General features: G+C 66.7%; 106 protein-coding genes, 1 tRNA gene and 2 pseudogenes. 59 read left to right on the plus strand and 50 right to left on the minus strand.

Annotated features, from left to right (window positions below; all coding sequences use genetic code 11):
- Positions 1–31 precede the first annotated feature (31 nt).
- Both ASD37_RS25670 and ASD37_RS25675 read left to right on the plus strand, forming a co-directional pair.
- Positions 32–448, plus strand: a pseudogene (locus ASD37_RS25670) (HNH endonuclease signature motif containing protein); the annotation flags it as partial.
- 45 nt (positions 449–493) lie between these two features.
- Entirely contained in the window at positions 494–2,761 is a 2,268-nt protein-coding gene (locus tag ASD37_RS25675; RefSeq protein WP_056558377.1) for an ATP-dependent DNA ligase, read from the plus strand.
- 18 nt (positions 2,762–2,779) lie between these two features.
- Here ASD37_RS25675 and ASD37_RS25680 read toward each other — a convergent pair whose 3' ends face one another.
- From ASD37_RS25680 to ASD37_RS25700, 5 genes are read right to left on the minus strand one after another with little or no spacing between them, the layout of a single operon-like run.
- The gene (locus ASD37_RS25680; protein ID WP_056558380.1) at positions 2,780–3,421 is read right to left on the minus strand and encodes a hypothetical protein; all 642 of its coding nucleotides are present in this window, start codon (positions 3,419–3,421) and stop codon (positions 2,780–2,782) included.
- A gap of 55 nt (positions 3,422–3,476) precedes the next feature.
- A complete protein-coding gene (locus tag ASD37_RS25685) occupies positions 3,477–4,082 on the minus strand; it encodes a methyltransferase (protein WP_200960001.1) in 606 nt (201 codons plus the stop codon).
- 2 nt (positions 4,083–4,084) lie between these two features.
- Positions 4,085–5,086 (minus strand): tripartite tricarboxylate transporter substrate binding protein, encoded by a 1,002-nt coding sequence (locus ASD37_RS25690; RefSeq protein ID WP_056558385.1) that lies wholly within the window; start codon positions 5,084–5,086, stop codon positions 4,085–4,087.
- Entirely contained in the window at positions 5,083–6,663 is a 1,581-nt protein-coding gene (locus tag ASD37_RS25695; RefSeq protein WP_082570424.1) for a tripartite tricarboxylate transporter permease, read from the minus strand. The genes ASD37_RS25690 and ASD37_RS25695 overlap by 4 nt, the downstream gene beginning before the upstream one ends.
- Positions 6,664–6,665: 2 nt before the next feature.
- Complete coding sequence (locus tag ASD37_RS25700; RefSeq protein WP_056558388.1) at positions 6,666–7,220, minus strand: tripartite tricarboxylate transporter TctB family protein; 555 nt, start codon at positions 7,218–7,220, stop codon at positions 6,666–6,668.
- 126 nt (positions 7,221–7,346) lie between these two features.
- Here ASD37_RS25700 and ASD37_RS25705 point away from each other — a divergent pair, with 126 nt between their 5' ends.
- The gene (locus ASD37_RS25705; protein WP_156721107.1) at positions 7,347–8,189 is read left to right on the plus strand and encodes a MurR/RpiR family transcriptional regulator; all 843 of its coding nucleotides are present in this window, start codon (positions 7,347–7,349) and stop codon (positions 8,187–8,189) included.
- On the plus strand, positions 8,186–9,388 hold the full coding sequence (locus ASD37_RS25710; protein WP_056558393.1) for an MFS transporter: 1,203 nt from the start codon (positions 8,186–8,188) through the stop codon (positions 9,386–9,388). The genes ASD37_RS25705 and ASD37_RS25710 overlap by 4 nt, the downstream gene beginning before the upstream one ends.
- On the opposite strand, the gene ASD37_RS25715 is transcribed toward ASD37_RS25710, so the two are convergent.
- From ASD37_RS25715 to ASD37_RS25725, 3 genes are read right to left on the minus strand one after another with little or no spacing between them, the layout of a single operon-like run.
- Entirely contained in the window at positions 9,385–10,317 is a 933-nt protein-coding gene (locus ASD37_RS25715) for a 3-hydroxyacyl-CoA dehydrogenase (protein ID WP_235568556.1), read from the minus strand. The two genes, ASD37_RS25710 and ASD37_RS25715, sit on opposite strands and share 4 nt — an antisense overlap.
- A complete protein-coding gene (locus ASD37_RS25720; RefSeq protein ID WP_056558399.1) occupies positions 10,314–11,579 on the minus strand; it encodes an iron-containing alcohol dehydrogenase in 1,266 nt (421 codons plus the stop codon). Before ASD37_RS25720 ends, ASD37_RS25715 begins: the two co-directional genes overlap by 4 nt.
- Positions 11,576–13,096 carry an NAD-dependent succinate-semialdehyde dehydrogenase gene (locus ASD37_RS25725; RefSeq protein ID WP_082570426.1) on the minus strand — a complete coding sequence of 507 codons (1,521 nt, stop codon included), beginning with the start codon at positions 13,094–13,096 and terminating at the stop codon, positions 11,576–11,578. The genes ASD37_RS25720 and ASD37_RS25725 overlap by 4 nt, the downstream gene beginning before the upstream one ends.
- Positions 13,097–13,254: 158 nt before the next feature.
- Between ASD37_RS25725 and ASD37_RS25730 the strand changes: the two genes are divergently transcribed.
- Positions 13,255–14,985: a sigma-54-dependent Fis family transcriptional regulator gene (locus ASD37_RS25730; RefSeq protein WP_156721108.1), complete on the plus strand. Its 1,731-nt coding sequence runs from the start codon at positions 13,255–13,257 to the stop codon at positions 14,983–14,985.
- Positions 14,986–15,002: 17 nt separating this feature from the next.
- Here the strand turns inward: ASD37_RS25730 and ASD37_RS25735 are convergent, their stop codons facing one another.
- The gene (locus ASD37_RS25735; RefSeq protein ID WP_056558403.1) at positions 15,003–15,734 is read right to left on the minus strand and encodes an SDR family NAD(P)-dependent oxidoreductase; all 732 of its coding nucleotides are present in this window, start codon (positions 15,732–15,734) and stop codon (positions 15,003–15,005) included.
- 191 nt (positions 15,735–15,925) lie between these two features.
- Here ASD37_RS25735 and ASD37_RS25740 point away from each other — a divergent pair, with 191 nt between their 5' ends.
- Positions 15,926–16,870, plus strand: a complete 945-nt coding sequence (locus ASD37_RS25740; RefSeq protein WP_056558406.1) for an alpha/beta hydrolase — start codon at positions 15,926–15,928, stop codon at positions 16,868–16,870.
- A gap of 18 nt (positions 16,871–16,888) precedes the next feature.
- Positions 16,889–18,520: an NAD(P)/FAD-dependent oxidoreductase gene (locus tag ASD37_RS25745; protein ID WP_056558409.1), complete on the plus strand. Its 1,632-nt coding sequence runs from the start codon at positions 16,889–16,891 to the stop codon at positions 18,518–18,520.
- Between the two features lie 9 nt (positions 18,521–18,529).
- Here the strand turns inward: ASD37_RS25745 and ASD37_RS25750 are convergent, their stop codons facing one another.
- The 6 genes from ASD37_RS25750 to ASD37_RS25775 all read right to left on the minus strand — a co-directional run bounded on the left by ASD37_RS25750 (position 18,530) and on the right by ASD37_RS25775 (position 22,281).
- The gene (locus ASD37_RS25750; RefSeq protein WP_056558413.1) at positions 18,530–18,961 is read right to left on the minus strand and encodes a VOC family protein; all 432 of its coding nucleotides are present in this window, start codon (positions 18,959–18,961) and stop codon (positions 18,530–18,532) included.
- A gap of 51 nt (positions 18,962–19,012) precedes the next feature.
- Positions 19,013–19,489 carry a ribonuclease HI gene (gene rnhA, locus ASD37_RS25755; protein ID WP_056558416.1) on the minus strand — a complete coding sequence of 159 codons (477 nt, stop codon included), beginning with the start codon at positions 19,487–19,489 and terminating at the stop codon, positions 19,013–19,015.
- Positions 19,486–20,130, minus strand: coding sequence for a VOC family protein (locus ASD37_RS25760; protein WP_056558419.1), 645 nt, complete (start codon positions 20,128–20,130; stop codon positions 19,486–19,488). Before ASD37_RS25760 ends, rnhA begins: the two co-directional genes overlap by 4 nt.
- Positions 20,130–20,720, minus strand: coding sequence for a TetR/AcrR family transcriptional regulator (locus ASD37_RS25765; RefSeq protein WP_056558422.1), 591 nt, complete (start codon positions 20,718–20,720; stop codon positions 20,130–20,132). Before ASD37_RS25765 ends, ASD37_RS25760 begins: the two co-directional genes overlap by 1 nt.
- Entirely contained in the window at positions 20,717–21,517 is an 801-nt protein-coding gene (locus tag ASD37_RS25770; protein WP_056558425.1) for an alpha/beta hydrolase, read from the minus strand. Before ASD37_RS25770 ends, ASD37_RS25765 begins: the two co-directional genes overlap by 4 nt.
- Before the next feature lie 86 nt (positions 21,518–21,603).
- Positions 21,604–22,281 (minus strand): cutinase family protein, encoded by a 678-nt coding sequence (locus ASD37_RS25775; RefSeq protein ID WP_056558428.1) that lies wholly within the window; start codon positions 22,279–22,281, stop codon positions 21,604–21,606.
- 50 nt (positions 22,282–22,331) lie between these two features.
- Between ASD37_RS25775 and ASD37_RS25780 the strand changes: the two genes are divergently transcribed.
- Positions 22,332–22,721, plus strand: a complete 390-nt coding sequence (locus ASD37_RS25780) for a DUF5709 domain-containing protein (protein WP_056558431.1) — start codon at positions 22,332–22,334, stop codon at positions 22,719–22,721.
- A 91-nt stretch (positions 22,722–22,812) separates the two neighbouring features.
- On the opposite strand, the gene ASD37_RS25785 is transcribed toward ASD37_RS25780, so the two are convergent.
- Positions 22,813–24,039: an MFS transporter gene (locus ASD37_RS25785; protein WP_056558433.1), complete on the minus strand. Its 1,227-nt coding sequence runs from the start codon at positions 24,037–24,039 to the stop codon at positions 22,813–22,815.
- 100 nt (positions 24,040–24,139) lie between these two features.
- Between ASD37_RS25785 and ASD37_RS25790 the strand changes: the two genes are divergently transcribed.
- On the plus strand, positions 24,140–25,297 hold the full coding sequence (locus ASD37_RS25790) for an ROK family transcriptional regulator (protein ID WP_056558436.1): 1,158 nt from the start codon (positions 24,140–24,142) through the stop codon (positions 25,295–25,297).
- On the opposite strand, the gene ASD37_RS25795 is transcribed toward ASD37_RS25790, so the two are convergent.
- Complete coding sequence (locus ASD37_RS25795) at positions 25,294–26,172, minus strand: LLM class flavin-dependent oxidoreductase (RefSeq protein WP_056558439.1); 879 nt, start codon at positions 26,170–26,172, stop codon at positions 25,294–25,296. The two genes, ASD37_RS25790 and ASD37_RS25795, sit on opposite strands and share 4 nt — an antisense overlap.
- Positions 26,173–26,383: 211 nt before the next feature.
- Here ASD37_RS25795 and ASD37_RS25800 point away from each other — a divergent pair, with 211 nt between their 5' ends.
- Positions 26,384–27,097: an Rv3717 family N-acetylmuramoyl-L-alanine amidase gene (locus tag ASD37_RS25800; RefSeq protein ID WP_056559913.1), complete on the plus strand. Its 714-nt coding sequence runs from the start codon at positions 26,384–26,386 to the stop codon at positions 27,095–27,097.
- A gap of 5 nt (positions 27,098–27,102) precedes the next feature.
- On the opposite strand, the gene ASD37_RS25805 is transcribed toward ASD37_RS25800, so the two are convergent.
- Positions 27,103–28,320, minus strand: coding sequence for a diiron oxygenase (locus tag ASD37_RS25805; RefSeq protein ID WP_056558442.1), 1,218 nt, complete (start codon positions 28,318–28,320; stop codon positions 27,103–27,105).
- Between the two features lie 117 nt (positions 28,321–28,437).
- On the opposite strand from ASD37_RS25805, the gene cobF reads away from it, so the two are divergent.
- The 9 genes and pseudogenes from cobF (at position 28,438) to ASD37_RS25845 (ending at position 35,992) form a co-directional block, all read left to right on the plus strand.
- Positions 28,438–29,184 carry a precorrin-6A synthase (deacetylating) gene (gene cobF / locus ASD37_RS25810; RefSeq protein ID WP_082570427.1) on the plus strand — a complete coding sequence of 249 codons (747 nt, stop codon included), beginning with the start codon at positions 28,438–28,440 and terminating at the stop codon, positions 29,182–29,184.
- A gap of 27 nt (positions 29,185–29,211) precedes the next feature.
- Positions 29,212–29,592, plus strand: coding sequence for a phage holin family protein (locus ASD37_RS25815; RefSeq protein WP_056558447.1), 381 nt, complete (start codon positions 29,212–29,214; stop codon positions 29,590–29,592).
- 59 nt (positions 29,593–29,651) lie between these two features.
- The gene (locus tag ASD37_RS25820; RefSeq protein ID WP_056558450.1) at positions 29,652–30,221 is read left to right on the plus strand and encodes a (2Fe-2S)-binding protein; all 570 of its coding nucleotides are present in this window, start codon (positions 29,652–29,654) and stop codon (positions 30,219–30,221) included.
- Between the two features lie 5 nt (positions 30,222–30,226).
- Complete coding sequence (locus ASD37_RS25825) at positions 30,227–31,204, plus strand: xanthine dehydrogenase family protein subunit M (RefSeq protein WP_056558460.1); 978 nt, start codon at positions 30,227–30,229, stop codon at positions 31,202–31,204.
- Between the two features lie 14 nt (positions 31,205–31,218).
- Complete coding sequence (locus ASD37_RS25830; protein ID WP_082570469.1) at positions 31,219–33,369, plus strand: xanthine dehydrogenase family protein molybdopterin-binding subunit; 2,151 nt, start codon at positions 31,219–31,221, stop codon at positions 33,367–33,369.
- Between the two features lie 9 nt (positions 33,370–33,378).
- Positions 33,379–33,621, plus strand: a pseudogene (locus tag ASD37_RS32415) (DNA-formamidopyrimidine glycosylase family protein); the annotation flags it as partial.
- 141 nt (positions 33,622–33,762) lie between these two features.
- Entirely contained in the window at positions 33,763–34,236 is a 474-nt protein-coding gene (locus ASD37_RS32420) for a hypothetical protein (RefSeq protein ID WP_235568585.1), read from the plus strand.
- A gap of 42 nt (positions 34,237–34,278) precedes the next feature.
- Positions 34,279–35,028, plus strand: a complete 750-nt coding sequence (locus ASD37_RS25840; RefSeq protein WP_056558470.1) for an SDR family oxidoreductase — start codon at positions 34,279–34,281, stop codon at positions 35,026–35,028.
- Between the two features lie 91 nt (positions 35,029–35,119).
- Positions 35,120–35,992 carry a type IV toxin-antitoxin system AbiEi family antitoxin domain-containing protein gene (locus ASD37_RS25845; RefSeq protein WP_235568557.1) on the plus strand — a complete coding sequence of 291 codons (873 nt, stop codon included), beginning with the start codon at positions 35,120–35,122 and terminating at the stop codon, positions 35,990–35,992.
- 34 nt (positions 35,993–36,026) lie between these two features.
- On the opposite strand, the gene pgi is transcribed toward ASD37_RS25845, so the two are convergent.
- Complete coding sequence (gene pgi / locus ASD37_RS25850; protein ID WP_056558473.1) at positions 36,027–37,694, minus strand: glucose-6-phosphate isomerase; 1,668 nt, start codon at positions 37,692–37,694, stop codon at positions 36,027–36,029.
- 49 nt (positions 37,695–37,743) lie between these two features.
- Between pgi and ASD37_RS25855 the strand changes: the two genes are divergently transcribed.
- A complete protein-coding gene (locus ASD37_RS25855; protein WP_056558476.1) occupies positions 37,744–39,192 on the plus strand; it encodes an NAD-dependent succinate-semialdehyde dehydrogenase in 1,449 nt (482 codons plus the stop codon).
- Positions 39,193–39,283: 91 nt separating this feature from the next.
- Here the strand turns inward: ASD37_RS25855 and ASD37_RS25860 are convergent, their stop codons facing one another.
- A complete protein-coding gene (locus ASD37_RS25860) occupies positions 39,284–39,595 on the minus strand; it encodes a chorismate mutase (RefSeq protein WP_082570428.1) in 312 nt (103 codons plus the stop codon).
- Positions 39,596–39,825: 230 nt separating this feature from the next.
- On the opposite strand from ASD37_RS25860, the gene pcrA reads away from it, so the two are divergent.
- Positions 39,826–42,144, plus strand: coding sequence for a DNA helicase PcrA (gene pcrA / locus ASD37_RS25865; RefSeq protein WP_156721109.1), 2,319 nt, complete (start codon positions 39,826–39,828; stop codon positions 42,142–42,144).
- 5 nt (positions 42,145–42,149) lie between these two features.
- On the opposite strand, the gene ASD37_RS25870 is transcribed toward pcrA, so the two are convergent.
- Both ASD37_RS25870 and ASD37_RS25875 read right to left on the minus strand, forming a co-directional pair.
- Complete coding sequence (locus ASD37_RS25870; protein WP_056558485.1) at positions 42,150–42,728, minus strand: hypothetical protein; 579 nt, start codon at positions 42,726–42,728, stop codon at positions 42,150–42,152.
- 3 nt (positions 42,729–42,731) lie between these two features.
- Positions 42,732–43,781, minus strand: a complete 1,050-nt coding sequence (locus tag ASD37_RS25875) for a M23 family metallopeptidase (RefSeq protein WP_082570429.1) — start codon at positions 43,779–43,781, stop codon at positions 42,732–42,734.
- Positions 43,782–44,042: 261 nt separating this feature from the next.
- Here ASD37_RS25875 and sucC point away from each other — a divergent pair, with 261 nt between their 5' ends.
- The 3 genes from sucC to ASD37_RS25890 all read left to right on the plus strand — a co-directional run bounded on the left by sucC (position 44,043) and on the right by ASD37_RS25890 (position 47,803).
- A complete protein-coding gene (gene sucC, locus ASD37_RS25880; protein WP_056558488.1) occupies positions 44,043–45,206 on the plus strand; it encodes an ADP-forming succinate--CoA ligase subunit beta in 1,164 nt (387 codons plus the stop codon).
- Between the two features lie 12 nt (positions 45,207–45,218).
- Entirely contained in the window at positions 45,219–46,121 is a 903-nt protein-coding gene (gene sucD / locus ASD37_RS25885) for a succinate--CoA ligase subunit alpha (protein WP_056558491.1), read from the plus strand.
- 146 nt (positions 46,122–46,267) lie between these two features.
- Complete coding sequence (locus tag ASD37_RS25890) at positions 46,268–47,803, plus strand: acetyl-CoA acetyltransferase (RefSeq protein WP_056558495.1); 1,536 nt, start codon at positions 46,268–46,270, stop codon at positions 47,801–47,803.
- Here ASD37_RS25890 and ASD37_RS25895 read toward each other — a convergent pair.
- The 6 genes from ASD37_RS25895 to ASD37_RS25920 are packed head-to-tail and all read right to left on the minus strand — an operon-like array spanning position 47,781 to position 52,217.
- Entirely contained in the window at positions 47,781–48,557 is a 777-nt protein-coding gene (locus ASD37_RS25895) for a bifunctional 2-polyprenyl-6-hydroxyphenol methylase/3-demethylubiquinol 3-O-methyltransferase UbiG (protein WP_056558499.1), read from the minus strand. The genes ASD37_RS25890 and ASD37_RS25895 overlap by 23 nt on opposite strands.
- 34 nt (positions 48,558–48,591) lie before the next feature.
- Positions 48,592–49,077 carry a hypothetical protein gene (locus ASD37_RS25900; protein WP_056558502.1) on the minus strand — a complete coding sequence of 162 codons (486 nt, stop codon included), beginning with the start codon at positions 49,075–49,077 and terminating at the stop codon, positions 48,592–48,594.
- A complete protein-coding gene (locus ASD37_RS25905) occupies positions 49,077–49,583 on the minus strand; it encodes a hypothetical protein (protein WP_056558505.1) in 507 nt (168 codons plus the stop codon). Before ASD37_RS25905 ends, ASD37_RS25900 begins: the two co-directional genes overlap by 1 nt.
- Before the next feature lie 20 nt (positions 49,584–49,603).
- On the minus strand, positions 49,604–51,025 hold the full coding sequence (locus ASD37_RS25910; RefSeq protein WP_056558508.1) for a hypothetical protein: 1,422 nt from the start codon (positions 51,023–51,025) through the stop codon (positions 49,604–49,606).
- Positions 51,026–51,027: 2 nt separating this feature from the next.
- Positions 51,028–51,324 carry a hypothetical protein gene (locus tag ASD37_RS25915; protein WP_156721110.1) on the minus strand — a complete coding sequence of 99 codons (297 nt, stop codon included), beginning with the start codon at positions 51,322–51,324 and terminating at the stop codon, positions 51,028–51,030.
- Positions 51,325–51,368: 44 nt separating this feature from the next.
- The gene (locus ASD37_RS25920) at positions 51,369–52,217 is read right to left on the minus strand and encodes an LLM class F420-dependent oxidoreductase (RefSeq protein ID WP_056558515.1); all 849 of its coding nucleotides are present in this window, start codon (positions 52,215–52,217) and stop codon (positions 51,369–51,371) included.
- Positions 52,218–52,337: 120 nt separating this feature from the next.
- Here ASD37_RS25920 and ASD37_RS25925 point away from each other — a divergent pair, with 120 nt between their 5' ends.
- The 8 genes from ASD37_RS25925 (at position 52,338) to ASD37_RS25960 (ending at position 62,299) form a co-directional block, all read left to right on the plus strand.
- Positions 52,338–52,862 carry a hypothetical protein gene (locus ASD37_RS25925; protein WP_056558518.1) on the plus strand — a complete coding sequence of 175 codons (525 nt, stop codon included), beginning with the start codon at positions 52,338–52,340 and terminating at the stop codon, positions 52,860–52,862.
- 71 nt (positions 52,863–52,933) lie between these two features.
- Positions 52,934–54,064 carry a dimethylsulfone monooxygenase SfnG gene (gene sfnG / locus ASD37_RS25930; protein WP_056559919.1) on the plus strand — a complete coding sequence of 377 codons (1,131 nt, stop codon included), beginning with the start codon at positions 52,934–52,936 and terminating at the stop codon, positions 54,062–54,064.
- A gap of 91 nt (positions 54,065–54,155) precedes the next feature.
- Positions 54,156–55,073 carry a DUF5336 domain-containing protein gene (locus ASD37_RS25935; RefSeq protein WP_056558522.1) on the plus strand — a complete coding sequence of 306 codons (918 nt, stop codon included), beginning with the start codon at positions 54,156–54,158 and terminating at the stop codon, positions 55,071–55,073.
- Between the two features lie 61 nt (positions 55,074–55,134).
- Positions 55,135–56,652: a DUF6350 family protein gene (locus tag ASD37_RS25940; RefSeq protein ID WP_056558526.1), complete on the plus strand. Its 1,518-nt coding sequence runs from the start codon at positions 55,135–55,137 to the stop codon at positions 56,650–56,652.
- A gap of 10 nt (positions 56,653–56,662) precedes the next feature.
- Positions 56,663–57,292, plus strand: a complete 630-nt coding sequence (gene purN / locus ASD37_RS25945) for a phosphoribosylglycinamide formyltransferase (RefSeq protein WP_056558529.1) — start codon at positions 56,663–56,665, stop codon at positions 57,290–57,292.
- A gap of 8 nt (positions 57,293–57,300) precedes the next feature.
- Complete coding sequence (gene purH / locus ASD37_RS25950; RefSeq protein ID WP_200960014.1) at positions 57,301–58,872, plus strand: bifunctional phosphoribosylaminoimidazolecarboxamide formyltransferase/IMP cyclohydrolase; 1,572 nt, start codon at positions 57,301–57,303, stop codon at positions 58,870–58,872.
- Positions 58,873–58,950: 78 nt separating this feature from the next.
- Positions 58,951–60,333, plus strand: coding sequence for a sigma 54-interacting transcriptional regulator (locus ASD37_RS25955; protein ID WP_056558536.1), 1,383 nt, complete (start codon positions 58,951–58,953; stop codon positions 60,331–60,333).
- On the plus strand, positions 60,326–62,299 hold the full coding sequence (locus tag ASD37_RS25960; RefSeq protein WP_056558540.1) for a VWA domain-containing protein: 1,974 nt from the start codon (positions 60,326–60,328) through the stop codon (positions 62,297–62,299). Before ASD37_RS25955 ends, ASD37_RS25960 begins: the two co-directional genes overlap by 8 nt.
- A 2-nt stretch (positions 62,300–62,301) precedes the next feature.
- On the opposite strand, the gene ASD37_RS25965 is transcribed toward ASD37_RS25960, so the two are convergent.
- From ASD37_RS25965 to ASD37_RS25995, 7 genes are all read right to left on the minus strand, one after another.
- Entirely contained in the window at positions 62,302–62,883 is a 582-nt protein-coding gene (locus tag ASD37_RS25965) for a DUF1707 domain-containing protein (RefSeq protein ID WP_056558543.1), read from the minus strand.
- A 62-nt stretch (positions 62,884–62,945) separates the two neighbouring features.
- The gene (locus tag ASD37_RS25970) at positions 62,946–63,731 is read right to left on the minus strand and encodes an enoyl-CoA hydratase family protein (RefSeq protein WP_056558546.1); all 786 of its coding nucleotides are present in this window, start codon (positions 63,729–63,731) and stop codon (positions 62,946–62,948) included.
- Complete coding sequence (locus ASD37_RS25975) at positions 63,731–64,888, minus strand: acyl-CoA dehydrogenase family protein (protein ID WP_056558550.1); 1,158 nt, start codon at positions 64,886–64,888, stop codon at positions 63,731–63,733. The genes ASD37_RS25970 and ASD37_RS25975 overlap by 1 nt, the downstream gene beginning before the upstream one ends.
- Positions 64,885–66,867, minus strand: coding sequence for a biotin carboxylase N-terminal domain-containing protein (locus ASD37_RS25980; protein ID WP_056558553.1), 1,983 nt, complete (start codon positions 66,865–66,867; stop codon positions 64,885–64,887). The genes ASD37_RS25975 and ASD37_RS25980 overlap by 4 nt, the downstream gene beginning before the upstream one ends.
- 88 nt (positions 66,868–66,955) lie before the next feature.
- Complete coding sequence (locus tag ASD37_RS25985) at positions 66,956–68,488, minus strand: acyl-CoA carboxylase subunit beta (protein ID WP_200960015.1); 1,533 nt, start codon at positions 68,486–68,488, stop codon at positions 66,956–66,958.
- A 59-nt stretch (positions 68,489–68,547) separates the two neighbouring features.
- A complete protein-coding gene (locus ASD37_RS25990; protein WP_056558560.1) occupies positions 68,548–69,696 on the minus strand; it encodes an acyl-CoA dehydrogenase family protein in 1,149 nt (382 codons plus the stop codon).
- On the minus strand, positions 69,693–71,405 hold the full coding sequence (locus ASD37_RS25995) for an acyclic terpene utilization AtuA family protein (RefSeq protein ID WP_255354944.1): 1,713 nt from the start codon (positions 71,403–71,405) through the stop codon (positions 69,693–69,695). Before ASD37_RS25995 ends, ASD37_RS25990 begins: the two co-directional genes overlap by 4 nt.
- Positions 71,406–71,616: 211 nt before the next feature.
- Here ASD37_RS25995 and rpmF point away from each other — a divergent pair, with 211 nt between their 5' ends.
- From rpmF to ASD37_RS26025, 7 genes are all read left to right on the plus strand, one after another.
- On the plus strand, positions 71,617–71,790 hold the full coding sequence (gene rpmF, locus ASD37_RS26000; protein ID WP_056558563.1) for a 50S ribosomal protein L32: 174 nt from the start codon (positions 71,617–71,619) through the stop codon (positions 71,788–71,790).
- A gap of 69 nt (positions 71,791–71,859) precedes the next feature.
- Positions 71,860–72,546 carry a response regulator transcription factor gene (locus ASD37_RS26005; RefSeq protein ID WP_056558567.1) on the plus strand — a complete coding sequence of 229 codons (687 nt, stop codon included), beginning with the start codon at positions 71,860–71,862 and terminating at the stop codon, positions 72,544–72,546.
- A 121-nt stretch (positions 72,547–72,667) separates the two neighbouring features.
- Complete coding sequence (locus tag ASD37_RS26010; RefSeq protein WP_235568587.1) at positions 72,668–74,077, plus strand: ATP-binding protein; 1,410 nt, start codon at positions 72,668–72,670, stop codon at positions 74,075–74,077.
- Positions 74,078–74,227: 150 nt separating this feature from the next.
- Positions 74,228–75,571, plus strand: a complete 1,344-nt coding sequence (locus ASD37_RS26015; RefSeq protein WP_056558569.1) for a S1C family serine protease — start codon at positions 74,228–74,230, stop codon at positions 75,569–75,571.
- Between the two features lie 71 nt (positions 75,572–75,642).
- The gene (locus ASD37_RS26020) at positions 75,643–76,140 is read left to right on the plus strand and encodes a molybdenum cofactor biosynthesis protein B (protein WP_056559925.1); all 498 of its coding nucleotides are present in this window, start codon (positions 75,643–75,645) and stop codon (positions 76,138–76,140) included.
- Between the two features lie 161 nt (positions 76,141–76,301).
- The gene (locus ASD37_RS32050; RefSeq protein ID WP_200960003.1) at positions 76,302–76,460 is read left to right on the plus strand and encodes a hypothetical protein; all 159 of its coding nucleotides are present in this window, start codon (positions 76,302–76,304) and stop codon (positions 76,458–76,460) included.
- A gap of 376 nt (positions 76,461–76,836) precedes the next feature.
- Complete coding sequence (locus ASD37_RS26025) at positions 76,837–77,460, plus strand: MspA family porin (protein WP_056558571.1); 624 nt, start codon at positions 76,837–76,839, stop codon at positions 77,458–77,460.
- Between the two features lie 62 nt (positions 77,461–77,522).
- On the opposite strand, the gene mscL is transcribed toward ASD37_RS26025, so the two are convergent.
- The 4 genes from mscL to ASD37_RS26045 form a co-directional block, all read right to left on the minus strand.
- Positions 77,523–77,969 (minus strand): large-conductance mechanosensitive channel protein MscL, encoded by a 447-nt coding sequence (mscL, locus tag ASD37_RS26030; RefSeq protein WP_056558574.1) that lies wholly within the window; start codon positions 77,967–77,969, stop codon positions 77,523–77,525.
- Positions 77,970–78,047: 78 nt separating this feature from the next.
- Positions 78,048–78,704: an SAF domain-containing protein gene (locus ASD37_RS26035; RefSeq protein ID WP_056558577.1), complete on the minus strand. Its 657-nt coding sequence runs from the start codon at positions 78,702–78,704 to the stop codon at positions 78,048–78,050.
- 64 nt (positions 78,705–78,768) lie between these two features.
- Positions 78,769–79,137, minus strand: coding sequence for an FmdB family zinc ribbon protein (locus ASD37_RS31180; RefSeq protein WP_082570431.1), 369 nt, complete (start codon positions 79,135–79,137; stop codon positions 78,769–78,771).
- Between the two features lie 114 nt (positions 79,138–79,251).
- Positions 79,252–79,809, minus strand: a complete 558-nt coding sequence (locus tag ASD37_RS26045; protein ID WP_056558583.1) for a 5-formyltetrahydrofolate cyclo-ligase — start codon at positions 79,807–79,809, stop codon at positions 79,252–79,254.
- A 93-nt stretch (positions 79,810–79,902) separates the two neighbouring features.
- On the opposite strand from ASD37_RS26045, the gene ASD37_RS26050 reads away from it, so the two are divergent.
- The 10 genes from ASD37_RS26050 (at position 79,903) to ASD37_RS26095 (ending at position 88,533) form a co-directional block, all read left to right on the plus strand.
- Positions 79,903–80,817: a UTP--glucose-1-phosphate uridylyltransferase gene (locus ASD37_RS26050; RefSeq protein ID WP_056558585.1), complete on the plus strand. Its 915-nt coding sequence runs from the start codon at positions 79,903–79,905 to the stop codon at positions 80,815–80,817.
- A gap of 38 nt (positions 80,818–80,855) precedes the next feature.
- On the plus strand, positions 80,856–82,109 hold the full coding sequence (gene glp, locus ASD37_RS26055; RefSeq protein WP_056558588.1) for a gephyrin-like molybdotransferase Glp: 1,254 nt from the start codon (positions 80,856–80,858) through the stop codon (positions 82,107–82,109).
- 11 nt (positions 82,110–82,120) lie between these two features.
- Positions 82,121–82,774, plus strand: coding sequence for a GNAT family N-acetyltransferase (locus ASD37_RS26060; protein WP_056558591.1), 654 nt, complete (start codon positions 82,121–82,123; stop codon positions 82,772–82,774).
- Between the two features lie 132 nt (positions 82,775–82,906).
- A complete protein-coding gene (gene glpR / locus ASD37_RS26065; protein ID WP_056558594.1) occupies positions 82,907–84,004 on the plus strand; it encodes a gephyrin-like molybdotransferase receptor GlpR in 1,098 nt (365 codons plus the stop codon).
- Between the two features lie 49 nt (positions 84,005–84,053).
- Positions 84,054–84,126 (plus strand) — tRNA-Ala (locus ASD37_RS26070).
- Between the two features lie 90 nt (positions 84,127–84,216).
- Positions 84,217–85,350 (plus strand): site-specific integrase, encoded by a 1,134-nt coding sequence (locus ASD37_RS26075; protein ID WP_056558597.1) that lies wholly within the window; start codon positions 84,217–84,219, stop codon positions 85,348–85,350.
- A 276-nt stretch (positions 85,351–85,626) separates the two neighbouring features.
- On the plus strand, positions 85,627–85,872 hold the full coding sequence (locus ASD37_RS26080; protein ID WP_056558600.1) for a hypothetical protein: 246 nt from the start codon (positions 85,627–85,629) through the stop codon (positions 85,870–85,872).
- Complete coding sequence (locus ASD37_RS26085) at positions 85,869–86,135, plus strand: helix-turn-helix domain-containing protein (RefSeq protein WP_056558602.1); 267 nt, start codon at positions 85,869–85,871, stop codon at positions 86,133–86,135. Before ASD37_RS26080 ends, ASD37_RS26085 begins: the two co-directional genes overlap by 4 nt.
- A 116-nt stretch (positions 86,136–86,251) precedes the next feature.
- Positions 86,252–86,761 (plus strand): HNH endonuclease, encoded by a 510-nt coding sequence (locus ASD37_RS32785; RefSeq protein ID WP_370073096.1) that lies wholly within the window; start codon positions 86,252–86,254, stop codon positions 86,759–86,761.
- Between the two features lie 101 nt (positions 86,762–86,862).
- A complete protein-coding gene (locus ASD37_RS26095) occupies positions 86,863–88,533 on the plus strand; it encodes a hypothetical protein (RefSeq protein ID WP_056558608.1) in 1,671 nt (556 codons plus the stop codon).
- 454 nt (positions 88,534–88,987) lie between these two features.
- On the opposite strand, the gene ASD37_RS26100 is transcribed toward ASD37_RS26095, so the two are convergent.
- The 4 genes from ASD37_RS26100 to ASD37_RS26115 all read right to left on the minus strand — a co-directional run bounded on the left by ASD37_RS26100 (position 88,988) and on the right by ASD37_RS26115 (position 92,739).
- Positions 88,988–89,479, minus strand: a complete 492-nt coding sequence (locus ASD37_RS26100) for a hypothetical protein (protein ID WP_235568559.1) — start codon at positions 89,477–89,479, stop codon at positions 88,988–88,990.
- A gap of 137 nt (positions 89,480–89,616) precedes the next feature.
- A complete protein-coding gene (locus tag ASD37_RS26105) occupies positions 89,617–91,278 on the minus strand; it encodes an alpha/beta hydrolase (RefSeq protein ID WP_056558611.1) in 1,662 nt (553 codons plus the stop codon).
- Complete coding sequence (locus ASD37_RS26110; RefSeq protein WP_082570433.1) at positions 91,278–91,577, minus strand: WXG100 family type VII secretion target; 300 nt, start codon at positions 91,575–91,577, stop codon at positions 91,278–91,280. The genes ASD37_RS26105 and ASD37_RS26110 overlap by 1 nt, the downstream gene beginning before the upstream one ends.
- Before the next feature lie 895 nt (positions 91,578–92,472).
- Positions 92,473–92,739 carry a helix-turn-helix domain-containing protein gene (locus tag ASD37_RS26115; protein WP_056558618.1) on the minus strand — a complete coding sequence of 89 codons (267 nt, stop codon included), beginning with the start codon at positions 92,737–92,739 and terminating at the stop codon, positions 92,473–92,475.
- 806 nt (positions 92,740–93,545) lie between these two features.
- Here ASD37_RS26115 and ASD37_RS26120 point away from each other — a divergent pair.
- Together ASD37_RS26120 and ASD37_RS26125 are read left to right on the plus strand one after the other, a co-directional pair.
- Positions 93,546–93,800: a hypothetical protein gene (locus tag ASD37_RS26120; RefSeq protein WP_156721112.1), complete on the plus strand. Its 255-nt coding sequence runs from the start codon at positions 93,546–93,548 to the stop codon at positions 93,798–93,800.
- Positions 93,787–94,467, plus strand: coding sequence for a zinc ribbon domain-containing protein (locus tag ASD37_RS26125; RefSeq protein ID WP_156721113.1), 681 nt, complete (start codon positions 93,787–93,789; stop codon positions 94,465–94,467). Before ASD37_RS26120 ends, ASD37_RS26125 begins: the two co-directional genes overlap by 14 nt.
- A gap of 424 nt (positions 94,468–94,891) precedes the next feature.
- On the opposite strand, the gene ASD37_RS31695 is transcribed toward ASD37_RS26125, so the two are convergent.
- Entirely contained in the window at positions 94,892–95,308 is a 417-nt protein-coding gene (locus tag ASD37_RS31695; protein ID WP_156721114.1) for a hypothetical protein, read from the minus strand.
- Between ASD37_RS31695 and ASD37_RS26135 the strand changes: the two genes are divergently transcribed.
- Both ASD37_RS26135 and ASD37_RS26140 read left to right on the plus strand, forming a co-directional pair.
- Entirely contained in the window at positions 95,283–99,380 is a 4,098-nt protein-coding gene (locus ASD37_RS26135; RefSeq protein ID WP_056558630.1) for a beta-propeller fold lactonase family protein, read from the plus strand. The genes ASD37_RS31695 and ASD37_RS26135 overlap by 26 nt on opposite strands.
- Before the next feature lie 371 nt (positions 99,381–99,751).
- Positions 99,752–100,333, plus strand: a complete 582-nt coding sequence (locus tag ASD37_RS26140) for a recombinase family protein (RefSeq protein WP_056558633.1) — start codon at positions 99,752–99,754, stop codon at positions 100,331–100,333.
- A 310-nt stretch (positions 100,334–100,643) separates the two neighbouring features.
- On the opposite strand, the gene ASD37_RS26145 is transcribed toward ASD37_RS26140, so the two are convergent.
- Positions 100,644–102,686, minus strand: coding sequence for an ATP-binding protein (locus ASD37_RS26145; protein WP_056558636.1), 2,043 nt, complete (start codon positions 102,684–102,686; stop codon positions 100,644–100,646).
- A gap of 293 nt (positions 102,687–102,979) precedes the next feature.
- Here ASD37_RS26145 and ASD37_RS26150 point away from each other — a divergent pair, with 293 nt between their 5' ends.
- Both ASD37_RS26150 and ASD37_RS26155 read left to right on the plus strand, forming a co-directional pair.
- The gene (locus tag ASD37_RS26150; RefSeq protein WP_056558639.1) at positions 102,980–103,891 is read left to right on the plus strand and encodes a DNA-processing protein DprA; all 912 of its coding nucleotides are present in this window, start codon (positions 102,980–102,982) and stop codon (positions 103,889–103,891) included.
- On the plus strand, positions 103,888–104,700 hold the full coding sequence (locus ASD37_RS26155) for a hypothetical protein (protein WP_056558641.1): 813 nt from the start codon (positions 103,888–103,890) through the stop codon (positions 104,698–104,700). Before ASD37_RS26150 ends, ASD37_RS26155 begins: the two co-directional genes overlap by 4 nt.
- A gap of 18 nt (positions 104,701–104,718) precedes the next feature.
- Here the strand turns inward: ASD37_RS26155 and ASD37_RS26160 are convergent, their stop codons facing one another.
- Complete coding sequence (locus ASD37_RS26160; RefSeq protein ID WP_082570436.1) at positions 104,719–108,312, minus strand: DEAD/DEAH box helicase; 3,594 nt, start codon at positions 108,310–108,312, stop codon at positions 104,719–104,721.
- Positions 108,313–108,373: 61 nt separating this feature from the next.
- Between ASD37_RS26160 and ASD37_RS26165 the strand changes: the two genes are divergently transcribed.
- Positions 108,374–109,720, plus strand: coding sequence for a hypothetical protein (locus tag ASD37_RS26165; protein WP_082570437.1), 1,347 nt, complete (start codon positions 108,374–108,376; stop codon positions 109,718–109,720).
- A 17-nt stretch (positions 109,721–109,737) separates the two neighbouring features.
- On the opposite strand, the gene ASD37_RS26170 is transcribed toward ASD37_RS26165, so the two are convergent.
- The gene (locus ASD37_RS26170; RefSeq protein ID WP_056559929.1) at positions 109,738–111,186 is read right to left on the minus strand and encodes an ADP-ribosylglycohydrolase family protein; all 1,449 of its coding nucleotides are present in this window, start codon (positions 111,184–111,186) and stop codon (positions 109,738–109,740) included.
- A 120-nt stretch (positions 111,187–111,306) separates the two neighbouring features.
- On the opposite strand from ASD37_RS26170, the gene ASD37_RS26175 reads away from it, so the two are divergent.
- Positions 111,307–111,546: a helix-turn-helix transcriptional regulator gene (locus ASD37_RS26175; RefSeq protein ID WP_082570438.1), complete on the plus strand. Its 240-nt coding sequence runs from the start codon at positions 111,307–111,309 to the stop codon at positions 111,544–111,546.
- On the plus strand, positions 111,543–112,391 hold the full coding sequence (locus tag ASD37_RS26180; protein WP_056558647.1) for a DUF2637 domain-containing protein: 849 nt from the start codon (positions 111,543–111,545) through the stop codon (positions 112,389–112,391). The genes ASD37_RS26175 and ASD37_RS26180 overlap by 4 nt, the downstream gene beginning before the upstream one ends.
- Positions 112,392–112,449: 58 nt before the next feature.
- Here ASD37_RS26180 and ASD37_RS26185 read toward each other — a convergent pair whose 3' ends face one another.
- Entirely contained in the window at positions 112,450–113,088 is a 639-nt protein-coding gene (locus ASD37_RS26185; RefSeq protein WP_056558649.1) for a hypothetical protein, read from the minus strand.
- Positions 113,089–113,440: 352 nt separating this feature from the next.
- On the opposite strand from ASD37_RS26185, the gene ASD37_RS26190 reads away from it, so the two are divergent.
- Entirely contained in the window at positions 113,441–113,842 is a 402-nt protein-coding gene (locus tag ASD37_RS26190; RefSeq protein WP_056558653.1) for a PaaI family thioesterase, read from the plus strand.
- Here ASD37_RS26190 and ASD37_RS26195 read toward each other — a convergent pair.
- Positions 113,839–114,501, minus strand: coding sequence for an HAD family hydrolase (locus ASD37_RS26195; protein ID WP_056558656.1), 663 nt, complete (start codon positions 114,499–114,501; stop codon positions 113,839–113,841). The two genes, ASD37_RS26190 and ASD37_RS26195, sit on opposite strands and share 4 nt — an antisense overlap.
- Complete coding sequence (locus tag ASD37_RS26200) at positions 114,498–115,013, minus strand: GNAT family N-acetyltransferase (protein WP_056558660.1); 516 nt, start codon at positions 115,011–115,013, stop codon at positions 114,498–114,500. Before ASD37_RS26200 ends, ASD37_RS26195 begins: the two co-directional genes overlap by 4 nt.
- Between the last annotated feature and the right edge of the window lie 15 nt (positions 115,014–115,028).

Below are 115,028 nucleotides of genomic sequence, written 5' to 3' on the forward strand. Positions count from 1 at the left end.
GCGCTGAACCTGTTCCGGGCCCGCCGCACCGGCGCTGAACCTGTTCCGGGCCCGCCGCACCGCGTCGCGGGCGCAGCGGCTGATGCTGATCGCCCGCGACGGTGGGTGCACCAAGCCGGGGTGCACGGTTCCTGCTTACGGCAGCCAGGTCCATCACGCCGCCCGGGATTGGGCCGACGGCGGACAGACGAACGTCGACGAGTTGGCTTTGGCGTGTGGGCCGGACAACCGGGTGGTCGGCCCGGGCGGGTGGTCCACCCGGATCAACGCCGACCATGACGTGGAGTGGATCCCACCGCCGGCGTTGGACACCGGCCAGGCCCGGGTCAACGACTACCACCGTCCCGAACGGCTCTACCGGCCACCGGAGGACGAGCACGACGAGCAGGACGAACTGGGCGTCGAAGACGGCCTCAGACCCGGCGGACCCGAACCCAACGCTGCCTAGCCGGCCGGAAGTTCACCCGCGGGAAGTCGCGGGTAATACGGTCACGTGGTGGAGCGCAGTGGGCGGGTGAAGCTGACCAACCCCGACAAGGTGCTGTATCCGGCCACGGGCACGACGAAGGCCGAAATCTTCGAGTACTACGTCGCGATCGCCGACGTCATGGTGCCGCACATCGCGGGCCGGCCCGTCACCCGCAAGCGGTGGCCCAACGGGGTGGGGGAGTCGGACTTCTTCGAGAAGCAACTGGCGTCGTCGGCCCCGGAGTGGCTCGAACGCGGCACCGTCGTCCACAGGTCGGGCAGCACCACCTACCCGATCGTCGACACCCGCGAGGGGCTGGCCTGGCTCGCGCAGCAGGCGTCCCTGGAAGTGCACGTCCCGCAATGGCGGTTCGTGGGAACCGAGCCCGGTCCGGCGACGCGGATCGTGTTCGACCTCGACCCCGGTGAGGACGTCACCTTTCGTCAACTCTGCGAAGTCGCCCACGAGGTGCGGGGATTGATCACCGACATCGGTCTGACCACCTTCCCGGTGACCAGCGGCAGCAAGGGCCTGCACCTGTATGTGCCGCTGCAGGAACCGATCAGCAGTTCCGGTGCGTCGACGCTGGCCAAGCGCATCGCCCAGCAGCTCGAGAAGACGATGCCCAAACAGGTCACCGCGACCATGACCAAGAGCCTGCGCGCCGGCAAGGTGTTCGTCGACTGGAGTCAGAACAGCGCCGCCAAGACCACGATCGCGCCGTACTCGATGCGGGGCAGGGACGAGCCCACCGTCGCCGCGCCTCGCACGTGGGACGAAATAGAAGACCCCGACCTTCGGCACCTGCGCTTCGAAGAAGTGCTGGAACGCGTTGCCGCTCAAGGTGATCTGCTCGAGCCGCTCGATGACCTGGTCCCGCTGCCCGACAAGCTGACGACCTACCGCAGCATGCGCGACGCGGGCAAGACGCGGGAACCGGTTCCGCAAACGTCGCCGACCGTGGGCAACGACGACACGTTCGTGATCCAGGAGCATCACGCGCGGCGGTTGCACTACGACTTCCGACTCGAGCGCAACGGGGTGCTGGTGTCGTGGGCGGTGCCCAAGAACCTGCCAGAGAAGACGTCGGTCAACCACCTGGCGGTGCACACCGAGGACCACCCGCTGGAGTACGCCAGCTTCGAGGGCTCGATTCCCAAGGGCGAGTACGGCGGTGGTGAGGTCGTCGTCTGGGATTCCGGCACATACGAGGCCGAGAAGTTCCGCGACAACCCACCCGACGGGCCTGACAAGGGCGGGGAAGTCATCGTCACGCTGCACGGAAGCAAGGTCTCGGGGCGGTACGCCCTCATTCAGACCGGCGGAAAGAACTGGCTGGCGCACCGGATGAAGGAGCAACCGCAGCCCACCCCCGAGGACGTCAAACCCATGCTCGCCACCCATGGTTCGGTGTCGCGGCTGACGAAGGCGGTGTGGGCGTTCGAGGGCAAGTGGGACGGCTACCGGCTGCTGGTGGACGCCGACCACGGCGCGCTGACGCTACATTCGCGCAGCGGCCGTGACGTCACCGGTGAATACCCGCAACTGAAGGCGCTGGCGGCCGACCTGGCCGAGCATCACGTCACGCTGGACGGCGAAGTCGTCGCACTCGACGAGGCAGGCGTGCCGAACTTCGGTCTGATGCAGAACCGGGCCCGGTCGACGCGAATCGAGTTCTGGGCCTTCGACATTCTGCAGCTCGACGGTCGATCGCTGTTGCGCGCCAAATATTCCGACCGGCGCAAGCTGCTCGAGACGCTTGCCAAGGGTGGCGGACTGATTGTGCCCGAGCAGCTGAGTGGTGACGGACCCGAGGCTCTTGAGCACGCGCGTGCGAAGCGCTGGGAGGGCGTCGTCGCGAAGAAGCGGGATTCGACGTATCAACCAGGCAGACGGTCGCAGTCGTGGATCAAGGACAAGCTGTGGCTCACGCAAGAGGTGGTGATCGGTGGTTGGCGTGCGGGGGAGGGCGGCCGCACCAGCGGGATTGGCGCACTGATGATCGGCGTGCCAGAGGGTGGCGGTCTGGCGTTCGCGGGTCGGGTCGGGACGGGGTTCACAGACAAGGACCTTGCGGCGCTGAAGAAGACGCTCGCCCCGCTGCACACCGATGAATCCCCCTTCAAAACCAGGCTTTCCAGCCTCGACGCCAGGGGCGTGACCTTCGTCGAGCCCACGCTGGTGGGGGAGGTGCGGTACAGCGAGCGCACCTCCGACGGTCGGCTCCGTCAGCCCAGCTGGCGCGGCCTGCGCCCGGACAAGAGTCCTGACGAGGTGGTCTGGGAAGAGTAAAGCAGCCAGCGTGGGATGTCAGTTGTGCCGGGGCGGCCGATCGGTGACTGACCCCAACGAGTGCAGAACGTAGCGGTGCATCTCCTGCTCGGGGCGATAAGGGATTTCCCGCAAGGTCGCCGTCCGTTCCTGGAAACGCTCGTCGGAGTCATCCAGCGCCAGCACACCGGTCGCCGAATCGCAGGCGCTGAACCCGGTCACCGAGATGGCGAGGTTGTCGAACGCCGCTTCGATGTCGGCATAGCGTCCGGGGCCTTCGTTCAGCCGCTCCATCAACTCAAGTGGTTCGAGACCGCGTAGCGCGAAGACGTCCCTGCCGTCGAGGAACAGCGGGTGTCGCGGGCCGGCGGGCATGATCTCGCAGAGGCGGTCGGCGTCGTACCTCAGCACGAGGGCGCCGCGGGTTTCGGTCACGCTGTCTGCCGGTGGGCCGTTGTCTGCGTACGCGGCGATGAAGGCCTGCTTCTCGTCGTCGCTCAACGCGTCGCCGAACATCGCCAGCGTCTCATGTAGCAGGTGATCGTCGACGCGATCGGCACCGCGACCCGTGATGGTGCCGTACGTCGCCGACAGTGCATCCACCTGTGCCGGGGACATGCCGAATTCGAGCCTGCCCAACCCCTTGCGGGGACGTATGGTCCAGTCAGTTTCCGCTGCCATCGTGGTTACCAGGATGCCACGGCGCGTTGCGAGACAGCTCTCTACCAAGCCTCTACTAGGACGTGCGACGGAACCCGCTGGCGTAGGCGAGCCGCTTCTCCGCTTCGGCGGCTTCGATCTTCTCGGCATCGACGAGCACGCGTTCGGCTTCAGTCCGCTGTACGACGACCACTCCGTCGGCGTCGGCGACGATGATGTCGCCAGGAACCACGACGACGCCCGCGATGGCGACCGGCTGCTGCAACCTGCCGGGACCGTGTTTGTAGGGGCCGGCCGGCGTGACAGCCCTTGCGAACACTGGCATTTCGCAATCGCGGAGGGCGTCCGCGTCGCGAACCGCTCCGTCGATGACGAACCCTCCGATGCCGAGCGACTTGGCCCGGATCCCGATCAGATCGCCGATGAGCGCGCGGCTCAGATCGCCGTGCCCGTTGATGACGATGATGTCACCCGGTTGGGCGATGTCGAGAGCGTGATGGACGTAGAGGTTGTCGCCAGGTCGGGTCCACACGGTCAGCGCGGGGCCTGCCAGCCTGGCGCCGGGCCACATCGGGGCCAAGCCCGAGGCGATACCGAAACGCTCCTGGGCGTCACCGACGTTGGCCGCAGGCACCGAGGCGAACCGCTCGAGCACGTCGTGGCTGAGTTGAGTCGTGGTCATGGTCATCCGTTCGTCTGCAGCAGTTCGGTGATGATCGGCTTGATCTGGGTTTCCTTGTCGATCCAGAGCTTCTCGATGTCGGCTCCCGATTCCCAGACCGGCTGAGTACCGGAGGCCTCGAGCTTGGCCTGCACGGCCGGATCCTCTTCGGCCTTCTTGAGTGCAGCCTCAAGCACGGCGACGGTCTCGGCGGGCGTGTCCTTGGGGACGGAGACCGCAAAGTTGTTGCTCATCGGGTCAACTTCGAAGCCCTGGCTGGAGAGCGTGGGGACGTCCGGCACGAAGGGGCTCGGCTCGTCCTGAATGACGGTGAGGAGATTGAGCTCACCTGACTTGAACTGACCGAAGAAGCTCGAGATGCCGCCGAGTGCGAAGTCCGTCTCGCCGGCAACCACGGCGGCGATCTTCTCCGAACCGCTGTTGTAGTGCACGATGTTGAACTTCAGCCCGAGAGCGTCTTCGAGGATGCGCAGGTTGATGTGGTCGTCGCCGCCTCGTGAATCCGTTCCGACGGTGACCGTTCCCGGGCTGGCCTTCGCCGCCGCGAACAGGTCCTTGACACTTCGGTACGGGCTGCTCTTGTTGACGCCGATGACGATGGCGTTCGACGCGAATGATCCGATGGGCATGAAGCTTTCGCGATCGAAGCCGGCCTTCTTGCTCGGATCCAGATACCGACCCAGGATCGACGGGACGTTCGTGTACACCAACGTGTGTCCATCGGGCTTGGCGTTGGCGGCGTAGTTCAGGCCGATGACTTGGCTGCCGCCCTCCTTGTTGACCACCTTGACGTTGGCGCCGAGGGAATCCTGCATGGCGGGGGCCATGATTCGAGCCAGGATGTCGTTGCCCGCGCCCGCGGCGGACGGCACGATCCACTCGATGGTGCTGCCCTTCCTGGGGAACTCGCCGGCCGCTTCCTTCCCCGTGGAGCCGCCTGAACATCCGGCGAGCAGCACGGCCGCCGTCAGTGCGGCGCCGATCGCCCTGAAGTCTCTGGTCATTTCACGGTCTCCTTTGTTGCGAGGGGTTCGAGGTCTTCTGTGAATCCGGCCGGTGCCGAGGATTCGGCGGGTACGACCGGCACTCGTGGGCGTCGCCTCTCGAGGAGTGCGATGATCGCTGGCCGGATCGCGCCGAAGGCGACGGCAAGCGCGCAGACTGCGACGAGAGTGGTGCTCAGCGGGCTGCTGGTGAAGATTCCGTAGTCACCACGCGAAAGTGCCAGTGAGCGTTGGAAGTTCTCTTCGAGCATCGGACCGAGGATGAGTGCGAGGACCAGAGGCGTCAGCGGCACCTTGAGCAGGTGGAACAGGTAACCGACAACGCCGGCGCCGAGCATGACGAGGATGTCGAAGGTGCTGCCGTTGATCGAGTAGGTGCCGAGGAACATGAACGCAAGGATCGCGGCCATCAGGTAGTAGAACGGCACGCGCAGGATGGCGATCCACACCCGGGCGAGTGGGACGTTCAGGATGAGCAGGATCAGGTTGCCGACGAGGAAGCTCGCGATGATGGTCCACGCGACGTCGGGGTTGTCGCGGAACAGCAGCGGCCCTGGTATGAGGCCGTTGATGGTGAATGCGCCGGCCATGATGGCGACTGTCGCAGACGTCGGGATTCCCAGTGTGAACAGCGGGATCATCGAGGACACCGACAGCGAGTTGTTGGCAGCCTCGGGTCCGGCGACACCCTCCACGGCGCCCTTGCCGAATTCACGCTTGCGTTTGGAGAGACGCTTCTCGGTGGCGTAGGACGCCAGAGACGTTGCCGCGCCAGGTGATCCGGGCAGCAGACCCATGAAGAAGCCGATCACCGATCCGCGCAGGAACGGAAAGAAGGAGCGCCTCATGTCCTGGCGACTCGGGAAGAGCTTGCCGACGGTGAGCGGCTTCGGAACCCCGAGTGGACCCTTCTGTGCCTGGGCCAAGATCTCGCTGAGCCCGAAGACGCCCATCACGACGGCGACCAGTCCGATGCCGTCGTACAGCTCGGGCATCTCGAAGGTGAATCGTTGGAGGCCGACGCCCGAGTCGATACCGACGGTGGCGATCGCGAGGCCCAAGCCTGCACTCAGCAGCGCCTTGGGGAAGTTGTTGCCGGCGAAGCTGGTGATGAGCGCCATGCCAAGCAGAGCGACGAGAAACAGCTCTGGGGCGCCGAATTCGAGGGCCAGGCGGCTGAACGGCGCAACCACGACGAAGCCGATGACTCCGATCAGGCCGCCGACGAAGGAGGCCAGCGCGGCGATCACCAGGGCGGGGCCACCGCGCCCCTGCTTCGCCATCTCGTAGCCGTCGATGGTGGTGGCGATCGACGACGCTTCGCCGGGAATTCGAAGCAGGACAGCGGTCGTCGTGCCGCCGTAGGCTGCGCCGTAGAGGATGGCGGCCAGCATGATGATGGCCGTGGTGGCGTCGAGGCCGAAGGTAACGGGAATCAGCAGTGACACGGCGGCTGCCGGGCCGAAGCCGGGCAGTACTCCGACGACCATGCCGAGTACGCAGCCGAGAAGCGCGAACAACAAGTGCTGCGGGGTGAATACGTTCATCAATCCGCCGAGGAGTGCGTCGAAGCCCATGGTCACAGTCCCAGCGATGCGATGAAGTCGATTGACGATGCGGGAAGCTCTGTGCCAAGCCAGGATTCGAACACCAGGCGAGACACGACGGCGGCGCCGACGCCGACCAAGATGGCGAGCCACCAGGGCCGCTTGCTGACGAAGAACAGCACGACGGCCAGCATCGAGGTCATGGTCACCGTGTATCCGGTGACGGGAAGCAGGAGCGCCGCACCCAGGACCGAGGCGACGATGATCCCGACGCGCACCCATCCGGCGCGGTCCGGGAACTCGGCTTCCTCGGAATCCTCGTCGACCATCTCGACGAGATCGTCGCTGGGGGCGACGTGCACGCGGCGGGCGACTTCGAGTTGGACCAGCCACAGCAGGCCGGAAGCTGCGACGAGGATGCCCGCGACCGTGGGAAAGAAGCCGGCGCCAACACCGGTGACGTTCGTCAGCCCGTACGAGGCGCCGACCAGCGCGATCGCAGCGCCGCCCACCAGGGCAACGACCGCCGTCGACCACTCCAATCTGGTGAGCCCGGTGGGGTTCGGTTGTTTCGTTGAGACCGGCATCGTCGTCCGCCTCTCTGCCTGTCGTGAAGAATCCGAAGTTCGACCTGAGTGGCGAACTTGCAATCTTGCACAGGATTGCATTTTGGTCGGGTAGTGTCAATCATCACAACGAGATCAAGGAGTGACGTGAGCTTTCGCGCAGTGGTCGCAAGTAGCCAGGTAAAGCTGAGCGCATCCGAGGACCGCGTGATGAACGTTCTTCTCGGTGCGGACATGTCCCATGTCCCCGCGGCCGAGGTCGCCGAGAAGGCGCAGACGCACGAGTCGACCGTCATCCGGCTTGCGAAGAAACTGGGCTACCGCGGCTACCCGGAACTCAGAAGCGACCTCCGCCGCGACGAGGGGGGCGCGCCCTCGTCGAGTGCGCCGCCGATGCGTAGTGAGAGCGGGCACCACCTCGACGAGTTCATTCGCGACGAGGTTGCCGCCATGAATTCGTTGTCGCGCTTCGTGTCTCAGGAAGATCTTGATGCGGCGGCACGCACTCTGAACACCACGCGGACCGTATATCTGTTGTCCAGCAACGACGAACGACCCACGATGGAGTTGCTCGCCCGCCGGTTGCGCAGGCTGGGATTGACCGTCGTCAGTCTGCGTCCGTCGCCGAAGGATCTCGCCGAACGCTTCGTGTCGTTCGATCACACCAGCACGCTCATCGGATTTGCGCTTCGCGAAGCGCCCAAGCAGCTGTCGACGCTGATGGGCGAGGCAACTCGGCGCGGTGGGAAGACGATCTTGATCAGCGACGTGCCGGGTTACAAGTTTCGGCCCAGTCCAGATCATCTGTTGGCTGCCAGGCGCGGAGACGACAGCGAATACCGGACCCAGTTGATTCCGATCGCGCTGTGCTACGCGTTGCAGCTTGCCGTCTTCCACCTCGACGCCGACCGGTATCAGGCGACTCGTGACAGCATCGACGACCTGACGCGGATGCTCGGCGGCACGGGTGAGATTCCGTTGCGCCCGTGACGCAAGGGCGCTGGAAGCTGGCGCTCGGGCTGCAGGCGAGCCTGGTGCAGGCGTCGTGGACGGGTGTCCGCCTCATGCTCGGGTACCGCGCCCTTGCCCTTGGAGCCGATCCGTTCTTTCTCGGCCTGCTCGCGTCTGCCTTCGCGCTACCCGCGTTGTTGGCCGCACTACCCGCCGGCCGGTTGACCGACCGGATTGGCGGCACGATGGTGGCGACGACGGGCATGGCGATCGCCGCAGTGGGTTGCGCAACCGGGTTTCTGGTTCCCGGGCAGTGGCCGTTACTGGTTTCCGCCGGGTGCATCGGCTTCGGTCAGATCCTGATCATGGTGGGACAGCAGACGTTCGTCGCGAACGTCAGCGCCCGGCATGGCAGCGACGCCGCGTTCGGCACCCTTACCGCCGCGGCGTCGATCGGGCAACTCGTCGGGCCGCCGTTGGTGACCGTGCTGGCGTCCTTGACGATCTTCGACGGGCAGGATAGCCCCAACACGACCGTGGGTCTGATCGCTTGCGTCGCACTAGTTTTGGTTCCGATGCCGGCGTACCTGATCCTGCGGCCGATCGACCGACGTCTGACCGACGCCAGAGTGGCGCGCGACGAGAAACCCGAGCGGGTCGCAGAACTGCTGAGGACACCTCAGATGTGGCGCTCGTTGATGGTCAGCGGCGCGGTTCTGGTCACGGTCGACCTGATGTATGCGTTCGTTCCCGTCTGGGCCACCCAACAGGGGATCAGTGCCACCGCCGTCGGTCTGCTACTTGCCCTGCGTGCCGCCGTGTCGGTGCTGAGCCGGTTCGGGCTGAGCCGACTGGTCGCCCGCTTTGGACGCAAGGTCCTCATCATCGCCTCGATCGGCGCAGCGGTCGTCGGGCTCATAGCGCTTCCGTTCGTTGGGCTTTGGGGCGCCGCAGTCGTCATGATCGGCTTGGGTCTCGGCCTCGGCATACCCCAACCCCTGACCATGGCGTGGGTCACGTCTCTGACATCACCGGCGTCGCACGGAGCAACGCTCGGCATGCGGCTGACGAGCAACCGCCTCGCCCAAATCACCCTCCCCCTCGCGGTGGGGGCCTTCGCCGCTCCGTTGGGCGTGCTCGGGATCTTTTGGGCCAACGCCGCGCTCCTGCTCGGGGCCATCGGCATCATGGCTCGTTCCGAGACGGATGGTGCGACGCCTCCACCGGGCGACGTCTAACCGTCACCCCGATGGTCGGCGCCGAGCGCGTGGCGCATTCGGATGAGTTGAGCGTCGCGCCAGCGGACGCGCTCGTCCCAGTCCTCGAGGTCCACCAGCGCCCGGCGCTGCGCGGTCACCTCGGCAACCAACTCGGGTGTCCACGGATCATGTTGTCCGCGTTCGGCACCCATGCGTTCGTAGGCCGGACCCATCTTCGCGGCGTGGGATTCGATGCCGCCGCGGGTGTTCAGGTCGGACGTCTCGAACGGACCGATCACCGCCCAGCGGCGGCCCAACCCGCTGCGCACCACCTCGTCCACGTCGTCGACGCTCGCCACGCCGTCGCGGACCAGGCAGTACGCCTCCCTCAGCAGTGCGCCCTGCAGACGGTTGAACAGGAAGCCCTCGACCTCGCGGCGCACCAGAACGGGCCGAAGCCCGGCGGCGCGATACACCTCGGTTGCCCGCTCGGTGATGGCATCGGAGGTCACGGGGGACGGCACCACCTCGACGACGGGCAGCAGATAGGGCGGGTTCCCCGGATGGCCGACCAGGATGCGCTCCGCGACCGCGGCGTCGAGCCCGTCGGCTATCCGGCTCGCCACGATGGCCGAACTCGAACTTGCCAACGGCACGTCGGCGCCGGTCCGAGTGGCGGCTTGCCGCAGCAATTCTCGTTTCAGCTCGACCCGCTCCGGCGCGCACTCCTGGACGAACCCCGAGCCCGTCACCGCCACGTCGAGATCGGACGTGAACCGGACCAGCGCCGCGGCGTCCTCGGTGCCGGTGAATTGCGATAGCCGCTCCCGGAGGTCCGCCTCGGCCCGCGGAAGCGCGTCGTCGAAAGGGTCGTACACCGCGACGTCGAAACCGCTGCACGCGAACAGGATCGCAAACGACACCCCGATGGACCCCGCGCCGAGGACGGCCACGGGCGGCGTGCTCACAGCTCCCACCAGCTCCGGTCGCCGTCGTAGCCGCGCTCGAGGATCGCCGTCACCGATTCCACGGTCAATTCGCGGGGGTTGTTGGCGGTCAGCCGGGTGGCCAGCATCGCCTGCTTGGCGACGAAGCCGAAGTCCGCCGGCTGGAGCCCGAGCGTGCGGATATCCAACGGCGCGCCAAGCGTCTCGAGGATGGCCTCGATGCGTTCGATGGCCGCCCGTGCTTGGGTCTCAAAGGGGTCCGATGCGTTGGCCACACCGAGGATGCGGCCGATCTCCGCGAACTCCGGAACCCTCGTCGGCAGGTTGTAGCGCATGACGTAGGGCAACAGGGCGCTGATCCCGAAGCCGTGCGGGGTGTGGGTGAGGTTGCCGATGGGGGACTGAATCGCATGTGCGCCAGCGGTTCCCGCGGTGTTGATCGCCATTCCCGCGCAGTAGGCACCGAACAGCGTGTTGGACCGCGCGTCGAGGTTCGTCGGATCGGCGGCCACGGCGGGCAGCGAGTCGTTGAGCAGCGCAAGGCCGTTGCGGGCGTAGACGTCTGCGAGCAGATTCTTGCCGGCGTACAGCGTGGTGGCCAACTGGTCGGCATCGGGGTTCTTCGCCCGGCCGGTGAACGACTCGATCAGGTGGGAGAGGGCGTCGGCGCCGGATGCCGCCGTCAGGCCCGGCGGGCAGGTCAGCGTGAGCTCCGGGTCGACGATCGCCGCGTACGCCTCCAGGTGCGGACTCGCGACCCCGACCTTCATGCCCTGCTCCTCGTCGAAGACCACTGAGATGCAGGTGACTTCGGCGCCCGTGCCACCGGTGGTGGGCACGGTGATCACCGGGATTCCCGGCCCGGGGACCAGGAACTGACCGTAGTAGTCGCGAACGTCGCCGCCGTGGGTGAGCACCACCGATGCGACCTTCGCGAGGTCCATGCAGGAACCGCCGCCGATGCCGACGATCGCGCCGATGGAGCTGCCGCCGAAGCGCTCGACAACGTCGACGACGTTGCGGCGCGGCAGGTCCGGCTCCGTCCCGTCGTACACCGACACCGCAACACCCTGTTCCCGAACGGCGTCGACGATCTGCACGAACTCGTCGCTGGCCGCCATCCGGGAGTCGGTGACCATCAGGACGCGCTCGGCGATCCCCTGCACGACACGCGCGATCTGCCTGCGCTGCCCTGGCCCGAACAACACCATCGACGGCTGACGTAGCAGCCCAATGCCAAGGTCGTTGGCGGTGTGCATCGGCGACGCGATCGTGCTGGTCATGACAGTCCTTCTTCCTCGTTGACGGTGAGCGCGAGGTACTTCGGTTCCAGGTAGTCGTGGATGGCGTCGTGTCCGCCTTCGCGTCCGAGGCCGGACGCCTTCACGCCGCCGAACGCCGCCGCGGGGTCGGCCATGATGCCGCGGTTGACGCCGACCATGCCGAAGTCGAGCCGCTCGCTCACGGCGACGGCCCTGGACAGATCCCTGGTGAACACGTAGGCCGCCAGCCCGTACTTCGTGTCGTTGGCGAAGGCGATCGCCTCGGCCGTCGACCCGACTTCGTACACGGTGGCGATGGGGGCGAACAGTTCTCGGCTGCACAGTTCTTCCGGGCGGTCGTGCACGCGGAACACCGTCGGCTCGAAGAAGTAGCCCGCGCCGTCGTGGGCGGACCCGCCGACCAACAGTTCGGCACCCGCCGCGCGCAGCGTCTCGACCAGGCCGACGACGGTGTCGCGTTGGCGCTCGGAGATGATCGGCCCGACGTCGACGCCCGCGTCGAACCCGTTTCCGACGACCAGCTGCTTGGTGAGTTCGACGAACCGCTCGGTGAACTGCCCGATCACGTCGGTGTGCACGATGATGCGGTTGGCTGCGACGCACGCCTGTCCCGCGTTGCGGAACTTGGAGACGACGGCTTGCTGGGCGGAGAGTTCGACGTCGGCGTCGTCCAGCACGATGAACGGTCCGTCGCCGCCCAGTTCCATCGAGGTGTTGATGATGCCGGGCGCGGCCTGTTCCAACAGGGTGGCTCCCACGCCGGTCGACCCGGTGAAGCTCACCTTGCGCAGGCGCTCGTCGGCCATCAGGGCCGCCGACACCGGGCCCGAATCGGTGGTGTGGACGAGGTTCACCACGCCGCTGGGAAAGCCTGCCTCGCGCAGGGTTTCGACGAACAGGGCACACGTGAGCGGCGTTTCCTTTGCCGACTTCACGATGACCGGGCAACCGGCGGCCAGGGCGGCACCCGCCTTGCGGGCGATCATCAACATGGGGAAGTTCCACGGGGTGATGAGCAGGGCTGGCCCGACGGGCTGGTGCGTGGTGATCACGCGGTAGCCGCCGTGGGACGCCGGCGCCCACGTGCCGTGCAGGTGGGCGATCTGCTCGGTGTACCAGAGGAAGAACTCCGCCGACAGCGCGAACTCGGCGCGCGACTCCGTCAGGGGCTTGCCGCTCTCGGCGGTCATCACGTCGGCGAACTCGGCGGCGCGCGCCAGCAGGAGGCCGTGGGCGCGGGTGAACAGGTCGGCACGGTCGCGCGGCGCGACGTGTCGCCACCGGGACTGCGCGTCGGCCGACGCGTCGAGGGCCGCGATCGCGTCGGAGGGTCCGCCGTCGGACATCTGGGCGATCTCATTGCCGGTCGCGGGGTCGAGGACGGCGAATGTCGCTCCGGCAGTTCGCCATTCACCTCCGATGAACAATCCCGTCGGCACCCGATGGCCGTGTACGACCGCGGTGTCGGGCTCGGGGCCGATGGAGGTGTTGGGGGGTCCGGCCAGCGTCGTCGTCATGGTTCATCACGCTAAGACGGGAATGTGACCCCGGATACGACTGCGTCTTTTTGAGACAGTCGCACGCGGGACCGACTTCGGCCCGCAGGATCAGGTCTAGGATTTGTGATCCAGATCGCATTTAGCCGATTGGCCTCCCGAAGGCGTGAGGTGAGGAGATGCCCGTGTCGGAACGGCCAAGGGGTTCGAGGCTCGAGGAGCTTCGGGCGGAAATCTTGACTGCCTCGGACCCCGATCGCGCGGTGCCTGCGGGGCTCCTCGAATCGTGGCTGCGGTCGAAGAACGCGCTGGGTGCGCCGGGAAACGTCCGCGACGTCCCGCGCGTCGACGAGGACCTGATCGACAACCACCTGCTCGAGATGTTTCAGGCCCCGATGGCCCGCGCCGCTGAGGATCTGGCCGGCTCGGGCATGGGTCTGCTACTCGCCGACGCTCATGGTCGCATCGTGCAGCGGTGGTCGCTGGACTCGTCGGCGATGAACCAGCTGGACCGCCTCGGGACGGTGCGCGGTGCCGTACTCGCCGAGGACGCCGTCGGGACCAACGGCGTGGGCACGGCGATCGCGTCGGGCAGGAGCGTGCAGATCTCCGGCGCCGAGCACTTCGCCGACGTCTATCACGACGCGCTGTGCACCGGTGCGCCGGTCTGGCATCCCATCACCGGCAAGCTGCTGGCCGCGGTCACCATGTCGACCAAGATCGACGAACGTAGCGGACTCCTGCTGCCGTTGACGAATTCACTTGCCGCACAACTGCAACAGCACGTCCTCGACGCCGCGCAGCCGGGCTCGCGCGCCATGCTGGCTGCCTTCCTCGACGCGTCCGCGCGGCACGACGGACCCGTGGTGGCGTTCGGTCCGGACGGGCTGACGATGCGGAGCAGGCGCGCCGGGGAACTGACCCAGACCGACGTCGACCTGATCGGCCACCTGTGCGCCGGGCTGCGGCACGAGACCCGCCTCACCGCGGAGCTGTCGACTGGTACGACGGCCGTCGACGCCACGGTGCTCGACGCCGGTGCGGGCGTCGTAGCGGCCCTGCGGCCTGCGCCACGGGTGACGGTCGGTCATGGCAGGCCCGCCTCGGATGGGCTCGTGGGCCAGACCAAGTCGTGGCTGGGGGTGGCCCACCACGTCAGCAGGCACATCTCCGCGCGCACGGCACTTCTCGTCGCGGGCGAACCGGGCAGCGGCAAGACCTCACTGGCCCTTGGCCGCCCGTACCGGCCGGGCTCGGTACAGCCCGACGTCGCGGTGGTGCACACCGCGCAGCGGCAGATCATCGGCGACCAGGCGTGGCTGCAGGAACTCGTCGATGCGGTCGAAGGCCCGACCCGGGTGGTGGTCCGCGCGGTGGAGCATCTCGACCCTCGGGCGCTCGCCGCTCTGCGGTCGTTGATCGAGGCCAACACCGGCCTGGGCTCGGTTCTCGTCACGGCGACGGCCGCCACGCAGTCCGAGGCCGCGGCCATGGCCACCCGGCTTGGCGTGGCGATGGTCTGGGTGCCGCCGCTGCGGGAACGGTCCTCGGACATCCCCGCGTTGTGGAATGCCTTTGCCGCCCAACGCTCTCCGGGATTGCGCCTGACGCTGGGCGACGACGCGCGCCGCGCGTTGGAGGCTGCCGGGTGGCCTGGGAATCTTGCCGAGCTTCGGACGTTGGTCGCCCAGATGGTGGCCGAGGGGTCCCGCGGTGTGGTGCAACTCGACCAGCTGCCCGATTCGTTAAGGGCGCACCGCTCCTGGTCGATGATCGAGCGGACCGAGATGGAGACCATCCGCCGGGCCCTTCAGGAGGCAGGCGGCAACCGGTCCAAGGCAGCCGAGCTGCTCGGTGTCTCGCGCGCGACGATCCACCGAAAGCTCAAGACCTACAACCTTTCTGGCTAGCAAGCCGGCCGGCTGAGCTACTGCGCCAGGTAGCCGCCGTCGATCACCAGTTCCGAACCGGTGACGAAGCTGGCCTCGTCGGAGGCGAGGAAGACCACGCCGTTGGCGATCTCCTCGGGCAGCCCCGGCCGGCCCATCGGAGTGTGCGACACGACGAAGTCGTTGATCTCGACCTCCTGAGCGTCGGTCAGCGGCGTCTTGATGAACCCGGGGTGCACCGAGTTCACCCGCACGTTGTCCTTCGCGTAGCTGATGGCGGCGCTCTTCGACATGTTGCGAACCGCGCCCTTGGTGGCGTGATAGGCGTGCGCGCCTGGCACGGCGGCGTTGCCCCAGATCGACGACACGTTGACGATCGAGCCGCTGCGTCGCCCCACCATGTGTGGGATCACCGAACGCATGCCGAGGAACGTGCCGGTCTGATTGGTGGCGATGACGCGTTCCCATTCGGCGACGCTGAGTTCGTGCAGTGCCTGGTAGGCGATGATGCCCGCGTTGTTGGCCAGGACGTCGACGCGTCCGTAGCGGTCGATCACGTCGTCGATCACCGTTGCCCAGTCGTCTTCCTGGGACACGTCCAACTGGCGGTAGTCGATGCCCGCCGAACGCGGCCCGAACGACTCGTCGGTCTTGGACCGACCGGTCGCGATGGTGGTGGCGCCCTCCCTGGCGAAGGCCTCCGCGATGGCGTGCCCAATGCCCCGGCACGAGCCGGTGACCAGTGCAATCTTGCCGTCCAAACGGTTCATCGGTGGATCCCCTCGTCAGTGGTTCGTGGTGGCTGAAGCCTGACGTGACGCACGGGCCGCGAGGTGACGTGCGTCACGGTGAGACAGCACTGCGTCAATTTGCGACACCACCCGGTGGTCGCCCGACCCCGACCCACACTGGCTGCAGTGCCGCAGGTCACAGTCGCGGTGGACCAGATCAGGAGAGCCGAATGACCATCCAACCGACCGATCCGCTGGGCCGGATGTACGCCGAGTGGACCGAGGAGTTCATCGCCAATCCCGACATGTCACTGCGGCTCATGCGGTGGCTGTTCGAGGACTGGCAGCGCGTCACCACCGAACCGTCCGACGTCACCTATGAGACCACCGAATTGGGTGGTGTCCCAGGAATTCTGGTGACGCCGCTAACGGCCGACCCCAGCCAGGTGCTGGTTTTCCTGCACGGCGGCGGCTTCGCGTTGGGATCGTCGGCCAGTCACCGCAAGCTGGCCGGCCACGTCGCCAAGGCCTGCGGCGCCCACGCCTTCGTCGCCGACTTCCGGCGTGCCCCCGAGCATCCCTTCCCTGCCCAGCTCGACGACGTGACCGCGGTGTTCGACGCGCTGGTCGACGGTGGCACCGACCCGGCCGACATCACCTTCGTCGGGGACAGCGCCGGCGCCAGCATCGCCATCGCCACCACGCTGCGCATGCTGCGTGACGGCCGACGCACCCCGGGCCTCGTCGTGACCGTCTCGCCGTGGCTGGACATGGAGAACACGGGGGAGACCCTGGTGACCAACGACGCCACCGACTTCCTGATCACGCGAGAAGGACTGCAGGGCAACATCGATCGCTACCTCTCCGGTGGTGCCGACCCGACCGATCCGCTGGTGAACCCGCTCTACGCGGACTTCGCCGGATTCCCACCGCTGTACGTCACCGCCTCCGACGCCGAATCGCTCTTCTCCGACGCCACTCGGTTGGAGGCATTGGCCAGGGCGGCGGGCGTGGACGTCACGTTCGACGTTGCGCACGATGAGCAGCACGTGTTCCCCCTACAGGCAGGCAATTTGGCATCTGCCGACGCGGGTGTCGCCGCCATCGCCGACTGGTACCGCGCACGCCGCACCGCCAAAGCCCATCAGCACCTCACCCCCTCCGCCGCCGTCTGAACCGAAGGAACAACGACCATGAGCATCGAAACGCATGACGCCATCGTGATCGGGGCCGGCTTCTCCGGCCTGGCGATCCTGCACCATCTCCGCGAGATCGGCCTGGACACCGTGGTTCTCGACGCCCAGGACGGCGTCGGTGGAACGTGGTTGGCCAATCGCTACCCGGGCGTGCGGACCGACAGTGAATACAGCTACTACTCCTTCTCGTTCTCCAAGGAGGTCCGCGACGAGTGGTCCTGGTCGCAGCGCTACCCGGCAGGACGAGAAGTGTTGTCCTACCTCAATTTCGTCGCCGACCGGCTCGACCTGCGCCGTGACATCAGGCTCAACACGCGTGTGCAGTCCGCGCGCTACGACGAGGTCGACAACACGTGGACGGTGGAGATCGACGGCGGCGCACCCGTGGTGGCCAAGTACTTGATCAGCGGCATGGGCGTGCTGTCGCAGCCGATCTTTCCCGACATCGCCGGCATCGACACCTTTGCGGGCGAGAAGTACCACACCGCGTACTGGCCCCGGGACGGCGTCGACCTGGCTGGCAAGCGCGTCGGTCTGATCGGGCTCGGCGCATCGGGAATCCAGATCGTGCCCGAGATCGCCCCGCTCGTCGACGAATTCGTCGTCTTTCAGCGCACCCCGAACTTCGTGGTGGAGACCACCAACGACGCCGTCACCGAAGCGGACATGGCGTGGTTGAGGGACAACTACGACGCGATCTACGAAAAGGCCGCCAAACACCCGTTCGGCGTCGCGATGGAGCCCGCCCGCTGCGGTGCGCTGGAAGTCTCGGATGAGCAGCGTCGCAGCATCTTCGAGAGCAAGTGGAACGAGGGCGGTTTCCACTTCGCGAACGAGTGCTTCAACGACCTCGCGACCAACCACGCCGCCAGCGAGTTGGCCTCGGAGTTCATTCGGTCCAAGATTCGCGAGATCGTGAAGGACCCGGCCACCGCCGACCTGTTGAGCCCGAAGACATACTCGTTCAACGGCAAGCGCGTTCCCACCGGCCACGGTTATTATCACGCGTTCAACCTGGACCACGTCCGCCTGGTCGACACCGCGTCCACGCCGATCACCGCGATCACCCCGACGGGCGTGCGCGTCGGCGACACCGAGTACGAGCTCGACGTGCTGATCTTCGCCACCGGCTTCGACGCGATGACCGGAACGCTCACCAACATCGACATCATCGGCCGCGACGGAATCACGCTGCGGGACAGGTGGAACCGGGACGGTCTGAAGTCCAACCTCGGCATCGGCGTGCACGGTTTCCCGAACTTCTTCATGTCGCTCGGGCCGCAGACGCCGTACTCGAACCTGGTGGTGCCGATTCAGCTCGGCGCCCAGTGGCTACAGCGTGCCCTGCGCTGGGCCAGGGACAACGACGTCGACGTCTTCGAGGCCACGCAGGAGTCGGAGGATTGGTGGGCCGGGGAGACCGAGCGCACCGGCAAGGCGACGGTGATGTACACGGAGGGCAAGAAGGCCAAGGCCTGGTTCCTCGGCGAGAACGTACCGGGTAAGCCCGAGGCCTTCCTGGTCTACATGGGTGGCGGTCAGGTGTACCAGCAGCATTGCCGCGAACTGGAGGAGTCGGGCTACGAAGCGATGCGGGCTCCGAGTCGCGTTGCCGAGCCGGTCACCTGACCGGGCCGGCTACGACAGCGGCGCGGTCAGCTCGACGTTGATGTCGTCGGGATCCTGGAACGACAGGATGGCGATGCCTGCGTCGGTCAGGTCGACGACGTCTCCGTGCGTGACGCCAGCGTCACGCAGTGCGGACCGCGCGGCCTCGAGCGCCGCGCGGTCCGCCACGGCGAAGCCGATATGATCCAGACCGGTTCGCGTGGAATCGAATTCGCAGTCACCGACGGGCCGCAGCCCAAAGAGGGTGCCCTGCGGGGTCTGGTAGACCACGCCGCCGTAGAACTTCTCCGGCGACTCCTTCACACCGGGTTCGTCCACCGAGTCGGACGCGTCGATGGCAACCGGCCAGCCGAACACCTCGTCGTAGAACTTCTTCGACCGTGCGATGTCGGTGACGGTGAGGCGAACGTGGTGGAAGCCGGAGCTGTCGATGAGGGCCATGCCGTAGTTGTACCCACACCGGGTGGGCAGGCCGCAGCCGGGCCACCGGAGTCAGGCTTTGGTCACAACCCGGGGTTCGGCGATCGCCTGCTCCATGCCCCTGGTGGCGAGGACGTCGGCCAGCTCGTTGTCGGCGACTCCGGAATGACCCTTGACCCAGAACCATTCGACCTCGTGCACCGCGCAGGCCGCCTGCAGCCGCTTCCACAGGTCCACGTTCTTGACCGGCTGCTTGGCCGAGGTCAGCCAGCCGTTGCGTTCCCAGCCGAGAACCCACTTGGTGATGCCGCTGCGGACGTAGGTGCTGTCGGTGTAGAGGTGCACCAGAACGGGTCTGGTGAGTGCCTCGAGTGCCATGATCGGCGCCGTCAGCTCCATCCGGTTGTTACTGGTGTCGGTCGGCTCGCCGCCGAACATCTCGCGGACGTGCCCGCGGTGGCGCAGCACGGCCCCCCAGCCGCCGGGCCCCGGGTTGGGTCGGCAACCGCCGTCGGTGTGGATCACGACGGGGTCCGCGGTCTCGGTCATCCGCCGAGGATATGCGGCGAGATCAGCGCCGTCCGTACCGACATTCCGAATTCGCGATGTCGGAGCGTGGTAATCCGGCGTCCCGGTTGAACGGCGTCCTTGACCGGAGAGGTGCGGTCGCCGAACGCCTCGGCCGTCGCCTCCACGTCGTCGACGACGTACGTCATCCCCCACAGGGTGGACGGACCGTCGCCCGCGGCATGCGGCGCACCCACGAGCTCGACGATCACCTCGCCGAGGCGGAAGAAGATCTGGCGGATCGGCTGCCCGCCCAGTTCGCCGTCCCGTTCCCGACGGGGTCGCACCCCGAGGGCGGCCAGCGCGGCGACCGTCCGCGCCAGATCGGGGGACAGCAGCACGACGTGGTCGACGGAGGAGGCGCCGTTGGGGTGCGTCGCGGGCGTGACCGGGGGCCCGTCCGTCGTCGTGGTCGGCACGCCGTCGACCTCGTGCACGTCCGTGGGCACGCCGCGCAGCGACCACACCACGATGCCGGTGCCGTGCTCCGGTCCGACCAGGCGGATGCCGACGCCACCAATGCGGCACACGGCATCGGCGTCGACCGTGAAGCCGGCCCGGGTCCAAGACTCAGGCGGGTCGGCGACGTGGAACTCGGCGACGGTGACTGTCGCGGCGTCCATTACGCCGTCAGGCCATCGGTGAGGAGATCGAGCACGCGCTCGAAGGTACTGCCCAGATCCGGTGTCTGGCCGATGCCCGCCTGTTCGATGGTGACCGAGCCGTGGATTGCGGCCCAGACGATCTGGGCCGACTCGGCCAGGTCACCGTCGTTGACAACGGTTTTGAACGCACCTATCAACCCGGACAGGATGGTGAAGACGGCCCGGCCTGCGTCGGCCACCTCCGACGACTGGTCTTCGAGCGGGCTGCCCGACCCGAAGATCAGGGAGTACCGCGCGGGATGGCGGAGCGCGAAGTCCCGGTAGTTGCGGCAGGACTGGCGAAAGCGCTCCTGCGGCGCGAGATCCACCGGGACGTCGATGGCCTCGGCGAGTTGGGTCAACGTCCGCATGGCCAGCGCGACGATCAACCCGTCCTTGCTCTGAAACCTGTTGTACACGCTGGTCGGTGACACCTCGGCGGCCAGCGCGACGGCGCGGATGGTCACCCCGTCGCTGCCGTCACGATCCAGCACGGTCTCGGCCGCGCGAAGGAGCGCGGCCGAGACCTCGTGGCTGGCGGTGCGGCGGCGGACCGGGGGCGTGCTCATGACTTCGCGGTGACTCCTCGGTCTGCCAACCACGTCAGGGTGACGTCGGCGACGTCGCGCCAACCCTCGTCGATGGTGAGCGAGTGTCCGCGGCCCTCGAATTCGTGGAAGTCGGTGACGGCGGCGGACTTCCCGTACAGCCGGTGAGTTGCCTTGGTGGACACCAGGGGAACGGTGTGGTCGGCTGTGCCGCCGGTGATCAGCAGCGGACCCCGGGTGGCATTGGCGGTGTCGATCTTGGCCGGGGAGCCGGGCGCGAAGTTCGCGACCGCGGCTTCGAACAACGGCTTGCCCGGCGACGGGATGGACCATTGCCGCCACAGGGCGTCGGACTCCTCGACGGTCAGCGCGTTGCCGAAGCCGTAGCGCCACTGCGCCTCGGTGAGACCCTTGGCGCGTCCGCGGTTGAGCGGGTTGCCGAGTACGGGAAAGGCGGAACGCAACTGGGCGACGGGCAACGGCTTGACGCCCTTGATGGGGGCCGGGTCGACGGCGACCGCGGCCGCGGCCTTGTTCTGTCCCAACAACTTCTGGGCGATCAGGCCGCCGAAGGAGTGCCCGATCACCACCGGCGGGGTGTCGAACTGCTCGAGGATTCCGGCGAAGTACTCGGTGAGGTCCTCGATGCCGACACCTGCCTGGTCGCCGGGGTCGAGCCGGGTCTCCTCGACCGTTTCACGCTCACCTGGCCAGGCGGGGGCGATCGCGTGGTGGCCGGCCGCGGCGAAGCGTTCGATCCACGGCTGCCAGGCGGTGTGGGAGATCCACAGTCCGTGGATGAAGACGACGTTGGGCATGGCGGGTCCTGTCTCTTATGGAACGACGTTACATAACTGTCGTGACGTCAAGAACCGGGACGGGGCAGAAATTATTTCCGGCGCGCTCAGACCTTGCTCGCCACGAAGGCGGCAGCCTCGTCGGTCAAGCCGATCTTCGTGTAGCTGGTGTGCGCGGCGCCGTCGTCGCCGTCGGAACAGATCGGATCGCCCGGTGCGCACAGCTGAATCGTCTTGCCCGCGTATAGGGGTCCGACGGTCACCGGGGGTTGGCCGATCATGTCCATGAACTTGGTGTCGGGCGTCCCGAGCAGCGCCACGGCTGCCACGTGGTCGGCGACGCTGGCGGGCATCGGCTTTGGCACGTCGGCCGGGTCGACGCCACCGGGCACCGCGTTCGCGGTGACGAAGCCGACCACCGCCGCGCCCTGGGAGTAACCGCCGAGCACCATCTTGGTGTCGGGGCACGACGCCGCCATGCCCTCGATGTGGTTCGCCGCGTCGCGGATGCCGTCCACGGCGGTCGGGAAGTTGGTGCTCGCCGGATAGACGACGGCGTACACGCCGACCGACTTCGCGCCGACCTTGGCGCGCACGGCGTCGACGAACTCCTGGCCGATGCCGCCGAGGCCCTGCGGTGCGAACGTGCCGCGTGCGAACACCACCTCGACGTCGGGGCACGGGGCGGCCGACGCGATCGGCGCGCCGCTCGTGGGGACGACGAGGAAGCTGGCGGCAAGGGCGAACGCGGCGCCGGTCAGCCCGGCGAGGTGGCGTGCAGTCATGAATCCAGACTGACACAGATCGGGATTGGCTTCTGTGACATCGTTGTGCGATGAGCAGTGACTACACCGATGCCGACGGCGACCAGCTGACCGAGGAGGACACCCTGGTCGACAGGGGCGTCGACGATCTGCTCGACGAGGGTTACTCACCACCAGACCGGTGGAAGGAGCCCAGGGACAACGAGACCCTCGACGAACTCCTGTCGGAGGAGGAGCCCGATCCGGCCATGCAGCTCGACGACCCCGACGAGCAGGCCGGTGACGACGAGGTGGGCGATCGGCGCTCGGGCCGGTTGGTCGCGCCCGACGAGGGCTTCGGTGCCGACACCGAGTCCGATCTGATTGGTCGCGAAGTCGGAATCGACGGGGGTGCCGCGTCCGCAGAAGAAGCAGCGATCCACGTCATCGACGAGGACGACCCGATCGCCGACGACGACTAGTTAGCGCGCGGCGCCGACGAGCCCGCGCCACGGCCGCACCGTGAAGGTGAGTCGAAGGCCGAGCACGTGAACGTTGACGTGCCATCCGCGATTACCTGACATTGGAGCGCTCCGTCCAGCGTTGCAGCAGTACCGAGATGGTCAGCACGACGAGGCCTGCGACGGCCAGCAAGGCGCCGGCGCCCGCGGGTGCGGTGTAGCCGTATCCCGCCGCGATCACCAGGCCGCCGATCCAGGCGCCCGCCGCGTTGGCGATGTTGAGCGCGGAGTGGTTCAGCGCCGCCGCCAGGGTCTGTGCGCCGTGGGCGACGTCCATCAGTCGGGTCTGCAGTGCCGGTCCGATGGCCGAGCCGGAGGCCCCGATGAGGAACAGGCCGAGCAGCGCCGTCCACGGGTTGTGGACGAGCCAGACGAACAGGGCCAGCATCGCGCCGAGGGAGATCAGCGAGGCGTACAGCGCCTTGACGACCGAGATGTCGGCCATCTTGCCGCCGACCAGGTTGCCGACGACCATGCCGACGCCGAACGTCATCAGCCCGAGCGGAACCAGTCCGCGGGACAGGCCCGACACGTCGGTCAGGGTCGTGGCCACGTAGGTGTAGACGGCGAACATGCCGCCGAAGCCGACCATGCCGAGCACCAGCGCGAGCCACACCTGGGGGCGACGCAGAGCGCTGAGCTCGGTCAGGGCGCTGGTGACGTGCATCGACTTCAGGTCGGGCAGCCAGTGCCAGATGGCGACGAGCGTGCCCAGACCGATCACGACGACCAGGCCGAAGGCGCTGCGCCAGCCGAAGTGCTGGCCGAGGAAGGATGCGAGAGGGACGCCGAGCACCGTCGCCACGGTCAGGCCGCTCATCACGTGTGCGACGGCCTTGGCGCGGTTCTTCGGGCCCATCAGGTGGGCGGCGACCAGGGCGGCGATGCCGAAGAAGGCACCGTGCGGGATGCCGGAGACGAAGCGGGCGGCCATCAGGGTCTCGTAGCTCGGCGCCAGCACGCTGGCCAGGTTGCCGAGGGTGAACAGCGCAATCAGGCCCAGGAGCAGGGCCTTGCGGGGCAGGTGCGCGGTCAGCGAGGCGATGACCGGGGCGCCGACGACGACGCCGAGGGCGTACGCGGAGATGACGTGGCCCGCGATGGGCTCGGTGATACCGAGGCTCGCGGCGATGTCGGGCAGCAGGCCCATGGCCACGAACTCGGTGGTTCCGATGGCGAAGCTGCCGATGGCAAGCGCCATCACGGCGAGCCAGCGCACCGACGGTGGCGGCGACACCACGGACATGGGGACGGACGGTCGAGCAAGAGAACGTGTCACCAGGACAACGGTAGACGCACTTATGCCTTTCATCAAACCGACTTTTGTATTTCAAGACACAAAAGTGGCGCAGCTTACGCTTCTGGGGCATCATCGAGCCATGGCCACCGTGGGCGATGTCTTCGCACTGATCCGAGATCGCAGAGACATCACCCGCACGGAAATCGGCCAGGTCACCGGTCTGTCGCGAACGGCGGTCGCCGCGCGAATCGCGGCCCTGAGTGCGCTTGGCCTGGTGCGCGAACGGGAACAGGCGCCGTCGACGGGTGGCCGGCCCCCGACACTGCTTTCCTTCGACGTCGACGCGGGCATCGTGCTCTCAGCGGCCATCGGCATCAGCCGGACGCGGCTGGCGGTATGCGACCTGGCCGGTGAGGTGAAGGCGATCACCGACATCGACCAGGAGGTCGCGCTCGGCCCCGACGACCTGATGCCCGACGTCGTCAAGCGACTCGACGTGATGCTGCAGGACTACCCAGGTGTCCCGGTCTACGGAGTCGGGCTGAGCCTGCCGGGCACAGTCGACCGCGCCCGCGGATGCAGCCGTGATTCACCGATCCTTCGCGGGTGGGACGGCGTCGAGCTGCGGCCGTACTTCGCCGAGCTGCCCCGCCTGTCGAATGCCCCCGTGGTCCTGGACAACGACTCCAACGCGATCGCCGTCGTGGAGGGTCGCGGCCACGACGACGTCCTCGTCATCAAGGCCTCCAGCGGTCTCGGGGCGGGCATCGTCGCGGGCGGGGTGCTGCAGCGTGGCGCCGCGCAGGCCGCTGGCGAGTTCGGCCACACCAAGATCGCTGCGGCACTTGGCCTTCCGTGCCGCTGCGGCGACACCGGCTGCGTGGAGGCCATCGCCGGCGGCTGGGCCCTCGTGCACGCCCTGCAGCAGCAGGGCCGCTCGGTGCGGAACTTGCGCGACGTCGTCGAGATCGCCCACGGCGGTGACGCCGAGGCGCGCCGGATGATCCGCGACAGCGGACGGTACGTCGGCGAGGTGCTCGCCGCCGCGGTGAACCTGTTGAACCCGGCCGTGGTCGTCGTCGCGGGCGACATGGCGGGTGCCTACGAGATATTCGTGGCCGGGTTACGGGAGACGTTGTACGGCAACGCAACCGCGCAGGCGACACGGACCCTCGAGGTGATTCCCGCCGCCTACGGCAGCCAGTCCGGGACCGTCGGCGGCGCCGTCATGGTTCTCGACGAGGTACTCGGTGCGAGGGCCGTCGACGCCCTGGTGGCGGGAGCGCCCCGGGCCTAACCGGCCTTCGCGATGACGTTCTCCGCAAACCAATTCAGGTTGCGGATCTTGTCGTCGAGCGGTTCGGTGTCGTCGCCCATGATGTAGGGGATGCGGAAGCCGACGATGACGTCGGTGACGCCCTTGTCCTCGAGTCGCTTCACGCCGTCGAGGGTGAACCCGTCGATGGAGATGACGTGGATCGCGAACTCGTCGGCCAGTCCGATCCGTTCCTCGGTTTCGCGGTAGTGCGCCAGCTTGGCCAACAGTGGGTCGAGTTCCTCGGGGTCGCCGCCGCCGTGCATCCAGCCGTCGTTGCGCGCAGCGCGTCTCAGAGCAGCGTCGGCGTGCCCGCCGACGAGGATCGGCACCGGCTTGGTCGGCGCTGGGGTCATCTTGAAGGCCGGGAAGTCGTAGAACTCGCCGTGGTATTCGAAGTAGTCACCGGAGGTGAGGCCGCGGATGACGTCGATGCACTCGTCCATCCGCTTGCCGCGCTTGGCGTACGGCACGCCCATGATCTCGTAGTCCTCGGGCCACGGGCTGGTGCCGACGCCGAGGCCGAGACGGTTGTCGAACATCGCGGCCAGCGAGCCGGCCTGCTTGGCCACCAAGGCGGGCGGTCGGATCGGCAGCTTGAGCACGAAGATGTTGAAGTGCAGCTTGGTGGTCACCGCGGAGAGTGCGCCGATCAGGGCGAACGACTCGACGAACGGCTTACCGTCCAAGAATTCGCGGTTGCCGTCCTCGGTGTACGGATACTTCGAGTCCGAGACCTCGGGGTAGGCGACGCTGTCCGGAATGGTCATGGCGTGGTACCCGGCCTCGTCGGCGGCCTTGGCCAACGGGATCAGGTACTTCGGGTCGGTCATGGCTTCCGCATAGGTGAACCGCATGGGTCGAATACTAGAACACGTTCTAGTTGGCGCGGGGCGAGTTGGCTGGAAGCTGTGGATGTACTGCGGGTTGTCCGCCGGCCGGCGCGGCTCGGCGAGCACGCCGCGACGTCGGCGCTACCGTCCGCCGGTGCAGGATCGATGCAAGTGTCCAGCTGGCGCCCCGTCGCGCCGAGACGCGCTCCGGTATGCGGCTGTCGTGCCCGCGTTGATGGCGCTGGGATCGGCGACGGTGGCCAACGCGCCGACGGCGTTGGCGACCAACGGGATCGCCGGGCGAATCGTCTTCCTCGACCCGGGGCACAACGGGGCCAACGATGCGTCCATCGGTCGTCAGGTGCCCAACGGCCGCGGCGGCACCAAGGAATGTCAGACCACCGGAACCACCACCGAGGCGGGCTATCCCGAACATTCCTTCAACTGGCAGGTGGTCCTACTCATCCGCGAGGCGCTCACTGGGGCGGGAGTGCGGACGGCGCTGTCGCGCGGGGACGACGACGCGCTCGGTCCCTGCGTCGACGCGCGCGCCGCGATGGCCAACGCGCTGGCCCCGGACGCCATCGTCAGCATCCATGCCGACGGCGGCCCGCCGACCGGGCGCGGGTTTCACGTCAACTACTCCGCACCACCGGTCAACGCGGCACAGGCGGGTCCGTCCATTCGCCTAGCCACGGTGATGCGCGATCGACTCGCCGCCTCGGGCCTTCAGACGTCGACCTACCGCGGTTCCGACGGGTTGTACGGGCGCTCGGATCTGGCCGGGCTCAACCTGGCTCAGTACCCGTCGATCCTCGTCGAGATGGGCAACATGAAGAACGCGGACGAGGCTCGGTTGATGGCCAGCGCCGAGGGTCGAGCCCACTATGCGAACGCGGTGGCGCAGGGCATCGCCGACTACCTCGGGCAGGCGCCGGCGCGTAGCTGAGTTCGCTACGCGAACGGCGGGGTGCCGACGCCGACCACTCCGTAGTTGCCCTGCGGCGTGCGTTCGGTGATGCGGGCCTGTGTGGTTCGGCCGTCCACCGTCAACGTGGCCAACGGACGCTTCAACACGTCATCCGGGATCTCCCCGGAAACCGCTCCCTGCCAATGGTATTGGCCGTCGATCGGCTCGAGGTGCCCGATGAGGCGGACCCGGACGGTGTGGTCGACGTCCCCGACGCGAAGGACGGCCGGGCCGTCGTACAGTTCCCGGTCCTGCGCGGTGGCGACGTCGTCGGTCGGTCGCGCCGACGGCGTGGCCGGAAGGAAGTGGGTGCGGGTCCACAGGCGGCGTGCGATCGGACCCATCAAGCCGATGTCGGCGAGGAACGCGGCCAGCGGGGCGAACCCGAGCGCCTGCACGTCGTGGTGGTGGGCACTGGTGCGGGCGACGCGCCGAGCCTCCTTGCCGTCCAGGCCTGCTCGTCGATATTGCGCGGCGTTGGTGAACAGGTGGCGGAAGAACAGCCCGCCGACGCCGTTGAGATTGGCTACCCACATCCGGCTGAGCCACGGCATCTCGGCGACGCGCTTGCGTGCGCCGTCCCGGGCGAACTGGATGTGGCGAGCTTCCTCGGTGACGTGGATCCGCATGATGCGCTGGACGACGGGTTGCAGGTCGGGATCGTCCATCATGTTGCGCTGCAGGGAGTCGAAGATCTCTTCCCCGACCAGCGCGGCCACCCAGAGGAGCGCGCCCCGGAAGGTGAGCGGCAGAAGGTTGATGATCATGCGCTGATAGCGCTTCGGACGCATCGGCTTTCCGCCGACCTTCTCGATGGCCCTGCCGAACATCACCATGTGACGGGTCTCGTCGCCCATCTCGGTGAGGGCGTAATGCGTCGACCGTGCGGTCGGGTCGGCGTGCATCAGGTCGCGCAGCAGGGCCTGGTTGAGGATGTTCTCGAACCAGATGCCCGCCGAGAGCGTGTTGACGAATTCCTGCCGGGACAGTTCGATCCGCTGTTCGCGAGTCATGGCGTCCCACAACGGAGTTCCGTACAGGGAGACCGACTTCGGCGGCAGGAAGAACTTGTCCGGGTCGAGCGGGGCGTCCCAGTCGACGTCCACGACGGGCTCGTAATACTTCTTCACCGAGCCACGGAGCAGACGCTCGGAGAATTCCTCGCGCGTCGGAGCGCCACTTGCCTTGACGGAGGCTGTCATCGTTGACGTCCCTTCAGCGAAACCATGCGCCGATATGCTTGGAAACCTAATGACGTGGCGCTCACGATGTCAATACCCCGGGTACCGGATACTTCAGGTGTCGAAGGGCGGCCAGTGATGCGCCGCATCCACGTCATCGGCATCGGTGCCGGCGATCCCGGCTACGTGACGGCCCAAGCCGTCGACGCGCTCAACGACGTCGACGTGTTCTTCGCCTCCGACAAGGGCGCGGTGAAGGACGACCTGGTCGCGCTGCGGCGGGAGATCTGCGAGCGGTTCATCCGCGAACCCGGCTATCGCTTCGTCGAGTTGCCCGACCCGAAGCGGTCCAAGGAAGCTCCCGACGGTGCCGCCTACCGGCGGGTCGTCGCCGACTGGCACGCCGCCCGCGCCGAACTGTGGGCGCAGGCGCTCCGCGACGAGCTGGCCGACGACGGTGTCGGCGCGTTCTTGGCGTGGGGCGATCCGTCGTTGTACGACAGCACGTTGCGCATCCTCGACATGGTCGCCGATCGCGTCGAGTTCACCTACGACGTCATCCCCGGCATCACCGCAATCCAGGCGCTCACCGCGCGACACCGCATCCCGCTCAACGACGTGGGCGCACCGGTTCTCATCACCACCGGCCGACGGCTCCGCGAGGAAGGGCTCTCCGGCACCGCGGTGGTGATGCTCGACGGCGACTGCGCCTTCCTCGACTGCCCGCCGACGACGGAGATCTGGTGGGGCGCCTACCTCGGCACCCCCGACGAGCTGCTGCTCGCGGGCACCGTCGCCGACGTCGGCGAGCGGATCGCAGAGGTCCGGGCCGAGGCCCGCAACCGGCACGGCTGGATCATGGACATCTATCTGCTGCGGTCCTGACGACGACGGCCGTGGCAGGATCGGCGCGTGGTTCAGTTTCTGTTGCGCGCCGGGCTCACCGGTCTGGCGCTGTGGGTCGTCACCAAATTCGTCTCGGGCGTCGAGTTCGTCGGCGGTGACTCGACGCTGCAGAGGGTCGGCATCATCTTCGTGGTGGCGGTGATATTCGGCCTCGTCAACGCCTTCGTCAAACCGATCGTCGCCCTGATCTCGCTACCGCTGTACATCGTCACCCTCGGGTTGTTCCACGTCGTCGTCAACGCGCTGATGTTGTGGATCACCTCCCGGATCACCGAGAACACCACGCACTGGGGCCTCTACATAGCGGACTTCTGGTGGACGGCCATCTGGGCCGCCATCGTGCTGTCGGTCGTCAGTTGGCTTCTGTCGCTGGTCATTCCGGGCTGAATTCCGCCACCCGCCGCCGCTCAAGATCACGGCGTACGCTCGGCGCGGTGGCTCCCGAGATGAACCGCCGCACCTTCGTCGGTGCCTCCATCACCGTCGGCGGCGCCGCTGCCGCCGCGTCGGCGCTCAGCGGCTGCGGTGACGACGCGCCACCCGCCGAGCAGCAGACCACCAGCGTGGCGATGCGGATCAACGGCAAGGACGAGAAGGTCGACGTCGACACCAGGACGTCGTTGCTCGACATGCTCAGAGAGCGCGTCGGGCTCACCGGCACCAAGAAGGGCTGCGACCAAGGCGCCTGTGGCGCCTGCACAGTGCTGCTCGACGGCAAGCGGGTGAACTCCTGCCTCACGCTGGCGGTCATGCACGACGGCGGCGACGTGCAAACCATCGAGGGCGTGGCCGAGAACGGCCGGCTCCATCCGCTGCAGCAGGCGTTCATAGACGCCGACGCGTTCCAGTGCGGCTATTGCACCTCGGGTCAGATCATGTCCGGCCTCGGCTGCATCGACGAGGGGCACACCGGGTCCGACGCGGAGATTCGAGAGTGGATGAGCGGCAACATCTGTCGCTGCGGTGCCTATACGAACATCGTCACCGCCGTCGCGACCGCCGCCAAGAACGCCTGACGCCGGTGTACCCCTTCAGCTTCACGAAGGCCGCCGACGAGTCCTCGGCGCTGGCCGCCGGCCGGTCGGGCGCCAGGTACATCGCGGGCGGAACCACCCTCGTCGACTTGATGCGGGTGACCGTCGAACGCCCCGGGTCGGTGGTGGACATCAACGCGCTGCCCTACCGCGGCGTCGACCTCGACGGGCGCGCCCTGCGGATCGGCTCACTGGTGCGGATGGCCGACCTGGCCGCCGACCAACGGGTGCGTCGCCAGTTCCCCGTCATCTCGGAGGCGTTGGAGCTCAGCGCATCCGCGCAGCTGCGCAACATGGCGTCCATCGGCGGCAACCTCATGCAACGCCCGCGGTGCCTGTACTTCCGCGACGTGTCGGCAAACTGCAACCGGCGCACGCCGGGCACCGGCTGCGCGGCGACCGGCGGGCTGAACCGCAATCACGCCATCCTCGGCACCAGCGACCAGTGCGTGGCCACCCACCCCTCGGACCTTGCGGTCGCACTGGTGGCGCTCGACGCGGTCGTCGTGACCCGCGACTCGGGAGGCGACCGACGCATTCCCGTCGCCGACTTCTTCCGGCAGCCTGGCACCACGCCGGATCAGGAACACGACCTCAAACCAGGGGAGCTCATCGTGGCCGTCGAGGTTCCGACGGGTCCCAGCACAGCTCGGTCGGGCTACCTCAAGATTCGCGACCGGCAGTCCTACGAGTTCGCGGTGACCTCCGCGGCGGTGGCGCTCGACGTCACCGGCGGCACCGTGCGCGCCGCCAAGGTCGCCGTCGGTGGCGTCGCCACCGTGCCGTGGCGGCTCCCCGCCGTCGAGCGGGCCCTCGTCGGACGCCCGGTCTCGCCGGGTCTGTGGCGCGACGCGGCGGCCCGCGCCGCCGACGGTGCGAAACCGCTGTCCGACAACGGGTTCAAAGTGGAGTTGGTGCGACGCGTCGTCGAACGTCAGCTCGCCACGGTGGCGGGTCTGCCGTGACGTTCCCCCAGCGGATGCCGGATCCCCTGGTCGGCGCGCCGCTGTCGCGGGTGGACGGCCCACTCAAGGTGACGGGGGCGGCGCACTACGCCGCCGACAACCCGGTGCCGGACTTCCTCCACGCCGTCCTCGTCTGCAGCACCGTTTCAGCCGGGGCGGTTCAGGGCGTCGACGCGGGAGAGGCGTCGACGTCGCCCGGCGTCACGCGCGTCCTCACCGACTTCCGGGCCTTGACCCTGCCCTACGACATCCGACGCGTCGCCTTCTACGGTCAACCGGTGGCGGTGGTCGTCGGCAACACCCTCGAGGCCGCCACCCACGGTGCCGCGCTCGTCCGAGTGCGGTACTCGCCGGGCCCGTCGAACACCGACATCGATGCACCGCTTGCGATTCCGGAGCCAGGCGAGCGGCAGACCGACTATGCCCGCGGCCAGCCCGAGGCCGCCCTTCGCGCCGCCGCCGTCGTCACCGACCGGCAGTACGCCATCGCCCGCAACAACCACAACCCGATGGAATTGCCCGCCACCGTCGCCAAGTGGGACGGGGACCGGTTGACGGTCTGGGACAAGACCCAGTCCATCGTCGGAGCCCAGGAAGCCCACGCCGAGGCGCACGGCGTGCCCGTCGACCACGTGCGGGTGATCTCGCCGTTCGTCGGCGGAGCCTTCGGGAGCGCGGGTATGACGTGGCCGCACCAGTTGCTGGCCTCGTTCGCCGCTCGCCAGCTCGGCAGACCGGTCAAGTTGGTGCTGACCAGGGAACAGACGTACGCGGGCATCGGCTACCGCCCGACCAGCCGGCAGCGCATGGCAATTGGAGCCGACCGGTCGGGGCGCGTCGACGCCATCATCCACGAGGGCCGGACGGAGACGGCGCGGTACACCTCCTACGAGGACGGTCTGACCGCGTCGCCGAAGTTCATGTACACCAGCCCCAACATGCGCTCCACCTACCGGGTGGTGCCGATGGACGTCAACCAGCCGACCTACATGCGCGGGCCAGGGGCGACGACCGGAACGTTCGCCCTGGAGTCGGCGATGGACGACCTCGCCCACACCATCGGCGTCGACCCCGTCGAGCTGCGAATCCGCAACGAACCCGACCGTGACCAGACCGACGGGCTGCCGTTCTCCACCCGCAGGCTCACCGAATGCCTACGCCGGGGCGCCGACGAATTCGGTTGGGCGCGGCGCAATCCCGTCCCGCGTGCGGTTCGAGAGGGTAACCAGTTGATCGGCATCGGGGTGGCTGCCGCGGGCTATCACACCAGCCGCAGCGAATCCGATGCGATGGCCCGGATCAACGCCGACGGTACGGCCGACGTGCAGACGGCGACCAGTGACATGGGACCGGGCACGTACACGTCGATGTCGCAGGTCGCCTCGGACGCGCTGGGCCTGCCCGTCGCCCGCGTCCGGTTCGCCCTCGGCGACAGCGCCTATCCTCCCGCGCCGTCGCACTCGGGTTCGCGGACCATGGCCAGTGTCGGGTCGGCGGTGTTCACGGTGGCCAACACGTTGCGCGACAAGATCGTTCGCCTGGCCGTCGTCGACCCCGGTTCGCCGCTCAACGGGGTCCGGCCCGCCGACGTCGCGGTCTCGGACGGACGCATGTTCGTCGTCCGGGAACCGTCGCGCGGCGAGAGCTATCGGGACCTGCTGGCCCGGCGCGGCTGGCCGAGCGTCGACTCGCGTGGCACCTGGACGCCCGATACCGCCGACGAACGCTTCTCGATGTACGCCTACGGGGCGGTGTTCGCCGAAGTGGCAGTGGACGATTCGCTGGGCGTGGTCCGCATCCGTCGCGTCAACGCCTGGTACGACGCCGGGCGCGTGGTCAACCCGAAGCTCGCACACAGCCAGGCGATCGGCGGCATGGTCGGCGGCATCGGCATGGCGCTGCTGGAGGCCACCGAACTCGACCACCGCGACGGTCGCGTCGTGAACGCGAACATGTCCGACTACCTGGTGCCGGTCAACGCCGACGTGCCAGCACTCGACGCGACCTTCCTGACCGCGGAGGACACCATCGCCAACCCCATCGGGGTGAAGGGTCTCGGGGAGGTCGTCATCGTGGGGGTGCCGGCCGCCATCGCCAACGCGGTGTTCAACGCGACCGGCAAGCGGGTCACCGACCTGCCCATCCGGTTGGAGAATCTGCTCTAGCCTGGAAACGTGCCGGAACTACCTGAGGTCGAAGCGCTCGCCGACCACCTCCGCCGCCACGCGACGGGCCTGACGGTGGGGCGCGTCGACGTCGCGGCCCTGTCCGTGCTCAAGACCTTCGATCCGCCGCCGACCGCGCTGCACGGGCTGACGGTCACCGGTGCCAACCGGTGGGGCAAGTACCTGGGCCTGCAAGCCGGTGACCTGCATCTGATCACCCACCTGTCGCGGGCCGGCTGGCTGCGCTGGTCGGACAAGCTGTCGCCGGTCCCGCTGCGGCCGGGTGGCAAGAGTCCCATCGCGCTGCGCGTTCACCTCGGTGACGGGGTCGGCTTCGACCTCACCGAGGCCGGTACTCAGAAGCGCCTCGCCGTCTGGCTCGTCGACGACCCGATGAAGGTGCCGCAGATCGCCAGCTTGGGCCCCGACGCGCTGTCGTTGAGCCTGGACGACCTGACCGCCATCCTCAAGGGCAACACCGGTCGCATCAAGACCGTCATCACCGACCAGCGGACGATCGCCGGCATCGGAAACGCCTACAGCGACGAAATCCTGCACGTCGCGAAGATCTCCCCGTTCGCCACCTCGAGCCGGCTCAGCGAACCCCAGCTCGGTCACCTGTACGACGCGATGATCTCGGTGCTCACCGACGCGGTGACCCGATCGGTCGGCCAGGGTGCGGCAACCCTGAAGGGCGAGAAGCGATCTGGTCTGCGCGTGCATGCCCGCACCGGGATGCCTTGCCCGATCTGTGGTGACACCGTGCGCGAGGTGTCGTTCACCGACAAGTCGTTCCAGTACTGCCCGACGTGTCAGACGGGCGGCAAGATCCTGGCCGACCGGCGTATGTCCAAGTTGCTCAAGTAGCGCATGTGGGCGGCCCACCGACCGGTTGGTTAGGCTGCGCGGATGACTCGCCAAAAGATCCTCATCACCGGCGCCAGCTCGGGCCTCGGCGCCGGGATGGCCCGCCAGTTCGCCGCCAAGGGGCGTGACCTCGCGCTGTGTGCGCGCCGGACCGACAACCTCGAGGAGCTGAAGGCCGAACTGACCGCGCGGCATCCCGGCATCACGGTGGCCGTCGCCGCCCTCGACGTCAACGACCACGAGGCGATACCCAAGGTGTTCGCCGAGCTGAGCGCCGAGCTGGGTGGCGTCGACTGCGTCGTCGTCAACGCAGGCATCGGCAAGGGGCACCCGCTCGGTGGCGGCAAGCTGTGGGCCAACAAGGCCACCATCGAGACGAATCTCGTTGCGGCCCTTGTCCAGATCGAGACGGCGCTGGAGATGTTCACCGCGGCAGGCGGGGGACACCTGGTGCTGGTGTCGTCGGTGCTCGGCAACAAGGGCGTGCCAGGAGTCAAGGCCGCCTACGCCGCCAGCAAGGCCGGCGTGAGCTCTCTCGGCGAATCGCTGCGCGCGGAGTATCCGTCGGGACCCATCAAGATCACCGTGCTCGAGCCTGGCTACATCGAGTCGGAGATGACGGCCAAGTCGAAGACCACGACGTTGATGGTCGACAACGAGACCGGCGTCAAGGCCATGGTCGACGCGATCGAGAAGGAGAAGGGTCGCGCCGTCGTGCCCGGTTGGCCATGGTGGCCGCTCGTCGAGGTGATGAAGGTGTTGCCGCCGCGGCTCACCAAGTTCTTCGCGTGATTTGTGGAGTCTTTTCTGTGCCCACCGCCGAAAAGACTCCACAAAATGAGGGGGATGGAACCCGGCGCAGGTTGCGGGCGTCTATTTCTACGTGTTGCTCACACTCGACGAATATCTGCGGGAGCACGACGGTGTGATCACGCTGGGTCATGCCCGTGACGCGGGAATGTCCAACGATGCGGTCAATCGCCTCGTTCGAGCCGGCCGGTGGCGGCGGTGCACCCCGGGCGTCTACTTTGCCGAGGACCATCGCTTCACTGATGCCGCCAGAGTTCGGGCGGGGGTGTGGAGCTATGGGGTCGAGGCAACTGCCAGCGGCTTGACGGCTGCGTGGTGGCTCGACATGACGAAGTTCGCGCCCGAGATCGTCGAGGTGACCGTCGCTCGCGATCGGAGGCTCGCTCATCGTGCGGGAACCAGACTGCGCCGACGCGATCTCGTGAGCGTCGACGTCGTCGAGCGTCGAGGGCTGCGGGTCACGGCGCCCGATCTGACAGTCGTCGAGGCGGCAAGTCGCCTGGGTGGTGGTGCTCGCGTGCTGGACTCGGCGCTCCAACGTCGGCAGTCCGAGTTGCCTCGATTGTGGCGCGCCCACCTACGCAACAAGGGGCGGCACGGTGCACCCCGTTCCCGTCAATTGCTCCGGGCTGCAAGCAACGGCGCGCGCTCGGAAGCCGAGCGGCTGTTCGCGCGGTTGCTCGACGCGGCTGGCATAACGGGGTGGAAGGCGAACCACGGCGTCGCCGGCTACGACGTCGACTTCGCGTTCATCGGACCCAAGGTCGCAGTCGAGATCGACGGCCTGGCCTTTCACTCCGACGCCGATGACTTCCACCGAGATCGAAAGCGGCAGAACGCGATAGCGCTGGCAGGCTGGCAAGTGCTCAGGTTCACGTGGCTGGACCTGACCGAGTACCCCGAGCGTGTCATCGCACAGGTCCGCCGCGCGATTCGTGGAGTCTAATCGGCGCTGACCGCCGATTAGACTCCACAAATCACTAGGCGGACCGACCGCGCTCCTGCCGGTAGTGCCGCACCAGTGCATCGGTCGAACTGTCGGACTGCTCGGCGGGCGCAGCGTCCTCGGTGAGGACCGGAAGCAGTGAATTCGCTTGCGTCTTACCGAGTTCCACGCCCCACTGGTCAAACGAGTCGATGCCCCACACGACGCCCTCGGTGAACACCTGGTGTTCGTAGAGCGCGACCAGCTGGCCGACCACCGACGGCGTCAGCTTGGTCGCCAAGATCGACGTGCTCGGCCGGTTGCCCGGCATCACCTTGTGGGGGACCACCTCTGCCTTGGTGCCCTCGTCGGCGATCTCCTCGGCGGTCTTGCCGAACGCCAGCACCTTGGTCTGGGCGAAGAAGTTGCTCATCAGCAGGTCGTGCATGCTGCCGGTGCCGTCCCGGGTCGGCAGGTCGTCGGTGGGCTGGGAGAACCCGATGAAGTCCGCGGGGATCAGCCGGGTGCCCTGATGTAGCAGTTGGTAGAACGCGTGCTGGCCGTTGGTTCCCGGCTCGCCCCAATAGATTTCGCCGGTCGACGTAGTGACCGGACTGCCGTCGGCCCGCACCGACTTGCCGTTGGACTCCATGGTCAACTGCTGCAGGTACGCCGCGAAGCGAGCCATGTCGTTGGAGTAGGGCAGCACCGCGCGTGCCTGGGCGTCGAAGAAGTCGTTGTACCACAGGCCGATGAGGCCAAGCAGGACAGGCGCATTCGCCTCCAGCGGCGTCGTGCGGAAGTGCTCGTCGACGACGTGGAAGCCGGCGAGGAACTCGGCGAAACGCTCCTTGCCGATCACCGCCATCACCGACAGTCCGATCGCGGAGTCTACCGAGTAGCGACCGCCCACCCAATCCCAGAAGCCGAACATGTTGGCCGTGTCGATGCCGAATTCGTCGACCAACTTCTCGTTGGTGGAGACCGCGACGAAGTGCTTCGACACCGCCTCATCACCCAGCGAATCGGTGAGCCAGCGGCGGGCCGCCGTCGCATTGGTCAACGTCTCCAACGTCGAGAACGTCTTGGATGCAACGATGAACAACGTCGAGGCGGGATCGAGTCCGTCGAGCTTGGCCACCAGATCGGCCGGGTCGACGTTGGAGACGAAGCGGGCCGAGATGCCGGCATCGGCGTAGTGGCGCAGTGCCTGGTAGACCATCACCGGGCCAAGGTCCGAGCCGCCGATGCCGATGTTGACGACGGTGGTGATGCGTTCACCGGTGGCACCGGTCCACTCACCGCTGCGCAGCTTGTCGGTGAACGCCCCCATCGAGTCCAAGACCTCGTGCACGTCGGCGACGACGTCCTGCCCGTCGACGGTCAGCGAGGCGTCCTTCGGCAGCCGCAGCGCCGTGTGCAGCACCGCGCGGTCCTCCGAGGTGTTGATGTGCACGCCCGAAAACATCGCGTCCCGCTTGCCCTCGAGGTCGGCGGCCTTGGCGAGGTCGACGAGCAACCCCAGGGTCTCCCGCGTCACCCGGTGCTTGCTGTAGTCGACGTACAGATCGCCGACGGTGAGGGTCAGCTCACGACCGCGGGCGGGATCCTCTGCGAAGAACTCCCGGAGGTGCTTGTCGCCGACCTCCTGGTGGTGGCGAACCAATGCGTTCCACGCCGGTGTGGCGGTGATGTCGGGAATCCGGGCGGTCTCAGCACTCATATCTCGACCCTAGTGCGGCGCCGCTTTCGAAGGTGTAAATGATGGACGTATGGATATCGAAAAGCTGCTGTCATCCGTACCCACCGGTCTGTGGATCGGCGGTGAGGAGCGTGCGGCGTCGTCGACCTTCGACGTCCTCAATCCCGCGACCGACGAGGTGTTGATGGCGGTCGGCGACGCCACCCCCGCCGACGGCATCGCCGCCCTCGACGCGGCGGCGGCCGTGCAGGGCGAGTGGGCCGCCATGGCGCCCCGGGAGCGCGGCGAAATCCTGCGCGCGGTGTTCGAGGCGATCACCGCCCGTGCCGAGGAATTCGCGACGCTGATGACCTTGGAGATGGGCAAGGTGCTCCCCGAGAGCATGGGCGAGGTGAAGTACGGCAGCGAGTTCTTCCGCTGGTTCTCCGAGGAGGCGGTCCGCATCGGCGGCCGCTACACCAAGGCTCCCGCGGGCACGGGCCGCATCATCGTGACCAAGTCGCCCGTTGGCCCGTGCCTGGCCATCACGCCGTGGAACTTTCCGCTGGCGATGGCCACTCGCAAGATCGGCCCCGCGGTAGCCGCTGGCTGCACGATGATCGTCAAGCCCGCGCAGGAGACGCCGCTGACGATGCTGCTGCTGGCCAAGTTGATGGCCGACGCGGGCCTGCCCAAGGGCGTGCTGTCGATCCTTCCAACCAGCAAGCCTGGTGACCTGACCACCGCTCTGATCGACGACGGCCGGCTCCGCAAGCTGACCTTCACCGGGTCGACCGGGGTGGGCAAGGCCCTGGTCAAGCAGAGCGCCGACAAGCTGCTGCGGCTGTCGATGGAGCTGGGCGGCAACGCACCGTTCATCGTCTTCGACGACGCCGACGTCGACGCGGCCGTGGAGGGTGCGCTGCTGGCCAAGATGCGCAACGGCGGCGAGGCCTGCACGGCGTCGAACCGCTTCCACGTGGCCAACGCGGTGCGCGCCGAGTTCACAGAGAAGCTGGTGAAGCGGATGAGCGAGTTCAAGCTGGGCAACGGGCTGGACGAGTCCTCGACGCTGGGGCCGCTGATCAGTGCGAAGCAGATCGCGACGGTCGAGGACCTGGTGTCCGACGCAGTGTCCAAGGGCGCCACCGTCGCCGTCGGCGGAGTCAAGCCAGAAGGCGCCGGCCACTTCTACCCGGCGACGGTGCTGGACGGCGTGCCACCGGAGGCGCGCATCTTCAAGGAGGAGGTCTTCGGACCCGTCGCGCCCGTCATCGGGTTCGACACCGAGGAAGAGGGCATCGCGGCGGCCAACGACACCGAATACGGGTTGGCGGCCTACATCTACACGCAGGGATTGGATCGCGCGCTGCGCGTGGCCGAGGCAATCGACGCAGGCATGGTGGGCGTCAACCGCGGCGTCATCTCCGACCCGGCAGCGCCGTTCGGCGGCGTCAAGCAGTCCGGGTTCGGTCGCGAAGGCGGATCCGAGGGCATCGAGGAGTACCTCGACACCAAGTACATCGCGCTGACCAACTAGCGGCTGAGGGGCCGCCTCGAACTCCGGGGCGGCTCGGTGAGTCCTGTTGCACCGCACCACATTCGGATCGCGTGGTGGCGGCTCTGAGGGCCTAGTGGCCGAGGCGGCCGCGGCCGAGGCGCAGCAGGATCATGGCCAGATCCTTGCCCTCGGGACCCAGCGAGCTGTAGCGCTCGATGACCTTCATTTCGCGACTGTGCACGAGGCGGGTGCCACCGGAGGCCATCCGGGCCTTGCCGATCATCTGCGACACCTCGGCGCGGCGATGCACTGCGGCCAGGATCTCGGCGTCGAGCCGGTCGATCTCCAGGCGCAGATCGTCGATGTCGATCGTGGGTTCGGTTTCGGTACTCATCGGTGGTGACTCCGCATTCTCGTCGTCTCGTGTGGGTTCTGGTTTCATCCGCAATCCGGCCTCACACGAGAGACGAGCCCCGGATCGCAGAAGCGGACCGCGGGGCTGAAGGGAATCAGCTAGACCACGGGCACCGCTGGTCGGTACCCGTACGTAAATCGTCCACGCTGATTTAGCACGGCACCGAGTGTGCCACCGAGGGCCACGTCCGCGCAAAGAACACCTCTGATGCGCGGCATCGCCGGTTGTCTCTGGTCAGCGGTAAGTTGAGTGCCGACATGACGATCGCTACTGAGACTGATCAACTGCTGGACGGGCTCAACCCTCAGCAGCGCAAGGCGGTGCTACACGAAGGCTCGCCCCTGTTGATCGTCGCGGGCGCCGGGTCGGGTAAGACGGCGGTGCTGACGCGCCGCATCGCCTACCTGCTGGCCGCCCGTGACGTGGGCGTGGGGCAGGTGCTTGCCATCACCTTCACCAACAAGGCCGCCGCCGAGATGCGGGAGCGGGTGGTCGAACTCGTCGGGCCGCGCGCGAGATCGATGTGGGTGTCGACGTTCCACTCCACCTGTGTGCGGATCTTGCGCAACCAGGCCTCCTTGCTGCCCGGACTGAACTCGAACTTCTCGATCTACGACGCCGACGACTCACGCCGTCTGCTGATGATGATCGCCAAGGACATGGGGCTCGACACCAAGCGGTACTCGCCGCGGCTGTTGGCCAACTCGATCTCCAACCTCAAGAACGAACTGATCGACCCCGACAAGGCGGCCTTCGAGGCGACGGAGGGCGAGGACGACCTCGCCCGCATCGTCGCCCAGGCATATGCCGAGTATCAGCGTCGGCTGCGCGCCGCGAACGCGCTCGACTTCGACGACCTGATCGGTGAGACGGTCGCCGTTCTTCAGGCGTTTCCGCAGATCGCCCAGTACTACCGGCGACGCTTCCGGCACATCCTGGTCGACGAGTACCAGGACACCAACCATGCGCAGTACGCGCTGGTTCGCGAGCTGGTCGGCCATGATCTTGAGGAGGGCGCCGACGGCGTTCCGCCCGCCGAACTGTGCGTCGTCGGTGACGCCGACCAGTCGATCTATGCCTTCCGCGGGGCCACCATCCGCAACATCGAGGACTTCGAGCGCGATTACCCGAACGCGACGACGATCCTGCTGGAGCAGAACTACCGGTCGACGCAAAACATCCTGTCGGCCGCGAACTCGGTCATCTCCCGCAACACCGGACGCCGGGAGAAGCGGCTGTGGACCGACGCCGGCGAAGGCGAGCTGATCGTCGGCTACGTCGCCGACAACGAACACGACGAGGCCAGGTTCATCGCCGAGGAGGTCGAGGCGCTCACCTCTCGCGGTGACGTGAACTACTCCGACGTCGCCGTGTTCTACCGAACCAACAACTCGTCACGCGCGGTCGAGGACGTGTTCATCAGAGCCGGCATCCCCTACAAGGTGGTGGGCGGCGTCCGGTTCTACGAGCGCAAGGAAATCCGCGACGTCGTCGCCTACCTCCGCGTGCTCGACAACCCCGGTGACGCCGTCAGCATGCGACGCATCCTGAACACCCCGCGGCGCGGGATCGGCGACCGCGCCGAGGCGTGCGTCGCGGTCCACGCGGAGAACACCGGCGGCACGTTCAACGACAGCCTGCAGGCCGCCGCCGAGGGCCGCGTGCCGATGCTGAACACGCGCTCGGAGAAGGCGATCGCCGCGTTCGTCGGGTTGCTCGACGAGCTGCGCGGGTTGCTCGACGACGAGCTCGGCAACCTCGTCGAGGCCGTCCTCGAACGCACCGGATATCGTCGCGAGCTCGAGGCGTCGAACGATCCGCAAGACCAGGCGCGGCTCGACAACCTCAACGAACTCGTCAGCGTCGCACACGAATACAGCATCGACGCGGCCAATGCCGCCGCGCTGCGCGACGAGGATCCCGAGCTTCAGGACGAGGACGTGCCCGACACCGGGGTGCTGGCCCAGTTCCTGGAACGGGTGTCGCTGGTCGCCGACGCTGACGGCATCCCCGACGAGGGGTCAGGCGTCGTGACGATGATGACGTTGCACACGGCCAAGGGCCTGGAGTTCCCGATGGTGTTCGTCACCGGCTGGGAGGACGGCATGTTCCCGCACATGCGTGCCCTCGGCGATCCGATGGAGTTGTCCGAGGAGCGACGTCTCGCCTACGTCGGCATCACCCGTGCCAGGGAACGGTTGTACCTGAGCCGCGCGAAGGTGCGGTCGTCGTGGGGGCAGCCGATGCTCAACCCCGAATCACGGTTCCTTCGCGAGATTCCGCAGGAGCTCATCGACTGGCGTCGGGTCGAGGCGCCGCAGTCGTCGTTCGGCGTACCCACCAGTGGCGCAGGCCGATTCGGCACGCCGCGTCCCTCACCCGCGCGCACGTCGGGCGCCAGGAACCGGCCGGCGATCACGCTCGAGCCCGGCGATCGCGTCACGCACGACAAGTACGGTCTCGGTCGGGTGGAGGAGGTCTCCGGCATGGGCGAGTCCGCGATGTCGCTCATCGACTTCGGCAGCTCGGGTCGGGTCAAGCTGATGCACAACCACGCACCGATTCAGAAGCTGTAACGAGCTCAGCGGCACCAGCGGCCCGTGGCGGGCAACAGCGCCAGGGTGATCGCGGCGACCGGCAGTATCGGAATGCCGTACACGAGCTGAGGCAGGTCCGCGCCCGCGACGAACAGGCCGGCGAAGATCATCAATGCGACGACGGAGCCGACGACGATCAGCAACCGCCCGATGCGTTGACGGAGCAGCAGTGAAATCAGCCCGCCGATGGTCGCCCCCGCCGACACGGCGGTCAGGAAACCTATTGCGATGCAAAACAACTCGTCGGTACCCCACCAGCCGCTGATGAGTGAGGTGGCGATGACGGCGGTGGCCCAGCCGCTGATGATGCTGACCGTCGCGGTGGCAGAGGCCGCGAGAGGGCTCTGGCGGGTGACGGGCGGTTGCCGTTGCGGCAGGGGTGCCGGCGCGGCCTGGGGGATGAAGCTGGTCTGCGGTTCTGGCGCGGCGGGAAACGCACCCGTGGGGTGTCGTCGGATGATGCCGGTGTGCTGCTCCGAGAAATCAGGAGGCGGTGGTGGGGCAGCCTCGGGCTGCCGCCGGATGATGCGGGTTTCGTCGGATGGAGGTCCGCCGGAGGTCACCGGTCAGCCGACGTAGTTGCCGGGGCTCAGACCCTTCGCGGCGAGCCACGGCACGGGGTCGACGAAGTCGGTGCCGTTCTTCAGCACCGAGAAGTGCAGGTGCGGTCCGGTCGACTGGCCGCGGTTGCCGACGGTGGCGATCTGGTCGCCGGCCATCACTCGCTCACCGGGGGTGACGAGCCACGTGTTGACGTGGCCGTACAGGGTGACGGTGCCGTCGGAGTGCCGGATCTTGACCCAGGCGCCGTAGCCTGCGGTGAGTCCGGCGTCGGTCACGACGCCGTCCGCGGCAGCCACGATGGGCGTTCCGATCGAGTTCGCGATGTCGATGCCTGCGTGCAGGACGCCCCAGCGGTAGCCGAAGCCGGACGTCCAGACGCCGCGGGCGGGCATGACGTACATGGGCCTGGAGAGCCGCGCCTCGCGCTCGGCACGCTCGGCGGCGAAGGCGGCACCGTTGGCGAGTTCTTGGCTGTGTACGGCCTCGCTGGCCACCGGCGCGACGCTGACGATCTGCATGCCGTCGGAGGATCCCGTGATCGCGGCACCGTCGACGAAGGCGTTGGGTCCCGCGGCGACCATCTGGTCGACGGGAGCCTTGTCGGAGGCGTTGACCACCGAGTAGGCGGCTGCGGCGGTGGCGCCCGCAGCCATCGCGGCGGCGACGAGACGGGCCTTGACGTGGCCGTCGCCGACCTTGCGGTGCAGGCCGCGGCGGCTCGACATGTCGATGACGTCGGTGTTCTCCATGCCGTCGCTGACGTCGGTGTAGCTGTCGCGGTAGGCGTGGGCGGAACGGCGGTCGTCACCGCGCGTCGGGCGGAACTGGGACGGGACGGCCAGCCGCAGCGGCGTCAGGTCGTCTGTGTCGTGCAGGTCGTCGAGCTCGGGGGCGCGGATCACCCGTGACTCGCGATCAAAGGCAGAGGTGTTGCTGAAGTCCAAGTCGTCGAGATCGCCGAACTCGTTGAACGGGATGATGTCGGTGGTAGCGGCGTCAAAGTGGGTCGTCGAGGTCTCACGAGGTGCCCGTGATGAACCTTGCTCAGCCAACCGAAATGTCCTTCGCGCCGTGACCGTACCGTTACTTAGACCAGAGGCACGTTAACCAAAATCCAATGTTGGTGGCAACCCGAGCGCATATTCCACCGGATATTGTGACTTGTATCACTACAAGGGTCTCGGTGAGATGTGCCACATGGGCGGGACGGGGTGCGGATCACATTGGGGTGTGTGGATAAAGTTCCTTGCGAGCCATTCTGGCCGAAACGTAGGTAAACAACCAATCAGTCAAAGCAGACAGACGGTGAGCCCATGGATCTCTTCGAATACCAGGCGAAGGAGCTGTTCGCCAAGCACAACGTCCCAACCACCCCGGGTCGGGTAACCGACACGGCCGAGGACGCCAAGGCGATCGCCGAGGAAATCGGCAAGCCGGTGATGGTGAAGGCCCAGGTCAAGGTGGGCGGTCGCGGCAAGGCGGGCGGCGTCAAGTACGCGGCCACCCCCGATGACGCCTTCACCCACGCGCAGAACATCCTCGGCCTGGACATCAAGGGCCACGTCGTCAAGAAGCTGCTCGTCGCCGAGGCCAGCGACATCGCGGAGGAGTACTACATCTCCTTCTTGTTGGACCGCTCGAACCGCACGTACCTCGCCATGTGCTCCGTCGAAGGTGGCGTGGAGATCGAAGAGGTCGCCGCGAACAACCCCGAGCGCCTCGCCAAGGTGCCCGTCGACGCCGTCAAGGGTGTCGACCTGGCGTTCGCGCGCTCGATCGCCGAGCAGGGCCACTTGCCCGCCGAGGTGCTCGACGCCGCCGCGGTGACCATCCAGAAGCTGTGGGACGTCTTCGTCGGTGAGGACGCGACCCTGGTCGAGGTAAACCCCCTCGTCCGCACGCCGGACGACCAGATCCTGGCGCTGGACGGCAAGGTCACCCTCGACGCCAACGCCGACTTCCGTCAGCCGGGCCACGAGGAGTTCGAGGACAAGGACGCAACGGATCCCCTCGAGCTCAAGGCCAAGGAGAACGACCTCAACTACGTCAAGCTCGACGGTGCGGTCGGCATCATCGGCAACGGCGCGGGCCTGGTCATGTCGACTCTCGACGTGGTCGCGTACGCCGGTGAGAAGCACGGCGGCGTGAAGCCCGCCAACTTCCTCGACATCGGTGGCGGCGCCTCGGCAGAGGTGATGGCCAACGGCCTCGACGTCATCTTGGGCGACAGTCAGGTCAAGAGCGTGTTCGTCAACGTCTTCGGCGGCATCACCGCGTGCGACGCGGTGGCCAACGGCATCGTCGGCGCGCTGAAGAAGCTCGGCGACAGTGCGAACAAGCCTCTCGTCGTCCGCCTCGACGGCAACAACGTCGAAGAGGGCCGCCGCATCCTCGATGAGGCAAATCACCCCCTGGTGATCCAGGCCGAGACGATGGACGCCGGTGCCGACAAGGCCGCCGAGCTGGCGAACAAGTAAGGGACGCTTGATATGTCGATTTTTTTGAATAAGGACAGCAAGGTCATCGTCCAGGGCATCACCGGCGGCGAGGGCACCAAGCACACCGCGCTGATGCTGAAGGCGGGCACCCAGGTGGTCGGCGGCGTCAACGCGCGCAAGGCCGGCACGAAGGTCTCGCACAAGGACAAGGACGGCAACGACGTCGAGCTGCCGGTGTTCGGCAGTGTGGCCGAGGCCATGAAGGAGACCGGCGCAGACGTGTCGATCGCCTTCGTGCCGCCGGCCTTCTCCAAGGACGCGATCATCGAGGCCGTCGACGCCGAGATTCCCCTCCTGGTGGTCATCACCGAGGGAATCCCCGTGCAGGACAGCGCCTTCGCGTGGGCCTACAACGTGGAAAAGGGCAAGAAGACCCGGATCATCGGGCCGAACTGTCCCGGCATCATCACCCCCGGTGAGTCGTTGGTCGGCATCACGCCGAACAACATCACCACCAAGGGGCCGATCGGCCTGGTGTCGAAGTCGGGCACGCTGACGTACCAGATGATGTACGAGCTGCGCGATCTCGGCTTCTCGACGGCCATCGGCATCGGCGGCGACCCGGTCATCGGGACCACCCACATCGACGCCATCGAGGCCTTCGAGAAGGATCCCGAGACCAAGGTCATCGTGATGATCGGCGAAATCGGCGGCGACGCCGAGGAGAAGGCCGCCGACTACATCAAGGCCAACGTCACCAAGCCGGTCGTCGGCTACGTCGCGGGCTTCACCGCCCCGGAGGGCAAGACGATGGGCCACGCCGGCGCCATCGTGTCCGACGGTGCCGGTACCGCCGACGGCAAGAAGGTGGCCCTCGAGGCCGCGGGCGTCAAGGTCGGCAAGACGCCGTCGGAGACCGCCAAGCTTGCCAGGGAGATCTTCGAAAGCCTGTAATTGCGCCGCGAGCAGACACAGAAGGCCCTCGATCCACGCGATCGAGGGCCTTTTGCGTCTGCTCGCGGACCTGCTCGCGAGGCTGGGGGTTGGCGTGGCCGGCGCCAAGTTGGAACACGTTCCAGTTTCAGTTAGCCTGACGAACTATGCAGGTAGATCCGCGTACCCCGGTCGTCGTCGGCGTCGGACAGTTCACCGAACGCATCGGCACCCCCGACTATCGCGGGATGTCGTCGGTCGACCTCGCCACCGAGGCGGTGCGGGCGGCCCTTGCCGACACCGGTGCCGACGTGGCCGCCGTCGCGCAGTCGATCGAGGTGTTCGCGGGTTTGCGGCAATTCGAGATCTGCACCCCCTTCGACGACCCGGCCCTGGGCGCCTCCGACAACTACGTCCGGTCGGTGGCCCAGCGGGTCGGCGCCGATCCGGCGCGGGCCATCCTGGAGCCGATAGGCGGCAACGGACCGCAGAAGCTGATGACGGAGTTCGCCGCAGCCATCGCCGCCGGTGACCACGAGGTGGTGCTGATCCTCGGCTCGGAGAACGGTTCGACGCTGAAGACCTTCGCGGATCGCGACCACAAGCCAGATCACGGCGAGACCGTCGGCGGCCAACTCGAGGATCGTGGCTACGGCTTCGAGCAATATATGAGTGAGTACACCGCCACACACGGGCTGACGGGTGCGCCCGTGCAATACGGACTGCTCGACAATGCGCGGCGGGCCCGGTTGGGTCTCGGCGTCGAGGACTATCGCCGTCGGATGGCGGCGCTGTTCGCGCCCTTCTCCAAAGTCGCTGCCAAGAACCCATTTTCGTCGTCACCGGTGGAGCGGTCGGTCGACGAAGTCGAGACCGTCACCGACGAGAACCGGATGATCTGCGACCCGTATCCGCGGTTTCTGGTGGCGCGCGACACCGTCAACCAGGGTGCCGCCGCGCTGGTGATGTCGGTGGCCGCCGCCCGCCGCCTCGGGGTGCCCGAGGAGAAGTGGGTCTACCTGCGTGGGCACGCCGACCAGACCGAGCAGGACATGTTGGACCGGGCCGATCTCAGCGTCAGCCACACCGCGAAACAGGCTGTCTCGGAAGCACTTCGGGGTGCAGGCATCGGGATCGACGACGTGGCGACGTTCGACCTCTACAGCTGCTTTCCCTTCCCTGTCTTCGCGGTGTGCGACGAGTTCGGACTCGCCGACGACGACCCGCGGGGGCTCACGCTCACCGGCGGGCTGCCGTACTTCGGAGGGCCGGGAAACAGCTACTCGCTGCACGGCATAGCCGAGACCGTGGTCGAGATGCGGGAACGGCCGGGAACGTTCGGCCTCGTCGGCGCCAATGGTGGTGTCATGAGCAAGTATTCGGCCGGGGTGTACTCCACCGAGCCCGCCGACTGGGAGCCCGACCGCGGCAAGGCGCTACAGGGCGACATCGCGGCGCTGCCGAAGGTGCCGGTCACTCGGACCGTCGACGGGCGGGGAACGATCGAGACCTATTCGGTGCGCTACGACTGGCCGGTCACGACGGGAGTAATCGTCGGGCGACTCGCCGCGGACGGCAGCCGATTCATGGCCCTCACCGATGACGACGACCTGGTGGCGTTGATGACCGGGGGAGACCCGCTCGGCGCCGCGATCACCGTCACGTCGACCGAGGACGGGGTCAACCGCGCGACGCTGGCGTGACGTCCGATCGCGTACAGATCAGGGCCAGTGCGTCATTGGTCGCACTGACTCCGTCGTCGCCGATGACGTCTCGCAGGCGTGCGCGCAGTGCCGTCTTCGCGGCCGGTTCCAGGACGACGTGGTTGGAGTGGGTGAAGACCAGGCTCAACCAGTCCTCGGTGGAGTAGTGAAGCTCCTCGCCGACCTCCACGCGCTCGACCGTGAACTGGCCGCGGCGTAGCAACGCCTGCAACGCGGTCTCGGCGTTGTTCGCCGACGTCGAGGCGGGTGTGGTGACGCCGTACTCCGCGGAGATCCGTTCGAGTCCCCGCCGCGTCGAGTCGCTCGCCATGATGCGGTTCCACATCAACGCCAGCCGACCGCCGGCGGTGAGGAGCGACGCCAGCTTCGGCAGGGCCACCTCGGGGTCGACCCAGTGGAACGACTGCCCGAAGGTGACGAGGTCGAACGAGCGGTCACGGGGCTGCCACTGCTCGAACGTGCTGCGCTCGACCGGGATCCCCTTGGCCAGGCACCGTGCCGCCATCTGCTCGTCGGGTTCGACGGCCAACACCTCGGCCCCGGCGCTCACGAGCTGAGCCGACAGGATGCCGGTGCCCGCCCCGACGTCGAGAACGGTCAGGCCCAGGGTCGTCACCAACCGTTCGATCAACGCCCGCGGGTACCGCGGGCGATGACGGTCGTACTCGTCGGCGACCGAACCGAAGGATTCGGCGCGGCGACGGTCGGTGAAGACGGGGGTTGGCTCGGCCATGTCACCAGGATGCCCGCGGTGTCTGGGAAGCCTCTCAGAAGACCCAGCTGCCCGACGGCCGCAGCACGAAGCCGTGTCGGTTGTCGGCGTCGATGCACGCGACGAGATGGTCGTCGCCGATCACGCACGTTCCGTTCTTGCCGACGACCTTCTGGCCCGCTGAGAGCGGCATCGCCCGGGAGGAGGCGCAGTCGGGTCCGGAACGCTCGAACACGTAGGGGGCGTCCCCGGCAGACGTGTCGGCCTTGCGGACCGAGGGGCACCCGGTGCCTCCAACGGACTGCGGGAGCCCACGGAGGTCACCGCTGCAGACGATGGACGATCGATCCCCGAAGTCGACGACGCAGCTGATCTGATCTGCGGTTCTGAACGACGGCAGGGTGGACTTCGGGTCGTCGGGACTCACCGCGGTGAAGTCGCGCACGTCCGGGAAGCCCGAAGGTGGTTGCGCGGTCTTGGACGTTGGCGAGCACGCGGCGAGCGTGAGTGTCGCGACGGCGATCCAGCGGATCCCCCGCATCAGAAGACCCAACTGCCCGAGGGCTGCAGGACGAAGCCGTGGCCGTTTCGGGTGTCAGTGCAGGCAGTCAATCCATCCTGACCGGCGACGCAGGTGATTTCGAAGGCGGCGTTGGTCACCTTCTGGCCCGCGCTGAGGATGGGATCGGAGCCGGGAACGCACGCGCCGTCCTTCGACCCGAAGACGAACGGCCGTGTCACGTCGCCGCCGTCGTTCTGCACGTTGTCACACCTCCCGGGTCGGTCTGAACGGCCGGGAAAGTCACCCGTACACCACGACGACCCGCCGATCGCACAGCTGATTCCGTCGGTCGTGCGGAAGAACAGATAGCCGTTCGCCCAACGCTCGGCATGGGAGAAGGGGCGGATGAACTGCCCCGGGTCGGTCGCGGTGAACTGATCCAGATTGGGAAAGCCGGGAGGATCGGCGGCGGCTGGCCGGGCCGTCAGGACGGCAAACGTGGCCAGTGTGACCATCGCACTGGGCCAGAAGATCTTGCTGCTCAAAGTTATTCGCCCCACTCAAGTCAATGCGCGACGGTGATGTTGGTCTGATAGGTCTTCGGGTTGTACGGCATGTCCGGCTGGCCAGGTGTCGGAACCCACCCCGGCGGTTTCTCCCACGTGCTGACTCGAAGTTGGACGGTCTCCCTGCCCGTGACGGGGTCGTAGACGGTGTCGACGACGGTCGGGCCGTAGGGTGCGGCGCCGCCCGGCCAGGCGCCCGGGCCCGGAAACAACGGAGTCGCCTTCGCCGTCAGCAGACCCTCCGGCGTGGACGCGGTGACGACTCCGATGGGTTGGTCCCCTGGCACGTTGGGGTCGAAGTTGTCCGAACCGACGAGCATGAAGCCGCCGCCCTTGAGTGCGACGATCTGACTCTCCCGATCGCCGGGCAACCCCTGAATCTCACCCTGGGGTTTGAGCGTCTGCATCCAACCGTTGGGGTTCTTGGGATCGATGGGGTCGGACATGTAGAGCCGCCTGGTGCGGTCGTTGGGTCCGTCGTTGCCGATGATGACCATCCGATTGGTCGCCGGGTCGTAGACGCCGCTGGCCTGGGAGATCCCGGGCAGGACGCCGATGCGCTTCGAGGGGTCGTTCAGGTCGACGACGGTGGTGTCCGGTGTCGCGTAGTTGGGATTCGCCTTGCCGTCTGGCCCGTTGTAGGGCACTTCGCTGTAGAGCGCATATTGCTTTCCGTCGGGTCCGACGATGGTGCCGGTCGGCAGCGGCCGACCACCAGGAACCTCGAGCGGATTGCGTTCGCCGTTCAACGTCGGATATCCGTTGCGGCCGTCGCCGCCGATCTCGATCCCGGTGCCGGGGATGGTCGAGTTCAGATCGCCCTGCGTACCGTCGGGCGTCAGCGGCGTGGGGCCCCCGACGATCTGCGGGTCACCCGGCTTGGGCGCCCCACCTCGGCCGCCTTCCAAGTCGAAGGTCTGCATGGCCTCGGCGACGGCGTCGAGTTGGTGGGCGACGTCCTCGTCGGTCAGCGCGAGCATCATGGCCTTCGCACGGATGTCGGCTTGCAGGTGTGCCGCGGCGATCTTGCGCACCAATGCCAGTGCAGCACTGAAGAATACGGGCATGCGGTCGGTCACCGACAGGTTCTCGCTGACTTCGAAGAACTGGCTGACGGCGTTCTGGATCGCGTCGACCGCGGCGCGCTTGGCGGCGTCGATCACGTCGGCCCCGGCCGTGGCGATCCGCCCGGCCCGTTGCAGCACCGCGAGAGCGCCACGGATCTTGGCGAGGTTGTTCGCGAGCTTGGCCCTGGCCCCGTCGGCACCCGCGCCGCTCCATGGCACGGCGTCGACGGCGTGCTGCGCCCGCGTGTACGTCTGTTCGGTGAGGTCGGATTGGCGCTGCCAGCCCAAGGCAGCCTGACGGAGATGTCCGCTCGACCACCCCTCGACGCGCGACCGGGTGGGTGTCTCGACCATCGCTACCTCGGCGGCTGCATGGTGGTGTCGATCCGATTGGCCTCTTCGGCGTCCCTCGAGGCGTAGTAGCGCGCGCTTCGGGCGACGTCGTCCGCGAACAGCAAGAGGTTCGCCGAGGTTTCGCCGACGACGTGGTTGGCGGCGGCGGTGACACCGACCGCGGCCGGGCCGCTGGGTTGTGCAACGGGTGGCTGCCATTCGTGGGTGACGCCGCCGCTGGTCAACTGATCGCTCAACCCGCTCAACTCACGCGCGACACCCTCCAGCGCCGCGGTGTCGACCTCGAGCGGACTCGTCACGGTCACTACCGTACTGCCCCCGGTACCGCCGTCAGCGCACCAAATCAGACCAGCGCAGCGAGCTTGCCAGCCAACCTCTCCACGTAACCGGCGACCTCGGATTCGGACTTGTCCGGCAACCCGAACAGCACTTCGGTGACGCCGAGATCGGCCCAGCGGGCCAGTTTGTCGGGGTCGGGCTTGAAGTCGAGTGCGACGATCTGCGGCGCTCCCTCGCGGTCGGCGGCGGCCCAGGTGTCCTGCAGCAGCTTCACCGGCGCGTCGATGTCGAAGTCCCGCGGCGTGGTGATCCAGCCGTCGGCCGACTTGGCGATCCACTTGAAGTTCTTCTCGGTGCCCGCGGCCCCGACGAGGACGGGGATGTGCGACTGAACGGGCTTTGGCCAGGCCCAACTCGGGCCGAACTTCACGAATTCGCCGTCGAATTCGGCTTCTTCCTGCGTCCACAGGGCCCGCATGGCCTCCAGGTACTCGCGCAGCATGGTGCGGCGCCGTCCCGGCGGCACATTGTGGTCGGCGAGTTCGTCTGTGTTCCAACCGAATCCGACACCGAGGCTGACGCGGCCACCGGAGAGGTGGTCGAGCGTGGCGATGGACTTGGCGAGCGTGATGCAGTCATGCTCGACGGGCAGGGCCACCGCAGTCGACAACCGCACCTTCGTCGTCACGGCGGCCGCGGTGGCCAGGCTGACCCACGGGTCGAGGGTGCGCATGTAGCGGTCGTCTGGCAGCGACTCGTCGCCCGTGGTGGGGTGCGCAGCCTCCCGCTTGATCGGGATGTGCGTGTGCTCGGGCACGTAGAACGTGTGGAAGCCGTGGTCGTCGGCGAGTTTGGCCGCGGCCGCCGGAGCTATCCCGCGATCGCTGGTGAAGAGAACGAGCCCATAGTCCATGGCCAGAATTAGAACGTGTTCTAGTCCCTGAGCGCAAGGTGGCCCACGTAGACGGCCTCTCGCGATTCGGGTAGCTCCCTACTCGCGCCCCCGCGAACGTGCGACGCAAGAGTTCCTCACATGAACTCCAACCGCTCGATCGGCACCAAGATACGAGAATGGGCGCGGCGATACCTGCCCTGCGAAATCGCCGGCACCACATGCGAAATGGGCGGCGCCGCAATCGCCTACGGGGCCACCGGATCGGTCGCGGCGGCGGCCGTCGTCGCGACCGTCGGAGCCTCCGTCGGCTACTACGCCGCGGCGTACTGGACGGCGGTGCGCATCGCATACCGAGCGCAACCGTCGTCGTCCCGGATGGCGCGCGGGTTGGTCGCGAACGGCCGTGCGCTGCGCAGCATCGCGATCGAGTTCGGTCCGGCCGAGGTGGTCGACAGCCTGGTCATCCGGCCGTTGGCCTTCTACTTCGGACCGATTCTGTTCGGCGGCGTGGTCGCAGGCTGGATCTTCGGCAAGCTGGTCGCCGACGTCGGCTTCTACGTCTTGGCCATCTTCAGCTACGAACGGTTCACCGGTCTGCTTGTCGTCCGGCGCAGGGCCGACGAGGTGGCCCGCGAACCCGCAGCGGTGACAGCAGTCGCGTAGAAGACGTCGCCTTGAAATCTGACCGATCGTTACCCGTGACCGGACTGGCGTCAGCGGCTGAGATGGCCACCATGACGACCGAACGCATCGCCGACCACGTCAAGTTCGCCTACTGGGTGCCCAACGTCAGCGGCGGCCTGGTGACCAGCGACATCGAGCAGCGCACGGACTGGAACTACGAGTACAACAAGAAGCTCGCGCAGACCGCCGAGAACAACGGTTTCGAGTACGCGCTGTCCCAGGTGCGCTACGAAGCCAGCTACGGCGCCGAATTTCAGCACGAATCCACCAGTTTCAGCCTTGCCCTGCTGCTGGCCACCGAGCGGCTGAAGGTGATCGCCGCCGTACACCCCGGCCTGTGGCAGCCCGCCGTGCTGGCCAAGCTCGGCGCCACCGCGGACCATCTGTCGGGCGGCCGATTCGCCGTCAACGTCGTCTCCGGGTGGTTCAAGGACGAATTCACCCACCTGGGGGAGCCGTGGCTCGAACACGACGAGCGTTACCGGCGCAGCGCCGAATTCCTGCAGGTCCTCCGCAAGATCTGGACCGAGGACGACGTGGACTTCCGCGGTGACTTCTACCGAATCCACGACTTCACGTTGAAGCCCAAGCCGCTCAACACCCCGGAACGGCCCAACCCGGAGATCTTCCAGGGCGGCAACTCGACCGCCGCACGGCGCAACGGCGGGCTCTACTCCGACTGGTACTTCTCCAACGGCAAGGACTTCGACGGCATCACCGAGCAGGTCGTCGAGGTCCGTGACCACGCCCGCACCGTCGGTCGCGAGGTCAAGGTCGGGCTCAACGGCTTCATCATCGCCAGGGACTCAGAGAAGGAAGCGAAGGAGGTCCTCAAGGAGATCATCGCGAAGGCCAACAAGCCCGCCGTCGAGGGTTTCCGCGGCGCCGTCCAGCAGGCCGGCAATTCGACAGGCGACAAGAAGGGGATGTGGGCGGACTCGTCCTTCGAGGATCTCGTCCAGTACAACGACGGCTTCCGGACGAAGCTGATCGGCACCCCCGAGCAGGTCGCCGAACGCATCGTCGCGTACCGCAAGCGCGGCGTCGACCTGATCCTCGGCGGCTTCCTGCACTTCCAGGAGGAGATCGAGTACTTCGGCGCCAACGTGTTGCCGTTGGTGCGCGAAATCGAGCAATCCGAAGAGGATTCGCGCAACCAGTCGGCGCTGCTCCCGGCCTGAGCGCGGCTGGCGCCCCGGCCTGCACCCAGGCCGGGTCCATAGCTTGGTGCGCTAGCGTGGGTGAACCAATCGCCCATCGCAGGAGGGGAACATGTCGTATCCATCGGGCCCGCCCGGTAACTCCGGTTACCCGTCTGGGCCGTCCGCGGGGCAGTACAGCGCGCCCACCCAGCAGTTCGGTCACACCCAAGAGGCCGCCACCCCCGCGGGGCCCAGCAGGCTGCCGCAGTACCTCGCCGCTGCCGTCGCCGCCCTCGGCTTGTTCGTCTACCTGGCCAACTTCGGCCCGGTGTTCACCATCAACGCTCCGAACCTCCCCGGCTTCGGCCCCATCGGCGGCTCGGTGAGCACCACGCCGATCGGCATCACCCTCGCCACCGCGGTCGCGCTCGTCGCGGCTCTGCTCGCCGGGTTCAGCCTGCTGCCCAAGCAGGGCAAGTCCGACACCTGGGTCGCCATCCTCTCGGTGCTGGCGCTGCTGCTCGTGCTCTCGCAGATCGTGGGCCTGCCGTCCGGCGTGTCCTTCGGATGGTCGCTGTACCTGATCATCTTGTTCTCGGTGCTCCAGACGATCGCAGCGGTGGCCGCACTGCTGCTGGAGTCCGGCGTCGTCTCCGCGCCCGCGCCCAAGCCGAAGTACGAGCAGAACCCGTACGGCCAGTACGGCGGGCCCGGGCAGTACTACGGTCAGCCTCAGGGCCAGCCGCAGCACGGCGCCCCCCTGCACCAGCAGGGCCCGCCTCAGCGCGGCGGATACTCCCCGCAGCCGTACGGCGGCTACCCGAGCAGCCCGTCCACCGGTGGCTTCGGTGCGCAGCCAGGCGCCCAGTCTCCGTCCCAGCCGGGCCAGCAGAGCGGGTCGCAGCAGAGTGGTCCGCCCACGCCTCCGACGGGGTTCCCCGCCTTTGGTTCACCGCAGGGGTCGCTCGGCTCTCAGCCGACGCAGTCCTTCGAAACGCAGCAACCACAACAGCAGCCTGCGCCGCAATCCACCCCGCCACCGTCATAATCTCTAGCGGCGCGCACACACCCTTCGCGCGTTGGAGATCGTGCGAGGAGCAACGCAGCTAGTGGACAACCGGCCAGTCGGCACACGTCAGGCTCGCGACCTGTTGAGGGTCGCGTTCGGGCCGTCGGCCATCGCACTCGCCGTGATCGCGGCCGTCGTGTTGGTGCAGCTGGTGATCGCCAACAGCGACATGACGGGTGCGTTCGGCGCGATCGCCAGCATGTGGCTCGGCGTCCACGGGGTGCCCGTGTCCATCGGCGGCGCGGAACTCGGCGTCATGCCGCTGCTTCCGATGCTGGCGATGGTGTGGGGGACCGCCCGCACCACGGCAGCCGCGACCAGGGCCGGCACGTCGTGGTTCGTGATCCGGTGGATCGTGGCGTCGGCGCTGGGCGGGCCGTTGTTGATCGCCGCGATCGCCCTCGCCGTGATTCACGACGCGTCCTCCGTGCTGATCGAACTCCAGACGCCCAGCGCGTCGCTCGCGTTCGGCTGCGTGCTGGCCGTTCACCTCGTCGGCGCCCTCGTCGGGGTCGGTCCCCGCGTGACCGGCCGGCTGCTGAGGTTGCCGTACGTACCCGTTTGGTTGCCGGAGGCGTTCCGCGCCGCCTCGGTGGGTGTGCTGGCGCTGTTCGGGCTGTCCGGGGCGATCGCCGCGGGGTCCTTGGTCGTGCACTGGGGCACGATGGACACCCTGTTCGGCATCACGGACTCGGCATTTGGCCAGTTCAGCCTCACGCTGTTGTCGATCCTGTACGCACCGAACGTCATCGTCGGGACCGCGGCCGTCGCCGTCGGCTCCAGTGCGCACGTCGGCCTCGCAACGTTCAGTTCCTTCACCGTGCTGGGTGGCGACGTGCCCGCCCTGCCCATCCTCGCTGCCGTGCCCAGCCCGCCGCTGGGGCCGATCTGGGTGGCGCTGCTGATCGCCGCGGCGGCAGCGGCCGTGGCCCTTGGTCAGCAGTGCGCGCGGCGGTCCGAGCCGCTGCCAGAAGCCGCGGGCAAGTTGACGACCGCGTCCGCCGTCGCGGCCGCCGCGATGGCGCTGCTCGGGTACGCGGGTGGTGGTCGGCTCGGCAACTTCGGCGACGTCGGAGTCGACCAGGCCACGTTCGGTCCCGCGGTGTTCGTGTGGTTCGTCGGGATCGGCGGCCTGACGGTCGTCATGAGCGGTGGCCTCCGGCGTCGACCCAAGGCCCGTCCCGTCCCGGCGGCGACGCCCCCACCGACCCCGGAGCCCGAGGCCGAGCCGGACACGCTGCCCGTGCCGACCGCCGAGGAGACCGAACCCGAGCCCGAGCCGGTTTTCGAGCCGGAGTTGGAGCCCGAGGTGGTTTTCGAGCCGGAGCCCGAACCCGAGGTGGAGTTCGAGCCCGCACGTCCAGCCGATCCGATACGTCCAGCCGATCCAGCACCCCCAGCCGAGCCCGCTCGGCCAGTCGAACCCCGCCCGTCCCGAGCCGCGCCGCGCGACGTCTTCGACTTCGACGACGACCCCGAGGCGCACTACTTCGCCGACGACGACCTTTCGACAGCGGATGACCACACCAGCGACGAGCCGCGGCGTTCCTCCGATTAGGCTGCATCGCGTGCAGCCCCCGCTTCTCGTGCCCCCCAGTGCGCCGGCTCGGCTGATCGTCCTGGCGTCGGGCACCGGTTCGCTGCTTGAATCGATCCTCGCCGCGGCCGTCGGCGACTACCCGGCCCGGGTGGTCGCGGTCGGCACCGACCGGGACTGCCGCGCCCTCGAGATCGCCGAAGCCGCCTCGCTGCCGAGCTTCACCACCCGCGTCGGCGACCATGCCGACCGCGACGCGTGGGACGCTGCGATCACCGATGCTGCGGCCGCGCACCAGCCCGATCTGGTGGTGTCGGCGGGTTTCATGAAGATCCTTGGTCCGCAATTCCTTTCGCGTTTTGCCGGTCGGGTCGTCAACACCCATCCGGCCCTGCTGCCCGCGTTCCCCGGCGCGCACCCCGTGCCCGACACGTTGGCCTACGGCGTGCGGGTCACCGGATGCACGGTGCACCTCGTCGACGCGGGGATGGACACGGGGCCGATCTTGGCGCAGGAGGCCGTCGACGTGCTCGACGACGACGACGAATCGGCTCTGCACGAGCGGATCAAGGTCGTCGAGCGACGACTGCTGGTGGAAGTACTTGCCGCGATGGCAACTCGCGGTGTGACGTGGACAGGACGAAAGGCATTGATCGGATGACTGTGGACGTGGGTACCGGGGACGGCAGGCGGGCGATTCGACGCGCGTTGATCAGCGTGTACGACAAGACCGGCCTCGCCGAACTGGCGCAAGGTCTGCACGAGGCGGGCGTGGCCATCGTCTCGACCGGGTCCACGGCGAAAACCATTGCCGCCAGCGGTGTCCCGGTGACACCGGTCGAGGACGTCACGGGCTTCCCCGAGGTGCTCGACGGCCGCGTGAAGACCCTGCACCCGCGGGTGCACGCCGGGCTGCTGGCCGACACCCGCAAGGCCGAGCACCTCGCCGCGCTCGACGAACTCGGCGTCGCCGCCTTCGAGCTCGTCGTCGTCAACCTCTACCCGTTCACCGAGACCGTCGAGTCCGGCGCGAGCGAGGACGAGTGCGTCGAGCAGATCGACATCGGCGGGCCGTCGATGGTGCGCGCCGCCGCCAAGAACCATCCCAGCGTCGCGGTGGTCGTCGAGCCGCGTGGCTACGACGGTGTGCTCGCCGCGGTGCGCGCGGGCGGCTTCACCCTCGCCGAGCGAAAGCGGTTGGCGTCCCTGGCCTTCCGGCACACCGCCGAATACGACGTCGCCGTGGCCAGCTGGATGGGCTCGGTCGTGGCACCCGAAGCCGACGCCTCGGGGCCACCCGAGTGGTTCGGCGGGACGTGGAAGCGCGCCGCGGTACTTCGCTACGGCGAGAACCCGCACCAGCAGGCGGCGCTCTACCGCGACGACTCGTCGTGGCCGGGGCTGGCGCAAGCGGAGCAGTTGCACGGCAAGGAGATGTCGTACAACAACTACACCGACGCCGACGCCGCATGGCGGGCCGCGTTCGACTACGAGCAGACCTGCGTCGCAATCATCAAGCACGCCAACCCATGTGGCATCGCCGTGTCGTCGGTCTCGGTTGCCGACGCACACCGCAAGGCCCACGAGTGCGACCCCCTGAGCGCATTCGGTGGGGTGATCGCGGCCAACACGACGGTCACCGTGGAGATGGCCACGACGGTCGCCGACATCTTCACCGAGGTCATCATCGCGCCGGCCTACGAGCCGGGTGCGGTCGAAATCCTCGCCGGGAAGAAGAACATCCGCGTGCTGGTCGCCTCCGAGCCTCGGATCGGCGGCGCCGAGTTCCGTCAGGTCAGCGGCGGCCTGCTCGTCCAGCAGCGTGACGCGGTCGACGCCCCCGGCGACGACCCGGCCACCTGGACGCTGGCCACCGGCACCCCCGCCGACCCCGAGACCATGGCCGATCTGGTGTTCGCCTGGCGGGCCTGCCGCGCGGTGAAGTCGAACGCGATCGTCGTCGCCAAGGACGGCGCGACCGTCGGCGTCGGCATGGGTCAGGTCAACCGGGTCGACGCGGCCCGGCTGGCCGTCGAACGGGCCGGCGACCGGGTGCGGGGAGCGGTGGCGTCCTCGGACGCCTTCTTCCCCTTCCCCGACGGGCTCGAGGTGCTGACCGCGGCGGGTGTGACGGCGATCGTCCATCCCGGTGGGTCGATGCGCGACGACGTCGTGACAGAAGCGGCTGCCGCGGCGGGCATCGCGCTGTACCTCACCGGGGCGCGCCACTTCGCGCACTAGGGGCACGTCACGGCGTCGTAATTTCGCTTAGAGCACGGACCTGGTGCCTCGCGGCGCGAACCGTCGTAGCGTGGAGTAGTGACATCACCTAACGATCTCCCCCGCACCCTCGGCGAGCTGCGCGCGTCTGGGCACCGCGAGCGGGGCGTGAAGGCCGAAATACGCGAGAACCTGCTGGCTGCGCTCGGCGAGGGCCGCGACGTGTGGACCGGCATCCTCGGCTTCGAGGACACCGTCATCCCTCAGCTCGAGCGTGCGCTGATCGCCGAACACGACGTCGTCCTGCTCGGCGAACGCGGTCAGGGCAAGACGCGGCTGCTGCGATCGCTGACCAACCTGCTCGACGAGTGGACCCCCGTCATCGAGGGATCCGAGCTGCACGAGCACCCGTACACGCCGATCACGCCCGAGTGGATTCGGCGCGCGGCGGCCTCCGGCGACGACCTGCCCATCTCCTGGCTGCACCGCAGCGAGCGATACACCGAGAAGCTGGCCACCCCGGATACCAGCGTCGCCGACCTCGTCGGCGACATCGACCCCATCAAGGTCGCCGAGGGCCGCAGCCTCGGCGACCCGGAGACCATCGCCTTCGGACTCATCCCGCGGGCGCACCGCGGCATCGTCGCGATCAACGAGCTGCCCGACCTCGCCGAGCGCATCCAGGTCTCCATGCTCAACGTGATGGAGGAGCGCGACATCCAGGTTCGCGGCTACACGCTGCGACTGCCTCTCGACGTTCTCGTCGTCGCCAGCGCCAACCCCGAGGACTACACGAACCGCGGTCGCATCATCACCCCGCTGAAGGACCGCTTCGGCGCGGAGATCCGCACCCACTACCCACAGGCGCTCGAGGCCGAGGTGGGTGTCATCAAGCAGGAGTCCCATCTGCCTGCGGCCGTGCCCGAGTACCTGTTGCAGATCCTGGCTCGGTTCGCGCGCTCGCTGCGCGAATCTCAGTCGATCGACCAGCGCTCCGGGGTGTCGGCGCGGTTCGCCATCGCCGCCGCCGAGACCGTCGCCGCCGCGGCGACCCACCGGTCGGCGATCCTCGGCGAGCAGGACCCCGTCGCCCGGGTGGTCGACTTGAACACCATCGTCGACGTGCTGCGCGGCAAGTTGGAATTCGAGTCTGGTGAGGAAGGCCGTGAACAGGCCGTCCTCGAACACCTGTTGCGGCGCGCGACGGCCGACACGGCGCAGCGGCTGCTCGGCGGCCTCGACGTCGGCCCGCTGGTGACAGCCGTCGAGGAGGGCGCTCCGGTGACGACGGGCGAGCGCGTCTCGGCCAAGGACGTGCTCGCCGCACTTCCGGGACTGCCGGTGGTCGACGCCATCGCCGAGCGGCTCGGCGCCCAGACCGACGGTGAACGCGCCGCCGCCCTGGAGCTGGCCCTGGAGGCGCTGTACCTGGCCAAGCGGATCGACAAGGTCTCTGGGGAGGGCGAAACCATTTATGGTTAAGCGCATTTCGCGGTATTCGCGCTACTCCGGCGGGCCCGACCCGCTGGCTCCTCCGGTCGACCTGCGCGAGGCGCTGGAACAGATCGGGCAGGACGTCATGGAGGGCAGTTCGCCGCGACGTGCACTCTCCGAGCTGATGCGGCGCGGCACCCAGAACACGAGGGGTGCCGACCGGTTGGCCGCCGAAGCCAACAGCAAGCGTCGGAAACTGTTGCAGCAGAACAATCTCGACGGCACGCTGCAGGACATCAAGAAGCTGCTCGACGAGGCAGTCCTGGCCGAGCGCAAGGAACTGGCGCGTGCCCTCGACGACGACGCCCGGTTCAACGAGCTTCAGCTGCAAGCCCTTCCGTCGTCGCCCGCGAAGGCCGTTCAGGAGCTCGCCGAGTACGACTGGCGCAGCGACGAGGCGCGGCAAAAGTACGAGCAAATCAAGGACCTCATGGGTCGTGAGATGCTCGACCAACGCTTCGCGGGCATGAAGGAGGCGCTGGAGAACGCCACCCACGAGGACCGGCAGCGCGTCAACGACATGCTCGACGACCTCAACGAGTTGTTGGACAAGCATGCCAGCGGCCAGGATTCGCCTGAGGACTTTCAGGAGTTCATGGCCAAGCACGGCGAGTTCTTCCCCGAGAACCCGAAGAACATCGACGAGCTCCTCGACTCACTGGCCAAGCGGGCCGCCGCCGCGCAGCGGTTCCGCAACAGCCTGTCGCCCGACCAGCGGGCCGAGCTGGATGCCTTGGCGCAGCAGGCCTTTGGCTCGCCGTCGCTGACCAACGCACTCGACAAGCTGGATCAGCACCTGCAGAATGCGCGGCCCGGTGAGGACTGGCAGGGGTCGGAGCGGTTCAACGGCGACAACCCCATGGGCATGGGGGAGGGCGCGCAGGCGTTGGCCGACATCGGGGAGCTCGAGCAGCTCGCCGAGCAGCTGAGCCAAAGCCACGCCGGCGCGCAGATGGACGACGTCGACCTCGACATGCTGGCCCGCCAACTCGGCGACCAAGCGGCCGTCGACGCCCGCACGTTGTCCGAACTCGAACGCGCACTGATGAACCAGGGGTTCCTCGACCGGGACGCCGACGGTCAATGGCGGCTGTCGCCGAAGGCCATGCGTCAGCTGGGTCAGATGATCCTTCGCGATGTGGCGCAACAACTCTCGGGTCGCCACGGGGAACGCGACACTCGTCGCGCCGGTGCGGCCGGTGAACTGACCGGCGCCACCCGGCCGTGGCAGTTCGGCGACACCGAGCCGTGGAACGTCACGCGCACGCTGACCAATGCGGTGCTGCGACAGGCCGGTGCGGGTGTAGCGGAGCTGCCGATGCAGATCACCGTCGACGACGTCGAGATCTCCGAGACCGAGCAGCGCACCCAGTCGGCGGTGGCCCTGCTGGTCGACACGTCGTTCTCGATGGTGATGGAGAACCGCTGGCTCCCCATGAAGCGCACCGCGCTGGCGTTGCACCAACTGATCAGCACCCGATTCCGTTCCGACGATCTGCAGATCATCGCGTTCGGCCGGTATGCGCGGACCGTCAGCGCCGCCGAACTGACCGGGCTGGAGGGCGTGTACGAGCAGGGCACCAACCTGCACCATGCGTTGGCCTTGGCGTCGCGCCACCTGCGCCGCCACCCCAACGCCCAGCCGGTGGTCCTCATCGTCACCGACGGCGAGCCGACGGCACACCTCGAGGACTACGGCGACGGTGACGGCACGCAGGTCTACTTTGATTACCCGCCGCACCCGCGCACCATCGCCCACACCGTCAAGGGCTTCGACGAAATCTCGCGACTTGGCGCGCAGGTGACGATCTTCCGGCTGGGCAGCGACCCGGGGCTGGCACGATTCATCGACCAGGTGGCCCGCCGGGTGGAGGGGCGCGTCGTGGAGCCCGATCTCGACGGGCTGGGTGCCGCCGTCGTCGGCGACTACCTACGCTCCCGCCGGAGGCGCTGACGCTACTGCTGGGCCTTGCGCTTCTTGCGCTTGATCCCGACGCTTCCCCACAGCGAGAACCCGCGAATCGTGACGTGGGGGGCGCCGGGGGAGCCCTCGTCGGCGAGGTGGTCGAAGGCGCCCATCACGCCGACACCGCGCACGACGACGTTCACTTCCGGCGGCAGCAGAATGGTCTGGCCGCCGAAGATCGAGTACGAGTGGATTTCCACGTCGGCGGCGGTGAAGTCGGCGTAGCGAAGGTCGATGACGCCGCCGCCGAACACGGTCACCGACGTCAGGCGCTTGGGGACGTTCCACCGACCGCGCCGCTCGAAACCGCTCATGATCGCCAGGAGCAGCGTCGACGGGGCGGGTTGGCCAGGTCCGATCGCGGGCGCCGTGGTGGCGATGCCCGGCAGATCGGAGCTGAGGCGGTCGAGCTCGTCGAACGTCTGGGCCGCGTAGGCCTTCTTCAGCCGGTCCTCGTACTCGCTCATTTCGAGGCGGCCCTGTGCGACGGCATCGGTGAGCAACTGTGCCACCTGAATGCGATCGGTGTCGGCAGCACGCATCGACCCGTATCGCGACGCTCCATTGCTCATCGACGTCGAGCCTACGACGATCGGTCAGACATGCAAGGTGCCGTGCAAGGAAGTCAGCTAAATCATGGCGCCGTCGGCGCACCGACCCACCTCGGTGGGCGCTTCTCGAAGAAGGCCGTCATGCCTTCACGGGCCTCCTCGGAGACGAACAACGTTGCCGACTGCGTGGTCAGCGCCTCGGCGTTGGCGTCGAAGCTGGCGAGGATCGACGCCGTCGTCAACGCCTTCGACGCTGCCAAGCCCTGCGGTGACCCCTTCGTGACGTCGGCCACCAGTTGGTCGACGGCGGCGGCGACGGCCTCGGCAGAGTCGGTAGCGACGGAGACCAAACCGATGTCCCGCGCCTCCGCCGGGCCGAACTTCTCTCCCGTGAGGAAGTAGCGCCCCGCGGCCCTGGCGGACATCTTCGGCAGCAACGTCAACGAGATGATCGACGGGGCGACGCCGATGCGCGCCTCGGTCAGCGCGAAGGTGCTCGACGGTCCGGCGACGACGACGTCGCACGCGCCGATCAGACCGAGGCCACCCGCCCGCACGTGGCCGTCCACCGCGCCGATGACCGGCATCGGCGAGGCGACCAACGCGCGCAGTAGCTCGGCCATCTCGCGGGCCCGGTCGGTGGCCAGGTCGCCGGGATCGCGGCCGGCGGCCTCACTGAGATCGGCGCCTGCGCAGAACGTGCCGCCGGTGTGGCCGAGCACCACGCAGCGGACGTCCGGGTCCGCCGCCGCCGCCGATAGGCCGTCGTGGAGCTGCTGAACCAGGGCCGTCGACAGGGCGTTGCGGTTGTGCGGCGAGTCCAACGTCAGGCGCGCGACTGCGCCCCGAACCTCGTAGGCGACCAGCATCAGTAGGACCGGGGGAGGCCGAGCGACGTCTGGGCGACGAAGTTCAGGATCATCTCCCGGCTCACCGGTGCGATGCGGGCCAGGCGGGACGCGGTCAGCACCGAAGCGATGCCGTACTCCTTGGTCAACCCGTTGCCGCCGAGGGATTGCACGGCCTGGTCGACGGCGCGCACCGACGCCTCACCGGCGGCGTACTTGGCCATGTTCGCCGCTTCGGCGGCCCCGCCGTCGTCACCGAGGTCGTAGAGCGTGGCGGCCTTCTGCATCATCAACTTGGCCAGCTCGATCTCGATGTGGTTCTGCGCCAAGGGGTGTGAGATGCCCTGGTGCGCGCCGATCGGCGTCTTCCACACCTGCCGGGTCTTCACGTAGTCGGTGGCCTTGTTGATCGCGAAGCGTCCCATGCCGACCGCGCTGGCCGCGCCCATGATGCGCTCGGGATTCAGGCCTGCGAACAGCTGCGCGATCGCGGCGTCCTCCGAACCGACCAGGGCGTCGGCGGGCAGCCGCACGTCGTCGAGGAACAACTGGAACTGGTTCTCCGGGCTGACGATCTCCATGTCGATCTTGGTCCACGACATACCGGGGGTGTCGGTGGGCACGACGAACAGCGCCGGCTTGAGGTTGCCCGTCTTCGCCTCGGCCGTGCGACTCACCACGAGCACCGCCTGCGCCTGGTCGACGCCGGAGATGTAGACCTTCTGGCCGGACAGGATCCAGTCGTCGCCGTCGCGGCGGGCCGTCGTGGTGATCCTGTGCGAGTTGGATCCGGCGTCCGGCTCGGTGATGGCGAACGCCATGGTGATCGAACCGTCGGCGATCCCGGGCAGCCAGCGCTGCTTCTGCTCTTCGGTGCCGTACTTGGCGATGATCGTGCCGTTGATGGCAGGGGAGACGACCATCATCAGCAGCGCGCAGCCGCCTGCGGACATCTCCTCCATGACGAGCGACAGCTCGTACATCCCAGCGCCGCCGCCGCCGTACTCCTCGGGCAGGTTCACCCCGATGAACCCCAGTTTGCCTGCCTCGCTCCACATTTCGGTGGTGTGCTCACCGGCGCGAGCCTTCTCCAGGTAGTACTCCGACCCGTAGCTCGCGGACATGGCCGCAACGGCCTTGCGCAGCTGCTGCTGTTCGTCGGTTTCGATGAAACTCATGCGGGATCTCCTTGGGGATTGTCGATGCGAGCGAGCACGGCGCCGACGTCGACTTGTTGACCGGCCGTCACGTTCAGTTCGGCGAGCACGCCGTCGCCGGGCGCGGCGATGGTGTGCTCCATCTTCATGGCCTCCAGCCAGATCAGCGGCTGGCCGGTGGTGACAGCGTCGCCGACGGCCGCGGCGATCCTGGTCACCGAACCCGGCATCGGCGCCAAGAGCGAGCCCTTGGCGACGGCCAAGTCGGGGTCGGGGAAGCGAGGGAGCGCCACCAGGTGGACGGGCCCGAGCGGACCGTCGACGAAGACGTGCTCACCGTAGCGCGCCACGTCGAACGGTCGCTCGACACCGTTGGCGCCCAGCACGATCCGGCCCGGCGCCGCCGACACCAGGGTCACGGCGTCTGCGCCGTCGAGCTCCAGCCCGGCGCGGCCGAACCGGTAGCGCACCTCGTGCTCGTCGCCGACGTCGTCGAGATAGCGCTTGGTCTGGAAGCCGGACGCGAGGTTGCGCCAGCCGCTCGGTAGCTGACCCATCACGGTTGCGGCCCTTCGGTTGTCGTGAGCGTCGGCGAGGGCGGCCGCCAGCGCCGACAGTGCGGTCGTCGACGGGTCGGCCAAGGGTGCAGCCAGCGCGGCCAGCCCGTGGGTCTCGAAGAACGCGGTGTCGGTCGCCCCGTCGAGGAACGCAGGATGCCGCAGCACGTTGACCAGCAGATCGCGGTTGGTGCGGATGCCGTGCAGGTGGGTGCGGGCCAGCGCGTCGGCCAGGATGGCCACGGCTTGCCTCCGGCTGGGGGCGAAGGAGATGACCTTGGCCAGCATGGGGTCGTAGAACACCGACACCGCGGACCCGTCGACCACGCCGGAGTCGACGCGGACGCCAGCACGGCCCAGCACCGAGAACTCGGTCGCCGTCGATGGCACCTCGAACCGGTGGACGGGGCCGGCCTGTGGTTGCCAGTCCTTCGCGGGGTCCTCGGCGTAGAGCCGAGCCTCGATCGAATGACCAAGCGAAGCAGGTGGTTCCGCGTCGAGCCGGCCGCCGTCGGCGACCAGCAGTTGCAGCTCGACGAGGTCGAGCCCGGTGGTCTCCTCGGTGACGGGGTGCTCGACCTGCAGGCGGGTGTTCATCTCCAGGAAGTAAAAGGACCCGGAGTCTGGACCATCCGAGGACGCCATGAACTCGACGGTCCCCGCGCCGGTGTAGCCAATGGCCTCGGCCGCCAGGCGCGCCGCGGTGAACAGCTTGGCGCGCATGCCCGGGGTGCGCTCGACGAGCGGCGACGGGGCCTCCTCGACGATCTTCTGGTGGCGGCGCTGGATCGAGCACTCCCGCTCGCCGACCGACCACACGGTGCCGTGCGCGTCGGCCATGATCTGCACCTCGACGTGGTGACCGGCGGCAAGGTAGCGCTCGCAGAACACTTCTCCGTCGCCGAACGCGGACTCGGCCTCCCGGCGGGCGGCCTCGGCCTGCGAGGCCAACTCCGCGAGCTCGCGGACCACCCGCATGCCGCGGCCGCCGCCGCCTGCGGACGCCTTGATCAGCACCGGCAGTTGGTCGGCGGTCACGGCGTCTGGATCCAGTTCGTCGAGCACCGGAACGCCCGCGGCGGCCATCATCTTCTTGGCCTCGATCTTGCTGCCCATCGCCCGTACCGCGGCAACCGGCGGCCCGATCCACGTGAACCCGGCGTCCTGCACGGCGGCGGCGAATTCGGCGTTCTCGGAAAGGAATCCGTAGCCGGGATGGACGGCGTCCGCGTCGGCGGCCCGAGCCGCCGCGATCAGCTGGTCGGCGTCGAGGTAGCCGTTGCGGCCGTCCAGGCGCACCCGGACGTCGGCCTCAGTGACGTGCGGCGAGTCGGCGTCGGGGTCGGTGTAGACCGCGACGGTGCCGATGCCCAGCCTGCGGCAGGTGGTGAAGACGCGGCGGGCGATCTCGCCGCGGTTGGCGACCAATACGCGCTGAATCACTTCTCTCCTCCCGCGATTTGTGGAGCCTGAGCGGCGCTCACCGCCGGTAGCACTCCACAAATCGCGTGGGTGGGGGACATTCGGGCGCTCACATCCGGAAGACGCCGAAGTTCGACGTCCCCTCGATCGGTCCGGTCGCGATGGCGGACAGACACATTCCCAACACCGTGCGGGTGTCCCTGGGGTCGATGACACCGTCGTCGAACATGCGGCCGGACAGGAACATCGGCAGGGACTCGGCTTCGATCTGCGACTCGATTGCGGCGCGAAGGGCGGCGTCGGCGTCCTCGTCGACCTGCTGGCCGCGAGCCTCGGCGGCCGCGCGGCTGACGATCGAGATGACACCCGCGAGCTGAGCGCCGCCCATGACGGCCGACTTGGCACTGGGCCAGGCGAACAGGAAGCGTGGATCGTAGGCCCGCCCGCACATGCCGTAATGGCCTGCGCCGTAGGACGCGCCGAGCAGCAGCGAGATGTGCGGCACCGTCGAGTTGGAGACCGCGTTGATCATCATCGAGCCGTGCTTGATCATGCCGCCTTCCTCGTACGCCTTGCCGACCATGTACCCGGTGGTGTTGTGCAGGAACAACAGTGGTGTGTCGGAGCGGTTGGCCAGTTGGATGAACTGCGTCGCCTTCTGTGACTCCTCGCTGAACAACACCCCTCGGGCGTTGGCCAGGATGCCGATCGGATAGCCGTGCAGTGTCGCCCAGCCCGTCACCAGCGACCCGCCGTAGAGCGGCTTGAACTCGTCGAACTCGGAGGCGTCGACGATCCGGGCGATCACGTCGCGGGGGTCGAACGGAACGCGGAGGTCGGCGGGGACGATGCCGATCAGTTCGTCGGCGTCGAACAGCGGCTCGGTCACCGGGCCGGGTCGCGGGCCAGCCTTGTGCCAGTTGAGCCTGGCCACGATGCGGCGTCCGATGCGGATGGCGTCGAGTTCGTCGTTGGCCAGGTAGTCGGCCAAACCCGAGGTGCGGGCGTGCATCTCGGCCCCGCCGAGGGACTCGTCGTCGGACTCCTCGCCAGTGGCCATCTTCACCAGCGGTGGCCCGGCGAGGAACACCTTCGACCGTTCCTTGATCATCACCACGTGGTCGGACATGCCGGGCACGTACGCGCCGCCTGCGGTCGAGTTGCCGAACACCAGCGCGATGGTGGGGATGCCCGCGGCCGACAACCGGGTCAGGTCGCGGAACATCTGGCCGCCGGGGATGAACACTTCCTTTTGCGTCGGCAGGTCCGCGCCGCCGGATTCCACCAGCGAGATCACGGGAAGCCGGTTCTCGCGGGCGATCTGGTTGGCGCGCAGAATCTTTCGCAGCGTCCAAGGATTGCTGGTGCCGCCCTTCACGGTGGGGTCGTTGGCGACCACCAGGCATTCGACGCCCTCGACCACGCCGATGCCCGTGACCACGCTGGCCCCCACGTGGAAGTCGCTGCCCCACGCGGCCAGCGGGCTGAGCTCGAGGAAGGGGGAGTCGGCGTCGACGAGCAGTTCGACGCGCTCGCGCGGGGTCAGCTTGCCGCGGGCGTGGTGGCGCTCGACGGACTTCGCGCTGCCGCCTGCCAGCGCCTTGGCGTGCTCGGTGTCGAGTTCGGCCAACTTGGCGGTCATGGCGGTGGCCGCGTCGGCGAACGCAGCGCCCGTCACGTCGACCAGTGACTTGAGTGGGCTCACGCCTGATATCCAAGCGTCTTGGCCGCCAAGCCGGTGAGGATTTCGGTGGTCCCACCGCCAATGCCCAGGATGCGCATGTCGCGGTACTGCCGTTCGACCTCGGACTCGGCCATGTAGCCCATGCCGCCGAACAGTTGGACGGCCGCGTTGGCGACCCACTCACCCGACTCGACGGCGGTGTTCTTGGCGTGGCACACCTCGGTGATCAGGTTGGTCTCGCCCTCGAGTTGCCGCTCCACCAGGTACCGGGTGTACACCCGCGCCACGTCGACCCGCCGCGCCATCTCGGCGAGCGTGTTCTGCACCGACTGGCGCGAAATCAGCGGTCGTCCAAAGGTTTCCCGGTTGCGGCACCACTCGACGGTCAGGTCGAGGCAGCGCTGGGCGCTGGAGTACGCCTGCGCGGCCAGCCCGACCCGCTCCGAGACGAATGCACCCGCGATCTGCAGAAAGCCGGTGTTCTCGACACCGATCAGGTTGGCAACGGGCACCCGGACGTCGGTGTAGGACAGCTCGGCGGTGTCCGAGGAGCGCCACCCCATCTTCTCCAGCTTGCGGCTGACCTCGAAACCGGGAGTGCCCTTGTCGACGACGATGAGCGACACCCCGCCCGCGCCGGGGCCACCGGTGCGCGCGGCGGTCACGACGTAGTCCGCCCGGACACCGGAGGTGATGTAGGTCTTGGCGCCGTTGACGACGTAGTCATCGCCGTCGCGGACGGCCTTCGTCGTCAGGTGGCCGACGTCCGATCCGCCGCCCGGCTCGGTGATCGCCAGCGCGCCGATCTTGTCCCCGCGCAGCGTGGGCCGCACGTAGGTGTCGATCAGACGCTGGTCACCAGAGGCGACCATGTGCGGCACGGCGATCCCACAGGTGAACAGCGACGCGAACACGCCGCCGGGCACGCCAGCCTGGTGAAGTTCCTCGCAGATGACGACCGCGTCGGCACCGTCGCCGCCCTCGCCGCCGACCGACTCCGGCAGGCTGGCGCCGAGCAACCCGGCGTCACCCGCCTTGCGGTGCAGTTCACGCGGGATGTCGCCGGTGCGCTCCCACTCGGCGGCGTAGGGGAGGATGTCGCGTTCGGCGAAGGCGCGCACCGTCTTTCGGAGCTGCTCGCGTTCTGGGGTGGTCCACACGCTCATGAAAGGAAGGCCTCCGGTAGGTCGACGTGGCGGGAGCGCAACCATTCGCCGAGCCCCTTGGCCTGGGGGTCGAAGCGGGCCTGGTGGGCCACCCCCTTGCCGAGGATGCCCTCGATGACGAAGTTGACGGCGCGCAGGTTGGGCAACAGGTAACGGGTGACGGGCAGATCCCTTGTCTCCGGGAGCAACTCGCGTAGGGCGTCGACGGTGAGCTTGTGCGCCAGCCAACGCCACTCGTCGTGGGTTCGTACCCACACCCCGACGTTCGCGTTGCCGCCCTTGTCGCCGCTGCGCGCGCCGGCCACCAGGCCAAGGGGTGCCCGACGGGTCGGTCCGGCTGGCAGCGGTGGCGGGAGCGGGGCCGGGTCGACGGGCGCGAGTTCCCGGGTGGGCGACGCTGCGGGAATCGACGTGCGGCCGCCGTCGGCGTGCACCGCGACGTGCGGCACGTCGGTGGCGTCGACGTAGCCGGCGGTGAACACGCCGTACACCTGACCGTCACCGGGCGGCGCCGTCGTGGTGAAACCCGGATAGCTGGCCAGAGCCAATTCGACTGCGGCCGAGGAGAACTGGCGGCCGACAACCTTCGGGTCGGAGTCGCGGACCACGCAACGCAACAGTGCGCTCGCCGACTCCTCGGTGTCGGCGTCGGGATGGTCGGTGCGCGCCAGCGTCCACTCCAACTCGGCGGGCCGCACCGTCAGCCCGGCCTCCAGTTGGCGCCGCACCAGGTCGGCCTTGGCCTCGACGTCCAGGCCGGTCAACACGAACGTCATCGCGTTGCGGAACCCGCCGACCGCGTTCAACGACACCTTGAGCGTCGGCGGCGGCTCCTCGCCACGGACGTCGCTGATGCGGACGCGGTCGGGGCCGTCGTCGCTCAAGTGGAGGCTGTCCACCCGCAGCGTGGCGTCGGGGTTGGCGTAGCGCTCGCCGCCGATCTCGTACAGCAGCTGGGCGGTGACGGTGTCGACGCTGACCAGCCCGCCGGTGCCGGGATGCTTCGTGATGACCGAGGACCCGTCGGCCTCGATCTCGGCGATCGGGAACCCGGGGTGCATCAGATCGGGAACGGTGTCGAAGAACGCGAAGTTGCCGCCCGTCGCCTGGGTGCCGCACTCGATGACGTGCCCCGCGGCGACCGCCCCGGCGATGGCGTCGACGTCGGAAGGGGCCCAACCGAAGTGGGCCGCCGCGGGCCCGACGATCACCGAGGCATCGGTGACTCGGCCCGTGACGACGACGTTGGCGCCCGCGTCGAGACAGTCGACGATGCCCCAGGCGCCCAGATAGGCGTTGGCGGCGAGCACGTCGTCGGCGAAACCGAATTCGGCGCGGCGGGCGACGAGATCGTCACCCTCGACGTGCGCGACGTTCACCGGAAGACCGAGCCGCTCGGCGAGGGCTCGGACGGCGGCCGCCAAACCGGCCGGGTTGAGGCCGCCGGCGTTGGCGACGATCTTGACGCCGTTGTCCAGTGCGGTGCCGAGGCTTTCCTCGAGCTGGGTGAGGAAGGTCTTGGCGTAGCCGCGGTCCGGGGACTTGGCGCGGTCTCGGGCCAGGATCAGCATCGTCAGCTCGGCGAGGTAGTCGCCGGTGAGGTAGTCGAGCTCTCCGCCGGTAACCATCTCCCGCATGGCGGCGTGGCGGTCGCCGTAGAAGCCCGAGCAGTTTCCGATGCGAACTGCGCTAGTGCCCTGCGGACTCACCCAAGAGCTCCTGTCGTCGTCGACGGATCAACCAACCGGTAGGCCGGTAGGTTAGCCGGTACCACCGGTACTGCGTCAAGGGGTGTGCGGCCGTTTTTGGAGGCTGAGCGGCTATCCGGCTATCCTGAGGAGCAATTGCCGACGCTCCAGAGGACTTGGGGTGTGCGCGGCGTAATCAAAAGCAAGAAATTTCAAGAGGAGAAGTTCCACCATGGCTGTGCCGAAGCGGAGAATGTCGCGGTCGAACACCCGTAGTCGGCGGTCGCAGTGGAAGACCGAGGCTACCGGCCTGGTCAACGTGAACGTTGCAGGTCAGCTGCACAAGGTCCCGCGTCGCCTGCTCAAGGCCGCACGCCTGGGCCTGGTCGACCTCGACCGCCGCTGACCCACTCGTCACCCCCTCTGACGGCGCGCCTCTCAGGCCCGTCTCAGACACTGGGTTGAAACTGTGGCTGTGCGCATACTCGTGGTTGACGACGATCGCGCTGTGCGCGAATCCCTGCGCCGGTCCCTCGCGTTCAACGGATACTCGGTCGACTTGGCGCAAGACGGTCTCGAAGCTCTTGACCTGATCGCCACCGATCGGCCCGACGCGTTGGTACTCGACGTCATGATGCCCCGGCTCGACGGCCTGGAAGTGTGCCGTCGGCTCCGAAGCACCGGCGACGACCTGCCAATCTTGGTTCTCACGGCCCGGGATTCGGTGTCGGAGCGGGTCGCCGGCCTCGACGCCGGAGCCGACGACTACCTGCCGAAGCCGTTCGCCCTCGAAGAACTGTTGGCGCGGATGCGGGCGCTGCTCCGGAGACGCGTCCTCCCCGACGACGGCGGCTCCGAGGCCATGACGTTCTCCGATCTGAGCCTCGATCCGGTGACGCGGGAAGTGACCCGCGGCGAGCGCCAGATCAGCCTCACCCGAACCGAGTTCTCCCTACTCGAGATGTTGATCGCCAATCCACGCCGGGTGCTGACCCGCAGCCGGATCCTGGAAGAGGTGTGGGGATTCGACTTCCCGACCTCGGGCAACGCCCTCGAGGTCTACGTCGGCTATCTGCGCCGCAAGACCGAGGCCGACGGGGAGCCGCGGCTCATCCACACCGTGCGCGGCGTCGGATACGTCCTGCGGGAGACCCCGCCGTGACGACGCCCTGATGGGTTCGGTCAGATCGCCGTTCTGGTGGCGGTCCCGCGAACGACGCGCGGCCGACGTGCAGACGTACGGCACCCATCGCGCCAGCTCGGTGTCTCTGCGATGGCGGGTGATGCTGCTCGCCATGTCCATGGTGGCAATGGTCGTGGTGCTGATGGCCCTCGCCGTCTACGCGGTGGTGTCTCGCGCGCTGTACGACGACATGGACAACCAGCTGCAGATCCGCGCGCGGCTGCTCATCGAGAGCGGTCTGCTGGCCGTCGACCCTGGCAAGGCGATCGAGGGCACGGCCTACTCCGACGTCAACGCCATGTTCGTGATGCCGGGCCGCAGCATCTACACGGCCAACCAGGAGGGCGAGACGCTGCCGCTCGGCGACCCCGAGAAGGGCGTCATCCAGGGCAATCTGCGAATGTCGTTGCGCACCGTCAACTTTCAGCGCGTGCTGGCCGTTCACCTGCCCAGCGGTGATTCCCTGCTGATATCGAAGAGTCTTGGCCCAACGGCGGGGGTGATCAAACGCCTTGGCACCATCCTGCTGATCGTGGGAGGTCTCGGCATGGCGGTCGCCGCGATCGCCGGTGGCACCGTGGCCCGAACCGGCTTGCGCCCCGTGGCGCGTCTGACCGACGCCGCCGAGCGCGTCGCGAGAACCGACGACCTACGACCCATCCCGGTCTACGGCAGCGACGAGCTCGCCCGGCTCACCGAGGCGTTCAACATGATGCTGCGGGCGCTCACCGAGTCTCGGGAACGCCAGGCCCGCCTCGTCACCGATGCGGGACACGAGCTGCGGACGCCCCTGACGTCGTTGCGCACCAACGTCGAACTGCTGATGGCGTCGATGGCGCCCGGCGCGCCGAGCATCCCCGAGGAGGAGATGGCCGGTTTGCGCACCGACGTGATCGCCCAGATCGAGGAGCTGTCCACGCTGGTCGGTGACCTCGTCGACCTCAGCAGGGACGACGCCGGCGTGACGATTCACGAGCCCGTCGACCTGTCTGAGGTCGTCGACCGCAGTCTTGAACGAGTTCGGCGGCGCCGCAACGACATCGAGTTCGACGTCGACACCGTTCCATGGCAGGTGTACGGCGACGAGGCCACCCTGTCCAGGGCTGTGCTCAACCTTCTCGACAATGCCGCGAAATGGAGCCCGCCCGGTGGCCGGGTCGGCGTGCGGATGGTCCAGGTCGACGCGAACTACGCCGAACTGGTGGTGTCCGACCAGGGCCCGGGCATCCCGCCGAGCGAGCGCGAGCTGGTGTTCGAGCGGTTCTACCGGTCGACGTCGGCGCGGTCGATGTCCGGCTCCGGCCTCGGTCTGGCGATCGTCAAACAGGTCGTCGTCAAACACGGTGGGACCCTTCGCATCGACTACGCGACGCCACTGGCCGACCCGCCGGGAACCTCGATCTACGTACTCCTGCCGGGCCGGCCCCTGATGGGCGACGGCGTCCCAGCGGGTGCGACACGCGAGGGCGGAGCGATGGACGGGACGACCGGCAACCCCGAGAATGGGTGAACGGGGATTGGCTCTGCCGGGGAGTTCTGGGCAAGTCCAGAAAGTTCTCTAAGTGGATTCTCAGCCCAGGGGGGCACTGTCGGGGGACGGCTTTCGTTATCACGACAGATCGCTGACGCACACGACTCGAAAGAAGAGCCAACAGCCGCAATGACTAACGATCCGAGGTACTCGCCGCCACCGCCGCCCGGGCATCGTCCCGGCGCGCACGAGGCCGCGGCGCCGGGGTACCCCGGCCAGCACCGCACCGGTGGCTACCCGCAGCAGCAGCCCTTCGACTGGCGCTACGCGACCCAGCCTCCGCAGGCGACGCATTCCCACCGTGGCCCGCATGACCCGTACCGGGTCGATCCCACGCGGATGATGCCGATCCCGCCCGCCGCGCCCGAGAGGCGTTCCCGAGCAGGCCGGTTGACCGTTGGTGCGTTGGCGATCGCCGTCGTGTCGGCAGGCATCGGCGGCGGTGTCGCCACGCTGGTGCAACCGGGCACGCCGTCGTGGAGCTCGACGTCGTCGGGAGCGACGCAGGGTGAGCCGGCGGCAAGCCTTCCGGCCGGGTCCGTCGAGCAGGTCGCCGCCAAGGTGGTTCCCAGCGTGGTGAAGCTCGAGACCGACATGGGCAGGCAGTCCGAGGAGGGGTCGGGCATCATCCTGTCGACCGACGGCCTCATCCTGACCAACAACCACGTGGTGGCAGCCGCCAACGGCGGCCCCGGTGGACCTGCGGGCGGCGTGCAGACCAAGGTGACCTTCGCCAACGGCGTGACGACGACGTTCAAGGTCGTCGGGACCGATCCGAGCAGCGACATCGCGGTGGTTCAGGCTGTCGGCGCTACGGGCCTGGCTCCGATCACCCTCGGGTCGTCGGGGAACCTTCGGGTCGGCCAAGACGTCGTCGCCATCGGTTCGCCACTGGGGCTCGAGGGCACGGTCACCACCGGCATCGTCAGCGCGCTGAACCGGCCGGTGGCCGCCGGCGGCGACGCGCAGAACCAGAACACGGTCCTGGACGCCATCCAGACCGACGCGGCGATCAACCCCGGTAACTCCGGTGGTGCGTTGGTGAACATGAACGGCGAGCTGGTCGGCGTCAACTCCGCGATCGCCACCCTCGGCGGCGACTCGGGCCAGTCGCAGAGCGGCTCGATCGGCCTGGGCTTCGCGATTCCTGTCGACCAGGCCAAGCGCATCGCCGACGAGTTGATCCAGAACGGCACCGCCTCCCATGCCTCGCTCGGGGTCCAGGTCGGCAACGACGCGGGCGTCGACGGAGCCAAGATCGTCGACGTCACCGCCGGTGGTGCGGCCTCGGCCGCGGGCATGCCGAGTGGTGTGGTGGTCACCAAGGTCGACGACCGGGTGATCGGCAGTGCCGACGCATTGGTGGCGGCAGTGCGGTCGAGAGCCCCCGGTGAGAAGGTCACGTTGACCTATATAGACACGTCGGGGAAGCCTCAGACCGTCGACGTCACTCTTGGAAAGGCACAGCAGTGACGGTCGCGCCGGGTCGCCCGGAGCTCAGGATCGCTTCGCCGACGTCGGTGGCGGGATATACGGTTGCCATCATGGAACAGCCTGGTGAGTTGGTGGGTCGTGCGCTCGTCGTCGTCGTCGACGATCGGACTGCGCACGGAGATGAAGAGGACCACAGCGGTCCGGTGGTCACCGAGCTGCTGGGGGAGGCCGGATTCGTCGTCGACGGTGTAGTCGTCGTGTCCGCCGACGAGATCGAGATTCGCAACGCGCTCAACACTGCCGTCATCGGTGGCGTCGACCTCGTCGTGTCGGTCGGAGGCACGGGTGTGACGCCTCGCGACGTGACGCCCGAGGCCACCACGACGATCCTCGACCGCGAATTGCTTGGCATCTCCGAGGCCCTGCGGGCGTCCGGTCTGTCGGCAGGACTCGTCGACGCGGGTGTTTCCCGCGGGCTGGCTGGAATTTCGGGCAGCACTCTGGTCGTGAACATCGCCGGTTCTCGCGGCGCGGTTCGCGACGGCATGGCGACGCTCGGACCGCTGGCGATCCAGATCATCGGCCAGCTGTCCAGCTTGGAGATTTAGGCCGCCTTGCCGTCCTTGGCATTCACCGACCCCCGCGAGCAGCGCTCTGCGGGGTGTTCGGTGTGTGAGGAGTTACCACTGGGGCGCGGCGGGATTGTGTTGCCGCACGGTGAACTACTTCCCGGGACGGTATGTGATCTTCGTCACATTGGGATGCCATTGTGACGGGTGATTCGCCGCACAAGCCGCTTTCAGTTAACGACATTTTCGGTGAATCTCTGCCCGAGACCACCAAGGACGAGTGGGACGACACCCCCTCCAGCCGCGACGCGGAACGCGACGCCTGGTTGCGTGACAACGTCCCGCCGCACCACGGCTGAGCTGTCGTTTTCTGCCCAGCGCGGGACCTGACGGCAGTCAAAATCAATCTCCTGATCAGCTCCGATGTGCCAACGATCGGCAGCTCGGCGGCGCCCGTGATCGGTCCCTGGGCACCCCGTGCACCCGGCTCTGCCCATTGGGCAAACATCCTCCGGCGCCCACCCCTTTGGCTCAGGTTGACGCGTACGCGTTGCCGGGTGGGGGCCTCACCGTTATGTTTCTCGCTGTCAACGATGAGCATTACGTAAGAGAAGCATGTGGGATTTCTAATTCCACTCACATCAAGCTCTTGCGGGGTGTCAGGCTTAGCCGTAGAGCCGGGCACTCACAGGAAACGGCGGACCGCAGGGTTCGTCACGACAAGCTAGGGAGAACATGAAGGCAATCAGTCGGGTGCTGGTCGCTCTGGTAGCAGCGTTCGCGGCGCTCCTCACCAGCACGGGCACCTCTCACGCAGGGTTGGACAACGAGCTGAGCCTGGTCGACGGCCAGGATCGCACCCTTACGGTTCAGCAGTGGGACACCTTCCTCAACGGTGTCTTCCCGCTCGACCGCAACCGCCTCACCCGCGAGTGGTTCCACTCGGGTCGGGCCAAGTTCATCGTCGCCGGCCCCGGCGCCGATGAGTTCGAGGGCACGCTGGAGCTGGGCTACCAGATCGGCTTCCCCTGGTCGCTGGGCGTTGGCATCAACTTCAGCTACACCACGCCGAACATCCTGCTCGACGATGCGACGCCGGCGAACCCGATCCAGGTCATCACCCCGAACCTGTTCCCGGGCGTCTCCATCAGCGCTGACCTGGGCAACGGCCCCGGCATCCAGGAAGTCGCGACCTTCTCGGTCGACGTCAAGGGTGCATCCGGTGGCGTCGCCGTCTCGAACGCTCACGGAACGGTCACCGGCGCTGCCGGCGGCGTGCTCCTGCGTCCGTTCGCACGGCTCATCGCGTCGACGGGTGACAGCGTCACCACGTACGGCGAACCGTGGAACATGAACTAACTCCCTAGTTCAACGAGAACAGCCCCCGGCCATCGGCCGGGGGCTGTTTTCGTGTGTGTGCGCTACCTGTCGCCGCTGGTGTTCTTCGCGGTGTCGGGGCTGGGGCCGGTGCCGGGGCCGGTGACGGTCTCGGCGCTGACGCCGTCCTTGAGAAGGTTGCGGATCTCGGTCAACAGGCTCAACTCGGTGTCCTGGGCCTGCTCGACCTCACCCTTCTTGCGGAGCCGGTTGTACGGCACCACCACCAAGAAGTAGACGACCGCGGCGACCAAGATGAAGTTGATGGCCGCCGAGATGATCAGGTTGAGATCGATGACCTGCCCGCCGCCGATCGACACCTTCAGGACGCCGACGTCGGTGCCGCTCGCTCCGATGCGGCTGGTGAGCGGCGTGATGATCGCGTCGGTGAACGTCTTGACGAGCGCTGCGAACGCGGTACCGATGACGACCGCGACCGACAGGTCGACGATGTTGCCGCGGGAGAGAAACTCCTTGAATCCCTTCAACACGTGGAACGTCCTTCCTATGAATGGTCAGGCACGTACGCCACAACCCGTGGGGCAACGCTAACCCCATCCTGAGGACGCTCAGTGGAAGGTGAGGGTGATGGCTTGGGTCAGGGACGCCCCGGCCACCTCGTTCGCCTTGAGGACCGGTAACGCGACCAGCACCACGCCGTCGCGGCTCCTGTCCTTGGACGTCGACGAGACCAGCACCACGATCGCGTTCGTGGCAACCACGCGCGAGCGCTGTTCACCAGAGCCGTCGACGGCCTCTGAAACGGCTAGTACGTCGACCACGTCGCCAGTGCGCACCAGATCCAGCAGCGCTGCATCGGTCGGGTGGACGGGGACGATGCGGGCGTCCGGTCCCGCGGTGGCGTCGGCGAGGCGCGAGCCAAGCACCCGCACGTCGGTGAGCACCTCTCCGCGGCGGGCCGGACCGGCAAGCGTGGCGCCGACCAGGTCGGTGCCGTTCGTCGTGGCGCCGTCGGGAATCGTGGCCACCAAACGTGATTCGACGCGAACGTCGGAGGCCACCAGCTCGACGCCCGGTGCCAAGTCGCGGGTCGCGACGACGACGTCGGTCTTTCCCTCGGTGGGATCTGGGCGCAGCGCGGCGGCGGCGGCCAACAGAACGAGGGCTCCCGCGGTCACGCGGCGAGCCATGACGGTGCGCGTCCAGTCCGGTCGCACACCCGCGACGAGGCGCGACGTCAGCGACGCGTTGAGTGATTCCCCCATATGGCCACGCTAGGCAGCCGAACCACGTTGTGGCAGGGGGTGGGGATCGCCCTGTGGATAACTGCTAGCTGGAGGAGGCCGGCGCGGACGCGGGCTTGCTCGACGAGGGGGTCGAGCTGGACTTGTCCGAGCTCGACGGGCTCGACGACTTCTCGGTCGACGTCGACGACTTCTCCGCAGGCTTGTCGGCCGACTTCTCCGAAGAGCTTGAGGAGTCGCTGCCGCCGCTGGAGCCGTTGATCGTGCTCTTCGAGGTTTCGCGGCTGTCGTTGCGGTAGAAGCCGCTGCCCTTGAACACGACGCCCACCGAGCCGAAGAGCTTGCGCAACCGGCCCGAGCACTTCGGGCACTCGGTCAGCGCGTCATCTGTGAATGCCTGCACCGCGTCGAAACGGTTGTCGCACTCGGTACAAGCGTACGAATAGGTCGGCACCAAAACCTCCGGAAAAAGACGAAATCTGTTAGCACTCTAGCTGCTCAAGTGCTAGAACCGCTACGCGGGCCACGCCATTCCCGCCGCACTGGCGACGACGTAAGTCGCCGCCGGTCAGCGGAGTTCGACGAGGCCGCCACCCGGGGTGAGCGCATGCGTCATGGGCACGTCGTGCGGTTCGGCCGGGAGACGGTCGAGCACCTCGTCGTCGCGAACCATCGCCATCAACCGCGCCGAGGGATTCGCCATCGCCAGGCTCCGGTCGTAGTAGCCGGCGCCCCTCCCGAGCCGGCTGCCCACCCGGTCGACCGCCAGCGCGGGGACGACGACCGTCGACGCCATGCCGATCGCCTCGGCGGGAAGGTAGGGCGCTGGTGGCTCACGGAGTCCAAAGCGGGCGGAAACCAGCTCCCCGCGGTACTCGCCCCAGGTCAGCGCCAGCGGATGGCCCGCGTCGTCCTCACGGGCCACGGGCAGCAGAACACGCACCCCGGAGTCGACCAGCGAGTCGAGGATGTCCGTCGAACCGGGCTCGGAACCGACGGGCACGTACGCGCAGACGGTGTCGCCCGGTTGCAGCAGCGCCGCCAAGCGTCGACGCAGTTCCTCGGCCTCCGCACGCCTTACGTCGTCGGGGACCGCGCGGCGAGCCGACAGGATGGCGGTCCGCATCTCGGCCTTCGTTGGTGGCACCGGCTCACGATGCCACGTCGGACTGGCGGGCTCACCCGGTTGCGGACGACCGATGACGTTATGGTGTGAACGATGACGACACGGGCTTTGGTGCCGATCCCACGCACCGCGATCGTTCCGGCTGCCGGTTTGGGCACACGCTTTCTACCTGCGACGAAGACGGTGCCGAAGGAGTTGCTGCCCGTCGTCGACACGCCGGGCATCGAACTGGTCGCCGCAGAGGCGGCCGAGGCGGGCGCCGAGCGGCTCATCATCGTCACCTCCGAGGGCAAGGACAGCGTCGTCGCGCACTTCGTCGAGGACCTGATTCTCGAGGGCACCCTCGAAGCGCGCGGCAAGACGGTGATGCTGGAGAAGGTGCGCCGGGCGCCGGGTCTGATCAAGGTCGAGTCGGTGGTGCAAGCCGAGCCGCTGGGCCTCGGTCACGCCGTGAGCTGCGTCGAGTCGAGTCTGGACGACGACGAGGACGCCGTGGCGGTACTGCTGCCCGACGACCTGGTGTTGCCGACCGGTGTCTTGGAGACCATGTCGAAGGTGCGCGCCAAGCGCGGGGGATCGGTGCTGTGCGCCATCGAGGTGCCTGCCGACGAGATCAGCGCCTACGGGGTGTTCGACGTCGAGGTAGTTCCCGACGCAGTGAACCCAAATGTGTTGCGCGTCAAGGGCATGGTGGAGAAGCCGAAGGCGGAGGACGCTCCCTCGCTGTACGCCGCGGCCGGCCGGTACGTGTTGGACCGCGCCATCTTCGACGCGCTGCGGCGCGTGAAGAAGGGCGTGGGCGGCGAGATCCAGCTGACCGACGCGATCGCCCTGCTGATCGAGGAGGGCCACCCGGTGCACGTGGTGGTGCACCGCGGTTCTCGACACGACCTGGGAAATCCCGGCGGGTACCTCAAGGCTGCGGTTGACTTTGCATTGGAGCGTGACGACTACGGACCGGAGCTACGGCGCTGGTTGGTCGAGCGATTGGGCCTGAGCGCCAACTGACTTGCGCATGGGCTCCATGACTGGAGAAAGGCGCACGAGTGCGTTCGGTGGAGGAGCAGCAGGCCAAGGTGGCTGCCGCCGCGGTGGCGCCGAGACCCGTACGGGTGGCCATCGCGGAGGCACAGGGATTGATGTGTGCCGAGGAGGTCGTGACCGAACGCCCGCTTCCGGGGTTCGATCAGGCCGCGATCGACGGTTATGCGGTACGTAGCGTCGACGTCCTCGGCGTCGAGGCCGGTGACGACGAGGACGGCGACCGTGAGGTCAGCCTTCCGGTGATGGGTCTCATCGAGGCGGGTGCGAAGACGCCGAGCCGGCTGCAGCCGCGCCAAGCCGCGCGGGTGCAGACCGGTGCGCCGATGCCGACGCTTGCCGACGCGGTGCTCCCGTTGCGCTGGACCGACGGCGGTGACGCGCGCGTGCGGGTGCTCCGCGGGGTCCGTTCGGGCGCCTACGTGCGCCGTACCGGTGACGACGTGCAGCCGGGTGACGTCGCCGTCCGGTCGGGCACGATCATCGGCGCCGCGCAGGTGGGGTTGCTCGCCGCGGTGGGCCGCGAGCGCGTGCTGGTGCATCCTCGTCCGCGACTGTCGGTGATGAGCGTCGGCGGTGAGCTGGTCGACGTGTCGCGCAGTCCGGGAAACGGGCAGGTCTACGACGTCAACTCCTATGCGTTGGCCGCGGCGGGTCGCGACGCGGGTGCCGAGGTCAATCGTGTCGGCATCGTGGACACCGAGTCGAAGACCTTGCGCGACGTCGTCGAGGGCCAGATCAACCGCGCCGAGGTCTTGGTGATCGCCGGGGCGGTGGGTGGCACCGCGGCCGAGAGCGTGCGGGCGGTGCTCTCGGAGCTCGGCGACATGGAGGTGTCGCGCATCGCGATGCACCCCGGGTCGGTGCAGGGCTTCGGGCAGCTGGGGCGCGACGGCGTGCCGGTCTTCCTGTTGCCTGCCAATCCGGTGAGCGCGTTGGTGGTCTTCGAGGTGATGGTGCGGCCGCTGATCCGCATGTCGTTGGGCAAACGGCAGCCGCTTCGGCGCGTCGTGCAGGCGAGGACGTTGTCACCGATCACGTCGGTGGCGGGCCGTAAGGGCTACCTTCGTGGCCAGTTGATGCGCGATCAGGACACGGGCGAATACCTCGTCCAGGCGCTTGGTGGGGCGCCCGGTGCGTCGTCGCACTTGCTGGCGACGCTCGCGGAGGCGAACTGTCTCGTCGTGGTCCCCAGTGAGGCCGAGGAGGTCCGTACCGGCGAGATCGTGGACGTGGCCTTCCTGGCTCAACGCGGCTGAGAAATACGATCATGAACCTGTGGCGGTCGTCGTCGATGCACCCGGGCTGGCCGCAGCCCGTCGGGCCGTTGCGGGTGCCGGCGGGTCTGGTGCGGCTGCGTCCGATCCGGCTGCGCGACGGTGCGGTGTGGAGCCGCATCCGGCTGGCCGATCAGGCGCACCTCGAGCCATGGGAACCGGTCGCCGAGGTGGATTGGGAAGCGCGGCACTCGATTTCGTCGTGGCCGTCGATCTGTTCCGGGTTGCGTGCGGAGGCCAGGAAGGGTCGGATGCTGCCGTATGCGATCGAGTTGGACGGGGAGTTGTGCGGCCAGTTGACGATTGGGAACGTGACGCACGGCGCGCTGCGTTCGGCGTGGATCGGCTACTGGGTGGCCAAGGCGCGCAACGGCGGCGGGGTGGCGACGGCGGCGTTGGCGCTGGGTCTGGACCATGGCTTTGGTCCCGTCGGTCTGCACCGGGTCGAGGCGACGGTGCGGCCGGAGAATGCACGGAGCCGGGCCGTGTTGGCCAAGGCCAACTTCCGCGAGGAGGGCTTGCTCAAGCGGTATCTGGAGGTCGACGGCGGGTGGCGTGACCACCTGCTGGTGGCGATCACGATCGAGGAGTTGAACGGCTCGGCAACGTCTGCGTTGGTCCGTGCCGGGCGTGCCAATTGGGCCTAATCTGTTGCAGTTGTGGCTAATGGGGCGAATGTGCTTGTCAGAGGTGAATTACAGGTGTGTAATTAGCCCCGGCGCGTCGTCCCCGGATGCGCTGGTCACGGACCTACCTTCACGGGGAAAGGAGCCGGCGTCATGCCAAGCATCCCTCAGTCTCTTCTTTGGATAAGTCTCGTCGTGCTCTGGCTGTTCGTGCTGGTTCCGATGTTGATCAGCAAGCGAGACATCGTGCGTCGCACCAGCGACGTCGCGCTGTCTACGCGCGTGCTGAACTCCGGCCACGGCGCGCGACTGCTGCGCCGCCGCAAGCCTGCCGCCGGCCACCACAGCGACCCGGACTGGCGTCCGACGCACGACGACCTCGACGAGTACGACGACGAGGACCGCGAGGAGGAGGACGCGCCCCGCACGGCGGTCGTGGTGATGGCCGCCGCGACTGTGGAGGCCGAGTCCGAGTACCTCGACGTCGACGTCGTCGAAGAGGACTCCGGCGCACTGCCGCTCGGCGCGTCCGCGCAACGGGCCTTCGACCAGGAGCCGGAATTGCCGCTGGACTTCGGCGACAACACCGCGGTGTTCTCGGTCGACGACCTGCAGGAGGTCGACGGTGTCGCGGAAGCCGTCGAGGCGCACGAACCGGACGTAGACGAAATCGTCGCCGATGACACGACCGACGACATGACCGACGAATTCGAAGCGGTGTCCGAGGACGACCCGGACCACGACTACGAATACGTCGACGACTCCTCGGGCGTCGAGGCCGCTGCGGACTCCCCACCCCACGCCGCTGGATCGAAGTCGCAGGAACGTCGCCGGAGCTACGAGTCGAAGACCGCCGCCGCCGTCAGCGCGCGCAAGTACCGGTTCCGCAAGCGCGTGCTGATGGTCATGTCGGCACTGCTGCTGCTCACCGCGGTGGCCGCCTACGCGGTGTCGCCGACGTTCTGGTGGTTGTGCGGCACGGTCGGCGGCGTCACGATCCTCTACCTCGGCTACCTGCGGCGCCAGACGCGCATCGAAGAGCGCGTGCGGCGGCGTCGGGCGCAGCGGATGATGCGGTCGCACCTCGGTGTGGAGAACACCAAGGACCAGGAATTTGACGTCGTGCCTGCGCGGCTGCGGCGGCCCGGGTCGGTGGTTCTCGAGATCGACGACGAGGATCCGATCTTCGAACACCTCGACTACGCGACCTTCGCGCGGGAGTACGACCTGCCGCGAGCCTCGGGTCAGTAGCTCGATTTCTAGCCGGGGGACCGGCACTGGTAGCCTGCTACCGATACAAGGGGCTATAGCGCAGTTGGTAGCGCGTCTCGTTCGCATCGAGAAGGTCAGGGGTTCGATTCCCCTTAGCTCCACAGAGTTCTAGCAGGTCAGGTATATATTTTGACCCGGATCTGGTCTCGCGTCAACGGCCAGGTCAACAAGTCGGGTCTACGATGTCTCTCATGGCATCGTTGCGAGTCCGCAACCGCAGGGACGGAACCGAGTACTACGCCGTCCTGTATCGCCTCCACGGCAAGCAGACCTCCACATCTTTCAACGATTTCGCCTCGGCTTCGTCGTTCTGCGAGATGGTCACCAAGTTCGGTCCGGAGAACGGTCTCTCGACACTGCAGGTTGACACGACCCTCGCAACGCTGACCGTCGAGCAATGGCTGAATCATCACATTGAGCACCTCACCGGCGTTGACCCGAACACCGTCGAGAAATACCGCGCCTATGTCCGCAACGACATTGCCGAGGCGCTGGGAGCGATACCGCTGGCCGCGTTGACCAGAGAGCACGTTGCCCAGTGGATCAAGGCGATGGCCAAGCCGGACCCCAAGGGCTGGCGACCCAGCGCCAAGACGATCACCAACAAGCACGGGTTCCTCGCAGGTGCTCTGAATGCTGCGGTGGCGGCCAATCACATCCCGGCCAACCCATGCACGGGCATGGGCATGCCGAAGGATGACGATCCTCGCGAGACGACCTTCCTTACTCGCGAGCAGTTCGAACTTCTCCACTCGAAGGTCACCCCGTTCTGGCAGCCGATGGTCGAGTTCCTCGTCGCCTCTGGTGCCCGATGGGGTGAAATCGCCGCACTGCGTCCCCACAACGTGAACCGCGAAGACGGCACCGTGTGGATCGCTCAATCCTGGAAACAGGGGACCGGCGGCTACCGACTAGGTTCGACGAAGACCAAGAAGGGAGTGCGCACGATCAACGTGCCGAAGTCGGTGCTGGACAAGCTCGACTACTCCAACGAGTTCTTGTTCGTGAATCGCACAGGCGGGCCGGTCCGGGCGCAAGGCTTCTACGCACGTGTGTGGGTGCCCGCGTTGAAGCGTGCTTGGCCGTCAGTTGACGAGAACGGGGAACCGGTGAAAGGCCAGACGAAGGTGCTCCGGCCCCGCATCCACGATCTCAGGCACACCTGCGCCTCCTGGATGATCCAGGCTGGCGTACCACTGCCTGTGATCCAGCAGCATCTCGGCCATGAGTCGATTCAGACGACGGTGGCCGTCTACGGGCACTTGGACCGGCGCTCGATGCAGGCTGCCGCGGACGCAATTGGGCGAGTTTTGGAGATGTCTTGAGCCGCAGATGTTAGCGATCTACCCAGGTAGATGGCATGTAAGCGTTAAGGGCCCTTGTCTGTAACCTATTGCAGCACAGTAGCTTACGATGCTTCTCAGCTTGAGGATCATGCCCAAGCTGCTAAAGTAGTGGGTAGCGCTACTGATTGCCGATTCGTGCAGCGGGGCATCAGTGGATCGCCCAAGGGCGATGGTCAACAGGTCAGTTCTGACCTGGAGTGACAGACACCGGCACCAACTTGTCCTTTGCCGAGTTGTGTCGCCCGGAGGCCCTCCGTGTCAGGTCATCTTTCCACCACCACCACCACCACCACCGCTGCCAGCGAGCGTGGCCGATACGCCGCACTGCTTCGCAGTCGCGCCCCCGATGACGCCGAGCTGCTCGAGGCCCGTCGCCGGATGCGTGAAGAGGCGCTGATCGCTGCTGTCAATCGCGCGCTCAACAAATCATCGGCCACCGTCACCGCCGAACTGCGTACCCGCATCGACTCGTTGGTGGCTGATCGACAGGTGGTCGCGTGAGCATTCACACCTACGGCATCGCACAGGCTGCGGTGCTGATGAATTGCTCCCCGCGCTGGCTGGTTGAGCAGCTGCGCGCCAACAGATTCCGAGGCCGCAAGGTCGGACGACAGTGGCTCATGACGGAGCAAGACATCGCGGATGCCCTTGACCTGTGCGCGAACGATGGTCCTCGGGGCGTCACTCAAGCCGTCACTGGCCGGACTCGCGTTCCGGTGGCCAGCCTGACCCCCACCAGCCGCAAGAGATTGGTGGGTCTGTGATGGCCGAGGGCTACACAGCATCTCGGGTCAGCGCAGGAACGCTTCCAGCCGAGAACGAAAGCACTGCGGCGACGATCATCTGCTCGACGTGTTTCGCGTCGAAGACTCCGGCCGAGATGGCACTAGATCGTTCAACGAAGTCTGGACTTCGGTCGCAATGCCGCGACTGTCGCAGAGGGTACGACCAGAGGCGCTACCAGAGGTCCAGCTCGAGCATCCTTGCCGTGCAACACCGCTATCACCGGGAGCATCCCGAGGTTGCTTGGGCGAAGAGCCATCGCCGTCGGGCTGCGCGGTATGGGCTTCAGTTGATCACGGAACTTGTCACCCGGCAGCAACTCGTCGAACGATGGGGTGACGTCTGTTTCTACTGTGGAGGGGAGTTCGAGGTCGTCGACCACCGCATCCCCGTCGCCGCCGGAGGACACCACATCGTCCACAACGTGGTGCCCTCTTGTAGTGCCTGCAACCAGCGGAAGCGGTGGAGTTCTGACGAGCAGGTCATCCGCAACTACCGCAATCTGATTGGTGGTGACGTTCGTCCGGTGATCTTGACCGGCGCACACCCTGACAGAAGAGCAGGCCAAGTCCGGAACCTACATGTCGAGGAGGCTGCGACCGGCTAGGCAACTCCGTCCCCTACGCGAAGAGGCCCGTCACAGGAATGACGAGCCCGCTCCGCTTCCCCGTCACGGGAAGGTAAAAGTCCCAGCGAAGGACCGCGTCAATGATAACGCCCCACGTCGACCCGCGGAGCGGAGAGCAGCACGAGCCGGAGACTGAACCCCCGTTTGCCCGGCTGTTCGACAGTCAGCTCTTCGATGACCATGCTCCACTGTTGTGGGGCTGGAGTGAGAGCGATCTGACCCTGGTGCTTGACCGGCTCGCACACCTGCTGCCTGCCAACCTTCCTGGGCGCATGCAAATGGCCGTCGCAGCCTCAGCCCTGTCCATCGCCGTGGAGAAGCGGCGCACGGGAGGGGGAGTGCACTACGCCCGCGCCAAGGATGCCTACGGGGTACCAGCTCGGTACCGCTGCGATCCGAGCCGCTCTTGGCATTACACCACCCGGTCGGTCGACATTCTCATCGAGCTGGGCCTGATCGACCAGGAGCTGGGCCTTTGGTGTCCGGGTGCCGAGGGGTCTGAGACCGTCGCCTGGGCAGCAGGCGACCTCATGACTGTCCTGGGCTCGCTGGTCGACATGCAAGACCAGGTGACGCACAGCAGGCCGGAGGTCATCGTGCTTCGGGACCGTGAAGACAAGAAGAGGGTCGACTACACCGAGACGGTGGAAACCATCGCCATGCGCCGGGAAGTGGAGTACATCAACGACGCCCTCGCGCGGCTCCAGCTCGGCGACGGGCAAGGCAAGGTCCACATTCCGCCGCTGAGGCGAGTATTCAACGGGTCGTTCGAACGAGGGGGGCGACATTACTGCCACGGAGACTCGTTCCAGAACATGCCAAGCGAGCGACGTCGTCAGCTGCAGATCGCCATCGACGGGGTCGTCCACCCCGTGGTTGAGGTTGACTACTCCAACCTGCACGTCGAGATGGCGTACCGGCGACTGCGTAGGCGGATCCGCCCAGGGGACCAGTACGCCATCCCGGGATTCAGCAGGTCGTTGGTCAAGGTGGCTGTGAACACCGTGCTGAACGCCACCAGTCGGCTTACGGGGGTCCGGGCCATCGCTGACGAGCTTCACAAGAACCGGGACCTCCGGGAGCTGAGCGGAGTCGGTACAGGGACGAGGTCCCAGTGCCACAAGCTCGCGGAGAGGGTGGTGGCCGCGCTTGAGCGGAAGCACCGCCGGATCAAAGCTCTCTTCGGGTCTGACAGCGGAGCAGAGTTCCAGCGGAAGGACTCAGACATGGCGGTCCAGATCATGAAGGAGATGATCCGACGCACGGGACGCTGCCCCCTGCCAGTGCACGACTCCTTCCTGGTGGCCGACTCTGACGAACAGGAGCTGGTCAGGGTGATGAGGGAGGTAGCCCTGAGCTACAGGCTCCGTCCCACCCTGAAAGTCCTCCGTCGAGGGGAACCCGCAGCACTGCTTCCCTATATGGAGGTAACAACCTCTGACCTGCACCAATGGGAACGGCACTCAGGCAGGGAAATGCTCTCCCGTGGTGCGCGATACGCCAACCTGACCACTTGCAGTCGCACTGTGCTTCCTGCCTGTCGCGCTGGATCTCCGTACGGGCGCGATCCACCGCTGTTCATCCCCCAGCACGTCGCCGACAACCGTGGGACAGCCCAGGTCCGCGCGGACCAAGGCCCCCGGAGGCTCACATGTAGAACTCTTCCAACGGGCGTGCACCAAACTGGAAAACCTGCTGCTACCGGGGAGCGCCGTGGCTCGAGCGCATCTGTGCGCCGTGAGGCACGGTAACGGGAGGAACGCGCAGGAAGAGTCACCTTGCACAACTTGGGAGGGGTGTCTTCATCAGTGGACCCCCTCCGTAAGAGGTCGGAGCCTCGGCGAACAACACATGAAACAGCGGCGAACCTACAGCTCAGCTACAGCTGAATTGTCACATCGAAGAGCGACGTAGGTGGATCGCCGTGCTTGTGGTTTCGTCATCTGCCTCAACCGGTAGAGGTGACTGGTGGCGGCGTGGGGATTGCTGCCTTCGAGGAGTTCCCCGCAAAGCTCGGGGACCATGGGAGGGTACTGATGTGGGTAGGCCGCGTCGATCTGGACGGTGCAGCCGTCGGGCGGGTAGCCGAAGCGGTTGGGCTTTTCGAAGCCATCCTGCCCGCATGGTTGTAGACGCCATGACGCCAGAGGCCGCTTGCCTTGGCGATCAGGTCGACGGTTTTGATGCCGGCTGGACCCCTCGGCATCAGTTCGCAGGATTGGACTGATGGATGATGTCGGGGATCGGTATCCCGTCCTTGCGGAGGTTTCCGGGGAAGCAGGGTGAGATGACGGCGAGTGACGGCGGGTATTCCGGCGGGTAAGCGGCTTGAATCAGGAGGCTGTACCCGTCGGGCGGGTAGCCGAACTGGTTGGGCTTCTCGAAGCCGTTGCGTTCCATGACCGACAGCCCCCAGCTCCGCCACAAGTCACCTGTCTTCGAAATAAGGTCAGCGGGCGCTAGACCTGCGGGACCGATGACGTAGGTGGTGACGGTGTAGTCGGTGGGGCCGGACCCGGGGCCTTGGTAGTCGTCGTCGCAGGACAGATTGGAGCCGCCTCCGGCTTGGGTCGTGTCCAAGGTGGTCCCCGGGGGAAGCCCGTCGACCGTCTTCTGCAGGTACTGCAGCACGGTGTCGTGCGCTTCTTGTTGGCTGGCAGGAATTTTCGGTGCCGAGGGGGTCGGGGTGGGCTCCATGGGGCCTCCTGGGATCGGGGTAACCCCTGACGCGTTCGACGGTCCGGGTTGTTGATTCGATTCCGCTGGGGAGCACGCAGCCATCAGCAGCGCTGTGAGGGCGAGGGCGGCAAGGGTCCGGGATGTCGTCATGGCCATCACGGGGTGAACGTCGGTGGTGTGACGTCGGTGCGTCCGGCGATGATGCGTCCCATGTTGGTCAACGCGGGGTTGTCCTGGTCCCAGTAACTGCTGTGTGCATCAACCGAGGGTAGGCCCAGGGGCCCGGCGGGCCCGGGCGCGGCTTCGAAGGGGATGCCACCGAAGTTCGCCGACATCGGATCGGGTCCGAGGGACGCGTAGGTGGCGACACCGATGACGTCGTTGAAGGCGCGAGTGGAGTACACGTGCGCGCCCGGGTCGAGGTTCAGGTCGCTGGCGTGCCCGGCGAGCATCCCGGGGCTGCCGAGGTTGATGACGTTGTTGGCGTCGAGGTGGTGGCCGTCCAGGCCAGCGGCTCCGACGAGGGTGGAGCCGTAGCTGTGGCCGATCACGGTGTTCTGTGACGGGCCTCCGTGGCCCAGGTCGTCGTGAGAGGCGCGCAGTCCAGATTGGAAGCTGTCGAGAGCAGCTGCCCCGTTGCGGGCGTAGTCCGTGGATGGGGCATCTGTCACGACGTTCATCGGTCGGTCGTACCCCATCCAGGTGGTCACCGACACGTCTCCAGGTTGGAGTGTGCGGTCCGCCCTCAGCGTGGCCTGGTACATCGCTTCGGACTTCTCGGTGCTGTATTGCAGGCGGGACAGATCCTGACCCGTGCCCGGTACGTAGGTCGCGTTGTGCTCGGCGGTGTCTGGATTGCCGATCGACACCGCTGCGTGGCCCTTGTCGTCGATCTCACCGAGTAGCCGAGGCTGGGTGTCCAGCAACTTGCCGTTGCTGTCCTGTGGAGGTTCGAGCGCGTTTTCGACTTGGTGATAGCCCTCGAGGGTGCGGTTGGCGGCGTCCCACTTCGACTTCCAGTCCGCGTAGGTTGACCCGTTGGGAGGGCGCGTGGGGCTGCCGTTTGCCCACCCGGGGTGTTCCGCGCGGAGTCGGTCGACCTCGGCTTGGGCTGATTGGGTGAGTTCGGGCAGGTGCTGGCGGTTGTACTTGTCGCGGTCGGTGAAGGGCATGCCGTCGTGGTTGCCGATGCTGTGGTCTTGGTCGTACATCCAGTCCTTTTCTTCCGTGGAGAGCTTGTCCCAGAAGTCGTTGAACTGTTGAGGGTCAGTCGGAGGATTTGTCAGCTGTGCCCGCACATCTGGGCGGTCCTCGGCTGGCCCGGTCGCATCGTTGCCCGCCATGGTGATGGCGCGGGCCAGATCGGCGTCGGCGGCATTCGCCTCGGTGAGCACCTTCCCGATGCGCGTGACGAGGTCTTGTTCTTCGATGAAGTACACCGGGTCGGTCTTGGCCCGCTGGTGATCCAGAGGGGTCACCGTGCCCGTGGCGGGGTCGATGCTGAAGCCCTCGCTGCGGGCGTCACGGTAGATGCCCTGCAGCTTGTCCTTGACGGCTTGAACCTCGTCGGCCGACTTGCTAGTCGCCGACGCAATGGCGGCCATCTCGTCGGCGTGAGCCGCCAAGTGACCGCTCAACTTCTCCAGAGCGGCGCGGGCGGCGTCACCACCAGTGCCCTGCCATGTAGCGATCATCGGCAGCTTCGACAAGCCGGTTTTCACCTCGTCGGCGCTGGCTCCGCGCTTGCCGAGCGCCCGGGACACGTCTTGGACTGCGGAGGCGTCCCAGCGCTCTATGTCGGCGAGAGTGATCGGCATCAGAGCTGGCGGTCGAGCGCCTCGGCCGCGTGCGAGTCGTTCTGGGCGTAGCCGTCGGCGGCGGCTTTGTAGGCGTCGCGGTGGGCGGCGATGTCGCCGCAGAGCTTGGTCGTGGTGGCCTGCCACTCGGTGATCTTCGACTGCAGCGCCGCCGCTGATGCACCGACCCAGCCAGCCTGAGCGCCCTCGATCTCACCGTCGGCCGCAGTGTGCGCAGCAGTTAGGTCAGCGTGGTGAACGTCCATGTGGTCAGACGACATGTGCAAATCAATTGGATCAACCTCCAGAGACTTGCTCATGTAACCGCGCCCCCTTGGTAAGCCGCCGGCCGCTCGTACCCGACCCCCGTCGGGGGTGATTCAAGGATACGAGCGCTCGGCCCAGAAGGATTGCACCAATCTGACTCCACCCCCGTCGGGGGATCGAGAAGCGGCGACTTGGAGACCGAACCCCCGCCGGGGGTACTTGCCTAGCGCCCGTGTCTTGCCGGACCCGTGCCGCGAGTCCACCCCTTGGGGCATGATTGGCTTCGCGATGGGCGCGTCGCTGACAGCGGATGTCGCGTCAGTGGTGTGATCTTGGAAGGCACGTGTCACCATGCCTTCATGGCTATTCGGGTTCGCTTTGCTGGCGCGGTGGGTGTTGGCGTTTTCTGGCTTGTGGCAGCGGTGAGTCCGGCGATTGCGACCGCGGACGAACGTTGCACGAACCAAATCGACTATGCCGGTGACCCCAGGTCGAACGCCGAGATCAACTCAATTGGTGCGACAACCGGCCATTGCCCCGCCCCGCTCGTTGGCAACTCCGGCGCGTCCAACGCCATTCCAGGCATCACTGTCGGCGTCGTGACCGGGCAACCGTGCAGTAATACCGAGGCCTTCATCTTTGGGCTGAGCCCGACTGGCCAGCCGATGGCCTGCGGACATGCGCTCAACGGTGGGGGCCTGTGGGGGCCTGCTATAGCTCTGGTTGGAGTTCGGCCTGTCAGCTCGCCATGTACCGAATCTGGCCTTGCGGCGCAGTCGCCGGAGGGGCTTCCACTCGTGTGTGGTGACGGCCGTTGGGTGGTCAACGCCGCCTGAGCCCCACGTCTGAGCTGACGGGGCTCACGCACACGGGCCACCGAAGGTCAACGCATCGAGGGGTCGAGGGCTCATCCCGCTCCGCCGTCATGGCGGGTCGCGCCCGTACCAGTCAGGACGGGGGCTGCTCTTCAAGAAGTCGGCCGACGGGCACCTCAAGCGCCGCGGCGAGGTCGAAGAGCCGTTCGTACAGCAATCCCCGCTTGCCCTGCTCGACATCAATGAGCACGTTCCGCGTCACGCCCGAGCGTAGGGCCAACGCCTCCTGGGTTACGCCGCGGTCCACTCGCAGCGCGCGGATTCTTCCTCCGACTTCCCGACGTCGACGTTCCCACTCGGCAACACGGTCAGGATCGTTCTGACTCGGTCGCGTGGGCACGTGTCCCAGTAGTCGGATGAGAGCCGCTCGTGTCTGCCCTACTAGTAGTGCTATACCTACGAGAGGCGAAGTCCTGCAAGGCTGGGCGGCTCGCTATACGACTCCTGGCTGCCCTGGAAGGGGGTTTCGTGGCAACATGCCAGAACGGGCATAGATCCCCGGAACACCAGCAATTCTGCGGCGAGTGCGGTCTGGCGCTCCCCGGGCAAGTGGCGACCTGCCAGAACGGGCACTCGAACCCTGCGAACGACCAGTTCTGCGCAGAATGCGGAGCGTCGATGCGCGAAGTCCGTCGCCCGTCTGAGGACGTACAGACGAACGTGATCCTTGAACCGCGCTGCGCGAAGACAGGTGCACCTGGTGGTCTACGTGAGGGTCCCGCAGCAACACGACAACCATCGTCTCTGGGAGATCGTTCGCGAATTGCAGCACGCTCCGCGACTGCGGGACCTGGAGGCGGGGCATCGCGTCCACCAACACGCCGCACTTCGCCGCGATGGTTGCTGATCTCGGGCGCTGCAGCGCTGGTGCTCGCTGTTGGGGCCACCGCCGCCGTTGTCATTGCCCGTCGAGATCAGTCATCGCGAGCGCTCGGCGAACAAGACGGACGGACGGGCGAAGCGAAGACTCCGCCAGGCGGGCACGAATCGCAACCCTGGGCGACCACTCCGCCCAGCCTCGCACCCTCACCATCGGCAACTCCACCCGGTGACGTCGGGTTCGAATTTCAGTCCCCGTCGGGCAACATCGCCTGCCGCATGAGTCCGACGGGGGCAGCATGCGACATACGCACCTACCACTACCTGGTGCCTCCAGAACCCAACCCCATCGGTTGTCAGCTGTACGGCGACCGACTCCAGCTCGACGCCGGCGGCCCCGGCTCATTGGCGTGCCACGCGGACAGCCTCCTGGCGCAGCCGTTGCGCACCCAGGCATACGACAGGCCGGTCTCCTTGGGCCAGATCACTTGCGAGATCAGCGAGCAGGCTGGGGTGACGTGCCGAGACACTGTGACAAGTCACTTCTTTCGGCTCTCCCAGCAGTCCTATGACGTCGCCTGACCCTCCGGTGCCCCCCGGGCGCTGCGGCACGCGTTTACACCCGAAAGGCTGGACCGCCATGAAGACCTGCCCGAACGGCCACCAGAACCCCGCCCACTACCGGTTCTGTGGGGATTGCGGCACCTTGCTTGTGGTTCCTGCAGTGCAGACCGCATCACGGTTGTCCTTGTGGCTTCGCGAGAATCGCGGCGGCAGAATCGCGTTGCTTGGCTCGGTGGCAACCATCGTGCTGGTGCTGCTTGGGGTCGGGATCGTCGTCTTCAACCGCCCGGAATCGTTAGTGGCTGGTCCCGGTCCTCAACCCCTCACCGCAGCAGGAGACGTCGTCCGGGGAACCTTCAACGATTGGGTCGCCGCCGTGTGCCCCTCAGGACAAGCAACCGTCGGGCATCAATTAGGGCCGAAGGCGATTCAAGGCGGGATCTGTACGCCGGCCAGTGGCATGCCCATCGCGCGCTCGACAGCAGTCCTGTACGACTTCTTCAACTCGCCATACGACCGGCAGTGGGTGTTGTCTCGCGCGGGGGGTGTCACGTATTGGGCATCGACGACCGACGTCGACACCGGCGCACTGGTGACGTTCTGGACGAGGTGGACGGACGCAGAGGTCGTGAAGCCATTGGAAGCGTTCGGCTTCGAAATCCAACGCGGTCCGTTTCCTCGGTGATGAACGCATTCCTGATGCATTAGGTGGCGCTCCATGCCTTAACTCCGCCGACTTCCTATGGCTGATCAAGCGCAGCGTGCCCCCTGGCAGTTTGCTTCGTTTGCTCCTCGCGAGATGGCCATGAGTGGAAGTCAAGGGTTTTCCCTGATTCGCGACCTGGAGTTTCCTGTCATCCTCCTCGCGAGAACCCGACTTCGGTGTCGGGTCGCATGAGGGTGGGTTTCGTGGGGTCTTCTAAGTACATCGGTCGGGTCGGGGCGTTGGCGGTCGCACTGGGGATTGGGACCGCGTTGGTGACCACTCCGGGGATCGCGTGGGCGGATGAGAACGCTTCCTCCAACGCCGACGGTCCCTCGCAAGACACCTCCGGCGGTGATGCGCCGGGCACGACCAATGATGTGAACCCGCCGAGCACGACCCACGGTCAGGACACCGGGAACCACGACACCCCGCCCCCGACGACGGGGGCCACGACCACCACGACTACGCAGGGGTCCACCACGATCACCACCGTGGGCGGAAACGGTCCGACGGTCACTGTCGGTGGCTCCACCAACACCGGCACCATCGGCACCCACGACGACGCCCCTACCCAGTCGTCGGCCACCACTGCGGGAGTGCCGGGGGAGACGATCTCCACCACCACCGGGGCGGCCACGACCATCGCGAGCACCCCGCAGATGACCCCCACCGCGACCGCGACCGCGACCGCGCAGCAAGTCACTCCGACGGCGGTGGTGACAACGCTTAGACCGTCGGGTTCGGCTGCGTCGGCGGAGACCGTGCTCGCATTGAGGACCCCGGCTACCGGCACGGTGGCGCTGGCCGAGGTCACCGTCACGCCCCGGCCGTTAGTCGCCCGCCTGGCGCCGACCGACACAAACACCGTCGGCGACACCACCACGACACTAAGGTCGGCCCTCGAGGCTCCCGCGTTGCCGGTACCAACGGTGACCCCACCGACGCCGTTAGAGACCGTGCTGGCAGTTCCCGGCACCATCGTCTCTACGTTGCTCAACCTGTTCACTCAAGCCTTGGCCCCGTTGATCGGTCCGGGTGCACCAGCCGACAATCCCGTCCTGTGGGGGGTGTTGGCATTCGTCCGTCGCCAGTTCGACATGACTACAAATACGTTGACCGCCGCCTCGGTGTCGACCAGCCAGCGCCTCGACACGGCGTTGGCCACAGCCGCGACGGCGAACCAGCCGCCAACGGTCGTTGCCGCAACCCTTGGCACACCTGACCCGACGACCGGTGCAGTGAGCGGGCATCTCAACGCCACCGACCCCGAAAACAGAAAGCTGTCCTACACCGTAGCCACTGCCCCATCGACAGGGGTGTTGACGCTGAACAAGACGACCGGTGCATTCACCTACACGCCGACTGCGTCGCAGCGGGTGCTGGCAGGGCTGGCGGGAGGCACCGCAGCAGCGTCGTTCGCCGTGACCGTCTCCGACGGCACGAACAAACCCGCCGCCACCGTCACCGTGCCGATCAGTCCGACGACGGTGACCGGACTCGGATCGGTGGCAGCCGGTGACGGAACGAGCGGCCTCGCGGCCACCAACACCCGCGCCTACGTCACCAACTACGACGCCGGAACCCTCACCGTCATCGACACCATCCACCGGACCGTGGTCGCGACCATCGACGTCGACAACCTGCCGAGCGGGGTCACGGTCACCCCTGATGGCAGCAAGGTTTACGTCACCAGCCAGGACACCAACACCGTCTCGGTGATCAACGGCGCGACCAACACCGTCACCGCCCAAATACACTTGGGGGCCGCGACCCCGCAGGCAATTGCCACCAGTCGTGACGGCAAGACCCTTTACGTCACCACCACCACCTACACCCCAGATCCGGACTTCCCCGACACGATCTTCCCGACGAGCACCATCACGAAGATCTCGACGACCACCAACAAGGTCTCCGGCACCATCAAGAACGTCGGCCTCGTTCCCTACGGCCTGACCGTCAGCCCCGACGGCAAGAAGGTTTACGTCGTCTCCGAGGTGTTCTCCGATGACGGCACCTACCAGACCGGGGCGTTCGTGTTCGCGTCCGGTGCGAGTACGGCCACCGCCATCAACGGTGTGGGACATCGGCCCCAGTCGGTCACGATTAGCCCCGACGGCAAGAGCGCCTACATCGCTGACCGGGACAGCGGCACCATCAGCATCGTCGAGACATCCAAGTACACAGTCACCCACACCATTTCGACTGCACCGGACAGCGTCGACGCCGTCGCCGTCAATCGCGACGGGTCGCTCCTGATCGTCCTCAATGCCGCCACCCACAACGTGGACGTCTACACCACCACCGGCACGTATGCGCTGCTGACCAGCGTGCCCACCACCGCGACCACCGACCTGAACTTCCCCCAAGCCGTTCTGTCCACCGATGGTCAGCAGCTCTACTACACCAGTGACGCTGCCCTGCAAGTCATCTCGCTGGTACCGGCGAACACCTTCCCCATCGCGGGTGCCCCGGTGCTCAACCCCCCGACCGCGACCGGTGTGGTCAGCGGATCAGTCCCCGTCACCGACCCCGATCAGGACACGCTGACCTACCGCGCCTCAGCCCCTGGCAAGGGCAGTGTGGTCGTCAACCCAGACGGCACCTTCACCTACACCCCGACCGCCGCTGCGCGCCACGCCGCTGCCACGGTCGGAGCTTCAGCGGCACTCACGACAGATACCTTCACCCTTACCGCCGACGACGGACGACGCGGCATCATCACCGTTCCCGTCACGGTGAACATTCTGCCCGCCAACACCGCACCGACCGCGAAAGCATCTGTAGGAAGTCCGAACTTTAAAACCGGGATCGTCACCGGCAGCGTGACTGGCGCCGACAAAGACAAAGACGCCCTCACCTACACCAGCACCGCACCCGCCAAGGGAACCGTCACCATCGACGCCAAGGGGAAGTTCACCTACACGCCCACCGCATCGGCCCGTCAAGCCGCCGCAGCACCCGCCGCAGCTGCCGTTGACAAGGCCGATGCATTCACCATCAACGTCGATGACGGGCACGGCGGAATCTTCGCCAGTGCTGTCACGGTGAAGATCAGCCCGTTGAGCACTGCCCAATTCAATCTGATCGCTGTCGAATCGGGGTTTGCCGCGATCAACGCCACCACCAGCCCCGCGCCCGTCGTAGCGGCTCCGCAGGCAGCGTTGGCCGCAGCTCAATCCACCGCAAGCACGAACCCCACCGTGGCTGCCACCATTCCGACTATGCCTGCCCCAGAAGGTGTGGCAATCAGCCCGGACGGGAGCCGCGTCTACGTGGCGCACTCAAGCCACAACGGCGCGGTAACCGTCATTGACACCGCCACCAACACCGTAACAGCCACAATTCCGGTCGGCGACGGTCCCATCGGCGTGGCCATTAGTCCGAACGGCAGCCGCCTTTACGTCAGCAACACGGTAGACGGCACAGTATCGGTGATCAACACCGCCACCAACACAGTCATAGGCAAGGCCATCGCAGTCGGCAGCAAGCCGTTCATCATGGCGGTGAGCCCGAACGGCAGCCGCGTCTATGTCACCAACACCGGAGACGGCACAGTATCGGTGATCAACACCGCCACCAACACCGTCATAGGCAACCCTATCTTCGTGGGCAGCGATCTGTATCACGTTGCAATCAGCCCGAACGGCAGCCGGCTTTACGTCAGCAGACTTGAGACCAACGCGGTGTCAGTGATTGACACTTCCACCAACACCGTCATCGGCAACCCAATCCCCGTGGGGAAGCGGCCTTTCGACGTGGCGGTCAGCCCGGACGGCAGTCGGGTCTACGTCACTAACGGCAACGACGGCACGGTGTCGGTGATCGACACCGCCACCAATACCGTCACCGGCAGCCCAATCTTCATCAATAACAACGGTGTCTATGGGCTTGGCGTGAGCCCGAACGGTAGTCGCATCTATGTCACCACCTACGCCGGCCGCGGCACCGTCTCGGTGGTCGACACTGCCACCAACACCGTCATCGGGAGTCCGCTCCCCGTTGGGAGCTTCTCCCGATTCGTCACGGTCAGTCCGAATGGCAGCCGTGCCTACGTCACCAACGTGTACGGCAATTCGGTATCGGTGATCGACACTGGCCAGCAGGCACTCGGACCGGGCGGCAAAATGCTGGCGACGGTCTACGGTAAGGTCCAGAATCCGATCCGGAAACAGCAGTCGGAGTCGGTTACGACGGCTCTGCAAAATCGACTGAGCCTCACGGCATCGCAACTCTTCGAGGGCATGGATCCCAATGTCTCTGACAAGGTGACGGTGCAGCTGGTGCGCAGCATCGACGGCAAGTCGTACCGGATGATGGTGTACATGACGGGAATCGATCCCGGTAACCCCTTCTCCGTCGCCGATGCGGCCTACGGGAACACCGGGTTGCTCAACAGGTCGGTCAGCGACTTCATCGACAACGCCTACGACAAGTGGAGTGCCAAGAAGAAAATCCAAGGCATCACGCTCGTCGGATTCAGCGACGGCGGCCAGCAGATGCAGAACTACGCGGGCACCGGCGCACACGCCGGGCTCGTCAACAACCTTGTGCTCTACGGCGCACCGCTGATCAAGACGACGAAGGACATCAAGGGCAAGTCGTCGCTGGCCTTCGCGAGCGGGGACGATCTCGTCGTCACCGGCGGCAGCCACCACGACGCGTTCGATTCCTACAACGCCAGCGGATCCGACAAGTACGCGATCTACGCCACCAACGGTCCGCACAACCAGCAGACCTATAAGGACGCGGCGAAGGACTTCGACGACACCTTCAAGTACGCGTCAACCGAGTACGTTCAAATCGCTAAAGCCTGGCAGCCGTTCAAGGGAACAGTCGTGGATTCCGGATCGTTCCGGACCCACTACATCGGGCCCCTGGGAATTCCTCTGTAGGTGATTTGTAATGACGGCGCTCGTAAATACGCAGTTCTGCCAGCGGGAGTGCTCACCTGCGTGTCTGTCAATGAGGGCGGGTCTCCTTTGATGCCGGTGGTCTCTGACCACGCATCAGCCATCCAAAGGAGGCCCGCGTTCTCTTACTCCCATCGGAGGACGACGTGGAAAGTCACGACGGAGTCCAGATCCACAAGCTACAGGCCGGGTCGTTCTTCCCGTTGCCGTCTCGAAACAGAGCACATACGAGACACTCCCGGAAGTGCTCGTTCGCAGCATGTTTCGTGAGGTCGATGTGTCTCAAAAGTCCGTCTCAGGAATCAGTGTCTCGTATCGGGCGTTGAACCTGTTGTGAGACAGGGGGTTCAGCCATGGCCGCACAACAGACCGGCGCTCGCGTGGGGTACACGCGGGTCAGCACAGTCGCCCAGACACTCGAACAGCAAAACTCTGCGCTGACTGCAGCTGGAGTTACGAAGACCTTCTCCGACGTCATGTCAGGGGCACGTGACGACAGGCCAGGACTGGCTGCGCTGCTCGAGTACGTCCGCGATGGCGACACCGTAGTCGTGTGGAAGCTCGACCGACTGGGACGCAACACATTACACATCCTGGAGACGGTGAAGTCGCTGACAGACCGTGGGGTCACCTTGATCTCGACAACCGACGGCATCGACTCGTCAACGGCTGCCGGCCGCATGGTGATTGCAGTCCTGGCGAGCATGGCTGAGTTCGAGCGCGAGCTGATCAAAGAGCGGACAGCCCTGAAACGAGTTGCATCCCAGGCCAACGGGACTCGGTTCGGACGGCCCAGAAAAGTCGTGGAGGAAACTCACGTCGCCACAGCCAGGCGGATGAAGAACGATGGCCACACAGCGAGGGACATCGCCAAGTATCTCGGCGTCAGCCGTGCCACGCTCTACCGGTATCTGTCAGTGGACAACGCGGCATGAGTGTTGTTGGCCCGCAGTACGACTCGGTGCAGCCAAGACCCGTCAATGGCCATGCCTGAGCGAACAATGACGTCTGCCGTCGCAGGTTGACCGTCGTGGCCGATGGAAGAATTCACCTACACCTACACCGGCACCAACGCGAGCAGCTGTTGGATGTGCCACTGGCGCCGACGCCCCGAGGTTGCGCCGGGCGACGGTGCGGGCTGAGTTGCGCGGGGTGGCTCGCGAGTGGGATGGCGGGATCGACGAGGCTGGCTAGGAGGCGTGAGGACGATGCAGCGTGGCTGCGCCATAACCTCGCAGCTGCGCTCTAGCCAGAGGGCAGGCCCAGCTTGTCGAAGAAGGCGCGGTTCCGCTCAGTGGCTGCGTTGACCAGCCCGTCGAAGCTCATCACCTCGATGTACGCCCTAGCGGCATTGTTGTAGCCGAAGTAGCCGAGACCGTCGTGGGTGGGCCGCAAGTCTGAGATCTCGCACCGCTCGATCATCTTCTTCGTGAGGTCGGCGATGATGTAGCAGAACGCCGGCGGGTCCTGAGTCGGCGGGATCGGCCTCCCCGCGGCGGTCAGCACTCCTCCTGCGCGGATCCTCTTCACGTAGTCGAGGCACTGCTGGATCGGGTTCTTGTCCTCGGTGGCGTCCGTGCGCATCGGCCGCTTGATTTCGACCACGACTATCGACGGCAGCGGCAGCTTCTGCCCCTCGGCCGCGAGCACAGGCGAGTCGACGAGCCGCGTCGCGAGGATGTCGGGCTCCTTGGTCGATTCGGAGCCCGTAATCGGCATGCTTCTCAGCGTCTTGTCGGAGGCGAGGTAGTCGTGGAACGCGAGCCTCTCGTCGATGATCCACAGGTTCGACCCATCGGAGGCGACATCGTTGGACTCCGTGCGCATTGGGACGATCAGCGAGTGGATCGCGTCCTCTCGGCTGTACTTCCCCTCCTTATCAGCGCGGATCAGCCGCCCAAGCAGGTCCAGCACCATGCGGCGGCGCGAGACATATGCCGCGAGGTCTGACTGGTTGATCTCGCTGACGGTGGCGAGGTAGGCCGCGAGACGCTCGGCGTAGTCCTCCGCCGGCTCCGAGTCTGCCTCCGCGAAGATCTCCTGCCCCTGAACGAACGCCTCGGACTCAATCTTCTGCAGGTGCCGGTGGAGTTGGAGTTCGAGCTCCTGGTCCTTGACCGATGGATCGACCGTGATGCCGCGCTGCTCGATCGTTGCGAGCACCGGCCGATACCGCGGAGCGCGCTTGGTTACGAAGTCGTGGACCCTCTGCTTTCCCTGCTCGCGCGCCAACTCGAGCGGGCCCTTCAAGATCTCACCGATCTTTTCGACGACGGCATCACGGATATCGTCCAGCGAGAGGTCGTCGACGAGCGGTTCTCCTGCGATGTAGTCGGCGATGTCGAAGGCCGTCCGATCAGACCGGACGCGTTCATCCAGGAAGTCCGAGGTCAGATAGCAGGCGTAGACGAACTCACCGGAGGCCTCGTCTTTGAGCTTGCCGTGGAGCCCGGGCAACTTCCCGTTCAGGTTCTCCTCGACGACGACGCGGCTTGCCGCGCACCAGTGGAGGCGGGGGACAGAGTTCCGCGTAGTCGCCTTCAGCCGGAGGTTCAGCATGTCGAACTTCTGCCCCTTGACCTCGATCGTCGACGACGACATCGCCGAGTCGACGAACTCGTCCACAAGGCTGGCCAGCGAGACTGACTCGTCGTCATCCGCGATCATCACCACGGGCGCACCACCGGGGCGGAGGAAGTACCAGATGCAGTGTTCGAAGACGTCGCGCGCAATGGCGTCGACGCCCTTCGGCGCGTTTTGTTGGAACGACTTCTTGAAGCCGTCGAGGCTGACGACTGCGCCCGGGCGCACGAACCTGTCAGCGTCTCCGTTGTGCTCAACTTCGTGCTCGACCGAGAACTTGAACTGCCGCCCCCGGAGTTCGCCTTGCTCGTCCGTGTACGCGCTCCGCACCGACACCCTGTCGAATGCCTTGAGCCAAAGAAGCCGGCCTACGCCGCGGCAGCCGAGGTCCGATTTGTAGTCGCTGTCGAGTGTCTCGAAGGAGCACATATTCTGCGGCGTGAATCCCACGCCGTCATCGGTGATGGTGAAGCCGACGATTGGCTTCATGGGCGCTCGCCCAGGACCTGCGGAGCCGAAGTCCAGCTCCGCCTGGGCGTCGCGGTGCACCCTCACTTCGATCCGGCCGGGTGATTCCGGGTCCCCGGGCCGCGCATCGATCGCCTGAATGCTGTTCACGATGGCCTCGAGGAGCGGCAAGAGTGCGTGGCTCTTCGGCAGGCTTGTGTTCCGGACACGGCCTGCCAGTGATGTGGTCAGAGCCATAGTGCCCCCTACTTCGATCCGACCCTGGGAGACTAGCGCCCCGCACCGTCACCGACGGCCCCGTCTCCGGTCCGTCGCTCTGGCGATCGGCCGCCCGATACCCCCCCGGTGGGATCGATGGGCCTTACCGCTCGATCACCTGGCGGTACGCAAGCTTGAGCAGCGACACCCCGCCGCGCATGTCGGACCCGACCCTTAAGCTGCCGGCAAAAGACGGAGTGTCCAGGTAGCGGCCCACGCACCGCGGACTAGCCTTCGCAGTAGACGCGCAGATCAGAGGAACGGAGGTGCGCATGGAGTATTCAGCAGCGGCGACCGTCGTTGCCCTGATGCGCGACCTGCCGAAGACCGTCAAGCTCACCGAATTGGGCGACTTGCTGCTGGAGGCCGAGTCCGCACAGCAGCTGTGGGACGAGCTCATGGGCGCCACGCTGATTCCCGTTCCGGGCTTGGGTCCCGACCGAGACGCCGCCGCACACGATATCGAGCAGTGGGATGCGCGCGGCTGGCGAACTCTCACCGTTCTGGACGAGGACTACCCGGACCGCGTGTGTGCCGCAAGGCGGCCACCGGCGCTGCTGATGGCCGAGGGCACTCTTGCTGACGACGACTACGCGGTAGCGATCGTCGGCTCCCGAAAGGCGGCTCCCGCCGCTCTCGACTTCGCGAGGAACGTAGCCCGCGGCCTTGTCGAACACGAGGTCACCGTGGTGTCGGGTCTCGCTGCGGGAATCGACACTGCCGCGATGACCGCAGCTCTTGACCTGGGCGGGCGTGTAGTCGGCGTTATCGGCACCGGCCTCGACATCGCGTACCCAGTGCCAAATGCGGAACTCCAAGCGACTGTCGCCGAGCGGGGATTGCTGCTCACTCAGTTCCTGCCCGGATTCCGGGGTTCGAAGTGGGCCTTCCCGGCCCGGAACAAGACGATGAGCGCCTACTCCGGCGTGACCGTGATCGCGGCGGCCACCGAGAACTCGGGCACGCGTCACCAGGCGCTGGAAGCCGTCTCGCACGGTCGACGGTTGGTGCTGCACCGCGACGTCGCCGAGGGCACCACATGGGGAAGAGAGCTGCGCGACCGCCCCGACGTTTTCATCGCCGGCACCGCGGACGAGGCGATCGACCAGCTGGAACGGATCGCTGACGCGGATCAGTCGGTCCGCGCGCATCTCAGCCCCGTCGCCGCCGGCACCGCCTGGTGACCGACTACCTCGCCGAGTCACGCATCCGCGACGGTCTCAGCCGCGTCTCCTACTTCCGCAACATCGCAGGCCCGGGCACGGGTATCTGCCGGGTCTGCCGACAGCCGTCGCCCACCGACACGTGCGGGGACTGCCAGTACATCCACCAAGCCCTCGACGGCATGACCTGCGACCACACGTTCTTCCTGTCGTACATCGACGGGCACAACCCGCAGGAGTACACGCAGAGTGCGAAGACCATGCGCCAGTACAAGGCGCATCAGGCGCCCAAGCGTCTCGTCAACGACGTGCACCTGCTCACCAACAACATGACGTGGATTCACGACGAGTGCATCCGCGAGGCCGAAGGCGGCGCCGAGTGGGACGTGTTGACCTTCGTCCCGTCGCGGACCAAACGCACAGAAATTCACCCGGTCAGCAGCATCGCGCTCAATGTCGCGCGCATCGTCGGAGACGATGCGGAGCGGGGCGGATCAGGGCGGATCAAGCGCTGGCAGATGGCTGTCGGCCCAGCTGACGACCCCCGTAACCCTAATGCTGACCGCTTCGCCGCGTCCGTCGCGTCGTTCGGCGGCGCCCGGGTCCTGTTGGTTGACGACACCTGGACCGGAGGCACCTCGATCCAGTCGGCGGCAGCTGCTCTCAAGGATGCCGGCGCTGTCAGTGTCACCGGGCTCTGCGTCGCGCGGTGGTTGAGCTGGAACTGGTCATCGCACGTCCCGCTGCTCGAAAAGGTGACCGCGCAGCCGTACGACCCGTTCAGGTGCATCGCGTTCGACCGAACCTGCGGGCCGCCGGAGCCGTGGTAGCCGCCACCGTTTCTCCGGTTAAGCCCGGGGGCCGGATCTCGGCTTCCACTTCCAGCCTGGCAGACCGACCAACCGCTTCCCGCGATCTTCACTCAGCTGTCCCCTGGCGTAGCTTTGCCGCTGGGTCGTGACCCACGAACCGAGCCTGAATCCAATGTCGGTCGCGTAACTCTGGGGCGGGCAGGCGTGCCCACTCTCCTCGACGTACCGCTGGAGCTGCAGGTAGCCCTCTTCCCACCAGGCTTCGCGGACCGACACAGCCCAGCCAGGCAACGCGGCGAGCCGCTGCCTTCGATCGTCGCTTAGCTTGCTCCAGCTGGACCGCTGAACACCCACCCATTGGCCCAGTTTGAATCCGCGGAAGTTGTACTCGGCCGGTACCAAGGCGGTGCCGCTCTCCCCGGCATAAGCGGTGAGGTGCTCGAAGCCCTCCTCCCACAGGGTCGCTTTGGTATTGAGTGTCCAGCCGGGGAGCTGCCCCAAGCGTCGCCGGCGGTCGTCGTCGAGCGTGGCCCAGTTCTGCCGCTGTGTGTTGACCCAGATCCCGAGCTTGAAGCCGTTGATCACGCAGCGACTCGGCGGCTGCGCTGAGCCGTGTTCCTCCGCGTACTCCGAAAGGTGGCGGAACCCGTCCTCCCAGAATGCCGTTCGGCTGTCCAATGTCCATCCCGGAAGTTGCTCCAGTCGTCGCCGGCGTTCGTCACCCATTGACGCCCAGGTGGACTTCTGATTCGCCACCCACACCCCGAGGTTGGTGCCATCTGAAGAGACATACTGCTGAGGGACGCGGGCGTCGCCATGTTCGGCCACGTACTCCTCAAGTCGGCGGAACCAGTCTTCCCACCAGTTTCCTCGCGCATCCAGTGTCCAGCCCGGAAGCTGTGCCAGCCGCTGTTTCCGGTCTTCGGTGAGCTTGTCCCAGATGCGCCGCTGGACGCTGACCCACTTTCCCAATCGGTACCCGTCTTCGGCGACGTAGGACTGCAAAACTTGTGCGCTCCCAGTCGTTTTCACGTACCCGACGAGGTGCTCGTAGCCCGAGTACCACTTGTCGTCGAGCATGTTGAGCGTCCAACCTGGCAGGGCTTGAAGGCGTTGCCGTCGCTCTTCGGTGAGCTGGTCCCAGGTGCGTCGTTGGCGACGGATCCACGACTCCGCGTCAATGCCGTCGACCAGCAGTCCGCGGGGAGGGTTCGCGTGGCCGTTCTCCGCCGCGTAGCGAGCGAGCGCGGTGAGCGACGTGTCCCACAGCGCTGAGCGGGCGTCGAGGGTCCAGCCGGGAATGCTTTGTAGCCGGTTTTGGCGGTCAGCGGGCAGGGTCGTCCACTTCGTGCGCTGTTTCCCGACCCATTTTCCGAGCCGGTACCCGTCTTCGTAGACGTGGTCGTCGCGAACACTCGCGGTGCCGTGCGCGGCGACGTACTCCCGGAGGTGCCGTATTCCCTCTTCCCATTGGTCCGCTTTCGGATCCCAGCTCCATCCGGGCAGAGCGTGTAGGAGCTCCTGCCGTGTTTCGCTCAGTCGGCCCTTGGAGCGCTGGAGCCGCTGCGTCGTGACCCACGTGCCGAGCTGATCACCGTCATCAGTGATATGTGCCTGAAGCACCAGTGCAGTCCCGTGCTCGTCCACGTAGCGCTGCAGAAGCCCGAACCAGAACTCCCACGGCGGACTGGTTTTCTCCACCAGGCGAGTGTCGAAGGCGCGGGCGAACTCCGCCCCGACGTGGACTGGCACGTCGAGGTGGATCTTGTCCGGCAGCCGCGGCGCTGCTCCACCGTGTCGCCCCATCTCGCGGCGCAGCGTGTCGATCTGCTGCGCCAGGTCATCGTCGTGTGCCCGCAGCGCCTTGATCACGTCCCATACGGGCTCGAACACGGAATCTGCCAGCGCCTGTTCAGGATCCGCGTCGGTGTCTACAAATACTGGGATGACGATGGTGCCGACCGCCTTGTCATCGGCTTTCCGGATCGCTCTACCGACGGCCTGCACGATGTCGACCTCCGAGCGCCGCGGGTCGATGAACGCGACGCCGTCGAGCGCGGGCACGTCTACCCCCTCAGCGAGGCACCGCGCGTTGGCGAGCAACCCTCGTTCGCCGTCGTCGAGACGGCGCAGGTGTTGCAGAAGGAGGTGGCGTTCGCCGGCCGTCATTGCACCGGACGCGTACCGGGACCACAGGCCGCCGATGGGCCGTTGATCGGCAGGCATCCAGCCGATCACCGCCGGCATCTCCGCCGAGAACTCCTGCGCGCGGGCCACGTGGGAGTGGAAGCTGATGACACGCCGCAGGTGGTACTTCCGCATCGCCTTCGCCAGACCGATCTGCCCCGCGAGAGATCGGGCGTCGGTGGTCGCTGTTCCGTCGCGAGTGACTAGGGTGCCCTTGTCCGCGTAGGCGCGATACGTGGCGTCGTCGATGCCGACGACCACCACCTGGTAGTCGGTGAGCAGGTCGCGGCGGATGGCTTCGCTGAACCCGAGGCGGTGGAACACCTTGCCGAACTTGGTTTCGTCGTCCATCGACGCGACTTCGAGGTCCTCGTCGACCGCGGCTTTGATGACCCGACCGGTGAAGTACCGCGGTGTGGCGGTCATGAACAACCGCCGGTTCGCCTTGATCCGGCCGCCGTCGAGTATGGCCGCGAAGTTTGAGGACTGCGGCCCTGCGCAGCGGTGCGCCTCGTCGGCGACGGCAAGGTCGAATTCCGGCACCTGGCCCGACTCGAACGCGTCGGCGATCCGCTGTGACGACTGATACGTGCAGAACACCACGCGGGGACCGGACGGCTTGCGGAGGAAGGCGGCGATCTCACCAGGGTCAGTGGTGACGGGCAGGCCAAGCTCGCTGACGTGCTCCACCGGGATGTCCTCGGTCCTCGACACCGTCTCGTCGGAGCACACCGGTAGCGCTTCGACCCCCTGTCGGCCCTGTGTCTGCCACACCCTCATCGTCTGCTTGAGCAGCGACAACGACGGGACTAGGACCAGGGTGCGTTGCGCGTGGAGTTCCTCGGCGATGAACTGCGCAGTGAGTGTCTTGCCGGTGCCGCACGCCATGATCATCTGACCGCGGTCGGCAGACCCGAAGCCGGTGACCACGGCGTTGATCGCTTCGCGCTGATAGCCGCGGGGCTTAGCGGGTTTCGAGGGCGGTGAGGGCCGAAGCTGCCCCGGGTTGGCTGGCCAGGCCACATCGGCGGTGAGTAGGTCGCTGAGTCCGACGAGCCCGACCGGCTTTTCCTGCGCGTCGATCGTGCGGCGGCCGTTGGGACTGAGCCTGTCAGTGGTCGCGATCAGCAGCCGGTAGGAGAACACGGCGCGGGCGGACTCCGACAGGAACGTGTCCGCGTCGGCCTTGGTGACGGCGTAGTGCGGGTCGTAGGCCTTCGCCTGGATCGCCCATAGCCGCCCCGCCTGGTCCTCGGCGACCAGGTCTATGCCGGCGTCTGCGCTCCACCGGCCGGGCCAGTCGTCCCATAGCCAGACCCGCCGCAACGTGGCCTTGTACGTCGGGTCGTTGCTCAGAAACCACTTGCAGACATGCTCGAACTGCTTCCCTCGAACTCTCGGGTCGAGATCAAGGCGAGCGAACAGACCAAGAAAATCCCCCATGACGTGGAGGGTAAGTCAGACAGCCGACAACGATCCAAGCCTTGCTCGGTCTGCGCAGCCAATGGACGACAACGCCACGCAAGTCATAATCGACACGATGACGGTCGGGTCGTACGCGGAGGTCGAGCTCCAAGACGCGAGTGACACGTGGCGCACCGGCGCAGTGTTCCTGTTGCGGAAGGTTGCGAGGGCGTCAGGCTCAGTTTCACTGAATGGTTGGGTCACGACGGTGGTTCGGGGTCAGAAGGCAGTCATCTCCTGCGGGCCATCGGCAGCGGGAGAGTTCGACGGTGCTTACACCGAAGCGCTGAACGCCGCCAACCAGGGCCTGGATTACCTATCGGTCACCGGACAGGCAGACTGCGCGATTCGCGATGCACCCGACGACTGCATTGTCTGGTGGCTAGACGCCGCTCTCGGCGGGGTGGTTATGCGGTGTCGGGCAGTCCAATCGTTGGGGGTGGTATTTAGTGCGACAGCAGAGGTGAGAGACGCGAACGGCAACCTCAGGCCCTCGCCACCGCCACCGACTCCATTGGCCGACGACGCCTTCAGGTTCGTCCGGATGTCGCGAAGCTCGGACGACCTGTTCGACGCCTATCGCAACCTGTTCCTGGCCTTCGAATCACTGCTAAGCGACATTCGCCCTAGGAAGCGCGTTCCGATACCGCAACCGAGGCTTCGATGGTGCCTGATCAGAAAACCAGACACCGCCGTCAACATGAAGTGGGAGACCGAGCACGACTGGTTCATGGCGTCGCTTGATCAGGCAGACGTTCTTGTGTCACTCGACGGCCTCACACCGCCGGGGGTGACGAATCACAAGAAGTGGATCTACCGATGGATGTACGGGGCCGAGCGGTCGGCACTCATGCATGCGAAGCGAGGCCAGAACTACTTACTTCCCCACGGTGCAACCGATAGGGCCGCCTTGATCGAATCGCTCGGTCGGCTCTCGGATTACGTCTCGCACCTGATCGAGAAGCACCTACACGTTCGACGTATGTCGAGTTACCTATCGAGCTATGCAGTCGAACAGATGGCCAAGGCCGTTCTTCCGCAGTTTCCATTAGTGGTCTCAGACGACGACGGTCCGGTAAATCCGGAGGCCGAGAATCTGATCAGCCCGCATGCCACAGTGGTTCGGCTGCACTCGGCAACCCCCAGGGTCGATGCTGAGGACCCGCAGCTGTGGAGGATCGTTGCCCACGGCGATGCAGCCGACCTCGCCGCGCTGCCCACGATCCGGCGATTCGGGCAGATGCGACCGGACGGCACCGGAACGTGCGAAGTGCTTTCCGAGCTTGTCGGACCGCTCGTCCTAGGCGGCACAGTGGTTCGGCTGGAAATCGAGCGTGGACTGCGCCACGTCAACCCAACAGGCCCGCCGCGGCAGTTCTCGTCCTGAAACGCCTTAACAGTTGCTCACACCACATGTAGCCGTCGCAGCGCAGCCCGGAAGGCCAGATTCGGGTAAGCGCCCGCTAGGACTGTAGTGACGTCGCTGAGTGCCTCGTCAATGCTCACACCTTGAAGGCGTGCGCCGTAAAGAGCGGCGACCGTTGGGGTCCGGCTGAATGCCGCGACACAGTGCAGCAGCACAGTCCGTCCCTCCTGCCGCAGTCGCGCAACGGTGGTCGCCGCATCGAACAGGACGAAGTCGAGATTCGGGTTTTCGTCAGGCTTCTCACCGTCGATCAGTCGGACCTGAACGTGAGGTATGCCGTGGGGCACGTCGTCGTCGCCAACTCGGCAGAGCGACACGACGGCGTTAATGTTTCGGGGCAGGTCACGCAAGATGCCGACACCGCCAAGCCATAGGCCATCGTCGTAGGGATGGCGTACAAGCACATCGGTCGCATGGCCCGGGTAGTTGGGATCGAACTCGTCGCCTTCACCCTGGATCACGACGGCTCTGGCAAGTGCAATCACGCCACGTGAGTCGAGACCAGGCCAACCGTGCAGTACCCGTCGCCATTCGGCAGGAATTGCGCTGGCCCCATAGGCAGCACCGAGCAGGCCGCCAGCGATGGCCGCCACAGTGTCGGTGTCATTGCCAGCACGGACAGCTGCATCGAGTGCCAGGCGAAGGTGATCAGCACGGAACGTCCCAGATGCCGGGTCTTCGACGGGAACCGGGGTGGTGGAGATGGCCGACCACGCAGCCTGCAGGGCCGACACCACCCAGCCGTTGTTGGGGAAGTCCGAGGGATGGGACTTCTCGGCAAGGTCCAGGCGGTCGATCCACGTCTGGCGGCGTTCCTCGGGGATGTGATGCAGGCCGAACCGAACGTCCAACTCCCCGGTGAGGACTGCACGGCGGATCGCGCAGCACCACAACACGCAGGCATCACCGGCTTCGGGGTCGAAGTGCGTCAATTCGCTGATGGCACGGGCCGCCTCGACCAACCCAAACTCGTCGTCGAGGTAGGCCAAGGCCACAGGTGCGGTACGCATCAACGAGCCGTTGCCCGCAGTGTGCCCGGTTCGGTCATGCAACGCCTTGGACGCATTGCGTGCGGTGACCACTCCGATACCCATCCAGCCAGCAGTACGCAGGACGCTGCTGGTCTGGACCCCAATGTCCTTGGCGTTCTTCATCCAGCCGTGCCAACCCTGTAGGAGGGCGTTCTGACTCTCCTCGTCCAGGAGGTCTCCGGTGTTAGCTGCTACCTCGGCGATAGCGATGGCCATCGAGGTGTCATCGGTCCACTCGCCGGGCTCCCAGTCGAAGACTCCGCCACCGACCATGGCAACGCTCTCCTCCGGCCCACGGGCGGGCTGGAACTCATACGGTGCGCCCAGCGCATCTCCAGCTGCAGTGCCCAGCAACACACCCTCGGCCCGGTCCAGTTGTGCGTTCGTGTACTCCATGACGGCCACCCCTCTGTTAGTCAGAACGCGGTAAACAGTGCGTTCTCGCTGTTTGTTAGAACAAAGACTCGAGGAGTAGTATTCCTTTGAAGCAGTATTCGTTTGGAGTACTATTAGTGGATGGTCGATCTTGTCGCGATACGTAAAGCAGCTCGTATGACGCAGGTCGAGGTGGCTGCCAATCTCGGAGTCGGCCAGGCGCAGGTCAGCAAGGTCGAACGTCAGGCGCGTGCCGGTGACATGTTCATGAGCACTCTGGCGTCGTACCTCGCCGCACTGGGCGCAAGTGCCGAGATCGCCGTCCTGGTGAATGGGCAAACGATGAGGTTCGATCTCACCCCGGGAAGGGGGAAGCGATGACCGCGCAGACCGAGATCGCCCAGAAGGGCCACCTTCGTGCGGTCCGGTTCTTCTGGTGCTTCCTCATCGGTGCGACCACGGTCAGCCTCGTCGGCAACGTCGCGCATGCGGTACTGCCCTTCGTACCTCACGTCATGATCCAGATCGGTGCCGCAGCAGTTCCTCCTATTGCCCTGCTCGCCGCCGTGCATGGCATTGCCTTGGCCGTTCGCGCAGGGGCATCCGGCCCGGTGTACCGCTGGGCTGTCGTTGCCGTGGGGGCCATTGGAGTCGGGGCCTTCTCGGTGAGCTTCCTGGCGCTGCGCGACTTGATGCATGCCATCGGGTATAGCTCTGCGATCGCATGGGTCTTCCCCGCGATCATCGACACGACGGTGGCGGTGAGCACAATGATGCTGGTTGCGCTCGGCGACAAGCCAGCTGGTCGCTCACGCGCCGTGGGCGCGGCTACTGCACGCATTACAGGAACGCAGGGCCAGGGAGGCGCGCCGATTCACAGCGCAGAGACCCAGTTCGACAGGCCTATTTCCAGTGCCGGGCGAATGCTGGGCGCAACCACCGGGAAGCAAACTCCCGCAACGCCGCGATCCGACTCGGCGCAGACAGTGCACGATCCAGTGCAATCTGGAGCAGCAACTGACGACGCAAACCTTGCCTCAGACTTGCGTGCATCGAGGGTCACGACGCAACCAGTCGAGACAGTGATCGCGGTACTGGCTGCACGCCGTGACGGTGCGACGATCAATGCCGCTGCCAAAGCGTCCGGGGTCAACTACAGGACTGCGCAACGGATCGTGGAGGCCGCAGCGGCCCGTCAACAGCACCATCTCGCCGCCGCAGGCTGATGCCAACCTCATCTCGGCAATGCAAGGAGTGGGAACCGGAGCTCGACCTGAAGCGGTCCTAATTCTTGACCCCACCGGTTGCCTGGTGCCGGTCTTCGTCGGAGAACGCCATCTCCAATCCCGAGCGACGCCTGACCATCTCCCGACCAACCACCGAGTACGCGGCTGAGACCCCGTCGTCGTCGGCGTTGTAGGTCATTGCCGTGGCCTTCGGCACCCCGATGCGGCTGCCTACCTTCACGGCGTCGATGTTGGCCCCCAAGAACACGAACGACCAGTTGTACTGCTTGCGCTGTTGGGTGATCAGTGTCTTGACGCGATCCCAGGACCATTCCTGGCTGGCGTTCTCCATGCCGTCGGTCATGATCAGGCAGATCACGGTGCCGGGTCGGTCGGCCTCGTCCTGGCTGGAGAGGTGCTCACCGATCTCGGTGACGAACCGGCCTATGGCGTCGAGCATCGCCGTCATGTGGCGAGGGGCCAGATTCAAGACAGGAACCTCGGCGATTGGCACGTCGGCGTAGACCTCCTCGTACTCATCGTCGAAGATCGCCAGCGTCACAATCGCCTCGCTAGGCTCCGAGCGATGCTTGGCCATCATCTCGCTGAACCCGCTCTCAGTGGCCCTCTTGCAGTCCTCCATCGAGCCAGAGCGGTCCAGCAGGGCGGCAATCAACGTGAGGTTCGCGTTCGTCATGGGGGAGTCCTTTCCATCCGAGGATCAGCGAAGTCTTGAGCTGAATCGCCGTGTTGACGGTCCGTTGACGGCGTCAACACTCCTCACTGTTCTCGCAGGTCGCGAGCCGTTGTTTCGCGTCGTGACCGATCTACTGAATTATGCGAATCCGCAGCTCAGGCGCTATTTCTGCGTCCGTAAGGAGGGATTTCGATTCCCCTTAGCTCCACTCAGTTTCAGCAGGTCAGCACGCCGACCTAGCGGCCAGCTCACGACGCTCCCACGAATCCGATATCACCGGTGACATCGGATTCCGTCGGACGGTCCCGCCTCTGACTCGGCGACCACGCCGGTCATCTAGGCTCGCGCGACGATGGACATCACAGAGGACCAGATCTACGCACTCGCGCCATTCGCGGCGACGCTGGGCATTCGTTTCCCGACGCTGACGCCCGATCGGGTGCAGGCCGTCCTGCCGACGACACACGAGCTGTCCACGCTCGGCGGAGGCCTCCACGGCGGCGCGGTCATGAGCGTCTGCGATGTCGCCTCCGCCGTCTGCGTGGCGTTGAACGTCGACGAGGGCTGCGTGTGGAGCACCGCTGAGTCCACCACGTACTTCCTACGTCCCGTCCGAAGCACGGCAACCGCCACCTCGACGCCACTGAAGATCGGCAGAACTCTCGCCACGGTCAGGACGGAAGTCCACGACGACGCAGACGAGTTGTGCGCGCACACCACTCAGATGGTGCACATCAGCAGGCTTGCGGGCTAACGGCCGACGAGGTTCCGCACCGAGTCCAGCCGTCGTTGCCCCGGATGGGTCAACGTCGGGACGAGCAGCGTCGGCATCCCGAGCCCGACCGCAGCGCCGTCGTGCGACGCCCGGTCACCCACCATCAACGTGTGCTCAAGGCTCGAACCCAACGCCTCGAGCGCCGCGTGAAAGATGGCCGGATCCGGTTTCTGCACACCACATTCGAACGACAGCACGTACTCGTCCACGAAACGGTCCAAGCCGGCCGCGACGAACGACGGTCTGAGGTCGAAGTGGATGTCGCTCAAGATTGCGACCTGACATCCTCCACCCCTCACCGCTCGCAGCGTCTCGGCGACGTCGTCGGCGAAGTGGTTGTGCGTCGGATCCGACTCCACCGCGTACAGCGCATCCGACAGGCCTTCGTCCAAGCCGGCGTCGGAGAACACCGCGTAGTAGGTGTCCCGGTGCCGCCGCGCGTCGCAGTCGACGCCGTCGGCTTCCAGCCGGCTCGGTTCCCCGTCGGCGTGCGAAATCGCGGTCAGCACGTGCGCCACCGACTCGGCGTCCCGATCGCGGCCCAGCAGGGCCATGGCCTTGCCGACCCACTCTGCGGCGGCCAGGGTCGTCACCAAGGTGCCGCGCCAGTCGAAGACCACGGCCCGAAGATCCGTCACGTCGACCCGGCGTCGCAGACCAGGTAGACCACGACGCCGCGGTCTCCGACGACGGTCTCGTGGTCGCGGCGGAAGCCGACCTTCTCCAGCACGCGCAGCGACGGCGCGTTCCATGCGCCAACGGTCGACCAGATCCGGGTGCGGCCCGTGGCGAATGCCGCATCCAGCACGGCACGGGCGGCCTCGGTGGCGTAGCCGTGACCGTGAAAGCGCTTCAACAGTTCGTAGACGATCTCGGGCTCGTCGTGACTGCATCTGCCGACGATGAGACCGCAGTACCCCATGGGTACGCCGTCGGAGCGACGGCGAATGGTGAGGAGGCGAATGCCGTTGCCCAGAGCCATGGTTCGCTGCTCGGCCAGCCGTGCGCGCACCTCGTCCACCGAGAAGGCGGTGCCGCCGTCGTGTTCGCCGAGCAGTTCGTGATTCCACTGCGCGTCGCCTTCGTCGCGCGCTCGCAGGTCGAGGCGGTGCGTGGCGAGCGACGTCGCCATCGGGGCGTACTTCGTCATCGAACTCCTGCCGTC

It is taken from the genome of Mycobacterium sp. Root135, from assembly GCF_001426545.1.
GTDB lineage: Bacteria > Actinomycetota > Actinomycetes > Mycobacteriales > Mycobacteriaceae > Mycobacterium.

Excerpts from the sequence above, each read along its gene's own strand:
- cobF (WP_082570427.1), top strand. The coding sequence starts at position 28,438 with ATGCGCCGCATCCACGTCATCGGCATCGGTGCCGGCGATCCCGGCTAC.
- sfnG (WP_056559919.1), top strand. The coding sequence starts at position 52,934 with ATGACGACCGAACGCATCGCCGACCACGTCAAGTTCGCCTACTGGGTG.
- ASD37_RS26175 (WP_082570438.1), top strand. The coding sequence starts at position 111,307 with ATGGTCGATCTTGTCGCGATACGTAAAGCAGCTCGTATGACGCAGGTC.
- ASD37_RS25935 (WP_056558522.1), top strand. The coding sequence starts at position 54,156 with ATGTCGTATCCATCGGGCCCGCCCGGTAACTCCGGTTACCCGTCTGGG.
- ASD37_RS32785 (WP_370073096.1), top strand. The coding sequence starts at position 86,252 with ATGGCACTAGATCGTTCAACGAAGTCTGGACTTCGGTCGCAATGCCGC.
- ASD37_RS25975 (WP_056558550.1), bottom strand. The coding sequence starts at position 64,888 with ATGAGTTTCATCGAAACCGACGAACAGCAGCAGCTGCGCAAGGCCGTT.
- ASD37_RS26160 (WP_082570436.1), bottom strand. The coding sequence starts at position 108,312 with ATGGGGGATTTTCTTGGTCTGTTCGCTCGCCTTGATCTCGACCCGAGA.
- ASD37_RS25725 (WP_082570426.1), bottom strand. The coding sequence starts at position 13,096 with ATGACGACGACGCTGGCCGGACCCCCCAACACCTCCATCGGCCCCGAG.
- rnhA (WP_056558416.1), bottom strand. The coding sequence starts at position 19,489 with ATGACCGAGACCGCGGACCCCGTCGTGATCCACACCGACGGCGGTTGC.
- ASD37_RS25745 (WP_056558409.1), top strand. The coding sequence starts at position 16,889 with ATGAGCATCGAAACGCATGACGCCATCGTGATCGGGGCCGGCTTCTCC.
- ASD37_RS25890 (WP_056558495.1), top strand. The coding sequence starts at position 46,268 with ATGCAGGTAGATCCGCGTACCCCGGTCGTCGTCGGCGTCGGACAGTTC.
- ASD37_RS26170 (WP_056559929.1), bottom strand. The coding sequence starts at position 111,186 with ATGGAGTACACGAACGCACAACTGGACCGGGCCGAGGGTGTGTTGCTG.
- ASD37_RS25730 (WP_156721108.1), top strand. The coding sequence starts at position 13,255 with ATGCCCGTGTCGGAACGGCCAAGGGGTTCGAGGCTCGAGGAGCTTCGG.
- ASD37_RS25690 (WP_056558385.1), bottom strand. The coding sequence starts at position 5,086 with ATGACCAGAGACTTCAGGGCGATCGGCGCCGCACTGACGGCGGCCGTG.
- ASD37_RS26045 (WP_056558583.1), bottom strand. The coding sequence starts at position 79,809 with ATGCGGACCGCCATCCTGTCGGCTCGCCGCGCGGTCCCCGACGACGTA.
- ASD37_RS25695 (WP_082570424.1), bottom strand. The coding sequence starts at position 6,663 with ATGGGCTTCGACGCACTCCTCGGCGGATTGATGAACGTATTCACCCCG.
- pcrA (WP_156721109.1), top strand. The coding sequence starts at position 39,826 with ATGACGATCGCTACTGAGACTGATCAACTGCTGGACGGGCTCAACCCT.
- ASD37_RS26050 (WP_056558585.1), top strand. The coding sequence starts at position 79,903 with ATGACGACACGGGCTTTGGTGCCGATCCCACGCACCGCGATCGTTCCG.
- ASD37_RS25830 (WP_082570469.1), top strand. The coding sequence starts at position 31,219 with ATGCCGGATCCCCTGGTCGGCGCGCCGCTGTCGCGGGTGGACGGCCCA.
- ASD37_RS25925 (WP_056558518.1), top strand. The coding sequence starts at position 52,338 with ATGAACTCCAACCGCTCGATCGGCACCAAGATACGAGAATGGGCGCGG.
- ASD37_RS25720 (WP_056558399.1), bottom strand. The coding sequence starts at position 11,579 with ATGACCAGCACGATCGCGTCGCCGATGCACACCGCCAACGACCTTGGC.
- ASD37_RS26140 (WP_056558633.1), top strand. The coding sequence starts at position 99,752 with ATGGCCGCACAACAGACCGGCGCTCGCGTGGGGTACACGCGGGTCAGC.
- ASD37_RS25780 (WP_056558431.1), top strand. The coding sequence starts at position 22,332 with ATGAGCAGTGACTACACCGATGCCGACGGCGACCAGCTGACCGAGGAG.
- ASD37_RS25805 (WP_056558442.1), bottom strand. The coding sequence starts at position 28,320 with ATGACAGCCTCCGTCAAGGCAAGTGGCGCTCCGACGCGCGAGGAATTC.
- ASD37_RS25855 (WP_056558476.1), top strand. The coding sequence starts at position 37,744 with ATGGATATCGAAAAGCTGCTGTCATCCGTACCCACCGGTCTGTGGATC.
- ASD37_RS26100 (WP_235568559.1), bottom strand. The coding sequence starts at position 89,479 with ATGGAGCCCACCCCGACCCCCTCGGCACCGAAAATTCCTGCCAGCCAA.
- sucD (WP_056558491.1), top strand. The coding sequence starts at position 45,219 with ATGTCGATTTTTTTGAATAAGGACAGCAAGGTCATCGTCCAGGGCATC.
- ASD37_RS25680 (WP_056558380.1), bottom strand. The coding sequence starts at position 3,421 with ATGGCAGCGGAAACTGACTGGACCATACGTCCCCGCAAGGGGTTGGGC.
- ASD37_RS26060 (WP_056558591.1), top strand. The coding sequence starts at position 82,121 with ATGAACCTGTGGCGGTCGTCGTCGATGCACCCGGGCTGGCCGCAGCCC.
- ASD37_RS25910 (WP_056558508.1), bottom strand. The coding sequence starts at position 51,025 with ATGGTCGAGACACCCACCCGGTCGCGCGTCGAGGGGTGGTCGAGCGGA.
- ASD37_RS26020 (WP_056559925.1), top strand. The coding sequence starts at position 75,643 with ATGGAACAGCCTGGTGAGTTGGTGGGTCGTGCGCTCGTCGTCGTCGTC.
- ASD37_RS25965 (WP_056558543.1), bottom strand. The coding sequence starts at position 62,883 with ATGAGCAATGGAGCGTCGCGATACGGGTCGATGCGTGCTGCCGACACC.
- ASD37_RS25895 (WP_056558499.1), bottom strand. The coding sequence starts at position 48,557 with ATGGCCGAGCCAACCCCCGTCTTCACCGACCGTCGCCGCGCCGAATCC.
- ASD37_RS26015 (WP_056558569.1), top strand. The coding sequence starts at position 74,228 with ATGACTAACGATCCGAGGTACTCGCCGCCACCGCCGCCCGGGCATCGT.
- ASD37_RS25985 (WP_200960015.1), bottom strand. The coding sequence starts at position 68,488 with ATGACCGCCAAGTTGGCCGAACTCGACACCGAGCACGCCAAGGCGCTG.
- ASD37_RS25795 (WP_056558439.1), bottom strand. The coding sequence starts at position 26,172 with ATGCGGTTCACCTATGCGGAAGCCATGACCGACCCGAAGTACCTGATC.
- sucC (WP_056558488.1), top strand. The coding sequence starts at position 44,043 with ATGGATCTCTTCGAATACCAGGCGAAGGAGCTGTTCGCCAAGCACAAC.
- glpR (WP_056558594.1), top strand. The coding sequence starts at position 82,907 with ATGCCAAGCATCCCTCAGTCTCTTCTTTGGATAAGTCTCGTCGTGCTC.
- ASD37_RS26075 (WP_056558597.1), top strand. The coding sequence starts at position 84,217 with ATGGCATCGTTGCGAGTCCGCAACCGCAGGGACGGAACCGAGTACTAC.
- ASD37_RS25740 (WP_056558406.1), top strand. The coding sequence starts at position 15,926 with ATGACCATCCAACCGACCGATCCGCTGGGCCGGATGTACGCCGAGTGG.
- ASD37_RS25685 (WP_200960001.1), bottom strand. The coding sequence starts at position 4,082 with ATGACCACGACTCAACTCAGCCACGACGTGCTCGAGCGGTTCGCCTCG.
- ASD37_RS25900 (WP_056558502.1), bottom strand. The coding sequence starts at position 49,077 with ATGCGGGGGATCCGCTGGATCGCCGTCGCGACACTCACGCTCGCCGCG.
- ASD37_RS26180 (WP_056558647.1), top strand. The coding sequence starts at position 111,543 with ATGACCGCGCAGACCGAGATCGCCCAGAAGGGCCACCTTCGTGCGGTC.
- ASD37_RS26200 (WP_056558660.1), bottom strand. The coding sequence starts at position 115,013 with ATGACGAAGTACGCCCCGATGGCGACGTCGCTCGCCACGCACCGCCTC.
- ASD37_RS25800 (WP_056559913.1), top strand. The coding sequence starts at position 26,384 with ATGGCGCTGGGATCGGCGACGGTGGCCAACGCGCCGACGGCGTTGGCG.
- ASD37_RS25750 (WP_056558413.1), bottom strand. The coding sequence starts at position 18,961 with ATGGCCCTCATCGACAGCTCCGGCTTCCACCACGTTCGCCTCACCGTC.
- ASD37_RS25960 (WP_056558540.1), top strand. The coding sequence starts at position 60,326 with ATGGTTAAGCGCATTTCGCGGTATTCGCGCTACTCCGGCGGGCCCGAC.
- rpmF (WP_056558563.1), top strand. The coding sequence starts at position 71,617 with ATGGCTGTGCCGAAGCGGAGAATGTCGCGGTCGAACACCCGTAGTCGG.
- ASD37_RS26145 (WP_056558636.1), bottom strand. The coding sequence starts at position 102,686 with ATGGCTCTGACCACATCACTGGCAGGCCGTGTCCGGAACACAAGCCTG.
- ASD37_RS26025 (WP_056558571.1), top strand. The coding sequence starts at position 76,837 with ATGAAGGCAATCAGTCGGGTGCTGGTCGCTCTGGTAGCAGCGTTCGCG.
- ASD37_RS25700 (WP_056558388.1), bottom strand. The coding sequence starts at position 7,220 with ATGCCGGTCTCAACGAAACAACCGAACCCCACCGGGCTCACCAGATTG.
- ASD37_RS26165 (WP_082570437.1), top strand. The coding sequence starts at position 108,374 with ATGGACGACAACGCCACGCAAGTCATAATCGACACGATGACGGTCGGG.
- pgi (WP_056558473.1), bottom strand. The coding sequence starts at position 37,694 with ATGAGTGCTGAGACCGCCCGGATTCCCGACATCACCGCCACACCGGCG.
- ASD37_RS25970 (WP_056558546.1), bottom strand. The coding sequence starts at position 63,731 with ATGCTGGTCGCCTACGAGGTTCGGGGCGCAGTCGCGCGCCTGACGTTG.
- ASD37_RS25770 (WP_056558425.1), bottom strand. The coding sequence starts at position 21,517 with ATGCCCAACGTCGTCTTCATCCACGGACTGTGGATCTCCCACACCGCC.
- ASD37_RS25790 (WP_056558436.1), top strand. The coding sequence starts at position 24,140 with ATGGCCACCGTGGGCGATGTCTTCGCACTGATCCGAGATCGCAGAGAC.
- ASD37_RS26035 (WP_056558577.1), bottom strand. The coding sequence starts at position 78,704 with ATGGGGGAATCACTCAACGCGTCGCTGACGTCGCGCCTCGTCGCGGGT.
- ASD37_RS26110 (WP_082570433.1), bottom strand. The coding sequence starts at position 91,577 with ATGAGCAAGTCTCTGGAGGTTGATCCAATTGATTTGCACATGTCGTCT.
- ASD37_RS26185 (WP_056558649.1), bottom strand. The coding sequence starts at position 113,088 with ATGACGAACGCGAACCTCACGTTGATTGCCGCCCTGCTGGACCGCTCT.
- ASD37_RS25990 (WP_056558560.1), bottom strand. The coding sequence starts at position 69,696 with ATGAGCGTGTGGACCACCCCAGAACGCGAGCAGCTCCGAAAGACGGTG.
- ASD37_RS26010 (WP_235568587.1), top strand. The coding sequence starts at position 72,668 with ATGCTGCTCGCCATGTCCATGGTGGCAATGGTCGTGGTGCTGATGGCC.
- ASD37_RS26125 (WP_156721113.1), top strand. The coding sequence starts at position 93,787 with ATGACGTCGCCTGACCCTCCGGTGCCCCCCGGGCGCTGCGGCACGCGT.
- ASD37_RS26105 (WP_056558611.1), bottom strand. The coding sequence starts at position 91,278 with ATGCCGATCACTCTCGCCGACATAGAGCGCTGGGACGCCTCCGCAGTC.
- ASD37_RS26095 (WP_056558608.1), top strand. The coding sequence starts at position 86,863 with ATGATAACGCCCCACGTCGACCCGCGGAGCGGAGAGCAGCACGAGCCG.
- ASD37_RS25920 (WP_056558515.1), bottom strand. The coding sequence starts at position 52,217 with ATGGACTATGGGCTCGTTCTCTTCACCAGCGATCGCGGGATAGCTCCG.
- ASD37_RS25860 (WP_082570428.1), bottom strand. The coding sequence starts at position 39,595 with ATGAAACCAGAACCCACACGAGACGACGAGAATGCGGAGTCACCACCG.
- ASD37_RS32420 (WP_235568585.1), top strand. The coding sequence starts at position 33,763 with ATGAAGGTGCCGCAGATCGCCAGCTTGGGCCCCGACGCGCTGTCGTTG.
- ASD37_RS25820 (WP_056558450.1), top strand. The coding sequence starts at position 29,652 with ATGAACCGCCGCACCTTCGTCGGTGCCTCCATCACCGTCGGCGGCGCC.
- ASD37_RS25775 (WP_056558428.1), bottom strand. The coding sequence starts at position 22,281 with ATGACTGCACGCCACCTCGCCGGGCTGACCGGCGCCGCGTTCGCCCTT.
- ASD37_RS25760 (WP_056558419.1), bottom strand. The coding sequence starts at position 20,130 with ATGGACGCCGCGACAGTCACCGTCGCCGAGTTCCACGTCGCCGACCCG.
- ASD37_RS25840 (WP_056558470.1), top strand. The coding sequence starts at position 34,279 with ATGACTCGCCAAAAGATCCTCATCACCGGCGCCAGCTCGGGCCTCGGC.
- ASD37_RS26150 (WP_056558639.1), top strand. The coding sequence starts at position 102,980 with ATGGAGTATTCAGCAGCGGCGACCGTCGTTGCCCTGATGCGCGACCTG.
- ASD37_RS25765 (WP_056558422.1), bottom strand. The coding sequence starts at position 20,720 with ATGAGCACGCCCCCGGTCCGCCGCCGCACCGCCAGCCACGAGGTCTCG.
- ASD37_RS25735 (WP_056558403.1), bottom strand. The coding sequence starts at position 15,734 with ATGAACCGTTTGGACGGCAAGATTGCACTGGTCACCGGCTCGTGCCGG.
- ASD37_RS26190 (WP_056558653.1), top strand. The coding sequence starts at position 113,441 with ATGGACATCACAGAGGACCAGATCTACGCACTCGCGCCATTCGCGGCG.